The sequence below is a fragment of the Heliomicrobium sulfidophilum genome, from assembly GCF_057715735.1.
In genome coordinates, this window is sequence record NZ_JBVTZZ010000004.1 from 399,253 (window position 1) to 513,738 (window position 114,486).

Sequence of the window (114,486 nt, forward strand, 5' to 3'; positions counted from 1 at the left end):
GAGTACTATGACCTGATGATCAGTGAACTTGATCGCGCGAACGCCATCATCACCGAGTTTTTAAGCTTTACCCGACGGAAATCGAAAGATCCCCAGTCAAGCAACCTGAGAAGGCTGATCGAGGAGTTTTTCCCCTTGATGCAAGCTGACGCCTTGCGGGAAGACAAGTGGATCCATCTGGAATTGGCCGATGTGCCCGATCTGATCCTCGACGAAAAAGAAATTCGCCAACTGCTCTATAATCTCGTCCGAAATGGGCTGGACGCCATGGGGCCGGGAAAGTGTGTCACGATTCGGACGTCTCTTGAGGATGAAGTCGTTGTCTTGCAAATCGAGGACCAGGGTCCGGGGATTTCAGAAAAAGACTTGAAAAATCTGGGCGTGCCCTTTTACACCACCAAAGATACAGGGACAGGCATGGGTTTAGCGATCACCTATAACATTGCCAACCGTCATAAGGCGAAGATATCTGTGGAAACGAGTTCGAAGGGGACCTGTTTTATTGTACGCTTTCCCTTGAGCAGACCGAAAGGATAGGGCTTTCACGGACTTGCGCCCTGACGAGAAATACTCGTCAGGGCGCTTCTTTCGTGGTGTGCTTCTTTTCAATAGGGAGCGCATTGGGTATAATGATCTAACTGAAAAAGAATGTCGAGGAGCGGACTTGTGAGCAATAAGAAGAATACCTATCATATCTTGACATACGGCTGTCAGATGAACGAACGCGACACAGAGTCGCTGGCTGGTTTTCTCCAGCAGATGGGATACACAGAGTCCACTCCGGAAGAGGCTGGCGTCCTGCTGATCAACACCTGCTGTGTCCGTGAATCAGCCGAGCGCAAGATATTAGGCAAATTGGGCGAACTGCGCAAGTACAAGCTGGCCCGTCCGGAAACGGTCATCGGTATCGGCGGCTGCATGGTCCAGCAGCCGGGCATGGGCGAACGGATCCGGAAGGAATACCCCTATGTGGACATCATCTTCGGCACCCACAACCTGCACCAGTTGCCCCGGATGATCGAGCAGTGTCAGTTTGGCCAGGTGGTCGAAGTCTGGGACAGCGAGGGCGAGGTCGTCGAGGATCTGCCGGAGCGCAAGGTGGAAGGCATCAAGGCCCATGTAACGATCATGTACGGTTGCAACAACTTTTGCAGCTACTGCATCGTCCCCCATGTGCGCGGTCGGGAACGCAGCCGTACCCCGGAAGACGTCGTCAGAGAGGTTCAGTCTCTTGTCATCCAAGGGGTCAAGGAAGTGACCCTCCTCGGACAGAACGTCAACTCCTACGGCAAGGATCTGAAGCCGCGCTTTTCCTTTGCCGACCTCCTGCGGATCGTCAACGGCGTAGAGGGGCTGAAACGGATCCGCTTCACCACGTCTCATCCCAAGGATTTCGATCTCGCTTTGATCGTGGCCATGGCAGAGTCCGACAAGGTGTGCGAGCACATCCACCTGCCTGTCCAGGCCGGGAGCAACCATATCCTGGCGGCCATGAACCGCGGCTACGACCGTGAACACTACATGGAGATGATCGGCCGAATTCGCCAAGCCATGCCCCAGGTGACTCTGACGACAGACATCATCGTCGGCTTCCCCGGTGAGACAGAAAAGGACTTTGCCGACACGCTCGACCTAGTCGAAAAGGTGCGCTATGACAACGCCTTCACCTTCCTCTATTCCAAACGCAGCGGCACCCCAGCGGCGGAACTGGCGGAACAGGTCGACGCGGAGTCGAAAAAAGCGCGATTTCAGCGGTTATTGCAGTTGCAAAACCGGATCAGCCTGGAACACAATAAAGCACTCATCGGAACCATCCAGGAGGTCCTGGTGGAGGGGCGGAGCAAGACGAATAAGGAACTGATGACGGGGCGGACGCGGGGTAACAAGATTGTCGTCTTCGCTGGCAACGAGCAACAGGTGGGGGAGACGGTTTCCGTTCGCATCGATGAGGCGCGGACGTGGACGCTCTTGGGAACGATGGTGTCGAGGGAAGAACCCTAGGTTGGCCAAGGCTATTCCCTGGGTATAGCCGAGAAAGCGCCAGGGCAGGCTTTTTCCATGATGGAAAAAATGGATCTCCGCTTTGAAGAATGGAAAAAGAGCCTCGAAAGCAAGACGACGGCGCAGGCCCGTTTTGAGCGATGGCTCTTTCTTTATCTGTCTAAGGTGCTTTTCGCCAAAAAACCGGGGGAACTGTTGCGGTTTTCGGCGCCCTTCTTTGGCCGATCAGTGACGGAAACAGTGTCCGAAGCGAAGGCATTGGCCGGGCGGTGGGGGGTGTCCTCCTCGCTGATGCGCCAGAGCGGTCGAACAGCCCATGTCATCTTCTATGTGCCGGAACGGTTAGCTCAAGTGCTGGAAAATGTGGCGAAAAACCGGTTGTTTCAGCGCTTGGGATACGGGCGTGACATCACAGCAACCTCCTTTTTAGAGGAATTGGCCAATCGATGGCAACAGAACGGGCAAATCCCCCATGAAATCGGGATTGCTGTCGGCTATCCGCTGAAAGATGTGCTCGGATTTATGGGGGCCGTCGATTTACCTAAGCGGATGGTTCGCGAGTGGTGCATCTACGGCAGGGAGGCGCTTTCGCTCAAGCGCAAGGAAGAGTTTGACCTGGGATTATGGCAGGCGATGGTCTACTTGCAGGTGGACGAAAGCGCGCTGATCCGGGATGAGCTGCGCCATCCCCATGAGTGATTCGGGGAACATCAAGAAAGGATGCCGGGCAGGCATCCTTTCTTCGCGACATCCTTTCAGATGCCTGTTATAATTGCTCTTGTACGGGAAAACCCGGTGAGACTTTTTGGGTTCGAGGTTGAGATATGAAAGCTGTCACTCCCATGATGAAACAATATCAGGAGATAAAAAATCGCCAGCCGGACGCGATCCTCCTTTTCCGTCTCGGCGATTTTTACGAGATGTTCGGTCCCGATGCGCTTCTGGCGTCGCGAGAGTTGGAGATTACCCTCACGGGACGGGACGCCGGCCTGGAAGAGCGCATCCCCATGTGTGGCGTGCCTTACCACTCTGTCCAAGGGTACATATCGCGTCTTGTTGAGAAGGGATACAAGGTTGCTATCTGTGAACAGGTGGAAGACGCGGGGGCAGCCAAGGGGATCGTGAAGCGGGACATTGTCCGAGTCGTCACCCCAGGCACCCTCATGGACACGAACGTACTCGAAGAAAAGAGCAACAACTACCTCGTCGCGGTGGCCCACTTCTCCGATGAGTGGGGGTTGGCCGCGCTCGATGTTTTTACCGGTGATTTTTTGGCGGCGCGCTGGCATGATCGCGACCTGTCCGCCTTTCAAGGGGAGATCACCCGCCTAAGCCCAAAGGAACTGCTCGTGCATCCCGCCGTGGCGGCTAACTTCCCCGACCTGACGGAGGGGTGGAAGAAGCAGGGCATCTTGATCAGCCCCTATCCGGCAGAAGGCTTAACGGTTGAACAGGCCACATCGGTCATCAAGCGGCAGTTCAAGCTGTCCAGCCTGGAAGCCTTCGGCTGTGCCCACTGGCCGGCGGCCATCGTCGCCGCCGCCATCGATTTGCGCTATGTCCAGGAGACGCAGAAGGCGAATCTGCCCCATATCACCCGCTTGCAGACCTACACGACAGACCGCTTCATGCGCCTGGACCCGGCCACGCGCCGCAACCTGGAACTGACCCAGACGATGCGGGAGAACAGCCGCAAAGGTTCTCTTTTGGGAGTCATCGACAAGACCGTCACGGCCATGGGCGGACGACTGATCAAGCGATGGATCGAACAGCCCCTGACAGACGCCGAGGCCATCGGCAAGCGCCAGGGCGTCGTCACAGCGCTGGTCGAGGACGGCATGTTGCGCCAGGATATACGCGCCGGCTTGCGGGCGGTCTACGATTTGGAGCGATTGGCTGGCAAAGTGGCTTATGGCTCCGCCAATGGCCGCGATCTGATCGCCCTGGCGTCATCGCTAGAGGTGCTGCCGCTGCTCTTGGACAAACTGCGCCAGGGACAGCCAGTACTGGAGAGACTCGCCAACTGCATCGATCCGCTCACTCCGGTGGCCCGGCGCATCGTCGACACGCTTGTCGATGAGCCGCCCGTCTCTGTCCGGGACGGCGGGCTGATCCGAGGCGGCTTTCACCCGGAAGTGGACGAACTGCGGGAGATCGCCGGATCCGGCAAGGAGTGGCTGGCCCGCATTGAACAGCGTGAACGGGAGCGGACCAGCATCCGGTCGCTGAAGGTGGGCTTTAATAAAGTCTTCGGTTACTATATCGAAGTTTCTAAAGCGAACATGGCCAGCGTACCTGCCGATTATATCCGCAAGCAAACCCTGGCCAACGGCGAGCGCTACATCACGCCGGAGTTAAAGACCTATGAGGAAAAAATCCTCGGCGCCGAAGAAAAGTTGACTCAGTTGGAGTACCGCCTGTTTACGGAACTGCGAGATGCCGTCGAGGCGGTGCTGCCGCAGTTGCAGAAGACGGCGGAACAGGTGGCCCATCTGGATGTCTTTGCGGCCCTGGCCCAGGTGGCCGTCGAGCAGGGCTATGTCTGCCCGGACATCCATGACGGGATGGAGATCCACATCCAGGGCGGGCGCCATCCTGTCGTGGAGGCCTATCTCGGGCCGGGTGTTTTCGTGCCCAATGACACGCGCTTTGACGATGGCGAAGCGCTGCTCTTGATCACCGGCCCCAACATGGCTGGCAAGAGTACCTACATGCGCCAGGTCGCGTTGATTGTGCTCTTGGCCCAGGTGGGGTCCTATGTGCCGGCCACATCCGCTTCGATTGGCGTGGTGGATCGCATCTTCACCCGTGTCGGCGCCTCTGACGACCTAGCGACAGGCCAGAGCACCTTCATGGTTGAGATGACCGAGGTCGCCCACATCCTCCACCATGCCACGCCGCGCAGCCTCGTCGTCCTTGATGAAGTGGGGCGCGGGACAAGCACCTTTGACGGCATGGCCATCGCTTGGGCGGTGGCGGAGGCGATCCAGCGACTGGGGGCCAAGTCCCTCTTCGCTACCCACTACCATGAACTCGTCCGCCTGGAAGAGACGCTGACTGGTGTGCGCTGCTACACCATCGCCGTTCGCGAGTCGGGCGATGACATCGTCTTTTTGCACCAAATTCGCCCTGGCGGCGTCAATAAGAGCTACGGCATCCAGGTGGCCCGACTGGCTGGATTGCCTTCATCGGTGATCCTGCGGGCGCGGGAGATCCTCTCCGGCCTGGAAAGCGACCAGGAGAAGCGATCAGGTCGATGCGCCGCCGAGCCGGCCGCAGCGTTGGCGACAGCTTTGCCGACGGCTCCGGTGACGGCGGCAGCGGTCGTCCAAGAGGGAAGTCGGTTTGCCGCCGCCATTTCCAAGGAAGCCACTCATGAAACCTCCCATGTGCCATCCCATGTACCTGCTGAAGATGCCGCCTGTATATTCGGCGCTGGCGATGCCGGCCAGTTAATGCTCTTCGGCGAATCGAGCCACCCTTTCGCGCTACCCCGAGGCAGTGAAGCCCTGTCTCGCCTGGCTGAGGATCTTGGCCGGCTGGACATCAACCACATGACACCGCTGGATGCCCTTAACTGGTTGGCCAAACAGCAAAAGAAGCTAAAACGGGGGAGGTAGCCATGGGAGTCATTCAACGCCTTGACGCCCATACGGTCAACCAGATCGCTGCCGGCGAGGTGGTTGAGCGACCGGCTTCGATCGTGAAGGAATTGCTGGAAAACGCCCTCGACGCAGGCGCCACTCGGATCGATGTCACCCTCGCCGAAGGCGGGAAAAAACTGATCCGCATCGTCGACAACGGCTGCGGTATGGCGGCCGATGACGCTGAGCTTTGTGTGGAGCGCCATGCGACGAGCAAGATTCGCCGGGCAGAAGACCTGGCGGCGGTGCAGACCCTTGGTTTTCGGGGCGAAGCGCTGCCCTCGATCGCCGCCGTATCGCGCCTGATCATCACGACCCGACGAGCCATTGACAGCCAGGCCACTCGGGTGCTGATCGACGGAGGGAAACGTCACCCCGTCGAAGGGGTGGGGGCGCCGCCAGGGACGACCGTGCAGGTAGAAGACCTTTTTTACAACACGCCGGCACGGCGCAAGTTTCTCCGCTCAGCCACGGCGGAAGGCTCCGCCTGCGCCGAGGTGATCTGGCGTCTGGCCGCCGCTCATCCCCATGTCGCATTTTCTTTGACCCAGGGGAAACAGATTAGCTTCCGCTCCCCAGGGAATAATAAATCATTAGAGACATTGTCGGCTGTCTACGGCCGGGAGATCATCCCTTTTCTGCTGCCCCTGTCGGCTGTGTCGCCAGAGGGCTGGGCTTTGAAGGGGTATTTCGGCTCGCCGTCGCTGCACCGGAGCAACCGCAATCACCAGAACTGGTTCGTCAACCAGCGCTGGGTGCGCTGCCGCAGCTTGAGTCAGGCTGTGGAAGAAGCCTATCACGGACTGCTGCCTGCCGGCCGCTTCCCTTTTTTCGTACTCCATCTGGAACTGCCGCCGGAAACGGTCGATGTTAACAGCCACCCGACCAAACAGGAGATCAAGATCGACCGCGAGCGGGATGTGGCTGATTTCACACGCCAGGCTGTTGTGCAGGCGCTGCGCGGCCGATCTCTTTCGCGACCATTCTGGTCGGACGCTCCTTCTAAGAATGATAGGGTCTCTTCGCCTCCTGTAACCCACTCATCCTCTTCGACCGCATTGTCTCCCTTGAGCCCTTTGACTCCGTTGACTTCCTCTGCTCCGGTGCAGGCCCATTCTCACGTTTCCGCTCCTCTTGTAGCTATCAAGGAGCAGATTTTGCCAGCCCCGGCGGCCTTTGTGGCGGAAGCAGAGCGGTGGAGACAGGAGCGGCTTCTCCTCCTTCGCGCAGAGGCTGATTTGCCGTCCTCAGTTGAGAACTCGGAAACAACAGGAGCTCTTCAAGAATCCTGTCGTGAATACCGTGAGGTTTCCCTGGAGAAAAGTCGCCGGGAATTTCGCGAACAGTCTCTCCAAGGAGCATATCCGGATAGCTTACAAGAATCACTTCGGGAAACAACGTATCAGGAGATCCTGCAAAAGTCTTCTGGGAAAGCTCTTATGGAATCTCCCCGGGAAGAACTATCGAACGTTGGCGCAGAGTGGGAACCTCCGAGGGGAGATGGGCGTCTAGCGGCGATGGATGTGGGCGACTGGATCCCCATCGGCCAGTTCCAGCGCTCCTACATCCTCGCCGAGGGCGGCGACGCCCTCTACTTGGTGGATCAGCATGCCGCCCATGAGCGGGTTCTCTATCATGAGTTAAGAGAGCGCTACCTGAACGAAGCGGGTGAATGCGCCAGCCAGCAGTTGCTGCTGCCGGTGACAGTCACCTTGACGCCCGCCGAGTTTCAGGGCGCCATTGAGGCCATCGCCGAGCTTCGCGACGCTGGATTGGTCCTGGAGCATTTCGGTGGCAACACGCTGTTGATCCGGGCCGTTCCGGTCGGATTGCCGCCGGGAGAGGAAGAGGGGCTTCTCCGGGATATGCTGAACGGTCTGATGAAAGGCCTTCGCGACCGCGAGGTCATCCGGGGGGCCGCGTTGAGCAGCTTGGCTTGCCGTGGCGCTGTCAAAGCGGGCAAGGCGATGAGCCATGCTGAGATGAGCGCCTTGCTGCAACGGCTGGCGCGGTTAGAAGGAAATGACACCTGCCCCCATGGCCGTCCTTATCTGCTGCGCATCGACCGCGCCGAACTTGAACGCCGCTTTCATAGGAGTTGACCATGGCGCCGCAGGAACATAGTTTCGAACATTGCGCTGGACCAGATACTTTCGCAGAAATCCCGTTGCAGGAATTGATTGTGACCACCGTTCATAAAAGCACCCCTGGTGTCGAGGAACGGGCCCGTTCGCTGGCGGCGGAACTGGGCGCCGTCTATGTGCCGAGGGAAGGGAAGTCTGCCGAACGGCTCTCTCAGGAAGCAGGTCACAAGGGGCTGCTCATTGTCGAGAAGAACAACCTAACCCTCCGGCAGGAAGAAGAGACTTTCTTTTTCCACCCCAACATGGCCGTGCTGCGCATCCGGGCCCTCCGAAGGGGGCAGCAGGATCCCCTCGTCCATGCCCTGGACATCCGCCCAGGGGACCGGATCCTTGACTGCACCCTCGGCCTTGGCGCTGACGCCCTTGTGGCGGCCTTTGCTGCCGGAGAGGACGGCGAGGTGACTGGGATTGAACACAGTCCCTTGATTGCGCTGATCGTCCGCGAAGGGTTGCAACAGCCGCGGCAGAGAACGGCTCCGGAACTCTGCCAGGCCATGGCCCGCATCTGTGTGCTCCAGGGCGACCACCGCACACTGCTTGCGGGATTTCCGGAGGGCAGTTTTGACTCCGTCTATTTTGACCCCATGTTTCGGCAGCCGCAGCGCGCCTCCAACGGGATCGGCGGTCTGCGGCAACTGGCCGACCCCCGGCCGCTGGAAGCGAAGGTAATCGCCGAAGCGCGTCGGGTAGCGCGCCGCCGCGTCGTCATGAAGGAGCGGCGCGAGAGCCTTGAATGGGAGCGCCTGGCGCCTGAACGGATCGAATGCGGCAAGCACGCCCCTGTGGCTTATGGCATCTGGAGCGGAGGAGGTGTAGCCCTTGAGAAACAGTAAGGCTCCGCTCGAAGCGGCGATCGAGGCCCAGGGTCGACAAGATGGGCGAGGCGAAGGCATTCGAGTCTGCCAAGGCGGTCACGACGTTCGAGGCGGCCAAGGCACTGACGACCTCCTGCCGCTCGTGCTGATCGTGGGGCCTACAGCCGTCGGCAAGTCTGACGCCGGTATCGCCGTGGCCCAGCATTTCAACGGCGAGATCATCTCTGGTGATTCGATGCAGGTCTACCGGGGGATGGACATTGGCACGGCGAAGCTAAAGCCGGAGGAGCGTGGCGACATCCCCCATCACATGATCGACATTCTTGATCCCGATGAGCCCTTTAGCGTGGCCGACTTCCAGCGCCAGGTGACAACCCTCATCCCCGAAATCGTCAGCCGCGGCAGGCTGCCTATCCTGGTGGGAGGCACCGGGCTGTACGTCCGGTCGATCATCGACCACTATGAATTCAGCGAAGAGGCGACAGACCTGGAACTGCGCCGCCGTCTGGAGCAGGAAGTCGATGCGGCCGGGCTTCAGGCGATGCACAACCGTTTGGCCGAGGTCGATGCGATGGCGGCTTCGCGGATTCATGTGAATGACCGCAAGCGCATCATCCGCGCCCTGGAAGTCTATCACCTAACGGGACGCCGACAGAGCGATTTTCACTATGCCGATTCGGTCCAGCAGCCGAAATACCGGCTGGCGCCCATCGCCCTGACCATGGAACGGCAAGAGTTGTACCGTCGCATTGACCTGCGTGCCCGGATCATGATAGAATCGGGGTTGGTGGAGGAAGTAAAAGGGCTCCTCAACAGGGGATACCCGCCAACACTTCCATCGATGCAAGCCATCGGGTACAAGGAAATCGTCGGGTTTTTGCAGGGCGAATACGACCTGGCTCAGGCGCTCTACTTACTGCAGCGGGATACGCGGCATTTTGCCAAGCGTCAGTATACATGGTTTCGCCGGGACACCCGGCTGATCTGGTTTGCCGCCGACGCCATAGAGCGGGAAAGACTGATGGAAGGTATTTTCGACGCCGTCAGGAACGCTCTTGGAGGGCATGTAGAGAGAAATATAAATGATGGAGGGGCACTCAGATGACCAAACAACTCAATCTTCAGGATGCATTCCTGAATCAAGTGCGCAAAGAAAACCTCCCGGTCACCATCTTTCTGGTGAACGGCTTCCAAATCAAGGGGATGGTCAAAGGCTTTGACAGCTTTACCGTCTTCCTTGACGTGGAAGGCAAGCAGCAGATGGTCTACAAGCACGCCATCTCGACGATCATGCCCTTGCGTCCGGTCTCGCTTTCCATGGATACAGCCAAAGCCTAATCGAAGCAGTCAAAAAAACGCCTCACTTGATTTGAGGCGTTTTTTTATGCCCAAAAACTTGATTTGTTTTGAATAAATGGAAGGATTATGAAATAATCTGGTAGAATACATACGTTAGATCGGTGCGGTCATGATGATCGGTTGGCAGTTCGAATCGATGCTCAGATTGCCTTCTCTACGGTCTCTGACTGACGCCAATGATCGAAGAGACTCTCTAATCACCGGAGAAAAAACGAATTGAGGTGGATGGAATAGTGGAAGAGCTGTCCGAACAAAGGCAGAATACGATGGAATCGACGGAGAGCGTAAAGCGTAGAGGCCGCATCGTCGCTGCCGGTTTCGAAAACGATCCTGCAAGAGGACTACTGTCGCCTCCGCTCCCCCCCTATAAGCACCGGAAAAAGAATGCCCGCTCGCCAAGGCGTTTTTTCTTCGCGATTCTGATTGCGGCTATGCTGCTTTTGGGGGGAGGGGCGGTCGCTTGGTACAGCGGTTGGAGCCCCCTCGTGACGACCGTGTCCACGCTCTCCGGAGGGAGAATTTCCGGCGCCGGTCTTACCCCGCCGCCTTCGGCAGCCAGATTAACCGCACTGGAAGGAGGGGGGACTGCTCAGCGTGCTTCTGATCAAGGGGGCTCTGCGCAGGGAGGTACGAACAGCACCAGCGCAACCGAACCGTCTAAAGCGGAAGCCCGCTGGGAGAACGGCTGGCTGATGGAAAAAACCTTGGACAAGCTACCCTTTGTTCCTGCCGCCATGGTTCCCCTCAAAGGGGGGCGCGCCGTTGTCGCCGATACCCAAGGAGTGCTCTACGTCATTGACCGAGAAGGCGCGGTGGAACGGCAGTTTCGATTCTCTGACGGTAACGAGCCGACGAAGATAACCGGTCTTGCCGTTGATCCTAGAGGATATATTTTTGTAGGAACTGATGAACGCATCGAGGTTTGGCAGGGAACAGGCGAGTTCTCCTCTTATTTTTCCCTCGGCGGCATCGCGTCGCTGGCGGTCAATGAGGAAGGGAAGCTGATGGTAGGCGATCAAAAGGGAAAGATCAAAATAATTTCGGCGGCTAGACCAGGGAATTTGCCCTCTATGTCGAAATATCCTGAATAAAAGGTCATCTCTTTTGAACGGAGATGGTGAACATGAGCATCTTCCCCTGGGAAAGCCAATGGGAAATGGTCGCCTGGTTTGCGCTCTTCGGAGGGATTGCGCACTTCAGCGACCAACTGTCGGCTTCCATGGTGCAACGCGGTTTCGGGCGACAGAACGCCTGGTGGCTGCGGGGCGGTGCGAGCTGCCTTGTGATCGGGCTCTATCCCCTGTTTTATCTGGGAGCCGATGTCATCGTCGGTGAAGCGACGCGCATGGCGGAGACAGCGCTTTCCGGGGGAGGGCGAGCCATCGCCGCCGGGGTGTTGGCGATGGGATCCGCCTTGCTCATTTCTACAGGACGATACATATCACTGCAGCGGGAAGTCCTGCTTGAACAGGTGCTCACCGGTTGGGACTTCGATTTTGATGAACTGGTTGAGGAACAGGGTTCGACGGCTCAATCCATCCCTGAGTTGAACGAACTGAACAACCGCTTTGGCAGAGGTCGCCTCTCTGTGGTTGTTTTAAACGGAGAAGGGGAATTGCTCACCCTCGGGGTGCGCCGTTCCAGCCATCTCTGTTTTGGACCACAGGAGCCCTTCCAACTGGCCTCCTGGATCAGTTTGGAGGGGGGGCAATCAGTGGCCATCTGGTTTCGGACCGAGGAGGATCGCCGCCCACCTGCCCTTGAGGAATTGGATGAGGTGCGGCGCGTGGCCCAAACGCTTAATCAGCGAAAGATCGATCTCCGCTACGTCCTTTTCCACAACGGTTCGCAGGTGCAATGCCTCTATGCCGAGCCGCCTTCTCCATCTGGTTGCCAGGGGATGTTGCCTGTTAACCGGGAATCGACGCACACCATGTAACGATACGAAGTAATGCTTGAGATCGCGACAAAGCCTGGCGACGACGCCGGGCTTTGTTTTTTTCTGGGCGGCGCCGTCATAGGATGTATGGATCGGGGCAAGCGGGAGGTGACTGACTTGAAAATCCGGGTGAACATCAACCCCGACACGCAGCCGACTTTGTTGAGCAAGACCTCCTGGCTGCCCCTCCCGAACCCCTTGATTCGCGGAGGATTGGCGGAGGGCAAGGAGGAGCGGGGTAAAGAAGAACGAGGCAAAGAGGAACGGGAACCGGAGAAGACGGGGCTGACCGGTAAGGTTGGCGAAAAGGTCAAAGCCACAGGCAAGGTCCAGGAGATCCTCGATGAGATCAACGGCCTTGTGGGGCTTCAGGAGATCAAGGCGCTCATCCATGAATTGCGCTCCTTTGTGGAGATTCGGCAGCTTCGGGGCAAGGAGGGCTTGATCAACGAACCGATGGCTCTGCACATGATCTTCAAAGGCAATCCCGGTTCCGGCAAAACAACGGTGGCTCGTCTGATCGGGCGGCTGTTCAAAGAACTGGGTGTATTGCCGAAAGGGCATATCGTCGAGGTCGAGCGGGCCGATCTGGTCGGCGAATACATCGGCCACACGGCCGTCAAGGCGCGCGAACAGGTGAAAAAAGCGCTCGGCGGCGTACTCTTCATCGATGAGGCCTACTCGCTGGCCCGAGGGGGCGAGAAGGACTTTGGCAAGGAATGCATTGATTGTCTCGTCCGGGCGATGGAGGATCACCGAGACAGTCTGATCTTGATCCTGGCTGGCTATAAGGACGAGATGGAGTATTTCCTGCACTGTAATCCTGGGATTCGCTCCCGATTTCCCATCCAGTTGGAGTTTCCCGATTACACGACGACAGAACTGCTGGCCATCGCCGACGCTATGGTTGCCCAGCGGCAGTACCGCATGTCGGGGGAAGCGCGGTTGACGCTGCGCAACTTTTTGCTGCACCAGGAGAAATTCGGCCACCGCCACCGGGGAAACGCCCGGCTCGTCCGCAACATCGCCGAAAAAGCGATCCGCCGCCAGGCGGTGCGCCTTCTCCATGCCTACGACTATCAGAAAATCTCCCGGGAAGCCTTGATGACGTTGGAAGCCCAGGACATGCTGGAAGGATGCAGCCTTGCCGGCCTGGAGCCATCGCCGTAGGCCGAGAGCATCCTACACTGGCGCAGGCGCTCCTCTATACTGGCGGAGGCGCTGCATGGGACTCCTGCGCGCTAGGCAAAAGGGCCACGGCTATGGTAAACTATTGCTATGAGTGAAGAACGCATAAAAGGCAACTTGAATGGGGTAGCACGCGCACGGCTGGAACGGTTGCGCGGGTTGCTGGAACTGCAGATGGACGCTGATTTGCTCCTTGACCCGGAAGCGGGGAAGGAGCTTGTTTTGTTTACCTCTCTGACCGGGCGAGAGGTCGCCCTTTTTATCGATCGGCGGGGTCGGGTGGCCGATCTCGTCGTCGGCGACGCCCACACGGTGGCCATGACGGACCATGATGGACGCCGGGGGACGCGGCGCCTCGCTGGTGTCCGCTGCATCCACACCCACCCTGGCGACAGCCCTTGTTTGAGCGATGTCGATCTGTCGGCGCTTCGCCAACTGCGGCTTGACTGCATGGCGGTGATTGCCGCCGCTGAACCCCATCGCGGCTCTGTTGCCTATTTGTCTCCTGACGGGGAGGGCGCCATCGAAACGGTCGGGCCGTTCGGTTATGAGAAACTTTGCGCCTTTCCCTGGCGGGAGGCGGTCCGCCTCTATGAAAAGAGCGTCTCAACGGCGGGGACGACGTCAACAGGCGCGGAACAAGAGCGCGCCTTTCTCATCGGTCTTGAACCAGGTCTTGGGGAGGAGGAAGGGCCTCTCGAAGAACTGGCTCAACTCGCTGAAACGGCGGGCGCTCTCATCGTCGGGTGGATGACGCAGCGGCTGGAACGGCCGGACCGCGCCACCTATCTCGGGTCGGGCAAGATCCGGGAATTGGCGCTGGCTGTGCAGGTGACGAGGGCCGATCTGCTGATCGTCGATGAGGAACTCTCACCAGCCCAGCAACGGCAATTGGAGAGCCTCACCGGCATCCGGGTCGTCGACCGGACAGCCTTGATCCTGGACATCTTCGCCGGGCGAGCGCGGACCAGAGAGGGCAAACTGCAGGTGGAACTGGCCCAACTGCAGTACTTGCTGCCGCGATTGATCGGCCAGGGCCAGGCCTTGTCCCGCTTAGGCGGCGGCATCGGCACCCGCGGTCCGGGGGAGACGAAGCTGGAGACGGATCGGCGCCACCTGCGGAGACGGATGAGCGAATTGGAAGGGGAACTGAACCATGTCCGCCGCCACCGGGAACGGTTGCGCTACTCCCGGCAGCGATCCGATCTGCCCCTGATCTCCATGGTTGGCTATACGAACGCCGGCAAGTCGACCTTGAGCAGCTTGCTGGTGGCGCGTTTTGCCCCCCTCGGGGGGCCTAGCCCCGGCGGGGAAGACAAGCTCTTCGCCACCCTCGATCCGACGACGCGGAGGATCTGTTTACCTGAGGGGAAAGATGTGCTGATCTCTGATACGGTCGGCTTTATCCGCAAGCTGCCTCACTCGCTGGTGAAGGCCTTTCGGGCAACCTTAGAGGAGATCGTGGCCGCAGACCTGTTGCTGCATGTAGTCGACGCCTCCCACCCGGCGGCAGCCGAACAGATGAAGACAGTGGAAGCGGTGCTCTCGGAGATCGGCGCTGGCGAGAAGCTGGTGCTGACGGTGCTAAACAAGATCGACCGGTTGCCGCCTGGCGGTATGGATGCTTTGTTGCAGCCTCCGGATCCCTGGGTCGCCCTGTCCGCCCACACGGGCGAGGGGATTGACGCCCTGCTGGAGGCAATCGACCGGCTCTTGCCGGATGATCGCGTTGAGGTAGATGTGTTGATCCCTTATGACCGGGGAAATCAGATCGATCTTTATTACCGGAACGGCGTCGTTCGCGATGTGACCTATGAAGCGGAAGGCATCCGCATCCGGGCCAATGTGCAGAAGTCCCTTGCAGGAACACTTCCGGGCGTGCAAGGGACGCAGAGATGCGAAGAGACGACGAAACCGTAAAAAGCAGCAAAAAGTGAGATACGATGATACAGTGAATCACAAACTGAGTATTCAAAAAACGGGGAGAAGCAATGAAACAGGAAGAAGCAATCAAATCAGCAGGTAAGAGCAACCTCGGCCTTATCGCAAGCCTGTGCCAATCGGGCCGGCTCGCGCCAGAACTGGCGCGCCTCGCCGAAGCGGCTGCCAACGACGCGGCCCCTGTCATCGCCCGGCTGGCGGATCAGCGGGAGCGCCATCAAGTGCGGTTGCTGGAGGCTTTTCATAACTGCCGTGTTTCTGATTACCACCTGGGCGTGACGACTGGCTACGGCTATGGCGACAGCGCCCGGGAAACCCTTGACGAACTGTTTGCAGGCGTGTTGTCAACAGAGAGCGCTCTGGTGCGCGAGCAGTTTGTGTCGGGCACCCATGCTATCGCTACGGCCCTCTTTGGCATTCTCCGGCCGGGGGACGAACTTCTCTCGGCGACAGGAACCCCCTATGACACCCTTTGGGAGGTCATCGGCCTGGGAGAGGAACCGACCGAGGGGAGCTTGCGCGAGTTCGGCGTCACCTACGACCAGGTGGACCTGACCGCCGGCGGCGACATCGACCTGACGGCAATGCTCGCGCGCTTACGTCCGACCACGCGGCTCGTCCTCTTCCAGCGTTCCCGCGGCTACAGCCTGCGGCCATCCTTGACGGCGCGGGCGATTGGGGAGGCCTGTGAGGCCATCCACCGTGTTAGACCTGATGTGGTCTGCTTCGTCGACAACTGTTACGGCGAATTGGTGGAAGCAGAGGAACCGACGGCTCTGGGCGCTGATCTAATGGCTGGTTCGCTGATCAAGAACCTGGGCGGCGGCCTGGCGCCCACCGGCGGCTACATCGCAGGACGGGAGGAACTAGTCCGCCGGGCGGCAACGCGGTTGACGGCGCCAGGCATTGGCGCTCATGTGGGCAGCAGTCCCGGCGGGCGGCGGCTCTTTTTCCAAGGTCTGTTCTTGGCCCCCCAGGTCGTCTTTGAGGCCTTGGCCGGCGCCGTCTTCGCCGCCCGGCTTTTCGAGCTTCTCGGCTTTGCCGTGACCCCGCGCTTTGACGCCGAGCGCAGCGACATCATCCAGGCCATCACCCTGGGCAGTGCAGAGCGGGTTGTCGCCTTCTGCCAGGGGTTGCAAAAGGCCTGCCCCGTCGACGGTCATGTGGTCCCCCAACCGGCGCCGATGCCCGGCTACGCCGATCCGGTGATCATGGCGGGGGGAACCTTCATCCAGGGGGCGACGAGCGAATTGAGCGTCGACGCGCCCATGCGAGATCCCTATGCCGTCTATTTTCAGGGGGGGCTCTCGCAGACCTTCGTCCGCATGGGCGCTCTCTCGGCCGCCCAGACGTTGCTCGAACGGGGGCTGCTGCCTGACCGAGATTCTCAGAGACGATGATCCAGCCATAACTCAACCGTAATTCAGACTTGATTATCCGGACGATTGCCTTACTCCAGTCGTGTTGTTGTGATCATGTCCATCTCGTGCAGGAGCTTGTCAAATAATGTGGAAATACTAGTCCTAAATTGACACAGCGATGATACAGGGGAGAGACTCACTTTGTACGATTATTGGTTGATCGGAGCAATCGTCGTCATGTTCATCGGCGTTCTCGGCACCTTTTTGCCGGTAATTCCGGGCATCTCTCTGATCTTTCTTGCCATGGTCGGCTACGGCTTTGCGGAAGGGTTTCAAAAGATGACGCCGCTGTTTTTGGGGTTGAACCTAATCGCAGTTCTCTTGTCGATGGGACTTGATTACCTTGGAACGGCCTGGGGCGCACGTCGTTTTGGTGCATCCTCCGCAGGGACCTGGGGCGCTGTTGCTGGCGGTTTATTGGGACTACTGGTGCTTGGGCCGATCGGCCTGGTGGCCGGCCCCTTTATCGGCGCTGTCGCCGGAGAACTCTGGCATGGCCGTTCCATTGACAATGCCCTGGAAGTTGGCGTCGGGACGGTGCTCGGACTTGCGGGCGCTTCGGCGCTGCGCTTTTTGCTGGCCTTGGCGATGCTCGCCGCTTTCATCTGGCGCGTCTGGTAAGCGCCTTTGACTTGGGTTGCATAGGATGTTCACTGATGGCACGACAAAAGGGTGGGTCAGCCCGTCCTTATTGCTTGGAAAGGGGGACCTGGCGATGAAACAAACCGTCGCCGTGATCTGTGGCGGCCGCTCAGGGGAACATGAGGTTTCCCTCACATCGGCTCAATCCATCATCAAGGCCTTGAACCATTCCCGATTCGATGTACTGACCATCGGCATCGACCGCCAGGGCGCCTGGTGGATGGGGCCGGCGGTGATCGACAATCTGCGAAGCGGTCAAAAACCCTATGGGCAACGGGTCTATTTCTTGGCTGATCCAACCCGTCCCAGCCTGGTAGAAAACGCCGCCGGCGGGCAAATCATACCTGTCGATATCTTCTTCCCCGTATTGCATGGCCCCAACGGGGAGGACGGAACGATCCAGGGACTCTTTGAGACGGCCAATGTCCCCTATGTGGGCTGCGGCGTCCTCGCTTCGGCCTGTGGGATGGATAAGGCGATCACGAAGGCGCTCTTCGCTCAGAGCGGGTTGCCCCAACTGCCTTATCTGGTGGTGTTGCGCAAACGGTGGGAGAGCGAACGAGAGCAGGTCATCGGCGATGTGGAAGGCCGCCTGGGCTATCCCTGCTTCGTCAAGCCGGCCAATATGGGCTCCAGCGTAGGCATCTCCAAGGCATTGAACCGGGCGGAACTGATCACCGCCTTTGACGACGCCGTTCGCTATGACCGCAAACTAGTCGTGGAAAAAGGGATTAATGTCCGCGAGATCGAGGTGAGCGTCCTCGGTAACGATGAGGTGTCGGCGTCGCTGCCCGGCGAGATTGTCCCGGCCAAAGAGTTTTATGATTATGAGGCCAAGTATGCTGACGCATCTTCACGCCTGCTCATCCCGGCCCCCATCTCAGAAGCAGAGACGGCCCGGTATCAAGAGATGGCCATCCGCGCCTTCCGGGCCGTCGACGGTTCCGGCCTCTCGCGCGTTGACTTCCTCCTCGACAAGGACAGCGGCGACGTGTACATCAACGAGATCAACACCCTGCCCGGTTTTACCTCGATCAGCATGTATCCGAAGCTATGGGAAGCCACCGGGCTCCCTTATGGGGAACTGCTCGGGCGACTTATCGACCTGGGCCTTGAACGACATCGAGAAAAGCAGCGTAATGCGACGGAAAGGCTGCCTCGGCTGTAATCGTTTTTTGTGCTGTAATATAGCTGATTGTCAAAGGCAAGCGCGCTGAAATATGTCGGCAGTATGAGCCTGTATATATGACCATATACCCTAACAGTAAGAACCAAATCGAAGACGCCTCTCCTTTTTGTTGGAGAGGCGTCTTTATACGTTTGTTTTCAATTACGTTTTTTATGTTTATTTTATGTTTATTAGATGCCATTGGCAATGCCAGTGAAACACCCTGCTTGGTTTAGAACTTTCGCAACAATGCGATGACCTTGCCGAGGATATGGACCTCCTTGATTAAAATGGGGTCCATAAAGTCGTTTTCTGGCTGCAGCCGGTAGTACTCCTTTTCCTTGAAAAAACGTTTGACTGTCGCCTCATCGCCGAGGAGGGCCACGACGATGTCGCCGTTGTCGGCTGTCTGCTGCATGCGGACGATGACGAGGTCGCCGTCATGGATGCCGGCGTTGATCATACTTTCGCCACGGACGGTCAGGATGAAGACCTGTTCCGAACGGATAAAATCCAGCGGAAGGGGGAAGGTATTTTCAATATTCTCAGTGGCAAGGATGGGGCGACCGGCGCTGATTCGTCCCAGGATGGGGATGTCGATGATGGGGCGCTTGATGCCGTCCTCATCGTCGGGCGCCAGCACTTCGAGGGCCCGTGGCTTAGCGGGGTCACGGCGGATGAAACCGGCTCGTTCCAGGCGGTTTAAATGACCGTGAACGGTGGAACTGGAGGTCAGGCCAACGGCGTCGCCAATCTCTCGGACAGAGGGCGGGTAGCCGCGGCGGCGGATCTCCGTGCGGATATACTTCAAAATCAACTTTTGCCGTTCGCTCAACTCGAACATCAAGAGGGGCCCTCCCGAATAAGTCCGTTTTTCCGCCAATTATTATAACATCTTTACAAGTAATCATTCAATTCACGGAAATAGGCCTTATCTTTGGAAAAACATATTGCCATCGCGCGCTGTCGTATGAATTCATTGGAGATGCGCAAGATAGCAAAAGACACCCTATTCTCAGTGGCGGGAGGTGAATTCCGGCGGAGAGCGCCTTTTCCGCTGGAAAAAACGATTTGAGGCTTAACGACGATAGGGCGAAAAAACCTCGTGTGGCCTACTTTTGCATGGAATACGGCCTAGACCCCACCTTGCCCATCTATGCCGGCGGTCTCGGCGTATTGGCTGGCGATTACCTGAAGGCGGCCTATGACCTGGGACTGCCGATGGTGGGCATCGGCATTCTCTGGAACCAGGATTACACCCATCAGTACATCGGGGAAGACGGCCGCCCCTACGACAAATACCCCAACTTTACCTTCGATTCGGTGAAAGAAACAGGCGTAACCGTCAAGGTACGGGTGCGGGGGGCCGATGTGGTCTGTAAGGTCCACAAAGTGGAGACGTTCGGCAATGTGCCCCTTTACCTACTGGATACGAATTTCCCCGGCAGCGAGCATGGATGGATGACGAACCGTCTCTACGGCGGCGCTGCCCAGGACCGGGTGGCGGCGGAGATCATTCTGGGGGTCGGCGGCATCCGGGCTTTGCGCGCCCTAGACATCAACGTCGATGTTTACCACATGAATGAAGGACACGCGGTTTTTTGCGGCCTGGAGCTGATCCGGGAAAAGATGCGACAGGGCATGTCCTATAAAGACGCCTGGAGTGAGACTCGAAAGCAGATTGTCTTCACTACCCACACGCCAGTGGAAGCGGGAAATGAGGTCCACAATCACGACCTGCTCCAGCACATGGAGGTCTACAACGGACTGACCTACGAACAGACCCGCGAAATCGGAGGCGACCCCTTTAATATGACGGCAGCCTCCCTACGCCTGTCTCATATTGCCAATGGTGTTTCCAAGCTGCACGGGCAGACGGCCTGCCACATGTGGAAAGACATTCATGATGCCGCCTGCATCATCTCCATTACCAACGGCGTGCATCCGCAGACCTGGCAGGACGAGGGGATCCGCGACGCCTTTGAGCGCAAGGGCGATCTCTGGGCGGCTCACCAGGCGAATAAAGTCAAGTTGATCGACTATATCGAAAAGCACTGCCACACCCGGTTGAATCCGGACGCATTGCTCGTCGGCTTTGCCCGCCGTGCGGCGCCCTATAAGCGCAGCGACCTGATCTTCCGCTCCTCCGAGGTGATCGAGCCGCTGCTGATGGAGGGCAAGATCCAACTCGTTTTTTCCGGCAAAGCCCATCCTCAAGACGGCATTGGCAAGGACATCATCCAGCAGTTGGTGCGCATGTCCAAAAAGTACGGCCAGAGTGTCGTCTTCATCGAAAACTACAACATGGAAGTGGCGCGCTACATGGTGCGCGGCTGTGACGTTTGGCTGAACAACCCGCGCCGCCCCTTGGAAGCGAGTGGCACCTCGGGGATGAAAGCCGCCATGAACGGGGTGCTTAACCTGAGCGTCGTCGACGGCTGGGTGGGCGAGGGGCTCCAGCACCGGGTGAGCGGATGGCTGCTCAATCCCATTCTGGAAGCGAATCTGAATGAATGGGAGCAGGACGAGAAAGACTTGCGAGAACTCTACCGGGTACTTCTCAATGAAGTAATCCCGACGTACTATCATGACCGGCAACGGTGGATCCAGATGATGCGCGCAAGCATTGACATGTCCCGCTGGCAGTTTTCGTCCCACCGGATGATCCGCGAATACTACGACGTGATGTATGAGGTGATCCGTTCGGCCCAGGACCTGGACATCCCCTCCATGCCGATGGGGGTCTATGTCGATCCGGAGCATCGGGGGTATCCGTCGCCGTAGCGATGACGATCGAATAAATGGCAAAACAGAAAATAGGCGGTAAATAGCGTCTTCCCCAGGACCTAAACCGAAAGGCGCCGCTGAGTCTGCTAGCCCAAAAAGGATTATAAGAAGAGAAACCGCGACAAGGAGCCGCAGTTTCTCTTCTTCTTTGCTCATTTTTCAGATATTTTATTTGACCTTTAGCGCCCGGACTATCGCCGTCGCCGCTTCGAGACGCGACACGGGCTGATCGGCAGCGATCAGGCCACCGTCACCCGGCATCAGGCCCAATCCCCAGGCGATGGCCACATACCCCTTCGATTCAGCAGGGAGGGAAGCGGCGTCTTCCTGGGGAAGCTGGTAAATCGACTGGAGTCGCGCGGCTGGTTCGAGTTTGAGCATCCGTACCATCCACTTGGCCAGCAACTCCCTGCTAACGGGATCGCCAGCTTGCACCGGCTCGGTCAGCCAGCCGAGGGAGCGCGCTTGCTCCATGATCTTCGCGTCGGAGGGTTTGTCTTCACGGAAATAGTCGGGGCGGGAGATGACCATCGCCCGGAGGATGGACACCGCCGAGACTTGTTCATCGGGATGCAAGGCATCGCCATACTCGCGGAAGGCGTTCATCTGACCTAAGAGATTGATTTCCGTCGCCAGGGGGCTTTGGGGAATATCGGTGAATCGGAAGCCATTGCGAGGAGGATCAAGCGGTTTGCCGTCAAACTGGAGCGGTTGACCGGAGTGAGCGTCGATCATCTCATAGAAATAGCCGTTAGGCCCGTCCTGGGCGAGATAGACCAGTTTGATGGGAGCTTCTTTTCCCGGTTCGGCATCGCCGTTGACATAGGTGAGGGTGAGGGGACGGTATTTCAAGAATGCGTCAACGGCGCCAGAGGGACCGAGAATATTGACGGGGGAGGCAAACTTACCCGATGGGGACCAGCGCATCGAATACCGTGTGACTTGTTTGGTTTTCGTGTTCACAGAAAGGGCGATGTAATTTTCCGGATAGGCGATGTTGTCAATATACCGGCGGTAGGTGAATGAATGGAATGCCGGCGCCGCGTCTTTTGCGAGAATGGGCATAGGTTCAATCGCATTGGCGTCCAGGCGAACTTTTGAGACATAATCGGGCTGAATCTTTTGCATAAAGGCTTCGACAATTTTTTGGGCTTCTTCGCGCGTCAGATTGCCGCCCGGCTGGTTGTAGTCATTGGGATCGGAAAAGGTGAATTCGATCAGTTCCCCGGTGACGGCATTTACCTGGGCCGAGATGTAGAGCCCCGGTTGTTGCTTGCCGGGGGATGCTTCCCAATCAAACCCCCAGGCATACTGATCGTCGAAGTATTTGCCCAGGTGGGCGCCTCGCAATTCGGCTTCCTTCGGGAGTTCAAACCACTTCTTCACAACCGCAAGGGCCTTATCTTGCGATAGCAGTTTGTTGGTTGTCTCCACTTCTTGTTTTTCCTGGGGTGACAAATCGGGGGCGGCTCCCTTGCTTCCCATCATCATTCCGCCGCCACCGCTGCGGCCGTACATCCAGAAATGATCGGGATGCTTCACCGGCTGACCGGTAAAGGCGTCAATTTGACCGTTCGAGGGGTGTTGCAAGCGATAAATCAACTGGGATTCCTTGGCCGCTTTGCCATCGGGGGTGCGGGGGGTGTAGTATTGCAATTCGAGCATGCCCGCTTTTTCATAGATTTCGCGTGCTTTTTCAGGAGCGATGACGCCTTGGGAATCAGGTAGGCTCTGCTTGGCCCAATTCACCTGATAACTCAGGATATCGCCGTTGTTGGCGTCCACGTCGACCATGATCGAGTTGCCGGGGAAAGGAACGCCTTTGTAGGTGCGTTGCCACACGAAGTTGTAGCGCTTGTCCATCTCGGGGCGGATGACCTGGCCGTTGAGTCCGTCGATATGTAACGTCAGATCAGCTAGTTTTGTCGGATTCAACTGCTCCACCAGGCGCCGGGCCTTTTCCCGCGCCTTGTCCACCGAGAGGGAGGGGAAGAGGGTTGTTCGATCAGCAGGCATTTTCTCCAGCCATCGGTTCATTGAGATAATCTCTCCGGAAACCGCATCGATGCTGACTTCGAAAAATCCAGGAGTCGTCTCCGGTCGCCAGGTCAGATTCCAAAAAGCCTGATTCCCATAACCATTAAAATTGGATTGAAAAACAGTGAATTCGGGGGGAACCGGAAAGAATTCCTTCGCTTTCACCAGCGCCTGCTCAAGGGTCACCGGCGCTTTTTCCGGGGAGACAAGTCCTGTCTTGCTTCCTGAGGCTGCCATGACTCGAATGGCGTCAGCGTCGGCGGCAACTGCAACGCCAGCAGGCATGGAGGCTGTGAGCATACAGAGACTGAGGCATCCAGCCAGGCAGCGACGTAAGGTTTGCCGTTGCACCATGGTCGTTCACTCCTTATTGTGGTTTACTTCGGAAATTCTTTACATAGTATTGACGACGGATCGGGTGTAAAGGTTTCAGCGGATGAGATTTTTTCAGGACTTTTTTCAGAAGGCTTTATTAAGCAGAGATCTAAAATCGCATCAAGATGCTCGTTGCGTTGCGGTGTGAGCGTGTTAAGGCATGAGATGGTATTTGTTGGCTCATAGGCTAGTTTACATAATGTGTTTGGCGGCTACGAGGGAGCTGGATCCGGAGAGTTGGCGTCTGAGTCAAATGAATGATTTTTGAGGGAAAAAGGTCCGCTCTAAATGCTCTAAACATCCGATAGGGGTATAAACGCAGAGTCAGCACGCTTAGATCGCCCGTCCGGGATGATTCCATTTCTTTTAAATGCCCAATGTCAGCTTAGCTAACGTCTGTCTCAAGTAACCAGCTATGGTGGCCGGCGTTTACAGACGGTTGTTTATAAACGGTGATGGACAATCGCGATCAAACTCTGAGCAAGCGCAAAGTCTTAAGGGAACACAGGAAAGATGAACATGAAAACTGGAGGACCGCTGGCAGAATAAACTCAATAGTACGAGAAGAGAAGTTTATGGGGATAAGATTTACGAACGCGGCGCTAACAGACTAAAATGAAGGCATCATACAATACTGGGCAGTTCAAGGAACAGAACGATAAATGCCGGCAAACGGGTAAAGTTGAGTCGTGTTTAAAGATCCGATCATCTAGTTCGCATAATCGATATTATGTAAACTAGAAAATTCTTACGTGCTCTAGACTTTCCAGCGTTCAAAGGTTTTCTCCCAACGGCCTGTCGTAAGCGTCAAAACGGTCGTTCCGATTTCTATAAAGGTCAGAACTTTATCGACTGCTCCTCATTTTAAATTTTTTCCGTGCATTGATCTTACTTACCGATCGGACAACACTTGATACACCGACTACACCCCTCACACTTCCGCAAGTCCACCTCTCGTCTCTCCTCTGGCGCTTGCGGGCAAAGGCGCAGGCAGACTCCACAGTCTGTACAGCCAACGCCTTCATGCTTTGTCTGAGGAATCGGCAGCCCCCCTTCCACCTCCACCCCGGTGATCAACATCCGCGGACCAAACCGTGGGTGGACGAGCAGTCCGAAGGGTGAAAGGTTGCCGAGACCGGCCGCTTCAGCCAGTTCAGGCAGGTTGGTCTTCGGCGAGAGGGATGTGTAGATGCGAAAGCGCCGTCCCTGGGCGCGCAGTACCCGTTCCAAGTCGAGCAGGAAGTCATGGCTGTCGTGAAAGGCGTTCAGATCAAACTCATCGCCTTTCCACTTAAAGATGAAAATGGTAATCTCCCCTACGTGCCCGGCGTCATCAGGCCGCTTCAGTACCTCTTCCAGTGAAGGTAAGGGCTGGCGGTTGCGGTTTCTCCGCGCTTGCCGGCGCTGCCACCAGGCGTGCGGGTCCCGTTTGAACAGTAGCAGGTTCGGAATCATGGTGCCGAAGAATTCGATGGCGGCTCCGTTTTTGATTACACCCTGAAAGCGAATATCTCTTCGACTCATATTGATATACCCCCTAGAGGTAACTTTGTCTACTTTTTATTCCACACGCAGGGGGGATTTCCTTCCACCGTCCGCTGACCGCTGCTTTTCAAGTAAAAATATTTACCCCCATAAAATAACTATCACTAGGAATTTTACCAAGGTGTCGAAAAAATTGACATATTGACTGCAGCGGGCGCTCTCCAGCGTCACCGATCAACTCTCTCGCTCTTTGTCGGAAATGGAACGCAGCTTGGGCTCCATCTCCTATGACATCGTCCCGCAGCCGGCAACTCAAGGAAGAGTTTAGTCCCGGCTTCGACCGCTTCGTACCAACCAGCGGCTCTCTGACCTCCGCGATAGGACCCACTATTCCCTCTCATCGTCCATTGCCAAAAAAATGGCCCCGGCTCGTCGCCGGGGCGTCATGTTTACCTTATGAAACGGCAATGTACCCGCTATGCCGTTGCACCTTGGTTTCTAAACCTGCGTCTCGCAGGTGGGCGTCTCACGGCACGTTTTTGCCTTCCAATCAACGTTGGCCTGGCAGCCACTGCCGGTGTTGGCTCCCGAATGTTTCCTGTAGGTTAGAAACATTCATGGGCTGACGAACACGGCAGGCACATTGCTGTTCGACGTCATTATACCACCTTTGCCCCGCTTTGTGAAATGGAAAATTAATTGAATTTCCAGTCACCGTGTCTTTTTCTCTAAGATTTCCAGTGTCTCCCGGAGTTCCCGCAGCCGCTCGCCGTAGCCGTTCCAGTCGCCCGCTTTCAACCTCGCGTCGGCATCATCATAAAGCTGTCGCGCACGGGCGGCCAGTTCGGGAACCGACTGTTCAGCGGGCGCGGGCGGCGCAGCAGGTTGCCCTGGAGCGGCCGGCTGCCCCGGTACTGCCGGCGGCGCACCCGGCTGGGCAGGTACTCCTTGCCCCGGCGGCCTGGCGGCGGCGCCTTGGCCGAAAATCCGTTGCAACGCCGTATCCAGGTTTTCCTCCATGACGACGCGCTCACCGAAGATGACGATGACCCGACGCAAGGCCGGCAGTTTCCCTTGCTCCGATTGCAGGAATAAGGGCTCGATGTAGAGCAGGGAATCGTTGATCGGCAGGACGAGCAGGTTGCCCCGGATGACCGAGGAGCCCTTCTGGTTCCACAAGGTCAGTCTCTGGGAGATCTCCGAGTCCTGGTCGATGCGCGCCTCGATTTGGGCGGGACCATAGACCAGTTCCTGTTTCGGGAAGGTGTAGACGAGGAGGTTGCCGTAGTTGGCGCCATCGTTGCGCACCGCCATCCAGGCGATCATGTTCTGTTTCTTTGACGGCGTAAAGGGGATCATGAGGATGTATTCCGGAGTCGTCTGGCCCGGCAGGCGCATCAAGGTGTAGTAGGGCTCGATCTCCCGCTGCTCCTGGTCGCTCACCCGCGTTGTGGGGATACTCCACTCATCCTCTTTGTTGTAGAAGACACCCGCGTCCTCCATATGGTAGGTGGCATAGACGCGCGACTGGATCTGGAACAGTTCTTCCGGGTAACGGATGTGATCGCGCAGCGTCGCCGGCATCTCCTCGAGCGGCCGGAACATGCCCGGGAAGATGGCCGCGTAGCTACGAATGATTGGATCATCAGGGTCGCTGAGAAAGAAAGTCATACGGCCGGTATAAGCGTCCACAGTCGCTTTTACGGAATTCCGGATGTAGTTGCCCACACCATTGACTGGCTGCGAAAAAGGATAGGCCTTCGAGACGGTGTAGGCGTCGACCATCCAGACGAGACGCCCGTCTTGGATCACCAGGTAGGGGTCCTTGTCAAAGCGTAAAAAGGGCGCCACCATCTGCAGGCGGTCGACGATGTTCCGCTTCATCAGGAGACGGCTCTCTGGCAGGAGTTCCGACGAAAGAAGCAATTTCATGTCGCCGAAGTAGGCGGCATAGACCAGCTTCTGCAAGAAGGAACCGACAGGCAGACCGGCATCCTCCTGATAGGTTGTGTAGACGTTTTCATCGCCTGAGGGGTAGTCGAACTCCTTCGTCGCCGTCTTGACGATCACATAGTCGCCTTCCGTCTCGCCGAAGTAGATCTCAGGACGGGTGATCGCCACGCTCGGTGAGGCCGGCTTCGGCGGGATGTCTTTTAAGAAAAACTTCGGCAACCCCTCCGAGGACACCTCGTTAACGGGGCTCATGGCGACGCCGTAGCCGTGGGTGTAGAGCAGGCGCTGGTTAATCCAGGTCTGAGCCGCCTCAGGCAATGCCGCTGTGTCCAGTTCCCTCGCCGCCAGCATGACCTGGCGCTGAGCCCCATCGATGCGGTAGCGGTCGATGTCGATCCCCTTGAACTTGTAATAGAGGCGGATCTCCTGCAATTGGCTGTAAGTCTGCTGTAGCGGTCGCCAGTCCCAGAGGCGCACATTGGCCATCGTATCGCTGTTGGCGACGATGTCGGCAGCCGTCAAGTCGTTTTTAACGGAGAAAGGCTGAAGTTGGATCCGGTCCAGGTCAAAGGCCTGGCGGGTGAATTGAATATTCATGTCGATATAGGGTTTTTCCATGACGAACTCGTTCGGCTCCACCTTGAACCGCTGAACCAGTTCCGGGTAGATGGCGCCGACGAGGATCGAGGCAGCCGCAAGTAGGCCCACACCATAGGCGGCCCAGCGGATGCGCCGGCGGACGAGGGCGAAGACGAGCATGACCGCCGTGATCAGGGCAATCACCGAGAGGATCTGATAGGCCGGCAGTTGGGCGTGCACATCGGTGTAGCTGGCGCCGAAGACGACGCCGCGCGGCGAATAGACCAAGTCATACATGTCCAACCGGTAGCCGAAGGCCTTAACCAGGAAAAAGAGGGCGCCGATTCCGGCCAGGTGGAAGCGGGCGCGCGGCAGTTCCCCCCAGCCGACCTTGCCGAAGCCCAGGGTGTTCGCCGTCTGGTAGACGAGCACGAGCAAGATGGCCGTGACGACGAGGATAAACTGGACAACACCGTAGAGGTACTCCAACAGGGGCAGTTGAAAGACGTAAAAGCCTACGTCCAGTTGGAAGAGGGGATCAGCAATGCCGAATTTCTCGTTCTGAAGCGCCAACAGCAGCGTCTGCCAGCGGTTTTGGGCTAACTGGGAGACAAGCAGGGCCGGCAGAAAGCTGAGCAACAGGAACGTGTAACGAACCTTTTCCGGGTGTAGCCAATCGCTAAGCGTAAACAGCCGGGGGCTTTCTTCCGCTGTCGTCCGGGCGTACTGCAAAGCCTTGTCGACAACCTCGCGGGTCAGGCGCAGGTTGAAGAAGAAAAAGAGAAAAGCCAGCAAGCCCGTGCCGATGATCAGGCCCCACGTGGTGGCGTAGCGGATGAACCAGAGGTCGCCAAACCCTTCCGAACCGAACCAACGCCATTCCACATAGAGCCGGAGCAGCGTGGAAAGCAGGGGCAATAGAACAAAGAGAACCGCCAGGAAGGCTGCGCCTCGAAAACGGCGATGTTTCACAGTCAAGGGACCATTCCTTTCCCAGGTGTGGAAAATGGATGCCCTTCACATGGGGCATCCATATCTGTTAGTTTTTCATGTGATTAGATTCCGTATACCGATTCTTCCTTCAACACGCCGATGCCCTTTTCCAGGAGGGCGCGAATGGCTTCGTCCAAACGCTCGACACGGAAGACGACCAGCGCCTTGTCATTCGTTTTCTGGGGCAGCGCGTAGCAGTATTCGATGTTGATCTCGGCGCCGGCCAGGATGTCCAGGACTTCGGCGAGACCACCGGGATGGTCAGGGATTTCCACGGCGATGACGGCTGTTTCACTCACTGTAAAGCCGGCTCGTTTCAGCATCAGGTAGGCGGCGTCGGGCTGGTCGACGATCAGCCGGAGGATGCCGAAATCGGTCGTGTCGGCGATGGACAGCGCCCGGATGTTGATTTTCTCTTGGGCCAGCACCTTCGTCAGCATGGACAGGCGGCCCGATTTGTTCTCCAGAAAGACGGAGATCTGTTGCACCTTCATAGGTTGCCCTCCCCTTCCCTGTTTTTATATCTTGGCACTAATTTTGCTTGCGCTTGTCGATGACCCGCTTGGCCTTGCCTTCGCTGCGCTCGATCGATTTTGGTTCGACGAGGCGGACGCGGGCCGTAAGGCCGAGCAGGCTTTCCAACTCTCGCTGGATCGTCCGTTCGATCTTTTCCAGGTTGCGCACTTCGTCGGAGAAGAGTTTGTCCGAAACCTCCACCCAGACCTCCAGGGTGTCCAGGGTGCCGACCCGGTCGACGACGAGCACATAGTGAGGCTCTGTCAGGCCGAGCTTGAGGAGGACGCTCTCCACCTGTGACGGGAAGACGTTGACGCCGCGAATGATGATCATGTCGTCGGTACGGCCGCTGACTTTTTCCATCCGCACATGGGTCCGGCCACAGGGGCAGGGTTCGGCGTGCAACACCGAGATGTCGCGGGTGCGGTAGCGGATGACCGGGAAGCCTTCTTTGGTGATGGTGGTGAAGACGAGTTCCCCTTTTTCCCCGTAGGGCAGCGGCTCTTCGGTGACAGGGTCGATGATCTCGGGGATGAAGTGGTCTTCAAAGATATGTAGGCCGTTCTTGACGGGGCATTCGCTGGCGACGCCGGGGCCGATGACCTCGCTGAGGCCGTAGATGTCGATGGCCATGATCTGCAAGCGGTACTCCAGTTCCCGCCGCATCTCTTCTGTCCAGGGCTCGGCGCCGAAGATACCTGCTTTGAGGCGCAGCTTTTCACGAGGGATTTTCATCTCCTGGATCGCTTCGGCGAGGTAGAGGGCGTAGGAAGGGGTGCAGGCCAGGATGGTGGCGCCGAAGTCCTGCATCAGCTTGAGCTGGCGCTGCGTGTTGCCGCCGGACATGGGCACCACGGTGGCGCCCAGCTTCTCGGCGCCATAGTGGATGCCGAGGCCGCCGGTGAAGAGGCCGTAGCCGTAGCTGACCTGGACGACAGAGTCAGCGTCGCCGCCGGCGCAGGCCAGGGTCCGGGCGGTCACTTCCGACCAGGAGTCGAGGTCTTTGCGGGTGTAGCCGACGACGATCGGGTTGCCCGTGGTACCGGAAGAAGCGTGGACGCGGACAATGTCCCGCATGGGCGAGGCAAAGAGGCCGTAGGGGTAGTTGTCACGCAGGTCCTGTTTGACCGTAAAGGGCAAACGCCGCAGGTCCTCCAGGCTCTGCACGTCCATGGGGGACAGTCCGGCGGCCTGCATCCTCTCCCGGTAGGCCGGCACATTGTGATAGACCCGCTCCACAAGGACTTTTAATCGTTGGAGTTGCAACGCCTCCAGTTCTTTGCGGGCCATCGTTTCCATTGGTTTGTTCCAGATCATGGGTCACTCTCCTCAGCTCGACTTTTTCAAAATATGTTTCTATGATGATTTGGCGGCGGCCAGCCGCTCAAAGGCGAGGAGTTGTTCTCGGGTGCCGAACAGGATGACCATGTCGTCATCTTCCAACCTTTCCGTCCCTTGCGGGTTCGAGATGAGGTGGCGGCCCCGGTAGATGGCGACGACCATGGCGCCCGTCTCTTCGCGAATGCGGGCTTCGGCCAGGGTCTTGCCGATTAATGGAGAAGGGTTTTGTAAAACCATCTCCTCCATGCTGAATTCATACTCTCGGTCATGCAGGACCGTGTCGACATAATCGACGCTCACCGGCTTCAAAATCGACATGGCCATCCGCTTGCCGCCGATGACGGCGGGAGAGACGACCTTGTCAGCGCCGGCGCGGCGGAGCTTCTCCTCCGATTCCAGGCGGTCAGCCCGGGCCACCACCAGCAGGTCGGCCTTCAAGCCTTTGGCCGTCAGCGTGATGAACACGTTGTCGGCATCCGTCGGCAAGGCGGCCACGACACCCCTCGCCCGCTCGATGCCGGCTTCCAGCAGCACGGCATCATCAAGGGCGTCTCCCAGCACATAGAGGAATTTGCCCTGGACGTACTTTTCCAGCACATCCTCGCGGGAGTCGACGACGACAAAGGGGACGTTCTCGCGGGATAGCTGTTCGGCCACCTGCCAGCCGACCCGGCCGGCACCGCAGACGATGATGTGGTTGTTCAGTTTGGCGATCTTGTTCTTCATGGCGCGTTTCCCCCAGAGATTGGCCAATCTTCCTTCCACGACATAACCGGCGATGATGCCGATGGCGTAGGCGACGATGCCGACGCCCAGGGGCATGATAGCCAGAGTAAAGATCTGTCCTTCTATCGTCTTCGGGAGACGGTCGCCATAGCCGACGGTCAACAGGGTGGTCTCCGTCAACCAGGCTGCGTCAAGGAGGCTGAACTCCTTTTCGAAAAAGAGGATCCCTAGGGTACCGAAGACCATGAAACCGATGATCGACAGGGTGGCCCATTTGATCTGGCGGGATTCCATGGGTCTTATCACACTCCGGCGGCTTGTCGCGACTGTCTGGCCATCGCCATGGCCCGGTCAAGATTGGGCAGCACCCATTCTGGGATGGGGACGCTCCCCGGCTTGAAGGGGGCAAAGGGGCCGTGGTAATCGGTCCCTCCCGTCATGATCAGGTTCTTTTCTTCGGCCATATGGCGGTAATTGCGAACCCATTCTTCTCGGTGGGGACCGTAGTAGCCGTAAAAGACTTCGATGCCTACGGGGCGGAGCAGCAATTCCGGCAGCAGCGACTGGGTGCGGATCAGGCCTGGGTGGGCCACGATGGGTACCCCGCCGGCGGCCTGGATCAGTTCTATGCCCTGGTCAAAGCTGTTGAAATCGTAGTTGACATGGGCCAGACCGTCCCGAGAGAGGTAGAGGCGAATGAATTCCTGGGCCGGGTGGGTCAGGAGGCCGCCCAGGTAGAGGGCGTGGACGATGTGGCCTTTGCTGATGGCGCCCCGCGGATGGGCAATGGCCGCCACGTCTTCCCAGGCGAGGGGGATGCCGAGTTTTTGCAGATTGCGGACAGTTTGTTCGGCCACCACATTGCGGGCCTGGCGGAGTTCAGCCAGGCGCTGCAAGAAGGGTCCGTATGTCAGGTCCATGCCGTATCCGAGCAGATGGATCTCATCCCCTGCGTATGTGACAAGCAGTTCCACGCCAGGGATGACGCGGATGCCTTTTGTTTCGGCGGCGCCGGCGATCTCCAGGCAACCTTCGATCGATTCGTGATCGGTGATGGCCAGTGTGGTCAAACCGGCTGTTGCGGCCATGTCGAGCAGTTCCATGGGGGTGTGCAATCCGTCGGAGACTGTTGTATGCAGATGAAGGTCGATGGTCATAGGCGTTTCCCCTGTCTCCGCGTTTTCCTTCATGTATTCCCTGTGGAAGAGAAAAAAACCTTTTTTCATAACGCAAAATCCGGTAAAGACGATAAAGGGAGACCGCATGACAGAGTTTCCTCCGCTGAAGCGGTCTCCCCAAATATGTTGGATAAGCAGTATTCTTCCCATGAACATAGCGCTTTAAGAGCGGTATTGAGAAGCTCTAGCGGTTCAATGGCTGTTCTTGCGCGCAGCCTCAATGACGGTTTGGGCGAGTCTCGGAGGCACCTCCTGGTAGGAGTGGAATTCGGCCCGGAAGCTGCCGCGGCCATGGGTAATGGCCTGAAGCTGCAAGGGGAACTGGACCAGTTCCTGCTGGGGAACGAGGGCCTGGATAACCTGGCGCTTTCCGACCATCTCGCTGCCGAGAACGCGGCCGCGGCGGCTGTTCAGGTCGCCCAGGATGTCGCCCAGGTAGTATTCGGGCACATTGATCTCCACCTGCATCACCGGTTCGAGCAGGAAGGGTTCGGCCATCTCCATGCCCTTTTTGAAAGCGAGATGGGCCGCCATTTTAAAGGATAGTTCCGACGAGTCGACGGGGTGGTAGGAGCCGTCAACAAGGTTGACCTTGATGTTCGTCACCGGATAGCCGGCCAGCGCACCTTCCAAGAGGCTTTCGCGGACCCCCTTCTCGACGGCGGGGATGAAATTCTTCGGGACGACGCCGCCGAAGATCGACTCGGCGAACTCGAAGTCGCCGTCATGCTTCGGCTCCATGACCAGCCAGACATGGCCATACTGGCCGTGACCGCCTGTCTGTTTCTTATGCTTGCCTTCCGCTTTGGCCGTTTTGCGGACCGACTCCCGGTAGGGGATCTTGGGCCAACTGGTCGTCACGTTGACGCCGTACTTGCGCTGCAACCGTTCGACACAGACCTCCATGTGCAAGGTGCCCATGCCGGTCAGGATCGTCTCTTTCGTCTCCGTATTCCGGTGTATCTTTAAGCAGGGCTCTTCTTCCAGAAGGCGCTGCAGGCTGCCGCCCAGTTTGTCTTCGTCAGCCTTGGTGGCGGGATGGAAGGCCATGGAGAGGCTGGGATGGGGGAACTCGATCGGCCGCAGCGGATCCAGGGTGGCGCCTTTGGCGAAGAGGGTGTCGCCGGTATGGGTATGTTGGAGTTTCACTAGAGCGACAATCTCGCCGGGGCCGGCGGCGTCAGAGAGCTGCTGGTTCTTGCCAAGCATGAACAAGGGGGACGCCGGTTTTTCCTCCTTCTGGCTCGTGCCATTGTAGAGCGGCAAATCGCCGCGCAGCGTGCCCTGGTAGACGCGGATAAAATTGACCTTGCCGAGGTAGGGGTCGATGACGGTCTTGAAGACTTGAGCCTTTAAGGGCGCGCCAGGCAAGGGCGTCTTCCCTTCCTCGTCGAGGGGTGCCGGCAGCAGAGCGACGAGGTCGTCAAGCAAGCGCTTGACGGCGCAGTCAGCGCTGATGGCGCCGCCGAGGACGGGGACGACCTTGCCCTCCTTCACGGCAGCGGCTAGGGCCGGGCGCAGTTCTTCCACAGAGATCTCTTCCCCGTCAAGGTAGCGCATCAGTAGTTCCTCGTCGATCTCCACGATCGCTTCGACGAGTTTGTCGCGCCACCTTTTTATGTTCTCCGCTTCTTCCGTGGACAAAGCTGGCATATCTTTGACCTTAGGATTAGCCGGGATGAAGGAACCATCGAGGATGTCGACCATCCCCTGCCATTGGGGAGCGGCGCCGACAGGCCACTGCAAGGGCAGGACGGAAGGCCCGCCCAGTTCTCGCAACTGCTCTAGGGCTTTGCCGAAGTTCGCGTTTTCCCGGTCCAGTTTATTGATAAAAACAACAGGGATACGCCCTTTGTCTCGGCTCAACTGCCAGGTTGCTTCCGTCTGAACCTGAACGCCGCTGACGCCGCAGACGACCAGCAAGGCCCCTTCGACGACAGAGACGGCGCCGATGACCTCACCGAAAAAATCGCTGTATCCCGGTGTATCGATAATATTCAGTTTTGCGCCTTGCCACTTGATCGGCGCCATAGCCGCCTGGATGCTCACTTTTCGCTTCGTTTCCTCGGGTAGGTAATCGGTCGTTGTGTTGCCGTCTTCGACTCGACCTTTCCGGTTGACGAGCCCCGCATTAAACAGCATCGATTCCACCAAAGAGGTCTTCCCTGCCCCGGTATGGGCGAGAACAGCGATGTTGCGTATGGCTTCTCTCGGTGTCGTCAAACTGGAACCCTCCTTCGCTAGCGATAATTCGAACTATTTTATTAATTAGGCGTTAAGCCATAAAAATCCTTTTCACTTTTGCAGGAACATACAGAATTTTTAGGAGGTGGGCCATGGCCACCGCCTTGACTTACGGCACGCTGGTCCTGATGGCGGCGACGCTGGTCAATCGCTTGCTTTCCTTTTATAACCAGATCGTGCTGATGAAATACATCGGGCCGGAGACGGTGGGGCTCTTCCAGATGATTTATCCGTTGTATATCCTGCTGTTGGTGGCTGCTACCTTCGGCATCCCTGTGGCATTGACGAGGCGGGTCGCTGAGGAGGCTGCTTACAACCGTTGGGGCAATGTGCGCCGTCTGGTCCAGATCTCCCTCCTCCTGCTCTCTGCCGGCGGAACGGTGGTAACCTTAGCGGCGCTCTTCTTTTCGCGGTACCTCTTTCCAGAACTGGTGGCCGATGATCGGGCAGTGACTGCCTTTTGGCCGCTCCTTCCCAGCATCCTGTTGATCGGTATCGCCTCGGTAATCCGTTCCTTCTGCCAGGGGATGCAGGAGATGGCACCCACCTCGATCGCCTCCTTCGCTGAGCAGGTGGTGCGCATCGTCAGCGGTCTCTCCCTGGCGCTGGCGCTGCTGCCCCGAGGCTTCGGCTGGGCCGCCGCCGGGATGGCTTGGGGCATCACCCTGGGGGAACTCTTCGGTCTGATCACCTTGCTTATTCTCGCCGGCCCCTTCTTCTTCAACCGCCTCAAGCTTTTCTGGGTTAACCGCCGCGCACCGGCGACGATCAGCGCAGGTCAGGCTTTGCGCTCCCTCTGGCCGGTGGCCGGCCCGGTGGCCGCCTCCCGGATCGTGGCATGCCTGATCATGGGCCTCGACGCCTACCTGATCCCGCGCGTTCTCCAGGAGGCCGGCCTGTCTTCTTCTGAGGCGACAGCCGCCTTTGGGGGCCTCGTCGGCGGTCTCGTGCCGCTGATCGCCATTCCTGCCGTATTCACAGCGCCCCTGTCGGTCAGCCTCGTTCCCGGCATCGCTGAGAGTTGGGCCCTCCGGCAGGAGCGGACGGTGCGCTACCGGGCCGTCAAAGCGTTGCGCCTAACGGCGGTGATCGGCTGGCCCGCGGCGGTGATCCTCGGCCTGATCGGCGATCGCTATGCTACGCTCTTTTTTGGGTTGACTCACATGGATGAGGCCTTGCAAATCCTGGCCCTGGGCGCGCCCTTCCTCTACCTGCTGAGCACGACCGGCGGGATCTTGCAAGGGCTGGGGCTTGTCGTTTTCCCTCTCGTCGTCATGGTGACCACGTCGCTGCTCCGCGTCGGCCTCTTCCTCTCCCTGGCCACCCTGCCTTCCGTCGGCCTGGACGGCGTCGCGTTCGGCTTTACCCTGTCCAACATCCTGGCGGCCTTGTTGCATCTCTATTGGTTTCACCGACGACTCGATCTGACGGCAGGGGAATTGGCATCCTCCCTACTGCCCTTTCCCGCCGCCTTGCTCATGGGCGCCGCCTTATGGGCGATCCTTCAGGCAAACCCTTTCTCCGGCTTGCCGGAAGCAGTCGCGCTCGCCTTATCGACGGCCGTTTCAGGCATCCTCTACCTGATCACGCTGACTGCTTACGGCGGGTTGACGGTGAAGGATCTGCGGACCTTCCCGGGAGGCGCCTGGCTGCTTGTTTGGATCCGGAAAAAATAAGCAGGCGCCTGCAAAAGTGGAAGGCGCCTGCTTGTCAATCCGTTTTTCAACGGACCGTCCATGATCTGCCCGCTATAGGGGGCAAAACCATGAACGATACTAGGAACATGGAGGAGGTGGTTCCCCTTGGCCCAATTTTTCCCACGGGAAAAAATTTTTCCTGAGTCTGTGCGCGACACCTTTAAGTACGAGATCGCGGAAGAACTGGGGTTGACGCCGAATATTCATAACGGCTACTGGGGCGCCCTGACGGCCAGCGATTGCGGTCGCGTGGGCGGCAGGATCGGGGGCAGCATGGTCAAGGCCATGGTTCGCCGGGCCGAGGCGCTGCTAGGATGGCAACTCGCCGGTGACGTGACAGACAGGCAATTCACCCTTAACGCTACTCACCCGTAGGCGATACACCCTCAGAAATGCCCGGCGATCGCAAAAAGGAAGGCTCAGCCTTCCTTTCCTCGTTCTATTGGTCACTCGCTTTTCTTGAAGGGGGAAGACGCTCGGCTGAGCCAGTCTGAGACCTCCTGGATCAGGGAGTAGTTGGTGAGGTCGAAGTGGATTGGAGTCACCGAGATAGCCCCACCGTTGACGGCCCGAATGTCGGTGCTTTCACCGGCGTCGACGTCATGGACCTCCCCCGCCATCCAGTAGTAGGTGCGACCGCGCGGGTCAGTCCGCTTGTCGAAGATGTTCTGGTAGCGGCGGCTCCCTAGTTTTGTCACCTGAATGCCCTTGATGGCCTCTCGAGGTAGGTCGGGTACATTGACGTTCAGAAAGGTGTCTGGCGTCAGGCCCCGTTCCACTAGCCTCTCGCAGAGCAAACGCGTCGTCTCAGCAGCGACGGTGTAATCGACGGTCTGCCACCCGGTGACCGATACGGCGATGGAGGGGACCCCGTAGATAACTCCTTCCATGGCGGCGGAGACGGTGCCCGAGTAGAGCACATCCGTTCCCAGGTTCGGACCTCGGTTGATGCCGGAGATGACGATATGGGGCGGTTCTTCCAGGAGTTCCTCCATAGCCAGTTTGACACAGTCGGCCGGTGTGCCGTTGACGGCCCAACCGTGACAGTGAGGATTAGTGAAGGTCAGCTTTTCCACGCGCAAGGGTTGATGGACGGTGATGCCATGACCGGTGGCGCTCCGCTCCGTATCGGGAGCGACCACGAAGATATCGGCCCAATCGTCAAAGATGCGCCACAAGGCATGGATGCCAGGCGCATGGATCCCGTCGTCATTGGTCAGTAGAATGCGCAACGTTTTTCCTCCAGTCGGGCGCCTCCTGCGCCGCCTTTTCCAAGACCGATCCACAGTCCGGTCCCTGGCGTCCAGGAATGAAAGGCACGGCACCGGGGACATCGCAGGATGTACCGCGAATCCCGTGCCCATATGATTTCCCATTGGGACGGTTGCAAATCAAGGAAACAATTGATGCAGAGATCCAGGTCGATCATGAGCCTTCCCCCAACGAGTTCCATTGCTGGAAAACTTTACTATATCTTATACCTCGTAGATGGAAATGGTCATGGTCTCCCCGTTTTTTCTCAAACCAAAGAGCAGTCCTTTGTCCTTCAAGGTGTCATTCAGGAAATCGACCACGGCGAACAGGTCCACGTTGGCGGGGATCTCTTTCGTCGCCAGCGGTTCAAAATCGTCGGCAGCGTCGGCAAAGGTCTCCGGGATGCCCACATAGCCCCAGGCTTCGATCGGTTCTCCATCGATGACAAGGGTGATCGATTTTCGAAAATACATGGGCGTCTCGTCGAGGACGCCTTCGTATTCATCGATGCGCAGCAAATCATCGTCGCTGAGCCCGCTCCAGAGGATACCGTCCACCCCGCCATCGTCAACAGGCAGGATGTAGGGGTAGCCATAGGCCGACGGATAGGAGGCGTAGCCGGACAGGACGGCTGGACGGGCGACACCGGCGCTGTGTTCCAGCAAGCCTTCCAGGGTGTCACGATCCATCAGCGTGCCGTATGTAAAGAGTCGATGGGCCATAGCGATTCCTCCTCCTGGCTTTAGATCGTCAAGGGGGGTTCCGGGAACTGCGGATTAGAGAAAAGGCTTCATTGCGTGTCGCCGGGCGGCTGCGGAAAATTCCTCGCACCGCTGAGGTGACTGTGCGCGAACCGGGCTTTTTGACGCCCCGCATGGTCATGCACATATGTTCGGCTTCGATGACGACCAGCACGCCCTGTGGATTCAGTTTTTCCACGATTGCATCAGCCACCTGGGCGGTAAGCCGCTCCTGCAATTGAGGGCGCTTGGCGTAGCCTTCCACCAGGCGGGCCAGTTTGCTGAGACCGGTGATTACGCCGGAGCGGGGAATGTAGGCCACATGGGCGACGCCGTAGAAAGGCAGCAGATGGTGCTCGCAGAGCGAGTACAGGGGGATGTCCTTGACAAGGACCATCTCTTCATGCTCTTCCGTAAAGACCACTTCCAGGTGGCGTTTCGGATCCTCTTCCAATCCGCCGAGGATCTCCTGGTACATGCGGGCGACCCGGCGCGGCGTGTCGACGAGCCCTTCACGCTGGGGATCCTCGCCGATGGCTTCGAGGATCATGTGAACAGCCTTTTCGATCTTCATCAGATCCATGTGTGTATCACCTACATTTTCATAAGATACCTAAAATCGGGTGGACTTGGGGGATGACGCGAACATCTCGGTGGATGGACATAGCCCTGGCTTGCAAATCGAGTAGGTGGCCAGGTACGGTGAGGGGCAATCCTGTCTTTCCTGTCACTGGTTGCAAAATAAGTGGAAAATGGGGGGCTTCCTCAGCGATGATCGTGGCAGCTCGCTGCACCGCATCCACCGCTATCGATGGAGTGACAACGATCTTGACATATCCCGCTTTGCGAGCGGCGATGCGCAGAAAGGGACGGTGCAGGTCCCAGTGATCGTCCAAGGGTGTCTTCAGATCCATGCTGACATAGTCGAGACCATCGATGATCAGGGCCAGTTGTTCCGGCAGCGTTCCGTTCGTTTCCAGGTAGAGGCCAGGTCGGTTAGACCCTAGCAAGGGGATCAACTGCTGGATAAATTCGACATGGAGTAACGGTTCTCCTCCGGTCAGGCTGACCGAATGGACGGGAACGGTGTTGCGAAGGTAATCGGCGACTCGCTCTGCCGTCACCGGATTTTCCCATAAGTCAAAGAGGCCGCTGCCGGGTTCCCTTTCAACGCGACAAGCGGACGGTCGCGGGCCCCGGCTGCCCGGGGTGTCGCAGTAGGAACAGCGCAGGTTGCAGCCAAAAAAACGTAAGAAGATCTGCCGGCAACCGATCCAGGGTCCCTCTCCCTGAGCGGATACCATAATTTCGACGAGATCGGCTGTAGGCAATGACTTATTCAACTCCTCGAACTTTGCAGCGGGCAAGATAGACGTCGGCGACTTCGGCGGCGTATTGGTTCATCAACCGGCGGGCAAATCCCTCGGGGTCTTTCTCCCCGATCTGTTCCAGCGAGGCCGTCGGCACAGGGGTGCCTTCTGTGCGCAGGTTCAAACCGACATGGATCAGGGTGGATACAGGCGAACGGGTAGCGATGGAAACGGACAGTTTCTTTTCCCGCCAGTAGAGGTCATCGCCGCGGCGAATCAAGGCGCCGCCGCAAACCTCTTCCAAATCCTCCTTGATCATCGCCATGAAGAGACGTTGCCGGTAGACGGTCTTCTCAAGGTCCATATCAAAATGTTCAATAATAAAGTGCAGCATCTCTGGGCTGTAGATGCTGTCACCGACCAGAACATCTTCCAGATCGACCATCTTGTCGAGGCCGACTCTACAGGGTCCTCGGAAGGCGACGATGCTGTCTCCCATGATGTGAAAGTGACGGTATGTCCACAGGGAGCGCAGTTGAGTCCCATCGTAGGTTGTCGGTTCCGGATGATAGTATGTCTTCAGCACCGGTCACTACTCCTCTCCTTTTTCCCCCGTTTTTTCATTTTATCACTGAATCGGCGGGGCGAAAACCACCTTTGGGCAGGAGACGGGACGAGCGCCCCGAATTAGTCATCAAAGAGACTTGTGAAGGAGAGCCATCATGAACGCTGACGCTTTTTTTACCCAGACCAAGACGTGCCCCGTCTGCGGCAAGGAATTCGCCGCCACGCGGATCCGCAGTTCCTTCATCCGTGTCAAGGAGCGGTTGCCTGATTTCCGGACGGTCTTCGAAGGGATCAACCCGCTCCACTATCAGGTCTTTGTCTGTCCGTCTTGTCAGTACGCCGCTTTGGAGAACCGTTTCGATCAGGTTTCCTGCGAAAAGTCTCAGTTGCGAAGAGGTCTGCTCGACGCTTTTAGCCAGGAGTCGGACTTCACGGGAATCCGGACGCCGGAAAAAGCTTTGCGCACCTTCGAATTGGCCTTGCGCACCGCCCAGATCAGCGGGGCGCCAGCGAGCCTGCAAGCCCCCTTGACCTTGCGGGCTGCCTGGATCGCCCGGGAGATGGGTCTCATCGAGGTGGACCGCAAGTACACGGAAGCGGCCTTGCGCCTTTATGAAACCGCCTTTGGCGATGACCGCAGCGGCAAGACAAGCACTGTCACCCTTATGTATCTGATCGGGGAGTTATACCGGCAGCAAGGACAATATGCCGACGCCGTTCGCTGGCTGGCCAAGGCGGCCATGCATCCTGATGTGAAAAAAGAGCCAGAAATCGAGCGATTGGCCCGGCAGCAATGGTCTCTGGCCAGGGAACAGAACAAGGCGAGTGAACAGGAAATCGCATCCGGGTCAGTGGAAAACGGCGCAACCAACCTTTCAGAAAGGGCTGGAGCGGCTGAGCCGATTTACCAGCAACCGGTCGAGTCGCCAGTACGAGATGGGGCGTTCCCTACCCGCAAACGACTGGGACCCAAGATCCGCTTCACCGTTACCCTCTATGAGGAAGAGTTGGACTGGTTGAAGCGGGTGAGCGCCGTGCCTTATGGGGAAGGCAAGGTCTTTATGGATAAGGAGACGGTGTTGCGGGCGCTGCTGGGGGCCGCCATGGAAGCCTGGCCGGAGGTGCGTGGCTTTACCGATGAAGAAGGATTGCGTCAGCGCTTTATCGATAAGATACAAGCAAAGAAACCAGGGAGTTAATCCCTGGTTTCTGCCTGTTGGCATTCCTTGCAGACGCCAAAAAATTTTAATTGATGGTCGAGGATGCGAAACTGGTTGCGTCGCTGGATGGCCTGTTCGAGGGAATCGAGCAGGTCATCTTCAAACTCCAACACCTTGCCGCAGCGGGTGCAGATCAGGTGATGGTGGTGGTGGGCTTCCCTGCTGGCCAATTCGTAGCGCAAGCGGCCGTCGCCGAAGTCGATCTTCTGGAGGACGTCGATGTCGGCCAACAATTCCAAGGTCCGGTAGACCGTAGCCAAACCAATCTCCGGGTTCTGTTGCTTGACAATGCCATAAAGATCCTCAGCGCTCAGATGGGCGTCATCGCCATTTAACAGGGCGCGCAAGATGATCTTGCGCTGGGGTGTCAGCTTGTATTCCTTCTGATGGAGCCGTTCGCATAAATCCTGGAAGCGGTCCAATGCCGGGCCCCCTGACTCTTGCATAGTCTCTCTTCATTATAACCGCGCTGGAAAAGTGCTGTCAAACTTAAAACTTCAGCCGGTAGAGCACCGTCAGTTGTAGGTGGGCGCCTGTTTCCGCCTGGTCGATGGAGACCACTTCGCCCAGTTCCCGGCCCATGGTCGAAGCGATTGCCTTCGCTTTGCTATGGGCGTCGTCGAGAGCCGCTTTGACGGCTGTCGTCTGCGCTTTCGCATCACCATCGGGAAGCGGCTCCATTTTGATGATCTGGTTGGCGCCATTGGTCAGTGCTGTATCCAGCACCGATTCCCTTTGATCGGCCGGGACGCCGTTGATCTCAATGGTCGAGGCGGCCACGAAGCCTTGCGGCGACTTAGCGCCGGGGATAGACCATTGGGGCGTAAGTTGCTGGTCGATGCGATTGATGTTGTTAGCCGAAAGGCCGGTGTCGGAGAAGCTTTTCAGCAGTTTGTCGACAGCCCGGCTCATGGCTTGTTCCGCCTCAGCCGATGAGCGTCCTCCCTGTTGGACAGCCAAGGTCAAACGCCACTGTTCTGCCGGCAGATCAGCTGAACCCGTCACCTTGATGTGGACATCGCGGGGATCGACGGCGATGGCGGAGTCGAGAGGTGGCGCCGGAACGCGGTGGGTGGATAGGTAAAAAGCGGTCAGCACGATGATGCTGAAAAAGATAAGGGCGACTTTATTGGCAGTCGATCGGTTCTTCGTGGTGATCAATCCTCCCGTGTCTTGCAATCTCGTCCTAAACGGAAGCCCCGGTGAATAAAGTGGTGGCAAGGAGGTGGACCCGATGGCAGAACAAAATGAACCGGCAACCCTGTCGGCAACACCCGTTTTGGTCGGAACGGGCTACGCCCTGGCGGCGTCGCTAGCCGTCTCCGTGCTGCTTGTCCTCTTTTTCTTCTTTACCAGCTTGTCCGAGCGATACATCATGCCCGTCGTCCATAGCGTCTACGGGCTCTGCGCCCTCGGCGCCGGCTGGGTGTCCGCTCGGAAGGCAGGCGCCAAGGGATTGATTTACGGCTTGCTTGCGGGGTTGAGTTTTTTTGCCTTCACCGTCGCCGTCGGCTATTTCGTGCCTGCTCCGGCTTTTCCGATGACGGCGTGGTGGAAAAAAATGCTCTACGCCCTCGCCGGTGGCTCAATTGGCGGTATCGCCGGGATTGCCTGGAAAGAATGAGCACCCCTTCGTCATCTTATCACAGGGTCGAAAAAAAGCCAACGGGAAGAGGCCTGCCTCTCCCCGCTGCACTTTATCCCCATACCTTCAAGAGCAATGACCGCAAAAAACCGGGCAGCCGGACAAAGTAGATCCGCATGATGGTTTTCACCCCTTTTATCGATGGCCTCTCTCGCTCTTCCCTATTATATTGCCGGTTCCCTCTGCCGGTGACAACGGACCAACCAAAATTGAAACCCGACGATCGCCGCAGCCACCGCAGTGACGGTGAGCGCCGAAAGGGGAAAATCATTGAACCAGGCCACGAAAGGCAAGGTCAGCAGCGCAGCGAGGGCAGCTAGGTTAGGGGAGCGTGTCAGAAACAGCGCTGAAAGGGAAAGGGCGAGCGTTAACTGGCCTAGCGGAGGCGCCACCTGAAGCAGGAAACCGATAAAGGGAAGGCAAATGTTCCCTCCCCGTCCGCCGAGGACCGGTGACCAGCCGTATCCGGCAAACAGAAACAGGGCGGTCATCCACTGCTCGAATTCGTTGGCTTGAAAAAAGACCGTCAGCCAACCGATCAGCCATCCTTTCGCCAGTTCAGCCAGCAAGGCTGCCACCATGCTCTCCGGACCGGCGAGACGGAGCAGCTTGGCAGGTCCGACAGAGCCCGGACCGTAATCGCCGATAGTCAGATGGTCGCTGAACCAGCCGATCCAGTAGGTCAAGGAAAGGGCGCCGAGCAGGTAGGCGCAGATAAAAAGCGTCAAGACCGTAAACATCGCCATTCCTCCCAAAATACGGTAGTAATGTCTATGCTACGGTCTTGACATCTATGCGCTACGTTTGGACTTTACCGTTCCGCGCCGACAGGGACCTGATCGCAATCGTCCATGCCGGTCCGGCAGGCGGCGCAGATAAAGCGCCCGCACTTTTTGCAGACAAACATGTTGATCTGCTTTTTTTCCATACAATCGTAACAGTACATGGTATCGCAGTGTCCGCAGACCGCCCCTTGTGTATCGGTGGCGCCGCAGCGTTCGCAGTAAGGAATTTTCATGCGCCTTCACCTCCCTGTATGAAGCTTGACGAGCGGGGTCATACTAGGAGTGCGGAAGTCCCCTGCCGGCAAGATGGTCCCTTCCCGGCTAGCCTAACCAGCGAAGAGGGCTTCCGCATTCTCTTTGTCTATTCTATGGTCGAAAGAACCCCTGGCGCGGGCCAGGGGTTTTTGCCTTTTTGCCTCAGTTGTCAGAGCTTGGGCACTTTCAGGTTGGACACCATCAACCCGGCCAGGAGCAGCATAGCGACCGGGAAGAAGAGATTGGGAAGGCGGTTTCCGGCGAGAGAGAAGATGGCCATCAAGGGACCAGCAACCGTGATGGGGATGCCAAGGAAATGAGTTGTAATGTTGAGGACGTTGAACCGAGCCAAGCGCACGGCGCCGCAAAGGGCGAAGACGGCAGCGATGGCCAAGCCGAAGTACTGGTACGGTTCTTCCAGATGGGCCGCATAAATGAGGATCGCTGGCGCCACCCCGAAGGAGACCAGATCAGAGAGGGAATCCAGTTCTTTCCCGAAGGCCGAGGACACTTCGAGCTTCCGGGCCACCCGGCCATCCATCCCATCGAGGACAGCGGCGAGAAGAATCATGATGGCGGACATGCTGTAGTTTTGGTCCATGGTATAGACGATGGAGAGTATTCCCAACAACAGGTTGGTGAGTGTGAAGGCATTGGGAATTGCCGCCTTATGATTCATCAACTAAACCTCCATGGCTGGAGCCGCTCGGCAGATCTTAATATCATTAGGTTTATTTTATCATTTTTCCGGCCCCGGAAAAAGATGCAGGCGCTTTTCACGGAATATTTCGCACCAGCAAGTCGCTTGTCCATTCCAGGCATAAAATCGCGCCTTAACGCTCCCCTGCTCTAAGGCCTCCCGGCAGCGTTCAATATCTTCGGGAAAGACGCGGATAGAGAGACCGCATCCCTCAGCCAATTCACGAGGCGTGGGGACGACGAGACAACAGATCGTCGCTGTTTTCAGCCGGTCCTCGGCAGCCATGGCCTCTTGGGGTGAGAGAAAGGTGATCAGGGGATGGTATTTTTGGCGCCAGAGGGTTTTGGCATCATCTTTCAGCGGGCATCGCTCCTCCACCCCAGCCAGTAACGGCTTGGCTGGACAAAATCGATGATCGCTTGGGTAGCCTCAAGCAAGGTGGCCGCCTGGAGGATGCCGGGGACAGCATGGAGAACAGGCTCATTGTCGACAAAGGAATCTTGGGCCTTGAACAGGATGGGCAGTTCGACCTGGCGGAACATGGGGATGTCGCCGGCCGAGTCGCCGATGGCCGCGGTGCTTTCCATGCTTACCCGGTGTTTTTTGCAGAACCGGCGGACCCAAGCCCCCTTGTCGCGATGGACGTCATCGGCCGACACATGGACGAAGACGCGCCCCGTCAGCTTGCCGTCGATGACCTCCAACTCATTGGCCATGCCGGCAAAGGCGCTGAAGCCTTGGGCGAGATGGTCTATGAGCGCTGTCAATCCTGTCGACAGGAGAATGATTCGGCAACCGTTTCTTTGTAATTGTTCAATCGCTTCCGCTGCATCGGGACGGAGGGGGATTTCCGTTATCCACTGCTCGATCCTTTCAAACGGGGTTCCGGCAAATAGGGCGGCGTCACGGTTGGCAAATTCTCGGTAGTCGATCTCGCCGTTCAAGTAGGACTCTTGAATCGGAACTCCTGCTGAATCCCATAAACCGAGTCGCCGGTAGATGACCTCCCACACATTGGGTCCTGCCGTAAGCGTGCCGTCCACATCGAAAAAAACGAGCATCCGCTTCTCCTCCCCTGTCACATGAAGACTGTTCAGACGCTATTGGGAACCAGCGGTGATCGGTTTATTCCGCCCAACTAGCCAGGTAGTTAGCCTGTTTGTCCGTTAATTCATCCATGGTAACGCCGAGCGCCTTCAGGCGGTATTCGGCCACCTTGCGGTCGATCGAATCGGGTACAGAGAAGACGCCCGGTTCCATCTTGTCACGGTTGGCGACGAGGTAATCGAGCGACAGCGCCTGTAAGGCGAAGGTCAAGTCCATCACCTCAGCGGGGTGTCCGTCGCCGCAGGCCAGGTTGACGAGGCGGCCTTCCCCGAGCAGGTAGACTTTGCGGCCGTCGGCGAAGGCGTATTCCTCAATGTTCTTGCGGGCGGTGCGGACGCTGACGGCCAGGGCCTTCAGGTCCTCCTTGTTCACTTCCACGTCGAAGTGGCCGGCGTTGCTGAGGATGGCTTTGTCCTTGATCACCTCGAGGTGTTCCCGGCGGATGATATCGCGGTTGCCGGTGACGGTGACGAAGATGTCGCCCAGTTTAGCAGCCTCGACCATGGGCATGACCTCGAAGCCGTCCATCAGCGCTTCGTTGGCTTTGATCGGATCGATCTCGGTGACGACGACGCGGGCGTTAAGCCCCTTGGCCCGGGCGGCAACGCCTTTGCCGCACCAGCCGTAGCCGGCGACGACGACCACTTTGCCGCAGACGGTCAGGTTGGTCGTGCGCAGGATGCCGTCCCAGACAGACTGTCCGGTGCCGTAGCGGTTGTCGAAGAGGTATTTCATCTGGGCATCGTTGACGGCCATCATGGGGAAAGTGAGCTTACCTTCCTTCGCCAGCGCTTTCAATCGGAGGATACCTGTTGTCGTCTCCTCGGCGCCGCCGATGATCCCTTTGGCCTGCTCCAGGCGTTCTGCATGGAGGGTGGCCACCAGGTCGCCGCCGTCGTCAATGAGGATGTCCGGTTGGAAATCAAGGGCTTTGTTCAGGTGCATTTTGTATTCTTCATCGGTGGCGCCGTGCCAGGCATAGGCGGTCACGCCATTTTTCACCAGAGCGGCCACGACGTCGTCTTGGGTAGAGAGCGGGTTGGAACCGCAGACGGCCACCTCGGCGCCGGCGGCTTTTACGGTCAAGGCCAGGTAAGCTGTTTTGGCTTCCAGGTGGAGGCAGATGATGGCCCGTTTGCCGGCCAGGGGCTTGCGCTGCTCAAAGTCTCGCTTGACCTGGTTCAGGATGGGCATGTGCTGGTCCACCCAGTCAATTTTCAATTGACCCTGGGGGGCAAGGTTGATGTCGCGAATCATTGAATCCACAAATAAAGCCTCCTCAAGAACAGTATGTTACTCAACCCCGCTGGTAGAGGGTGGTTGAACATCGGTGGGCACGGGGGGCGCGCCGGGGACGATGCGGTTGGGCGCCGCCGGATTGAGGGCTTCCGGCAAGCGAGCCGGCGTGGGAGACGTAGCGGAAGTGTTCGGCTGCTGCGGCGTCTTGGGGGTATCCGGGGCGGATGGCGATTTGCCCGTAGGCGCGCCGGGGTTTACGGGGGAGCCGTTAGCCCTTTGTCCCTGGCTACCGGTAGCCCCAGGAAGCGAGGCAGGTTTTCCCGTCTGTTCCGCGTCCGTTTTTTCGCCCTTCTGAGCATCGGTCACAGGGGGTTGTGACTTTTCTTCCTCTGACTTCTCTTCCTTAGTCTCTGCTTTCGGTTTCTCTTTTGGCTTTTCGAGGACAACGATGTTTTCATCGATGACCTTAGTGTTTATGACGCCTCGCATAAAGTCAAGAGCCGCCTGGCGGGACTTGGTCAGATCTACTTGCCAGTAGCTCACGCCGTTGAGGGTGACGAAATTTCCTGGCAAGGTGTGGGCGACGATATTGCCCGCATTCCAGTCCTTGGCTTTCATAGCCAAGGAGACAAGGTCGCCGGCCCCGAGATTGGTATCCACATATTTGACTAGTTGAGGGGCAAGGGCCGGCAGTTTCCACACCGTATTGACCTGTAACAGTTGTTTGGCGAGGGCTTGAAGGAATTTTTGCTGCCGTTGGGTGCGGCTGATGTCGCCCAGTTCATCGGACCGAAACCGGACATACTGGAGCGCCTCTTTGCCGCTTAACCTTTGGAGACCCTTTTTTAAATTAATTAAATCTTCCGGATCTCCTTCATTGTGGTACATGTTTTTTTCGACATCGATTTCCACGCCGTCAAGCGTATCGATGATCTCGCGAAAGCCGTTGAAATCGGTTTTCACATAATAGTCGATGGGGATCCCCAGCAATTCCTCCACCGTTTTCCTGGCGAGCGGGACACCGCCGTACATGTGGGCGCTGTTGATCTTGTCCATACCGTGACCGCTGATCTTGACTCGGGTGTCGCGGGGGATGGAGAGGAGGTAGAGTTTTTTGTCCTGGCGATCGACGCTGGCGACGATGATCGTGTCCGTTCGTCCATCTGTTTCACCAGGGCGGTTGTCCACCGCCAGCAGGAGCACGTTCATCCGTCGCTTGATTTCCGACTCTGTCAAAGGACCGTCAGGGTTTAAAGGATCGCGCAGGGAATAATCGGGGCTAAAGATCCCGTATGTAACCCCTGCGGTCACCCCCAGGAGCAACATCAAACCAAAAAAGATCATCAGTCTGGGACTGATATGCCATCTTTTCATCAAATCACCTGCCTTGAATCCTTCTTCGACGCAGAGTCCGTTTGGTGTTGTGGCGATGAAAAAGTTGTCGCCCATCATTCTACCACGAAAATGGTTCCGTTAATAAAGATTTTCAAACGAAAAGGGCGGAGCGGTGTGTCGAGACCAGCGAGTCCGACAAGGAAGTGAAAGTGAAAAGAAACAAGGAGGCTCGCGCCTCCCGTTCTACAGCGTTATTTCTTTTCAATCACGGCGCCGCAGACGAGGCACCGTTCCAGATCGTCGCCTTCCACGTTGTCACAGTCCTTGCAATGAGGAGACTTTTCGACGATACCGCCTTCAACATAGTTCTTGCGGAAGCGTTCCAACTCCTCCTCCTTGTCGCGGCGGCATTCCTGGCATTTGTCACAAAGGGACATGCGTTCCCCTCCCTTCTCTTTCCATTATAACGCCTCGAGGGTATCCAAGCAAACGACGCCATGACCGAGGCAGCGGTTTCCCCAATAGAGGTGAAAGGCATCCCCCGATATGACCGGTCCCACGCCAGCCGGTGTGCCTGTGAAGATGATGTCTCCGGGACCGATGCCGAAGCATTCGGCACAAAAATCGAGGATTTCCTGCACGTTGAAAAGCATATCCCGCACGTTCCCCCGTTGTGTTTCCACACCGTTGCGAAGAAGAATAAAGTCCTCGGCGGCGATGGATGCTGCGCCAGGGAAAGGGATGAAGGGCGTCAGGGCCGCCGAGTTGGGAAACCCCTTTGCCTCCAGCCAAGGGTGGCCTTTGCGCTTCAATTTTTCCTGCAGATCGCGCAGGGTAAAATCGATGCCTAAAGCCATGGCGCCGATCAAGCTATCGGCCGTGCTCCCCTTTCGGTAGGGTTGGTCGACCCGGATGACCAGTTCGGCCTCAAAGTGGACAGCCCCTTTGGTTCCTGGCAGATGAAGGGTGTTGCCGTCCAGCAAGGCCAGCGCATGGGTCGGTTTCGAGAAGATCAGCGGTCGCTCGGGAATCGCATTGCCTAGTTCAGCGGCATGAAGTGGAAAATTCCTTCCCACACAGTAGATATTCCGGATGTCTTGCACGATCAACGCCTCTTTTCATCAAGAAAATCATAACAAAAACATCTTTTTTCCGTAAGCTCTTCTTGCCCAAAAAAAGAGGAAAAAATAGAAAAAGTGCGAATTATGTACCGCAAGCTGTTCCTATCTGATCAATAAAGAGGCTTCAGGAGGGAATCTGTTGCGAAAAAGACTGCTACTCTTGACTACATTAGCGTTATTGACCTTCGGCACGGGCATGGCTGAGGCAGGTGACCTTCGGATCCGCTTTAAAGATCCGGAGATACCGGGAGCATGGAAACCGGTCGACGTCCAGCTTTCGGGAACAATGACCAGTGAAAATCTGCCCATATCAGTGCCAAGAGTGACCCGAGGCGAGAACCAAGGGTTGAGTTCCATTTTTCTTGTTGCTGATAATGAAGGTCCACGAGCGGTGCGCGAAGGCAGCCAGATCACGGTAACCTTGCCGCTGGGTGTAGAGTACATGCAGGTCCCTACAGCGGAAACACTGGACAAGTATGTCAATTGTCCGTCGATGATCAACTGGTTTGCCAACTCCATCGCCAACGAGGGCACCCAGTCGGCCCTTCGCTTTGTGTCGGCGACGCCTCGTTCCTTGACCGTGGAGATCAATAACATGCGGCAAGAGGGGGTTCCCTTTGTGGAATTCACCTTTTATGCAAAGGATTACAGCATGGTGCGCATCTCCGAGTTGGCGATGGCCTTGCCTTCGGAAACGGGCGAGGCTGATGAAGGGATGACCCGGCAGGAGTTCTTTACTTATTTTATCGATGTTTTCCCCTCCCTCAAGGGGATCGAGGAGAGTGTTACGGGTGAAGAAGCCGATTTATTGCATCCCTTCGGCGATGCGGAGGGGTTGAAGCCGGAACTGCAAGGCCGCGTTGCCGGGCTCGTGAAGGCAAACTTGGTGATCGGTCGCCCTGGTCAGCGATTGGCGCCCCATGCGCCGATCACCCGGGCGGAGGCGGTCACCCTGGCGTCACGGGCGCAACAGTGGGAAGCGCTCTCCTCTCCCGCTTTCGCCGATCTGGAGACATCATGGGCCTTGGGACCCGTCAGCGCTGCAGCGTCCAAGGGTTTGGCCAAAGGTTATCCCGATGGCCATTTCCGTCCCGAGACATCCCTTAGCCGGGAAGAAGCGTTTATCTTGCTCGAACGCATCTATAACAGCAATGTATCCCGAAGGAAATAATCTTTTTCTCCAAAGTGGAACAACTCCAGGCAAACTGGCCGATCAACGATGACCAGAGCTCCCGGTTTTTACCGGGGGCTTTTTTCGGTGCGCCCGGTTTCTCTTCCCTTCCCAGGGGGAACTGGGCTGATTCCTGCTTGCCGGGAAAAAGAAAGCCCTTGAAGGAGTAAACAAAGGGAGATGGATAAATCTGGAGATGATTTTTTGACCGGCTCCCCATGACAAAGGGAGCAAATGTTCGTATAATAGAACTGATGTTCTGAGAATATACGTTCTAACAAAGGAGGGATCGCCTTGGATGAACGCACCCGCGCCTTTTTCACCCATAACCGGCTCTGGCAAGGATCCCGCATGATCCTGCCGGAACACCGGGCCGGCGCTGTGGAGAAAGTCCAGGAAGCGGCCCGTTCCGTGCCATTCCCCTGCCCCACCCAGGAATACCTAGAGGAGATCCAGGCGCTGGTCCTGGCGGCCCGCGATGCAGGCCGGCCGATCACCCTGCTCGTCCACCGCCAGGGCCGGCTGGAGAAATTGACTGGCATCCCATTGAGCGTAGGGCAGCCGCCGGGAGCGCTGCGTTGGCGCCGGGCGGAAACGGTTGAAAGGTTGCCTATCGACGCCATCGTGGGGGCGGAAGAGCCATGACGGTGGCGCCGACGGTCCTCCTGGCTGACATGAATTCCTTTTACGCCAGCGTTGAGGTGGCCCACAACCCGACCTTGCGGGGAAAGCCGGTGCTCGTCTGCGGCGATCCGGAACGGCGGCACGGCATCATCCTGGCTGCCTCCCGGGAGGCCAAAAGCCGTGGGGTCAAGACAGCCATGACCGTCGGCGAGGCCCGGGCCATCTGCCCTGACGCTGTCTGTGTGCGCCCGCGCATGAGCCTTTACCTAGAGGTGTCTTGGCAGATCCAGCAGATCGCCCGCACCCTCTCGCCGCTGGTGGAGCCCTACAGCGTTGACGAGTTGTTCATCGATGTGCAGGGCGCTGAACACATCTGGGGCGACGCCGTCCAGGCCGCCCAGATTTTTCGGCAAAAAGTTTGGGCGGCGGTGAAGGTCCCCTGTTCCGTCGGCATCGGTCCCAACAAGTTTCTGGCCAAGATGGCCTGTGATATAGAAGCAAAAAAAAGCCCCTCCGGCGTGGCGCTCTGGGGGTCCGGTGATGTGGAGGAAAAGCTCCATCCCCTGCCAACGGGTAAGATGTTCATGGTGGGATCGCGGATGGAGCGGCATTTTCGCAACATGGGCTTGCTTACCATCGGCGAACTCGCCCGCTACCCCGTCCACTACTTGACGCGGCGCTTTGGCCTGCGCGGCGCTGTCTACCACAATCTGGCCTGGGGACGGGACCCATCGCCGGTCTGCGCCAATTCGCTGGAGCAGGCCAAGAGCGTCGGCCACTCTATCACCCTGCCCCGTGACTATCACCGTAGCGATGACATCGAACTGGTGTTGCTGGAGTTGACCGACGAAGTCTGCCGGCGGGCTCGCAAGTTGGGCAAGGCTGGCCGGACTGTTTCTGTGGGCCTGCGCGCCTATGACCTGACACGGGGTTTTTACCGCCAGACCTCCCTGGCCTGCCCCTCCAACCTGTCAGGGCCCGTTTTCGAAAAGGCGCAGTTACTCTTTCGCCGGCACTGGGATGGCCGTCCGGTCCGCACGGTCACGGTGGACCTCAGCGGCCTCGAAGAAGACGGCGCCCTCCAGCAGGAACTGTTTCGCGACATGGACCGGCAAGACCGGGTGAGCCGGACGATGGACCGCATCCGCGACGCCCTGGGAACAACGGCCATCGTCCGCGCCTCCTCCCTCCTACCGACCGGACAGGCGCAAGACCGCGCTGCAAAGATCGGCGGCCATTACCGGTAGGCGCTACCCTGCTGTTTCGGTGACTTCAGGGAAGTCATCGCCACCGGATAGTTTGGTTAGATCTCGCCAGCCGTCGTTGCGCAGGCGGAACTGGAGGGAACTGTCGTAGGTGTTGACTTCCGGCAAACCGACGAGAGCCAAGGGCCCCTTGGGGTTGACCTCACGGAAGGCTTCAGCCTGGTTGAAGCCGATGACCGTCACCCCTTGGCCGTTGAGGCGGAGGTGGTTGCACTCCCGGCCCAGGAAACGGACCTGCTCGGGCCGAAAAGGCGCCAGGAGAAAGGTGGGCCGGGGGAAACCGGCGCCATAAGGAGCGAATCCCTCGATCTGCGCCACCAGCGCTTCGTCCAATTCGTTCGGGTTCAGGGTATAATCGATCTCCACCATGGGGACGAAGAGATCCGCCGGCGCTTGGCGGACTGCGGCGTCGAGGCGCTGGCGCAGGGCGGCCAGGTTTTCCCTCGCCAGGGAGCAGCCAGCGGCCATCTCGTGACCGCCACCCTTGAGCAGCAGGTCGGCGCAACCATCGATAAGGTGGGCTTTCACTGAAAAACCCTTGACGCTGCGGACCGACCCCTTGAGGATCCCCGTCTCGTGGCTGTCGGTCAGCGCCAGCACAGGCCGGTGAAAAGCCTCCTTCAGTCGGGAGGCGATCAGACCCACGATCCCCTCGTGGAAGGACGGATCATAAACGACGATAAAGCCCGCCTGCCCTTGCGCCTGTTCGAAGGCTGTCTCCGTCTGTTGGCGGGTCAACTGTTGCCGCTCCTCGTTGACCAGCCGCAGTTGGGTCGCTAATGCGCCGGCGCGGCGGCGGTCGGTCGTCAGCAACAGTTCCACCGCTGCCGCTGGTACGCCGTCGATACGACCGGTGGCGTTGAGCATGGGACCGAAGATGAAGCCGAGGTGGTAGTGAGCGTTCACCTCGCCCTTGAGGTCGGCGGCGGCCTTGATCGCCTGAAGGCCGATCCGTGTCCGCTCGCCCCAGTTGATTAGCTTTAACCCGTTTTTGATGAAGATGCGGTTTTCACCGGTCACAGGCATTACGTCCGCCACTGTGCCGAGGGCGACAAGGTCGAGGGAGCGCAGAATCTCGCGCGGGTTTCCTGCCGCCTGGAACAGGATCTGCATCACCTTGAAAGCCACGCCGACGCCGGCCAACTGTTTGTCGGGATAAGGGCATCCGGGCTGCTTCGGATTGACGATGGCGTCAGCTGACGGCAGTTCCACCCCAGGTTCATGGTGATCGGTGACGACGACCTGCATCCCCAACTCGTGGGCGCGCCGTACGGCGTCGACGGCGCTGATCCCGTTGTCGACGGAGATGATCAAACGCGGCGTCCCGCGCCGGGCGATCTCTTCGACACCGAGCGGGTGCATGCCGAACCCTTCGACGAAGCGGCTGTTGATGTACCAGTCCACGATGGCGCCCAGTTTGGTTAGGTTCTCCACCAGGAGCGCTGTCCCGGTGACACCGTCACAATCGTAGTCGCCGTAAACGGTGATGGGGAGACGCCGGTCGATGGCGTCTTTGATGATGGCCGCAGCGGCAGCGGCGCCTTTGAGTTGCTGCGGATCGTGCATGTCTTCGATGGCGGAACGGATAAAGCGTTCCGCGTCAGCAGGGCTGATCCCCCGCCGGGCGAGCAGGGCCGCCTGAAAGGGAGTCAGTCCGGGATAAGAGGGTATCTGTTGCTTTGATGGCAGGATCCACCGCATGGGGTCGCCTCCGGTCTGCTTCTTCTGTGCGATTATCGACGGTTATTGATAGGAACGCTGAGTTCATCAGAGCTTTTGTGAAGGCTATCTTCACCGGCGGCGATCGAAAAAAGGGTGCCACCTTGCCCCGCTCCCGGTTTTCTGCCAGCCGTTCGGGAGCGAGGACGCCTCAGACGGTCATATGGACGTTCGTCTGGCCCAAGGCCAGGATAGCGTCATCGGGAAAGGGATGGTCACAGGGCACAAAAAAACTGGCCCGGCACTAACCGACGCATCTGGGTCACCTGGGGGAGATTGCCAACGATGCCGCTCAGGACTACCTAGACCCGGCTTTCGCTCGCTCGCGCCTGGCAGCAGTGGCAAACACGCCAGTAGCCGTCGGCGCCATCGGTGAAGGAAGGAAAGAGGATAATCGTGGCGCTCTCGTCGGCCACATTCCCAATCGAGCATACGAAAAAAGCGGGAAAGCAGGCAAAGGAAAGGCCCGGCGCACCTTCGCCAGGCCTTAGAACAGGCGACCTTTCAGGCAGAATGACTAGGTTCCTTTTTTCGGCAGTTGCAGGAATGCTGCGGGATCAAGAGGGTCAGTTCACCAGCACGGATCTCGACGGTTTCTCCGGTCAAGACCTCACTAGGTTCACTAAGAGGGGTGCAGAATCCCCGGTTCCTCTCGAGCAAAAGGGCAATGTGGGTAATTCCTCCCCAAGGCGCCGTCGCTTCCGGGAAGATCACCGTTTTAACGTTATGGGCCATATAACCGTCGCCAGTCTGAACGAGAGAAAAGGTCACGGGCTGGCGCGCATACCCGCCGCCATGCACCTCGGCCTGTTCATCCATCTCATAGGAGCCATAATAGGACTTTGCAATCACCGGATCGGAAGTATAAAGCGCTACATGGTATTCCTGTTCCAACGATTCTCACCTCTCATCGGGGTTGTCCAAGCTATCATATCATAATCGGATCGGTTGGCGGTATCCACCGGTAGCTAGCAGAACATGAGAAATCAGGGCCAACTGATTACTTTTGATGAAATCCGAAGTTGACGTCAATTTTCATCCCGTCCACCAGGTACTCCACCGTCAGAAAGCGACCGTTGCAGACGGTCACTGTCGAGTTTTGCCCCAGGATGATCGTCGGTGGAGAGATATCTATCTTAATCTGCTGGCTCTCCAAGGTCATGGCCGCATTGGCTGTCAGCATATTGACTAGTTCCGATACGGCGCTTTGGGCCAGGGCGTCGAAGGCAGCGACAGACATACCGCCCATCATGGTTGAAGCGATATTCTTGGACACTTCTTCGGTGAGATTGTAGGCGATGTTGCCTGCCACATCGCCCGTCGTGCCGATAAGGACGATGACACCCTTGCCGGCGACAAAGCGATCTCCCACAGAGAGCTTTCCCCGGACGATCTGCTGGAAGCCGAGCATGGGCAGAACGTTGTGGAGGGCTTCAAGGAAGGGTTCGATGTGTTTAACGTCCACTGGTGACACCTCCAAAACCGACCAGCATCTTCCAGGCGCCTTCTGCGGTCTGGGCTGTCGTGCGGAAGCCGATCATTTTGGGGTTGAAGATCCCTACCTTGCCGTAGAGGATGCTCGGTGCGGTCAGTCGGAGGTTGCCGTTGCCGGCGCCAATGCGGTCGTTGATGCGCGAAACGCCGTGACCGGCGATAATGTTGCCGATTTCCGCCACAGCATAGCGCATCTCATTGTCGTCAATAGCGTCTTTGCGCAATATGCGCCGCGCTGTCGCTAAAGCCGTTTCGGGGTTGCAATCGAGGATCATCTTTCCATAGCGCCCGCCAGTGATTCCGATCACTACGGCGATGCCCTGGGAGGCGTACTCGGCTTCCTGCTCGGAGAGATCCGACAGGGTGACCGGTGTCGACAACAAGCCTAGAAGGCTGTCTTGCAAAGCCTGTCGGAACAGTTCGGCGAAAACATGGGCGTCATGTTGGTGCTGTTCTCGCTTTTGCAGGACGTCAAGGGCTAACCGGTTCAGTTCTTCTGGGACAAAAGGTTTTTGCAGGAAATGGGCGACGCCGAGCGCACGCGACCGGCCGATCAATTCCTGATCGCGCATGGAACTGATCATGATAATCTTGGCATTGGGATCGATATCAAGAATCCGTCGGACACACTCGAGCCCGTCCATGTCAGGCATGGTGACGTCCATCGTCACGAGCTGCGGTTTCAGTTCCCGGAACTGTTCGATACCTTCCAGGCCGGCGCTGGCCATCGCAACGACCTCAAAGCGATCTTCTTGAAGGGAATTTTTGATAATCGACTGACTGAACGGTGAGTCGTCGACGATAAGAATTCTGTACTTTTCTTGGGGCACGGTGAATCCCTCTTTCCGCCGTTATTTTTTGTCCGAAAAGCCGTAGAAAAACAGTATTAAGACCGTAGAAGCCACACTACTGTTATGGTAGAACAAAGGATTGCTGTTGTACATACCAGAGCACAAGATACCCCTTGAACCGGGACAGAAATTTCCTGACGCGACTGTAATGCGGGCGACCATTAAGCGCAATGGACGGGTGAAAAAGACAACATGTCCTCAAAATTGAATAAAAAATTGATTCGCTCAATAGCACTGCTTCGAAACTTGATGCATCATTCGATCATCGCTGCTCCTTCTGGCACCAGCGATTTTCATTGACAACGGAGATGCTTTGAGCGATGACAGATAATATATCCGTCCGTTTCTGGGGATCTCGTAAGTCAATCCGAGTCAGGGCTCTTCCCTTCCCATGTACGACATATTTCGGGGGCAAACGGTTTAACGCATGGGCTGCGATGTCCAGCTTGCAGTTCGGACAATCGCGGCAAATATCCCTGTTGGTTTCAAATACTTCGCTAAGCAGTTCTTCCACGATTTCTTCCATCATATTACGGTACATCGCACCTCACCCACATGAATCCTATTTTTTCTTGCGAAAATCCAACAATAGATGGTGACGATACTAGTTTTCTTTGATTATAACCATTAATACCATTTCATTACAAGAAGATATAGAATTTAGGAAATATTGCGTACAAATAATCCAAAGATAACGGTGTGTTTAGCGGCCCCTGGACGATCCTTTAGGCGGTCGCCGTCGGGGTGTGCGATTTGCGCCACGTTTGTGAGAATACCAGGGCAGGAAAAAAGGGAGAATCAGTTCAATTCTCCCTGGAACACCAGCTTTACCATATGACCATCAATGATTCGACGACCGTTTTGTGCGCCATAGAGCAGGCAATGGGTGTAGACTTTGTAATCGGCGAATGGTGGTGGTCTTGCCGGTGCTGCAAACAGCACGCGGATGCCCATTTTGGCGCAGGCGCGCGATGCATCCACTTGGTTCGGTACTGTTTCCCATAGTCAAAGAACGCCGCTTCCGGCGCCCCGTACTTGAGATCTTGGTGGAAACAATCCTCCACCATCACCTGATCCAATGTGGGATAAAACTGCCCATGCAGAACAAACGGGGTGGCGTCATCGAAGAAGGTGACCAGGTAGACTTGTTCTTAATGAATGCTGTGTGAATCTTTTTGAACCAAGCAGTTATTCTAACCTAGCCAATGGGCAGGAAGGATTAATGAAGGCGGCAATTTGGTTTCCTTATCGCCATTCGCCGAATCTAACTGCGCTTGAGTAAGAAAAATGCTGCCAATTAGATTGGCGCTGCTGACATCAGCGTCTCTCAGGTCTGCGCCGAGAAAGTCGACAGTGCGCAGGTCCGCTTGTCGCAGATCGGCGGCAATCAGTAATGCTCCTCTCAAATTGGCGCCGCTCAGGTCGGCGCCTTTTAATTTAGCGCTGATGAGGTTGCTCCCCCGATCTACTTTGCTTGGTTTTCTTTGTTTCTTGTTTTTCATCACTTTTGCTCTTACAAATTCACTGGTTTGTCGAAGCAGATCACTCACGATGACTCGATGGTTTGGCAGATCGACGGCTAAGAGCGACTTTGGAGGCAGATATGTTAAATGTTCCGTTGCTTCCGTCGCCTTCTGCAACTCTCCATAGAGCGGCAAGGCTTCTTCTAACCCCAATGCTTCGTTGAGGTACTGAAGCATCTCGTGAAGTTGTTGCATGATCGGGAACACATCAAACATTTCCGGAGCGATCTCGGGATGCTCACGCCAATCTCTTCCCTGGTAAGTTAACTGGGAAACCTTCTGACCGGCGCCAAAACATTCATAGACCGTGCAACCGCGAAAACCTTCCCTTCTTAAGCTCTGATGAATCCGACAGCGATAATCGGATTGCAGGTTTCGACAGGGAACGCCTCCTTTTTTGTCGAACGCAAAATCAGCCGATTTGGCATAAGGCAAAGCGACACAGCACAAACCAAAACAGTGTTCACAATCAGCGCGTAAATGGGTACTGCGGACAGGGGTCAATCGTTGTTCGGACAATCTTTGCACTTCCTCTTTTATAGCTCCCTTGATTCTCTAAGAGCATATTTGCACCATCCGTTGAACCAATGATTCCTCCAATAATTGTAAAGCAAGTCAATGAAAACTCCAACGGTCAATACGCAGAAAAGCCAGGACATCTATCCTGGCCGTTACTATAACTCGATTTTTAACTGCTCCAAAACCCCTAGGCGTCAAGCCCGACCGCAACCACCATCCACTAACCCGAAAAACCCAATAAAATCAATGGTCGGGGCGACAGGATTCGAACCTGCGGCCTCTTGGTCCCGAACCAAGCGCGCTACCAAGCTGCGCCACGCCCCGACTGAACGAAATCCATTCTACTACAACCCACCGGCAGAAGTCAAGCGAAAGCGTTGGCAGAGTAATTATGACCCATGGTCTCCCCGCTATTCCCTCTATAATCATACTCGTTAAGCTTCTGTCATGATGACATCGTAACGCCTAGAACAGGGAAAACGTGCCCGGCAAGGAAATCGACCATACTTTTCCTGTCTCTCCTTGATTTTCACTGTAGAATCGCAAAAAACCTTGTTGACTTTAGTCGCTGTTTTTGATAGAGTATATTTCGTCACCGGCGAATGCCGTCTGGCAAGGGCGATTAGCTCAGTTGGTTAGAGCGCATGCCTCACATGCATGAGGTCGGGGGTTCGATTCCCTCATCGCCCACCATATTACTTGCCGAAGTGGCGGAATTGGCAGACGCGCTGGTCTCAAAAACCAGTGAGGTCACCCCTCGTGCCGGTTCGACCCCGGCCTTCGGCACCATATGTTGCGGGAATAGCTCAGCGGTAGAGCATCGCCTTGCCAAGGCGAGGGTCGCGAGTTCGAATCTCGTTTCCCGCTCCATCTTGTTAATACCCGGTCTTATCACCGGTTTGCGGGTGTAGTTCAATGGTAGAACACCAGCTTCCCAAGCTGGATACGTGGGTTCGATTCCCATCACCCGCTCCATTCAAGGTATATAGGGGAGTAGCTCAATGGTAGAGCGGCGGTCTCCAAAACCGTAGGCTGCGGGTTCGAGTCCTGTCTCCCCTGCCATCTTCTTTAACTTCTTCAATCGAAAATGCCGCTGTAGCTCAGTAGGTAGAGCGTATCCTTGGTAAGGATAAGGTCACCGGTTCAATCCCGGTCAGTGGCTCCATGTGAATGCGAGAGTGGCGGAACTGGCAGACGCGCACGTTTGAGGGGCGTGTGGGCAACCGTGGGGGTTCAAATCCCCCCTCTCGCACCAATGTAGCAAAGAACTCAGGAAAGCCTGAGTTTTTTTTATTTCTAAAATCCTTTCGAACCAGTAGAAAGTCCCCTTCAAAAGCAGCCTGACCCGGCCCAAATGCATGCTATATCTAAGTTTGCCTCTTAAATAACGAAAACCTCGGACATTCCGGTCCGGGGTTTTCGCAACGACCTTCGTAATAACATCAGCTCACGGCTTTATCGACGGAAGATCCGATGAAGGATTCCCAGAGGGCCAGAGCGGTCTGCTCCTCTGTTTCTCCGTTGACGATCTGGCAGGGATAGGGAGAGCGGCTCTCCACGCCGCGCAGGAAGTGCTCGAACTGATCGGGCGGGAAGTCCTTGGCCTGACGCACCGCCTGGCGCTCCCCATAGTTGAAGATCAGCAGGCAGTCGATGAAGCCTGTTTCCTTTATCTTTGAATAAAAATGGATGCCTTTCAGGCCATCAGGCGAGCTGTCGCCGGTGGAGGTCAGGATCCGGTATGGTCTGTCCCCGGGCTGTAAAACCCACTCCTCCATTCTCGTTCCCCTTTCCCGACCATTTTTTATCAGATATCTCTTCGACACCATCCTCAATAATCCTCCCCCTCTCCCCCCTTATCCATCACCCCTGAAGGATTGGGGCGGATTTCCGGAGATATTCTGAAAAAAATAATTGACGAAAGCACCACGTTGGCTTATACTATCACTTGTCTTCGGTCGCGGCGGTGTAGCTCAGTTGGTCTAGAGCATACGGTTCATACCCGTAGTGTCGTAGGTTCAAATCCTACCACCGCTACCAAAGGGCGATTAGCTCAGATGGTTAGAGCGCTTGCTTGACATGCAAGAGGTCAGCGGTTCGATTCCGTTATCGCCCACCATATTCGTTTTATCAAGGCTTCGAACGTTTGGTTCGAAGCTTTTTGCTTTGTCTCTGACCACTATTCGCGCTTTCGTCCTTCGCCTGAGCGGGTTTTTCCCTGATATACCCATCATATTCAACTATTTTTTATCGCTGTTGTATGATTCTTCGCTGAGCTTCTTCTCAATACACATTATCTCCATACGCAGCAACTTCGTCTTTCAGTCTGTCCATGGCATCCCTGTCACATCCTATGTACTTACACCTAAGCGCATGAAAATAAAAAAGCAAAAGAAGCGATTTTTCTCCCCTATATTTCTTTAATGCCCTATCGATTGTATACTTTTCTTTGAATTCAGAAGGAGGGGATCGCTCTGGCCGCTGCCGCAAAACCGTCAGTTTGGCATCGCTTGCTGGTCGCCCTCGGCCTAGTCCTCTTGACGGTCACCATTGGACTTGGAGGTGCTGCCGGCTATCTCGCTTATCGCTTCTTTACGGTCGTGCCGCCCTTTTCGGTCGATGATTTCACAGCGCCCCAAACCTCCTTCTTGCTCGACGCAAAGGGTGGTCTGATCGCCGAGCTACACGGCCCTCAGCACCGGATCCCCCTCCCGCTTGACCAGATTCCACTGCGGATGCGACAGGCCATTTTGGCCACGGAAGATATCCGCTTTTATGACCATCCTGGCATCGACCTCCAGGGCATCCTACGGGCACTGAAGTCGAATTACGACGCCGGTTCCATCCAGGAAGGTGGCTCGACGATCACCCAGCAGTTGATCAAGAACATCTATCTGAACCCGGAAAAGACGTTGCAGCGGAAGTTAAAGGAGATCCATCTCGCCTATCACCTAGAGCGGCAGATAGGCAAAGATCGCGTCCTGGAACTGTACCTGAACCGGATCTACTTCGGCGAAGGGGCGTATGGCGTGGAGGCGGCGGCGCGGACCTACTTCGGCAAGACAGCGAAAGAGTTGACCTTAGGCGAATGCGCCCTGTTGGCGGGAATTCCGAAAAACCCGGGTGCGTTCTCCCCCGCCATTTCACAGGAGGCCGCTCAGGAGCGCCGCAACATCGTCATCGACCAGATGTCCCGCTACGGACTGATTACGCCGGAGCAGGCTCAGCGGGCGCGGCTGGAACCTATCCGCCTGGTCCCTCAACCGCCCACGCGGGATGTACAGTACCCCTATCCTTTTTTCGTCGATGAGGTGCTCCGAGAGGCTGTTCAGGTGCACGGCATCTCGGAAAACCAGCTTTTTGGCGGGGGCCTTCGCATTCAAACGACCCTCGACCCGCCAGTGCAAAAGCTGGCGGAAGAGCTCTTTGCTAACGCCGATTCTTTTCCCTTCAGTAACGACGACAGGCTTGTCGAAGGCGCCTTGGCCAGCGTCGATCCCCTTTCCGGTCATGTGAAGGCGCTTGTCGGCGGCCGGACCTATGGGGCCAGGCGTGGCTTCAACCGGGCGACAATGATGCAGCGTTCGCCGGGATCGGCTATCAAGCCACTGGCCGTCTATGCGCCAGCGCTGGAGCAGGGCTGGACGCCCGATTCCCTGCTGCCTGACGAGGACATGGGCTTCAACGGGTACCATCCCGCCAACTATGACGGGGTCTTCCGGGGACGGGTGACGATGCGCCAGGCTGTTGCTCAGTCGATCAATGTGCCTGCCGTCTGGTTGCTTAACGAGATCGGGCCGCGCCGTTCCGTTCAGACGCTGCGCGCCCTCGGCCTCCCTGTCACAGAGAACGACGCTCACCTGTCTCTCGCCCTCGGAGGGATCGAACGCGGTGTTTCTCCCCTCGATATGGCCGGCGCCTACAGCGCGCTGGTCAACAACGGCATCTACCGGCCAAGCCGGACGATCACGCAGATCTATGATGGGCAGCGTAATGCCCTCGTCAAGCCGGCAGTCCAGACCGTCGTCTTCCAGCCCTCGACGGCGAGAGCGATCACGAATCTGCTTCAGGATGCCGTCCGCTATGGTACAGGACAGGAAGCGCGCCTGAGCCGTCCAGTCGCTGGCAAGACGGGCACGGTCGAACTCCCGCCGGTCCCCGCCTTTGAGGGCGTCAAGGGAAACCGGGACGCCTGGTTTGTGGGCTATACACCGGAACTGGTGACAGCCGTTTGGATGGGTTATGATTTAACTGACCGTGATCATTACCTGAATCGGGTTTATGGCGGAAGTTACCCGGCCCGCCTGTTCCGGGCCTTTATGGAGGGCGCCCTGGAAGGGATACCGACGAGGGAATCGGAACTCTTCTCCCCTGAGCCGGCGGTTGCCAGGAGCAGGACTCCGGCGCCGGAGCCGAGGCCGGCTGAGGAAACGGGCGCAGAGGAAGGCGCGCGCGATCCGTCCAATTCAGGAGCAGCAGGGTCGCCTGGATCGTCGACTTTGCCAACGTTGCCGGCATCGCCAGAGTTATCAGAGTCACCCGCACCCGAGTCGCCAACGTCACTTGAGTCGCCTGGGTCACTTGAATCACCACAGTCGCCTGAATCACAAGGGACACAGGCTTCACCAGCGCCGCTGCCGGCGCAGAAACCAGAGAGCGCAGCGCTGGCGAAGCAGGAACAAGGAGCGGAAGGGCAACGTTAAGGCCGCCGGGCCCAAGATCCAGGAACGACACATAGCGAGTAAAGACATAGGAACCCTTTCAAGAAATAGAAAACCGGCCGGGTTTCAAAGCCCCAGCCGGTTTTTGCATTGTTTCGTCTCTTTGTTTCTAGCTTATGCGCCTTCATCATGGTGCGCCTTCATCATGGGAGTAGCCCTTGAGGATCCGGGAGGCGGCCTCCTTGCTGGAGATGCGGTGGTTCATGGCATAGCGTTGAAGGATGCGATGTGCTTCATCTTCGTTGATTTGGAGCTTTTCCATGATTCGCCGTTTGGCCTGGTTGATAAGCTTGCGTTTTTCCAGGGCTTCTTTGAGTTCCAAGACTTCTTTGGTGAGACGCGCTTCCCGCATGTAGTGGGTATGGGCGGTGACGACAGCGGCCATCAGCGCCTCTTCGCGGATGGGGCGGATCAGCGGCTCAAAGAGCCAGGTCTCCAAAGCTCGTTGGACAGTGCCTAACTGGTTGTAGGGAGTAAGCAAGACGACGGCGCCAAGCTGCTCCTCCTGGCACAGCTTGGCCAGTTCCAAGCCATCCAGGGCGGGCAGTTGCATTTCAATGATGACGAGATCAGGCAACAGTTTGTGCAGTGACCGCAAAGCTGTCATTCCATCAACGGCTTCGCCGATGATGACGTATCCATGCCGGCTAAGGGAATCCTTTACCTTATCGCGAAGAGGACCGGCCGGCATCGCCAAAAAAATGCGTAACCCGTTCAACGGCGCTCCCTCCCCCGGCAAAAATAAAAAGACGTATCGACCGAATGCGGTTATTTTGTCATTCGGAGGAAACGCCGTCGTCTCAAAAGGACACCTTTGTCCCTACAGTAGGAGTATACCTTGCCAATGTTTTTTTGACAAGATCTATCTTTTATTGGAGATAACCGCCCGGAATGTCAATCGTTATTTGTGATAACTTGACATATCTGCAAATAATCTAAGCGTTATCGCGTTGATACCGCATCAATCCGGCACAGGGCAATACCTGGACCCCGTGACGTTCCAAGCCATCCAGCAGGAGGTTCATTCCCAGCGAATCGCAAGCCATGTGTCCGGCGATGACGACGCGCAGGCGCGCCTCGGCCGCTTTTTTCCGCTGCGTCTCGGGCAGGTGCATGCAAACGATTGTGCCGATACCTGCTTTGACCAGTTCCTCCATCGACTGTTCCGGACCTGATGTTCCGCCGTTCATTTTGATATAGATCTTCCCGGCCCGGTCCTTGCCTTTTCCAGCGATCACTTGGGGCGTTACGCCGTGGCCTGCAGCGAGTTGAAACTCCGGCAGGTCGAGGAGGGCGTCGATAATATCCTGGACTGTCCGCGTCCCTTCCGGACCGATCCGCTCCTCTGACAGGTATTCAGTGAGGTACTTCTGAACTTTGTTATCCGCCGGCGAATGGACACAGAGAAAGGGGAGATCAAGCAGGCGGGCCAGGTCAACCACCTTCTGATGGTTCGATGGCAAGAGAGAGCGGCGGACTTCCTCGACCCGGTCGGTCATGAGGGCTTCCGCTACGTTAATCGGGATGCCAGCGGCAGCCAGGAGATCTTCCTGCACCTTCATCACCTGGTAGAGTTGGACGAGGGCGCGCCCTGCCGGGTGGTGGGCAATAACCAGGTCGACCCCTTTGCCCCGATCTCTCCATCGGTCCGCCAGCAGGAGTTCCGCTCCGTCGATGTCGATACCGGCGAGGACCCTGCGCACTTCCCTGTCCGGTTCACCGTACAGGATGCGTGTGTCCCCATAGGGGTTATTCCACTGGCCGTCATCGGCCAGGCGTACCGCCTTGTCTTTGCTGCCGGTGACAGCTTTTTTCCGCGCCGCCATCAGCGCCTCCACTTCTTCGCGGGGTCGCGGATCGGCGGCGATGCCCTCTGCCACGAGCCAATGATAGAGTTCTCCGAGACGCACAGCCATCGTTCCTTTCATACGTGAAGACCAGTGACGCAGAAGACAGCTATTCTTGACGCAATAGCGCCAACATATCCTCCATCTCCCTCACCTTGCGCCGTTCTTCGGCGACAATGTCAGCGATACAAGCCTCCACCTGTTTCAGTTGGCGTTCATCGAACATGGCGATCAGTTGCTCTAGTCGGATCTTCTTGTCGTTGATACGCAAGAGGTCGACCTCGTCATCGTTCGTAAGGGCCGCTGTGTTGGCTTCATCGGTGTCGATATGCAGTTCCGTGTGGGTGTGTTCCTGGGCGACCCGGACGACGACATGGTCAAAAACGAGGCTGCGCACTCCGGGTATGATCACCATGGCATAGTCTTTGTGGCTAAAGCCGAGCTCGCCGGCGTCTTTTTCGGTCATGTGAATGTGGCGCATGGCCACGATCAGGCCCTCAGTCAGTTCCACCTGGCCCTTCGGCCCGATGATCGTGACAGGGGCGCTGCCTTGCAAGTCGCCTGACAGGCGAATCGGAGGCGTTACGCCGAGGGTGACGGCGTCTGTTCGCGTCACCTCGACCTGGGTCTTGGCGCGGGTCGGGCCGATGATGGCCACGCTGTTGATGGCACCCCGAGGTCCCCGGATATTCACCCGCTCTTCACAGACGTACTGCGTCGGTATCGATAAGCGGCGCTTCGGGGTCAGACGGTAGCCCTGACCGAAGAGGATCTCTAGGTGTTCGTCACTGAGGTGAAGGTGCCTGGCGGATACACCGACGGTAATGCGCATGGGGGGGCCTCCTCCCGCTGGATTTCCACTACATCATTTATACCATACGTTCCAGGGGAGGGTAAATGACCCAATAGAAAGGAACTGCAGGCAGACGTCTGGTCTGCCTGCAACAAGGAGGCTGCGATAGGAAACGGAGGTCGGCGCTTATTGGTTGGGGCGTGTCTTTGGAGGAATTTTCGCTCCCGATGCAATCGAAGGCGCTGGGGTTAGAAGACGAAGGTGCCGGCGTTCGTCTCGATGATCCGGAAGATCCGTTCCTCCCGGCCGGTCTGGGTGTTGATATAGACGAGGTAGGTCATATTTTCGCGGGCGGCCTTGAACTCCCAGCAGAGGATTTCTTGATAGTTGTCCTTGGCCAGCAGCACCAGTTTGTCGCCTGTAACGGCCACTTCGGAAGCGACGCGCTTGCGGGCTTCTTCACGGCTGATCTTGGGCGCCGGCAGGTTGCGGTTGGTATGGAAGGTTAGATAGGCTGTGGCGTCATAGCCGAGAACCTCTTTGTCATCCATGGCGACGCGTACTTTGATCTTGTCCGGATAGAGGCTCACATTGCCGTCGCGGGGGACGAGGGTGACGACGGCCAGACTCTGGTACTCTTCGACGGCAGTCACCTCAAAGTTGTTCAAACCGCGCCGGCTTAGGTAGTTCCGGGCAATGTCACCAGCTTCGTCACGGCTGATTACCGGCGTTCCGACAGGGCGTTCTTTCAGCATCCAGATCACATGACCGCCAGTTTTGGAGATCTCCATGGCGATCTTGTTTTCATTGGGGGCATCGTTCGGGTAGACGCCGATCCCATAAGCGGGAATGGCGGCCTTCCCTTCCCCGGTCACCCGCACCTGGTGACCGGCGAGGGGGCCTTGGCCAAGCCAGGACTGGGCGATGGAGATGGCCTGTTCCTGGGTAATTTGGCCGCTTCCGAGCCCTCGTGGCGTCACTTGGATCTGCTCGGAGTGCCTGCCGTCGTATTCAACAGGGGAATACTTTTGTAGTTCATTTTCGACGAACTGGAAGTTGGCCAGGATAGGCGGTGCCTGTGTCTCCGGCCCCTGACCGGCCACAGCGGCGACGACCCGTTGCCAGAACTGGCCTAATGCCGTCTGTTGTTTGGACCCCTGCTGTTCCTGCTGACGGGCTTGCTTCTCCAGGGCAACCCAGGTGACCTGGCGGGCATTTAATTGCTCACCCATTTTGCCCAGTTCATCGCGCAAGAAAGTGGTTTGGCGATGCAGATCGCCGAGCGTTTTCTTTTCGGCCGCCGTCAGGGCGGTGTTGCCATCGACCTTGCGTTCAGCCAGGGTGGTGGAAAAATCGTCGACGGTGTTGACGAAGCGGTTGGTCCGGCTCAAGAGGAGCGTCGCCAGGGGGAGTTGCCCCATGTTGGCCGACGCCTCACTGGCCTGGCGGGAGACTTGTTGGAGACCCATGACGGCCTGGTTGGGCGAGTTGCTGGCCATTAGGCGCGACATCTCCAGTTCCATGTTCTCCACGTTGCTCGATAGGTCAGCAAAAGCCCGCTGATAGCGGTTTTCCACAGCCATCTGGTAGGCTTGGTTCTGCACATACTGTTGATAGCCGAGGTAGCCGAAGAGCGCTGTCGTCAACCCCAGGAGGCCGGCGACGACGCTGAGTGTCTTTTTGACCTTGCGCAAGTGGCTCGTCTCCTCGATGAGACGGTGATCATCGACGATGGTTTCATCGCGATCTCGGATTTCGCTCACAAGGGCACATCCTTTCCGGTTAAATCGTAGGGTACATCAGTTACTACCGGATCACTTGGCAAAGTAGTGTTTGCCGATCTGCTTGACGACCGGACGGCTCCAGATCCAGCGGCTCGTCGCTGTGGCCGGGTTCCAGTAATAGATGCACCCGCCGGTGGGATCCCAACCGGCCAAGGCATCGCGGGCCGCCTTATTGGCCGAATCGGTCGGTTTCAGCGGGGTCCAGATCTGGCCGTCGTCGACAGCGGTAAAAGCGCCTGGTTGAAAGATGACCCCGTGGACCGAATTGGGAAAGGACGCATGTTTGGCCCGGTTGATGATGACAGCGCCGACAGCGACCTGACCTTCATAAGGTTCCCCACGGGCCTCGCCGTGGATCGCCCTGGCGAGCATCGTCTCGTCTCCCCGTTTGGGATAGCCCCGTCCCGTTTCCGCTTCGGCGACCGATAGCCCCGCTTCTGCGGCTGGCAGATGGGGGAACCTTTTCATCACACCTTCACCGCCTGCTTTCCAGGCAGAGAAGCCGCATGGGGTGATTGGAAGCGGGTGGTTCACGCCCTGCCAACCGGCGAGCGTGAAGGCTGCCGCCAGCAGGATAGCGAAAAAAGCGTGGTAATAGCTCACTGTTCTCCCCTCCTATTAGCCTGTCTGCCCTATTTTTTGGCTCACCCGAGTTCCCTATTCACAAAAAGTAAAAAACCCCGGGCCTGATGGTCCGGGGTTTTTAATGTCTTCCCTTCTAAGTCATATATAGGGTTATTCTTCGATCTGGTACTTGGCCAGCTTCTGATACAGACCGGCGCGGGAAATTCCGAGCATTTGGGCAGCCTGCACCTTGTTTCCGCTGGCAGACTGCAAGGCTTGCAGGATTGCTGTTTTTTCCGTCTGTTCCAAAAGGCTCTGCAGGCTTTGCGACTGCGGCGTCATCTGGTCTGTCTGGATGTATTTTTGCAGGTGCATGGGCAGGTGACTCACATCGATCGTATCGCCTTTGACCAGTTCAAAGGTCCGTTCGATAACGGAGTTCAGTTCTCTCACGTTTCCCGGCCAGTGGTAGTTGACGAGGACCTGCATCGCTTGCCCGGTCACGTTCTGCACGGAAAAGCCGAACTGACGATTGAAGTTCTGAACGAAGGCAGAGACCAGATCGGGAATGTCCTCCTTGCGATCGCGCAGCGGCGGAATAAAGAGACTGATCACGTTCAAGCGGTTGTAGAGATCCTCACGGAAGAGGTCTTTGCGAACCATCTCTTCAAGATGGCGGTTCGTGGAGACGATCAGCCGCACATCGGCAGTGACCGGTCCATCCGGAGTGTCGACGAGGGGCAGTTGTCCTTGCAGCAGCCGGACCAGCCGGGCCTGCGCTGGAAGAGGCATGTCACCGATGTCGGTGATGTGCAACGTGCCCCGGTGGGCCAGGGCATACTTGCCCGATGACGCCGACGCCGGCGCCTCTCCCATGGCGCCGAACAGTTCGATCTCCAGCGCTTCCGGTCCCAGGCCACTGCAACTGATCTGGATGAAGGGTCCCTCTTTCCGATTTGACTCGATGTGAATGGCGTGAGACAGCAGTTGTTTGCCTGTGCCGCTCTCTCCCCGGAGCAGGACCGTTGAATCGGTCCGGGCCACCCGCCGGGCCGTTTCTTTGATCATCCGGATGGCATAGCTGGTCCCGACAACGGCCTCAAAGCTGTAGCGAGCGCCCCGGAACTTTTGCAACTCAACCTTGTAGTAGTTCAACTCCTTTTGCAGGGTATTGATCTTCGAGGCCAGGGCGTTTAGTTCGTTCACGTTTTTGAACATGATCTTGCCGACAGCCCCAACCACCTGTCCATCTTTGACGATGGGGATGCGCATGGCGATGTAGTCATGGACGCCGGTATGCTGCAGGTCGCCCACTTCCGGCTGTCCTGTCTGTAAGACGATGTGCATGCGCGTCCCCTCGACCATGTCGGCCACATGGCGACCCAGCAGGTCGGACTCGCGAAATCCCAGGAAGTTGCAGTAGGCCTGATTGACCATGGTGATCACGCCCTCGGCGTTGACGACGATGATACCGTCATAAGCGGCCTCTAAAATCGTCTCCAGGGTGCCCTTCAGTTCTTTCACGCGGTTGAGTTCTTCCACGACCGATTCCAATTCGGTCACGTCTTGTAAAATGGCTACGGCGCCGACGAGTCGCTGTTTGCGCAGGATGGGGGTCAGGTTGACGAAAAAGATCCGCTCCTGGTACTTGAAGCGCAAGCCGGTCAGGGGTTGGCCTGTTTGAATCGTCTCGCGCAGACGGCATCTGGGAATGACAGCCTCGATCGGCAGACCGATGACATGGCGGGCCTCTTTGCCAAAGGCGCGGGAGGCGGCCTTGTTGAAGACGCGCACCAGTCCCTCATGGTCTGTGGCGATAATCGGGTTGTGGGAAGCATTAATGATAGCCACCCAGTTGAACAACTGGGTGACGATTTCATCTCGTTGTTGCACAAGGCACACCTCCTTTTCGTATTTTTCTGATATTTCTACATATTGGGCAATTTTCCTTCTGAACTGCCATATTCTTTGGACACAGTGTCTACATTGCTGTCACGGGGTCGAAGGAGTTGGCAAACCGTCCAGACTCTTCCGCTGGAGGAAGAATGATCGTCATGACAGGGCCTGTCCAGGTCGGTATAATTGCGGAGAATCAAAAATAAAGCGCCGAATCCCCAAAGGGGGTACGGAGGAACCGCGACCATCACTGGTCGTTCCGCAGTCGCTTGCCGACTGCGAGGGGTGAATCTTCTTCGGAAGAGGGCCAACCTTTCTGGCCCAACCCGTCAGCTAACTCCGAAGGCGTAGGAAAGGATGATTGCTTTCATGGTCTTCCGTCGTTCCTGGCTGCGCGCCGGGATGCTGTCGGCAGCTTTTACCCTCCTGCTCTGGGGAGGCGCCGCTGTAACCCCGGCCCATGCATGGCAGTACACAACCCAACCGGGTGACAGCTTCTATTCGTTGGGACAGCGCTTCGGTCTTCCCTGGACCCTGATTCAGAGCGCCAACAAGGTCGATCCCAGCAACCTGACCTCCGGCAAAGTGCTGAACATCCCTGACGTTTTTACCTACACCGTCAAATCGGGCGACAGTCTCTTTCTAATCGCCAACCGTTTCGGCTCCTCCACTTGGGCCATTAAGGAACTGAACCGACTGACCGCTGATGAGATTCGTCCTGATCAGGTCCTCAAGGTGCCCACAGGGATCGGCCGTCAAAACCAGAGCGCGAACAGCGGCGTCAGCCAATCTGACGTGGACCTGCTGGCCCGGTTGATCGAGGCGGAAGCCTCCGGAGAGCCCTATGAAGGCATGGTGTCCGTCGGCGCCGTCGTGCTCAACCGGACAAAGAGCGGCAAGTTCCCTGCCTCTGTCGCTGGCGTCATCTATGATCCCTGGCAGTTCACACCAGTGAAAAACGGGATGATTAACCGCCCGGCGAGCACCCTCTCCCAAAAGGCGGCTCAGGATGCGCTGGCTGGCTGGGATCCCTCCAAAGGCGCCCTCTTCTTCTTCAATCCCGGCAAATCTTCCGATGGCTGGATGCGCAATCGGGTGATCACCACCAAGATCGGCAACCATCTCTTCGCTATGTAATTTGAATGCTAACTTGATATAAAAAATTAAAAAGTATATAGAGAGGCCGCGCCGGATGTTTTTGAATGACCGGTGCGGCTTTTTTCCTTCTCTTCGATCAGCACCGATAAGTCAGAACCGGATCAGACAATGGGAGTCGAGCCATTCGACAGGCGTCTCCAGGAGCGTTTCGATGAGGGTGGAGCCGTATTTTAACAGGTAGGGATAGATGTTGTAGACCCGCTCCTGCGGAGCGCCCGGCCAGAGGTGTTGTTCCAACTTTCGGAAGTGACTCCGCGTGTCCTGGCAGCGCTGGCGGTGACGGTGCTCGACCTTCTGGCGCAGGAAGCGCGCCTGGGCAATGACGCGAGCCAGGTTCTCTTCGGCCAGTTTTTCCGTCTGGCGGTCCCAGTTAGCGATGCGCTCAATAGCCGGCAGGTAAGCCTCCCGGACTCTCGATTCCAGGCGCTCAAAGAGATCGTCGATGCCCAGTTCGTCCTGGGCGGCCAATTCTTCTTTCAATCGTTTTTCGAGCATTGAGGGAACTTCGGCGAAGGACAGGTCGTAGCGATGGAACAGCTTCTCTACAAATCCCTCCACGAGGGTAGCGCTCAGCCGGGGAACGATGGGCGGCATTCCCATATCCATGGCCCTATAGACATCACGGTAGGCGGCGAAGTAAGCGATCTCGCCGGGGCCGGCCACATAGGCGACCGTGGGCAGGAGCGTATCCTGCAAAAGCGGGCGTGTGACCACATTGGCGGAAAAATGCGCTGGCTCACGACGGGCCAGATCGAGCAGTTCATCGCGGGTGAAGGCGACATCAGCGCCCCGGAGCCGGAAACCTGCTCCGTCATGGACCAGGGGCAACCGGCGGCCCTCATGAAAGAAAAAGAGGTTCGTCTCTTCTGGGCCCTTTTCCACCTGAGGCGTGTACCCCAGTTCCCGGATCCGCCGGACGCCTTGGGCCAGACCTTCGCCCAGGGCAGCGTTGTTTTTGAGGACCCCCGTGAAGAAAGCGGCCCATTCCGGCAGTTCCTTCAGTCCGGGAAGGAGCGGATCGACGATGACGAGACCGTAAGGGCCCAGCAGCCGGTGCATCAGCGCGGCGAAGTGTTCGTGCAATCCGGCGGGGCCGGTCAGCAGGCGCTGCCACGTCTCCTGCCAGGGCAGTCTATGTTCGCTCTGCGGCATCAACGAGAGAAACTGTTCCACAGCGGGAGCCAGATCTTCCGGCAAGGCGCGGTGGCCGACGGCAAAACGATCCTCCTCTAGGCGAGCGGTCACGGCGACAGAGGAGACTTTTTCCCCCTGGAGAAGTTGGACATGGGAGATCTCCTCGAAATCATGATCCTCCGAGGCGACCCAGAAAAGGGGCACGACGGGCTGTCCAGTCTGCGCCTCTAGCCGCCGGGCCAGGTTGATGCAGGTGATGGCTTTGTAGACAGTGTATAGGGGACCTGTAAACAGCCCCGCTTGCTGGCCTGTGACGACGGCCAGGCTACCTGGATCAGCCAGGCGGCGCGCCTGGTCGGCGGCTCGATTCGGCCCTTCCAGGCCCGCCAGTTCCGCCAAGCGCCGCTGGTATCCCTCCAGCAAGGCCGCTAAGGCTGAGCGGGGGTATGAGTCTTTTGCGGCAACCCGGCGCGCGCGGAGCGCCAGGGCGTCGTCATCAGGGTAGGCGTAGGGAAAAAGGGAGACCACCTGGGCCTCCCTTTTTACATAGGCGCCTGCGAGTCCTGAAAATATGGAACCGGTCCGTGTGAAAGGCAAGGCTGACCCTTCTTTCCTATTCCGACAAAACAGTGATGGTTCCCGGCGCTTCGCCGGACACGCGGCCGATCACACGGGCGCCGGTCACGCCGGCTCGGCGCAGCGCGGCGATCGCCCCTTCCACCTCTTTTTCCGGAAGGGAGACGAGCAGGCCGCCAGAGGTGATGGCGTCAGCCAACAGGATGCCTGTCTCAGGCGGGAGGTCCGCCGCCAGGCGGAGGTGCGTCGAGACGGTAGAGAGGTTGCATTTGGAACCGCCGGGGACATAGCCGGCGATGGCGTAGTCGCGGGCCTCGGGGATGATGGGCACCTCGCCGGCGCGGATCAGGAGGCTGCAGCCGGAGGCCCGGGCCATCTCCATGCCATGGCCAAGGAGGCCGAAACCCGTGATGTCGGTGCAACCGCCGACAGAGAAGTCGGAGAGGACCTCTGCCGCCGTCTTGTTGAGGGTTGCCATCGCCTCTGTGGCGGCCGCGATCGCTTCCGGGGAGGCTTTGCCGTTTTTGATGGCCGTCGAGATGATGCCGATGCCCAGCGGTTTGGTCAGGATCAGACCATCGCCTGGGCGGGCGCCGCCGTTCGTCCAGACCCGGTCGGGGTGGACGACGCCAGTGACCGCTAGGCCGTACTTCGGTTCCTTGTCCTCAATGGAATGACCGCCGAGCAGAACGGCGCCGGCTTCACGTACCTTGTCGGCGCCGCCGCGCATGATTTCGCCGAGGACCTGCATGGGCAGTGTTTTGGCGGGAAAGGCGACTAGATTCAGGGCTGTCACCGGACGCCCGCCCATGGCGTAGACGTCAGAGAGGGCGTTGGCGGCGGCGATCTGTCCGAACAGGTAGGGATCGTCGACGATGGGCGTAAAGAAGTCGACTGTCTGCACGAGCGCCAGATCCGGCGTCAGCCGGTAAACACCGGCGTCATCACTGAATTCCAAGCCGACTAACAGGTTGGTATCGTCCGTTTTTGGAGGCAAGTAGCCCAAGACCTGGGCTAGGTCCGCAGGACCGATTTTGGCTGCTCACCCAGCCTTGCTGGACATCGCCGTCAGGCGAATCGGTTCCAAGGTCATGGCAGTCCCTCCCTTCCGTACGTTTTTGCTTAGTAGACAGCCGCCACAAGGCGGGGCAGCTTTTCGATTTCCGTTGAAGCAACGGCCAGCAGATCAAGCCAGAGTTCATCCGACTGCACCCGCCCCAGGACGGGGATCTCGCCGTGGCGCAGGTCTTCCGCCATCTGGTGAGCGCTTTTTCGCGGCCTGATCACGACGGCCCAACTGGCGAGCGCCAGTTCAGGCAGGGCGCCTCCACCGACCTGGGCCGAGCTCTTTTCGACTCGGATAGGGCAGTTTTCTCCTGGTGAAACCGCCACCTGGGCTGGCTGTTCAACGGTCTGCGCCGATGTGGATGAGAAAGTCGCTGCTGTGCCTGCAATCAGGTTAGCGCGCAGCGATGCGGCAAGCCTTTCCGCCGCATCGCGAACTTCCTCGACATTACGGTGGAGCATCCGGAGGACGGGGATTTTTTCGCGGGCCGCTTCTGGACGCAGGTAGAGGCGAAGGGTCGCTTCCAGGGCGGCTAGGGTCAATTTATCGACACGCAGCGCCCGCATGAGGGGGTGTTTGGCGATCCTGGCGATCCATTCGTTCTTGCCAACGATGATCCCTCCCTGAGGGCCGCCGAGAAGCTTGTCGCCGCTAAAGGTGACCACATCGACGCCGCTGTGGATGACTTGAGGCACGGTGGGTTCCCCGAAGAAGCAGCCGGAACCGTTTGCATCGAACAGCGCTCCGCTACCCAGATCTTCGACAACAGGGATGCCCCGTTCCTGCCCCAGGCGGACCAGTTCTTCCCGTGCTGTCGTCTCGGTGAAACCGATGATCCGGTAGTTACTGGGATGGACTTTCAGCAGCAGTCCCGTATGCTCTCCAATAGCACGTGCGTAATCGGCGAGGCGGGTTTTGTTGGTCGTTCCCACTTCGACGAGCCGGGCGCCACTCTGAAGCATCACGTCGGGGATGCGAAAAGAGCCCCCGATCTCGATCATCTCTCCCCGCGACAGGATAACCTCCCGGTCCCGGGCCAAGGCGGTGAGGACGAGCAAGAGGGCGGCAGCGTTGTTGTTGACGACGAGGGCCGCTTCGGCCCCGGTCAAACGGCAAAGCAGGTCCTGCACATGGTCGTAGCGTTCCCCCCGCTTGCCGGTGGACAGGTCGAATTCCAGGTTCGTGTAGCCTGACGCGGTAGCTTGGATGGCAGACAGGGCTTCAGCAGCCAGGGGCGCTCGGCCCAGGTTCGTATGCAAGATGACGCCGGTGGCGTTGATCACCGGCTGGAGCCGGGGCAGTTCTTGAGCGTCCAACAATACCTGTACGGACTGGACGATGCCTTCCATTGTAACATCGATCTGTTCCATAAGGTTGAGCGAAGGGGCGCTGCGGATTTCCTGGCGCACTCTGTTCAGGCAGGCCTGAATCGCCCCCACCAATCGCTCCGGCCCATAGGTATCTAAGGTTTCACGGAGTTCAGCTCTCGCCGCCACCAGATGAACAGCAGGCAGGCGGCGGAGAGATGCCGCGATCGCTTGCTCCAGGTTCATGGCATCCCCCGATACAGAGGAGTTCAACTGACCAGTTCTACATCAATTCGCCGGGCCAGGTCACGCCCGATGGCAATTTCCTGTTTGTTTTTGCGGATGACGATGGGGCCGGCGGGGATGATCTCCTGGCAGACCACCTCTGCGCCTTCGGCGATGCCGAAACGGATGGCCTGCGCCCGGATCTTCTCGTCAGGGAGGGAACGGATGACGACCTGCTGGCCTCTTTTGACCCGGTCGAGGGAGAGTCGCATGGGATACAGCCCCCTGAATGCAAATGATTGTCAGTCCCATTGTACTCTCCCCGGATCAGCTTGGCAACAGGGTAAAAAACCTTCCCCGCGCAACAGCAGGGAAGGTTTTTGTGCAGAGACTCTATTTTTGGTCTCCTTCCGGACGGGGGGCGCCGACCGGGCAGACATCGGCACAGTTACCGCAATCGATGCAATTGTCGGCATCAATGATGTACTTGTCAGGACCTTCGCTGATGGCGTTCGTCGGGCATTCGGGAGCGCAAGCGCCGCAGTTGACACAGTCGTCGTTGATGGTATGGGTCATTCAGGTTCACCTCCATACCATAATTTGTCCAGAGGAGTTCCTTCCCTATACCGTCACGATTCGGACAGTCTGCTTATCCTGCGGCGCGGCCATCGCCGGCGCCGTTGACGGGCCGCCCCAGCATGGAGAGGATGACCTTCTCCAGTTCTTTGAAGCGTTCCAGCAGGCGGGCGTATTCGCGGCGATCCATCTCTTCTTCCACCAGTTCGCGCAGTAGCATGCGCAACTGCAGATAGGCCCGTTCCGCCGCCTCCGGCGTCACCAGATCGCCCACAGAGGGCAATACGGTGGTCGGCATCGGCGCCGTTCCGGCCGCTGTCGGCGCCGCAACGGGCTGTTCACCAATGAGAAGCGTTTCCTCCTGCCATCCGGGGATATGGGTCTTCCAGCCCAACTCCTTACGGACCCGTTCAGCAAAGTTTTCCATGGACTTCGGTTCGCCGTGGGTGATGAAGAGCTTTTTCGGCGGGTGCTTGAAATGCTTCAACCAGTCAAGCAGGCCGCTCCGGTCGGCATGACCGGAAAAGCCGGGCACATTGCGGATGTTGGCCTGGACGCTGATCTCCTCGCCATGGATGCGGACCTGTTTTTCCCCATCGAGTAAACGGCGCCCGAGGGTGCCTTCTGCTTGGAATCCGACAAAGAGCACCGTCGTCTCTTTACGCCAAAGGTTGTGTTTGAGGTGGTGCTTAATCCGTCCGGCGTCAGCCATCCCTGATCCGGCGATGATGATCGCCCGTCCTTGCAGGCTGTTGAGGGCGATAGATTCCTCGGCACGGCGGGAGTAGTGCAGGTTGGGCAAGGCGAAGACGCCGTTGTTGGCGGTAAAAAAGCCCTTGGCCTCGTCATCGAAGTAGTACATGTTTTTCATAAAGACTTCCGTGGCGGCGATGGCCAGCGGGCTGTCGATGTAGATGTCCATATCGGGGACGAGCTTTTGCTGGAACAGTTGGGCCAACTCGTAGAGCAGGTCCTGGGTGCGTTCGATGGCGAAGGAGGGGATGAGCAGCTTGCCGCCCCGGTCATAGGTCTCCTGGATGACCTCCCGGAGCAGATCCAGACGGGGACGGCTGCGGTCATGGTCGCGGTCACCATAGGTGGACTCGACGACGATGTAGTCTGCGTCTGCGATGGTCGTCGGCTCGTTGACGATGGGCAGGTTAGTGTTGCCCAGGTCGCCGGAGAAGACGATTTTAGCCTCCTTCCCCGCTTCGGTCACCCAGATCTCGATAGAAGCTGAACCGAGGATGTGGCCGGAATCTTGAAAACGCACCTGGATCTCCGGGGTCAACTGGATGGTCTCGCGGTAGCCGGCAGGCCGGAAATACTTCATCGTCTCGGCGGCGTCGCGGACGGTGTAGATGGGCTGCAAGAGGGGTTTGCCTGACCGGGAGGCTTTGCGGTTTTTCCGGTCCACCTCCATCTCCTGGATGTGGCCCGAATCAGGCAGCATGATGTTGCAGAGGTCGATGGTCGGCGTCGTGGCCAGGATTTGCCCCTTGAAGCCGAGACGAGCCAGCTTGGGCAGCAGTCCCGAGTGGTCCGTATGGGCATGGGTTAGCAGGACAAAATCAATCTCGGCCGGGTTGAAGGGAAAGTCGCCGTAGTTCCGCTCTTTGATCTCCTTAGGGCCCTGATAGAGTCCGCAGTCGACGAGGAGTTTCGTTTTGCCTGTCTCAATGAGGTAGCAGGAACCGGTGACTGTCTGGGCGGCTCCCAAAAAGCGGAGTTTCATCAGGCATCTTCCTTTCAGGACGCCAGCCGTTTCTTGCAGCGCTGGACAAAGGCCTCGATCCGGTCCAGGGCGGCCGTGAGATTCGCCATCGATGAGGCGTAGGAGACGCGGATAAAGCCTTCTCCGCTGGCGCCGAAGGCGGTGCCAGGCACGACGGCCACTTTTTCCTCAGCCAGCAGTTGCTCACAGAAGGCGTCGCTGGAAAGGCCGGTGGCGGTGATGTTGGGGAAGGCGTAAAAAGCGCCTCGAGGGTTGAAACAGGTCAGCCCCATCTGGTTGAATCGGGCGACGACGAAACGGCGGCGCTGGTCGTATTGGGTCACCATGCGCGACTTTTCCAAGTCCCCGTTGCGCAGCGCTTCCAGTGCGGCCATTTGGCCCATGATCGGCGCGCAGAGGATGGTGTATTGGTGTATTTTCGTCATCTGAGCGACAAAATCCTTGTTCCCACAAACATAGCCGATACGCCAGCCGGTCATGGCGTGCGATTTCGACAGGCCGTTGATCAGCACGGTGCGGTCGCGCATCTCAGGCAGGCCGGCGAAACAGACGTGCTGGCCTTCATAGGTCAGTTCTGCATAGATCTCATCGGCCAGGATGATCAGGTCCCTCTCCTCGGCGAATCGGGCGATGGCTTCCAATTCGGGGCGGGTCATGATAGCACCTGTCGGATTATTCGGATAACAGAGAATAAGCATCTTCGTGCGCGGCGACACTTTTTTCTCTAAGGCGTCGACAGTCAACTGGAAGTCGTCCTTCACGTACGTGGGTACGGCGACGGGGACGCCGCCGGCCATGGTGACGGTCGGCGAATAGGAGACATAACTCGGCTCAGGGACAAGCACCTCGTCGCCGGGGCAAAGCAGCGTCCGCATGGCCAGGTCGACCGCCTCGGAGGCGCCGACGGTGACCAGGATCTCCGAAAGGGGTTCATAATCGACACCGTAGGAACGTTGGATGAAGCGGGCAATCTCCTTGCGCAGTTCGGGCGTGCCGAAGTTGGAGGTGTACATGGTGAAGCCTCGTTCCAGGGCGTAAAAACAGGACTCGCGCACATGCCAGGGGGTGACGAAGTCCGGCTCGCCGACACCGAGGGAGATGACGCCCTTCGTGTTGGCCACCAGATCGAAGAAGCGGCGGATCCCCGAGGGCGGCAGGTCGAGGATCACCGGGTTGATATAATCATTGAATGGTTTCATCACGGGCTCACCTGCAATCTATTGTCTTCCGGCTTCTCGTCATAGATGACGCCGTCTTTCTTGTATCGCTTGAGGACAAAATGGGTCGCCGTCGACTGGACGTGTTCGAGAACGGCCAGCTTCTGGGCCACAAAGAGGGCCACTTCCTTCATCGTCCGCCCCTCAATAACGACAGAGAGGTCATAGCCGCCAGACATGAGGAAGACGGAACGCACTTCCGGGTAGCGGTAGATGCGCTCTGCCACCTGATCGAAGCCCAGGTCACGCTGGGGGACGACCTTCACATCGATCATGGCGGTGACTGTGTCGTCGCCCAGTTTTTCCGGGTTGATCAGGGCCGGGTATTTAACGATGAGGCGCTCTTCTTCCATCTCGGCGATGGCGGCTTTGACAGCCTCCGCTTCCAGGCCCAGCATGAGGGCGATCTGTTCGGGACTCCTCCGGCAGTCTTCCTGGAGGATGTCGAGGATTTGCTTCTTGGCTTCCGCTTCCATGGTACGTCACTCCTTTTTTTATTCGACAAAAAAGGCCCTCGTCCACAAAAAGGGACGAAGGCCTGGCTTCGCGGTACCACCCTGGTTACCGGCGACATGCGCCGGTCCACTCAATTTCCCGATAACGGAGGAAACCCGGCATCCCCTACCCCACCAGCATATGATGCCGGCGGCTCAGGTTGCAGTTCAAGGGTGGCATTCACCGTTTCCGCCAGCCCGGCTCCCACCAACCCCGGTTCGCTGTCTGCGCGGATGAAACGGTTACTCTTCCCCATCATCACCATTGGACCTAAGATTCCAAAGTTATTCATATTTTACACCGTCTCGGCAAAAGGGTCAAGGAAAAAATCAGCCTATTCGCGGATCGGCGGTCCTCTGGATCTACGGATTCACCGAATCGACAGACCTGCCTGATCAGCGAATTCCCGTGCGCAGAAGGGCGCGCTTCAAGCGGCTGGGGCTGTGCATGTCCGTTGGAGGGATATAAACCAATTTAAGACCCAGTTGCCGGCAGACGAAGTCGAGGCGACTCGTCCGCTTCACTTCCACGTCGCAGCAGACGGCCAGACCTTTGGCAGGCACATAGGCGGTGATGCCAGTAAGGCCGGGCGGGCTGCCGGCGATGACCTCAGCCTGGGGGTATACATCTTGCAGGGCGCGCATAACGATGTTTTTACCAGCTTCTTTTTCTTCCTGTTCCGTCTCTAAGGCAGAGGCTTTGCGAGGAGCGATGGGGGCATCGGGGCGCGCTTGCGGTGACATTGGCACCGCTAATGGGTTCTCGTCAACCATTGGCTCGACGAGAGCAGTCTGGTCAGAGGCGGTCGTCGCCGACTCTTTCCATGCTAACTCCCTTACGACCACCGGCGCCGGGTCACCTTCAGCGACAATCCCGCCGTTCCATTCCGCCTGCCGTCGAGCGATGCCGGCTTTCAGGTAGTCCTCCAGTATGCGCTGGAACTCGCCAAAACTGCGCAGCACAGCCGGCTGGGGGAGTTTTTGCTGCAAAAGTTGGCGCATTGTCGGTTCCACGTATTCCCGGCGTCCCTCCACCAGCAACTCGCAGAGCAGCGCCAGACGAGCGGTCAGACGCGCGCCTTCCTCAAAACGTTCCTCCCGGTAAGGGCCCACGAGCATGCTAACCTGGCTCGCCTCATCGATCAGTTGGTCGAGCAAGCCGAGGATCTGCTGCTCCAGTTTGCGCTGTTCTTGTATGTGCAAGACCGGTCCTCCTCCCTGTCCGTCGGCTGTTCATCTGTAAAATTTATGCAGCAGACAAACAAGGTAGAACGGTTCTAGCTTTGTCGACAGAGGCATACGATTATAGGGTATAGTCGAAAGCGAAAGAGGTGGCCATAATGCAAGAAGATCAAGTTTTGTACCGGATCGACAAGTATTTTCAAAGCCGAAACATGACCTTGGACGATAAACTCTTTTATGCGAAGTTGATCGCCACATTGGATCTGGAATCCGGTCATTACAACGCAGAGACGGAAAAACGGCGTTTGGAGCTTTTCGCCGCCCAGGTGGACCGGTTGCGTGAAAAGCTGCGCAATCGCGCTGGTTGACCGGAAAAAATTTTTTAATGCGGGAGAGTGAGGTAGCGAAGGCCGATAAGGCCGAGAGACAAAGGAAAAATGGAAAAAAGGGGCTGACCTTTGCTGTCAGCCCTTGTTTATTGCCCCGTTGATTCAGCAGTTCTTCCTATCGCTTGCGTCGTTTCAGCAGTTCTTCCGTCAGCTTTACGGCTGAAACGGCGTCAGGCGCATAGCCGTCTGCCCCGGCGGTTGCGGCGTATTCAGCGGTGACGACAGCGCCGCCGGCCATGGTCAGACAATCGATCCCATCCGCCTTGAGGGCGGCGATGGTGTGGTCGATCTCGGGCAGGGTCGTCGTCATCAAGGCGCAGAGGCCGACCACGTCGGCTTGTTGCGATCGCGCCTCGGCGACGATCCGCTCGGCGGGCACATCCTTGCCGAGGTCGATGACGGTGAAGCCATTGTTCTCCAGCAGGGCCGCCACGATGTTTTTGCCCAGGTCGTGAATGTCGCCCCGCACCGTCGCCAGCAGTACGCGCCCTTTGCTGACCATGTCCTGGGTGGGCAGTTCGGCCTTCAGCGTCTGGAAGGCGGCGCGCATCGTCTCGGCGGCCAGCATGACCTGAGGCAGGAAGCAGCGGCCGCTGCCATAAGCCTCGCCGATCTCGGTCATGGCAGCCGTCAAACCGCCCTCGGTGATGGCGATCGCTGTCAATCCATCCGCCAAGGCTTCCCGGACGAGGGGAATCACGCTTTCCTTCTCCCCGGCGATGACGGTCTGGCGCATACGGGCGAGCACATCGCCGCCTGCTGAAGTGTTGCCTATGCCATTTGATGGCGCAGACGGTGAAGCTCCGTCCGTAGACGTGCCCGTGTTTGCTCCGGCAGACCCGGTCCTGCTGGCGGCAGCGCTCTTTGCAACCGATTGCGCCGCCTGGGAATTGGCATAGCGGACACAGAATCGCTGGCCCTGCTTGTCATGGCCGAGCAGCACCAGGGCGGCGTTCCAGCAATCGGAAAGGGTTTCATCGAAGGGGTTCATGATCGGGGCGTCCAAGCCCGCATCGAGGGCCAGCGCGCAGAAGGCGGCGTTGACGAGGTTGCGCCGCGGCAGCCCGAAGGAGACATTACTGAGGCCCATGACCGTCGGGAAGCCGAAGGTCTTCCGGAAGAGGCGGAGCGTCTCCAGTGTTTCACGGGCGGCGTTGGCATCGGTGGCGACCGTCATGACGAGGGGGTCGAGCAGCAGGTCCTGACGTCGGAGACCGGCCGCTAAGGCGGCGTCGACGATCTCCTGAGCGATGGCCACCCGCTCTTCCGCTGTCTGGGGAACACCACCTGGCGCGATGGGCAGGCAGAGCACGGCGGCGCCGTATTTTTTGGCCAGAGGCAGAAACTCACGCAAGCGGTCCGGTTCGGCGCTGACCGAGTTGATCAGGGCGCGGCCCGGGTAGGCGCGCAAGCCGGCCTCCAGGGCGGCGGCATCGGTCGTATCAACGGCAAGAGGCGCATCGACGAGCAACGACAGTTCCGTGATGGCTGTCTTCATCGCCTCAGCTTGGTTGATGCCGGGCACGCCCATGTTGACATCGAGGATTTGGGCGCCGGCCCGCACCTGTTCGACGGCGTCCCGTTTCACCGTCAGCCAGCTTCCACCTTTGATCTCGGCGGCCAAGGCCTTCCGGCCTGTCGGGTTGATGCGCTCGCCAATGATGACTGGTGAGAAATCCGGCCCCAGATAGACGGTGCGGCTGCGGCTCGTCAGCGCCGTCATGGGCGCTTTTTCCGGTCGCGCCGGCGCCGCGCCGCCGGGGTAGGCAGCATAGAGTGCGGCTTTGGCGGCGGCGATGTGTTCCGGCGTGGTGCCGCAGCAGCCGCCGATGTAGGTGGCGCCGGCGGCTACCAGCTTAGGCGCCCAGGAGGCAAACTCTTCGGGGCTCATGGGAAAGACGGTGCGTCCGTCGATCAGTTCCGGCATGCCGGCGTTGGGCTGGGCGCTGATGGGGAGGTTGGTGACGCCGGCGATGGCCTCAATGACGGGGAGCAGTTGGGCCGGTCCCAGGGAGCAGTTGACGCCGATGACGTCAGCACCCATGGCTTCCAACAGGATAGCAGCCGTGGCCGGGTCGGTGCCGGTGACGGTGCGCCCGTCGGCGCCGAAGCTGAGTTGGCAGATGACAGGAACCTTGGCGACAGCCTTTGCCGCCAGCAAAGCGGACCGCATCTCCTGGATATCGATGATCGTCTCGATGAGGATGTAGTCGACGCCGGCTGTGGCAAGGGCGCTGATCTGTTCCGTATAGACGTCGACCGCATCATCAAAAGGCAGTTCGCCGAGCGGCGCGATCAGTTTCCCCGTCGACCCTACGGAACCGGCGACCTTTGTATCGGGACCGCAAGCGGCCCGGGCGGCCCGGACGGCGGCGTGGCAGATGGCCTCCACCTGATCAGACAACCCGTAATGAGCCAGCTTGAGCCGGGTAGCGCCGAAGGTGTTCGTTTCGATGATCTCGGCGCCCATCTCCACGTAGCGCCGGTGAATGGCTGTCACCCGTTCCGGGTGTTCCAGGTTGAACCGTTCCGGGCAGGCGCCCGGCGGCAGGCCTGCCGCTTGCAGCATGGTGCCCATGGCGCCGTCGAAGAGTTTTATCATCAGTATCACGATTCCTTTCTAGCCAGGCAGTCTTTTTTTGGGCAAGTCGCGCAACCTCTCTTGCAGACGACGCCAGTTCCCACAGGAGTATCCATGGGCCGATCCCTGCGCGGGACCAGGCCGATGATGGCGGTGACCGACTTTTGCGGATTGAGCATGAGTCCACCTGTCACCGTCACAGGCAGCCTGCCGGCAGCCACTGCGGCAAGCAGGGCTGGCTGGACAGTCAAGGGCCAGTCGCCATAACCGGGGCTGAAACGCCAGGTGGCCCGGTAGCCGCGGCGGGCGCCCTCTTCCTCAATGTATCGATTCGCCTGATCGGCGACAGCCTCTACAGCCGCTGTGCCTGCCGCGTCGAGGAGCATTCCCTGAACATAACGGCCGGCGGTGAAGTGTTCCTCCACGGCCCGTTCCAGGGCTTGGCCGATCGTCGCCGCGATGATGACGATCGACTCAGCGCCAGCAAGATGGGCCACGATGTCCCGCCCCTCCAGGCGGATGATCGGGTCTGCGCCGATAGCGCCCTCTTCCGGGTTGTAGGGAAAGGCTTTCCAGACCGCCTTTCCCTCGGCATAAAGAAGCCCCTCCTGACAGGCAGCGAGGAGCCGTTCTTCGGGAAATTGAAACTCCGCTCCGGACGTTCCTGCCATTCCGGCGTACCGGCGCGCCTCCTCCTTGTCGATGGCGGTCAAGGGAAACCGGTAAAGGGACATCCCTCTCCCTCCTTGCGCTCCGTTCGGTTCTATTCTGACTGCCATTATAGCTTGCTTCACAATAATATGCAAAAAGAAACAGCGCTTGTGATAAACAGTTCTAACAGGGTTTGTCTGTGCTCTTGAATCCGGCTGTTTATTGAAAAAACAAAACAGAGAAAGCCCTCCTGACGAACTTAATTTAGACGTTCATCAAGAGGGTTCAGTTCATCTCTCTCCTACCTTTTACCGGCGCGAGGCTTAACTGAAGAGCAAAAACCGCTTGCGCAACAGCCAGTACTCGATGATAAAACCGAAAATAGCGAGAACGATGATGGCACCGATCAGATAGCGCTGCCAGGAGACCTTTTCTTCCAATCCGGCGATGATCTGTTCCTTCTCTTCGGTGAAGGTCTGCATCTGCCGTTTCTGTTCCTGCAGGTCCTCCACGCGCGAGTCGATGTTCATCTTGTCCTCGGCCAACTGAAAGGCGCTGCGGGACAATTCCAGGTTGCGCTGGCTGAGGTCTTTCACCCGCCGGTCATAGAGGCCTTCCTGGTTCACCTCAGCGCCGGGGAGCATGGCGTTCCATAAGACATCGCCTTCCGCCTGAGCCGGACGGCGGACTCCCGTCAGTTGAGCCAAGGTCGGGGCCACATCGATCGTGCCTGCCGGCGGCAGCGTGACGGAAGTTTTCAGCTTCGGTCCGCGCAGGAGCAGGGGCACCACTAATTCCCTATCGACTGTCTTTTCATTGCGTTCGCTGGTGCGCGGCGTGAGGCCATGATCAGCGGTGACGACGAGCAGGGAGTCCTCATAGAGGCCGGCCTCTTTGAGCATCCGGACCCAGCGGGCGACCTGTTGATCCACTTCGCTGATTGCGCGAAGGTGGGCCTGGCTGTAAGGGCCTTCTTTTTTCGCCGCCCTTTCCGGATCGGAAAAAACAACGAGTGTAGCGAAGGGTTTGTCCGCCTTCCATTGCTCAAGGGCTTGGTCAGTGAGCGCCTTGGCTGCGCCATCGCGAAGGAACACCTTTTGGCGAAAGCCAGCTGCGATGGGTTTTAGGTCTTCTTCCGACGAAGCCGCCAGCATGGTCTGCTGTCCCTGAGCCTGCCAGACTTGAAAGAGCGTCTCCGCCTGCATCGATTGCAATGGTTTGATCATGCCGTGGCGGCGCGGCGTCGCTCCGGTGGCCAAGGAGGCCAGTGCCGGCGGGTTGGCTGGCGGGTAGACGGCAACCGCCTGCTCAACCTTCACCGCTTCTTTGGCCAGATCGTGAAAAGTCGGCGTGTGGGTGTGCAGCAGCGCATCCATCCCCACGCCCGACATGACGATGACGAGGACATGCTTTACGGGCCGCTGGGACTTGTCTTCCGGCGGTGGTGTTTCCGGAACGGCCAGAGCTATGCTGCTGAAAAAAAAGAACAGGAGCATCGACAGCGGCAGAATAGCGCGGCGCCACCGGTGGAAGACAGGCCTCATCGAACTCCCCCCTAACCCTTGTCCCGATTCTGCTGCATGTATATGGGCCTATCAGCGGGACTATGAATGAAAAATGCCTGTCCGGAAGAAATCCTCCCAGACAGGCATGGTTTCACCGGGATGGCGTGGTCCAACTCCCCTGGTGCCATCAGGTTCTCGCAGCGTTTAAAAAGGGCAGCCGCAGCTCCCGCCTGAACAGGCGCCGGGCGTCGGCATGGGACACCCTCCTGGTCCGCAGGGGGACGGTGAACTGGACTTGCCGACAAAAAAGCCAGTCATCAGCGCTTTGGTGCCTTTTTGTCCGCATTCTGGGCAAGGCACTTCGCTCCGCTTGTCATAAGCCACCAACTCGGAAAAGCGGTGACCGCAGTGGGCGCATTCAAAATCGTAGGTTGGCATTGTCTCTCCCAAACTCTCCTTTTAGTTTCTAATGGATGTTCCTACTTCTCGGTCCTGGGGTGATTAGGGGAGGGCAGAGTTTTACTCCGCCTTCCCTTCTGTCCGTTCTGCAGCATCTTCGGCAGCAGGTTCAGCGGCTGGGGCCGGTTCAGCATCGATGACAACCTCTTGCTTCGCTTGGATGCCCAGTTTTTCCTCGATGACGGCGATGCGCGCTTCGAGGGCCTCAAATTCCTTGCGGGTGATAAAACCGATGTCATTGCGCAGGCGTCCGAATTCGCTCTTGATCGTATCGGAGACAACCTCACGCTGTTCCTTGCTCTTTTCCAGCAACTCTTCGATGACCTTGCTGGCTTCCTCTTTGCTCATCTCACCCTTTTTCACCAGTTCGTCGACGATGACTTCAGCGCGTTCCTTGGTCAAGGTGACGGCGCCGAGGCCAGCCAGCAAAGCTTTGCGCACGATGTCTAACATAGGGCAGCACTCCTTTTTTACTATTTTTCCAATGGAGCCATAGCGACACCTACAGTGCCCGGCCCCACATGAACCGCAATGACAGGACCGATCGGGCTGATCGTCGGTTTCGCTTCCGGGATCAGAGCGGTGATCTGCCGACAGAACTCCTTGACCGCCTCTGGGGCGTAGACATGGCCCACATCGATGCGGAGAGGTCCTTCCTTCTGCCAACGATCGGCGATAAACTCGGCGATGCGCTGGTAGGCTTTGCGGCGCGTGCGGATCTTCTCAAAGACCTCGATCCGGCCATCTTGAAGCCAGAGGACCGGCTTGATCTGGAGCAGCGATCCGATGAGCGACTGGGCGCCGCCGATGCGCCCCCCTTTATATAAATATTCCAAAGAATCGACAATCAAAAACAGGTTGTGGCGATCGCGGACGCCACAGATCGTTTCGATCACCTTCTCCGGCGTCATGCCGGCGGCGATGGCTGCCTGGGCCGCTTCCACCTGAAGCTTCAACCCCATGCCCGCCGATAAGGAGTCAACTACATGAATCGACGTGCCCTCCAGGCTGCCGACCATGGCTGAAGCAGCCTGCCAGGTTCCGCTGAGGCGGGAAGAGATGTGCAGCGAGATCACCGGATCGCCAGTGGCAATGAGACGTTCGTACAGGTCGAGGAATTGGGCCGGCGGCGGCTGGGACGTAGTGGGAATCTTCGGCGCTTTGCGCAGATAGTCGGCAAAGGCGTCGCCGTTTGCTTCTGTTTCGGGATAAGAACAGTCTTCTGTGATGACTTGTAGGGACAACACATGGGTTTCCCAGCGGCGGATCTCCTCTTCTGTTAGGTAGGCGGTGCTATCTGTGACCAGTCGGATGCGGGGCAAGCGGGAAACACTCCTCCCAAGAAATGTGACCAGCGCCAAAAGTGGTCGGAAAGTTCTCCGGTGGAAACAGCCATATTAGTCATAAAGCTATGGCGAAGGGTGATTAAGGAGGGATTGGGGTTGACCCTTCATCGATGGACAGCGGGCTTTATCACCCAACTGATTCCGCCGAATATCTCTGTGCTCATGGAGACGCGTACCGATCGTCTCGTCATTCAGGCGCCGACACACCGCATCGCCTTCCAGGAACCGCCGGTCCGGCTGTCGAATCCGGTCATCACCGTCACCCCCCGGGAACCAGGCGGACAGCGGTACCGCTATCGTTGCGGCATGTCGCCGGTGGCGGATGTGTCTGCCACTACCATCCATTATACCACTGAAGGGTGCCAATTTAACTTGTTTTTGCAGCGACCGCTCCATATCTTGCTGGGTGACGCCGTTTCTTCCGGGGAATGGCGGAGTAGCATCCCGATTGTCGGCAGCGACGCCTTGCAGGGCGCCATCGCCGCCTGGACCATGGCCGTATTGATCGGACTTCCCCCTGACGAAGCGGCAAAAAAACTGTCCGCCATCGGCCCGCCGGAAGGGGAACGGCAGATGATCCCCTTAGGCCCGCAAGCCTGCCACCTGCTCTGGGACCGCGGCCGCGACGGCGCCAGCGTCAGCGAACTACTGACAGCTATCGCCTGTCACGACTACGGCGCCATCCACGTGATGCTCCTCCCTCCCGACCCTGTGACGGCCGCCGAGTGGCTTGCTCTCCTCTCCGATTGGTACGATGTGCTCGGCGAACCGGAGGTTCACATCCGCCTCCCTCGTTCGGTCCGCTTCGCCCTGCCCGAATGGACGATCCGGATCGACAACCCCCAGCGGTTTCTGATGGAAACGCTGGTTCGACTCTCGCCGGAAGACTTGCTCCTCTGGCTGGGCCCGAAACCGCCCGTTCCGTTGGGGGACCTGGAACAACCGCCGAAAAACCGGGTATTCGGGGGAGCGCCGGCCCTGCACTCTCTAGCCGGCTCCCTATCGCCAAATTATGTATGATATCCTGTTTAGACATCCGCCTGGCGGGCATACTAGAGATGCTCCGCTTTTTGGTGGATATATCTCTCCCTGCCAGCGCCATGCGCTGGATTTTTTTTTAGAAAAAAACCGGGCGAAACCGGCCCGGCTGGATGTATGGTCGTCATTGTTTTTAACGTCATTGTTTTTAATGAGATCGATGTTTACTGAAACCGGTGCCGCTTTTTCCGGGATGTCAGAACTGAACCGATATACATCATGGTCGGAATCGCGACCGCATGAAAAGCAAACCAGCCGGCATGGCCGAACTCAAAACCGGTGTCATGGACCAGTGTCTTGTCCCGCTCCCACATGCAGTTCCCTCCCCCCTTTCTCTCCCAATCTACTGATTAGTCTGGGACAGAGGGGGTGAAATATCCCCGGAGAAAAACAAAAAAGACGGTTCAAAGAACCGTCTTTGCCATCAAATGGTGCGGTCGAGAGGACTTGAACCTCCACAGCCTTGCGACCACTAGAACCTGAATCTAGCGCGTCTGCCAATTCCGCCACGACCGCCTATTGTTTCCCTCTCTCCATTATTGTCGATTGAGAACACTACGAATTATAACCAGGGTTCGACAAGCCGTCAAGCCCCTTCTTTTTTCTCCACCTCAAAATCAAGGAGCCGGAGCATCGGTTCATCGATGACACCATTTTCCGCCAACTGGTGTTGTTGCTGGAAGGATCGGACGGCTTTTTCCATCTCGGCCCCAAAGCGCCCGTCGGCCAGGCCTGGCGAGAAGCCCTTTTCCTGCAGGCGGACTTGGATCCGAGCGACCTCCTGGCCCGTCATCCCGGCCTTATAGGCCCTTTTCGAGAGCGTGACCTTCTGTGAGTCGACGACGCGGACGACGGTTCGCAAGGGGACCCATTCAAAAAGTTCCTCCACATCCCGGTTATGCATGCGAAAACAGCCGCCGCTCGCGCTCTTGCCAACCGACCAGGGCTTGTTGGTCCCATGGATCCCGTAAATGCCCCAGGGGACATTGAAACCCATCCAACGGCTGCCGAAGCCGTCACCCCAGTGTTTCTGCTTGTCGACGATTCGCCATTCGCCAACCGGCGAGGGTGTCTTCTGTTTTCCTGTCGCCACGGGAAATGTCTTGTATGCCTTGCCGTCGGCCAGGATGGTCAGGGTGTTTTTATCGAGATCGACGACAAGGCTGATGGCGCCTACAGGCGCCGGGAGTTGCTTTTGTGGCGCCGCCGGCTGGTTGGTCATCGCCGGCGCGGCCAGTGTGAGCCAGGTAGGGGTCGATACACAGCCATCGGCCCTCTGACCTTTTTGCCGCTGCATTTCCGTGACGGCCTTCACCGTCTTGGCGTCATAGATGCCGTCGATCTTTCCCTGGTAGTAGCCAAGGTCTTTCAACCGCTCCTGCAGTTCAGCGACATCGTCGCCTTGCAAGGGCGGCGCCGCCGGGTAGAGCAAACGGTCCAGGTCGGCGCAGGTCGTCCCCGTCGCTTCCTCAGACAAGGTTTCCGCAGGTTCGCCGCCCATCCAGAAGGCCTGGGCTGAGAACAGGGCCGACAACAGGAGCAAGAGCCCTCCGGCGATCCACCGCCAGCGGCGACCTCTCAGATTGATCGTAAAAAACAAAACGGCACCCCCTAGCGACAGCTTTGTCGTTACTCCTTCATTCATACTCCTCTTTCAGCCGTCGTATGATGGTGAGAGGCGATCTGAAGGGGAGGCCGCTCAGATGGGGGCGCCGATATCAACGATATTGACGATAGTTAAGCGAAAAAACCTGTTAATTGCCGGATTGATCGTGATCATGACGTTCGCCTGCGGATGGCTTTACTGGCAGCAGCAGCAGATCGCCCATCTGCAGTTCGTCCTGCAAATGGAAGAGACGCAAAAAGCGATCAGCGCTGTCGGACCGGAGTATGACAAGCTGCGCCAAAGGATACGCAAGGAGATGGCTGAATCCGGCGTCGACTACGCGCTGTTTATGGAAGACCTGAAGAGCGGCAGCCAGTTTGCCATCGAACCGGACAAGAACTTCCAGGCGGCCAGCGCCATCAAGGTGCCCCTGGTCCTTTTCGTCTACGCCCTGGCCCAAGACAACCGGCTTAACCTGGATGAAACGATGACCCTGACCGCCAGAGATCTGGCGCCCAGTTCTGGCGGTCTCTGGAGTTACCGGCCCGGACGGCAGTACACCCTCCGGCAGTTGGCAAAGCATGTCATCGAGGACAGCGACAATACGGCCACCAACATGCTCATGCGCCGCGTCGGACGGTCCAACTTCTACCTCTTCCTCCGTCTCGCCGGCGCCCATACGGTGCCGGCCGGCCCCGGCAAAGGCAATATCACCTGCGCTCGCGACATGGCGCTTTACCTCAAGGGGATCTGGATTTTCCGTCAGCTCAATCCAGCCTTTGGGGAGGAGATGTTCCAGTACCTGCTGCACAGCAAGGTCGATGACCGCATCCCTGCCGGCATTCCCGATCATGTGAAGGTGGCCAATAAGATCGGTTCCCAAATCGGCTTTTTCCATGACGCGGCCATCGTGCTGCTGCCCGATCGCCCCTATGTGCTGGCTGTTTTATGCAACCATCCCAGCGAGACGGAGGCCATCGCGGCCATCTCGCGCATTTCCCGGATCATTTATGAGTTCCAGCAGGCCCAGCCGCGCGGCGCGAAACGGTAGCTCCCTTTTGGCTCGGCAATCCTGCGAACGTTCAATCCTTCCGCTGGAAGCAACTCGGTATTGCCTCACGGACCGCAGGACGAGAACAGGCATATGATGATTCAAAGAAAAATCAGGATATAGAGGATAAAATTGCGTGTTCACGTTGAAAGGGGTTGTTTTTATGATCGCTTATGGGCGCCCGCGTGGCGCCTGCTGGGAGAACGGCAGTCTGGTGGTGGCCCTGATCGTCATTGTGGCGCTTTTCGGCAGCGTCTGTTTTTTCACCGCCGGTAGCCGGTAAAAGGGCTGCGGTATTGAGATTCGGCGAAAGATTGCATTGATTCGAGTAGACGGAACAAACTATCGGCGGGAGGTGAACGCAGCAATGGCCAAGAACGCCGATAAAACCAAGACCAACTTGGGCACCACGGCTCCGCAAACGACCGCTACGACGGCTGGTGGCATGAACCCTGCCGGCACGACATCCGCTGGCACCACCGCTATGCCAAGAACGACGAAGTAAGTCAAATCACCAAAAAAAGCCAGCCGCGTAGGCTGGCTTTTCTAATTGTACGTGCGCTTACACTTCGGCGATCCAGCCGAAGTCGTCAATGAGCTTGCCGTACTGGATGCCGGTGATGGCGTCGAAAAGACGCGCCGACAGGTCCCCTGTCATGCCGTCATTGACGGTGATCTCCCGTTCGCCATGGCGAAGCAACCCGACCGGCGAGATCACGGCGGCTGTGCCGGTGCCAAAGACCTCTTCGAGGCGTCCCTCGGCATGGGCCGAGAAGATCTCATCGACAGAGATGGCGCGCTCGGCCACTGGGACCCCCCAGGACTTCAGGATCTGCAGCACCGAATCACGGGTCACGCCGGATAGGATGCTACCTGACAGCGCAGGGGTCACCACTTCCCCATTAATTTTGAAAAAGACGTTCATGGTGCCCACTTCTTCGATGTACTTTTTCTCAATGGGATCAAGCCAGAGCACCTGGGTGAAACCGATTTTCTTCGCCTCTTCGCCGGCGTAGAGGCTGGCAGCGTAGTTGGCTGGCGTCTTCACATCGCCGAGACCATGCTTGGCGGCCCGGGTGAACTCGTCGGTGATGTAAATCTTGACGGGGTTGAAGCCTTCCTTATAGTAGGCCCCAACTGGCGAGAGAATGATCATGAACTTGTACGTTTGGGACGGGCGCACGCCAAGGTAAGGGTCGGTGGCGATGATGAAAGGACGGATGTACAGGGCCGTTCCTTCAGCGCCGTAGACCCAGTCCCGTTCAATGTCAATGAGGGTCTTGAGGGCCTTGACAACGAAGGCCTCGTCAAAAGCGGGGATGCAGAGCTTCTGGATCGAGTAGGACATGCGACGGATGTATCTTTCCGGTCGAAAGATGATGACGCGGTCGTCCTTGGTCCGGAATGCCTTGATGCCCTCGAAGACTGCCTGCCCGTAGTGAAAGACCATGACCGAGGGATCGAGGAGCAGCGGTCCGTACGGCGCGATCTGGGCGTTGTGCCAGCCCTGTTCGGGCGAATAGTCCATGACAAACATGTGATCCGTAAAAATCGTTCCGAAACCGAGCTTGTCGGCTGCCGGTTTTTCTTTTCTCTCCGGCGCGAGATGGATTTGAAGTTCCATTGAATAGCCACCCATCCTTCGTTCTTACTGGATTCTCTGTAGCCCCAATTTTTGTTTGTTGAAGTTGATGGTACAGGATCGCCGGGAAGGGTGTCAATGTGTTGAGGGGGAATTCACATAGTCAAGTATGATGCACTTGCCGGGGAGGAAAACTGACACCGGGAGGTGATCCGATGACACGTAAGATCGTTGCGGCTATCCTACTCTTTTTATACATGATTCAGGCCGGTTGCACGCCCGAACGGCGCCCGCCTGAAACGAACCAGACACAACAGCAGAATCAGAAGGATCAAGGCGAGAAAAAGGGCATGAACGTGGAAGAGAAGGACGAAGAAAAAACAGAGAAAGAAGACGAGGGCGGGAAAAAGGGCGGCGACGAAGAGGGCGGCGAAAGCGGCAGCGAGGGCGGTTCTGAGGAGAAAGGCGGCAAAAAGAGCGGCAGCGACGAGGAAGGCGGCGGCGAGAGCGGCACGCAGAAAAAGAGCGCCGACGAAAGCGATGAGAAAAAAGGTGGCGGGGACAAATCCGAGGAAGAAGAGTAATGGGGGATGTGGAAACTTTTGGGTTAAATTTCCGTTTCTTTGGGCGAATCCCCCTTGTGTCCCTTCCCTTCTTTTGATACGATGATCTTGCCCTTGGGCGCAAGACGGAGGAATCTCTTGGTCGATTGCATGGCCAGGGGGTTTCTTCGTTTTTTATCAGAAGGAGGTGCTTCCCATGGGTCACCTGGGCATGAAGAAGGAAGAGGTTCTGCGCGCGCTCGCCGGCCGGTTAGACAAAAACCCGATCGGGGCGCCCATGAACGAAACGCTGATGGAGATCCTGCAGGCCATGTACGCCGACAAGGAGGCGGAGATCGCCAGCCAGTTCCCGCAAGGCTTTACGACAGCGGAACGGCTGGCCGAACTGACGGGAATCCCTGAGCCGGAGGTCGTCGACCATCTGAATAACATGGCCGACAAGGGGCTTGTGATGGACTTTCCCCGCAAGGGCCGGAACTTGTATGTGCTCTCTCCACTGGTGATCGGCTTTTTCGAGTACACCTTCATGCGGGTCACCGATCGAGTGCCGCAGAAAGAACTGGCGGAGCTCTTCGAGCAATACTTCCACGACAAATGCGTCGCCGGAGAGTTTTTCGGCGCCGACACAAAGCTCTTTCACACCTGGGCCTATGAGAGCACCATGCCCGAAGAGGTGGAGACAGAGGTCCTCAATTATGAGAAGGCATCGGTCATGATCCGCGACGCCGGCGGCGGTGGCTTATCCATGTGCTACTGCCGTCACCAGGCGGCCCACCGGGGCGTCGCTTGTGACGCCCCCGTCGACGACGTCTGCATGTCCCTGGGCGCGGCGGCGGAATGGCTCATCCGGCGCGGCTTCGCCCGCCCGGCCGGCACGGACGAGATGCTGCGCATCCTCGACCACACGGAGGCGCTCGGCCTCGTCCACCTCGCCGACAATGTGCAGAAAAACCCGGCCTAACTCTGCCACTGTTGCGGCTGCTGCTGCGGCGTGTTGCGCACGATCAACGAACATAACATCGTCGCGGTCCATCCGAGCAACTTCCTCCCAGCCATCGACGAACACCGGTGCACCGGCTGCGGCGCCTGCCTGAAGCGCTGCCATGTGCATGCCCTCTCCCTCATCGACCTTTCTGCCGGTGGAGACGCTTCCTGCGCCGCCTCTCGCGCAGTGACTGGCTTGGCCGCTTCCGGTGTGGGGCCTCGGGGCGCCGGGAAAGTCGCTTTCGTGCAGACGGAGCGCTGCATCGGCTGCGGCGCTTGTGTGAAAGGATGCCGGCGCGGCGCCATCTCGCTCGTTCGTCGAGAGGAGCTTTTCATCCCGCCGAAAGACAAAAAAGAGCAGATGCTGCGTATCGCCCGGGAAAAGGAAAAAGCGTAAGTCGGCGAAGGCGGGAAGCTACAAAAAGACGAGGCCCAAAATAGGACGAGAGTCTGCTTATAAAGTGAGTTTCGCCTCTTCATAGTTGTCCTGGTCATCCCACATCTCATTAAATTGCCGCTTCCAGGCCTGCGCCATAATCGGATCCCGCACCACCAGCAGCGCGGAGTCATCGACGGTCACGGCGCTCTCGGTGTAATCAAACCCTGAAGCGACGATAGCGCCGTCGATAATGCTCGCTCTCAGGCGCATGCTCCCCTTGTGCCGGTTCTGTTTGATAGGAATGCCGGATCGTTTCAAGGTCTTGAGGGCCTCTGTGTCTGCTTTGGTCCGGATCTCCTGACGGTCAACGAGGATGCGCGTATTGACGCCCCGCTTCTTCGCCTCCGTCAGGGCTTTGACGATTTCTGGCTTGTTCACGCGGGAGACTGCAACTTCAATGGTTGAATCGGCCGATCGGATCAGGTCTTGCAACAGCCTTTCTGGATGCTGCCTGGCCCGTGTGAAGGCCCAATCGACAACCGGCGACACCGTTTCTTGCGACAGCATGGGCGCCGGAGGCGACGCCGTCTGTACGCCTCCGGCGCTTTTGCCGTCTGCGCTCCCCACCTCTTTTTCAATCGGCGCTGCGCAGGAAATAACCAAAAAAGCCATCGCAAGCGCTGCAGACAACCAGGTAACCCGCGGCATGCCCACACCTCCGAATAATTGCCATTTTATGCCATTCATTCGGCACAGGCTCGCCGCATTCCTTTTTTTGTAAAATGTAATTTTCGGAAAAAGTGTTTTTACTGGCGAAAATAAAAGAGCTCGCCCAGTGGGCGAGCAGCGTTCATCAGGTTTTTTTAGGGTTTACCAGCGGGGGCGCGGTTGGAAGCAGTCGCGGCAGTAGACCGGTTTGTCGAGGCGAGGCTTGAAGGGGACCGTCGTCTCCTTGCCGCAAGTGGAGCAGACGACCGGATACATCTCCCGTTCAGCGCGGTGGACGCTTCCCTGGTAGCCGCTGTTGGTCGCTTTGCGGGCGGCGCGGCAGGCGTGGCAGCGACCGGGTTGGTTGGTAAAACCCTTCTCGGCAAAGAAGGCTTGTTCGGAAGCGGAGAAGATAAACTCAGCGCCGCACTCCTTACAGGTTAGGACCTTGTCTTGATACATGGAGAACCCTCCTACGATTATTGCCCTGTAGGGATATCCGACCGACCTCCCTGCCAGCGGCATTCGAGAAGGGTCCCGCGATTCCACATCAGGGTCTGTTACCAGTATACACTCTTTTTTGTAAAATTCAAGAAGAATGTCTAGTTCCCCCCCTTGATATTTTTGCGCCTGCTTTCATCTTGTCAGGTTTTTCCATTGACAATCGCCTCATAATTGGGTATAGTAGCTGTGCTTGAGCCGGCGTAGCTCAACTGGTAGAGCAACTGACTTGTAATCAGTAGGTTGCGGGTTCAAGTCCTGTCGCCGGCTCCACTACATATGCGGGTCAGCAGGATCATCAGGTGGAAGAGAGAACCAAAATGTAGTTACCGTTGTAGTTACGGAGGGGCATCTCTGGCGAAGCCATGGGGTTGTAATGATCTGGTACGCAATCGACGGAAGCTTTGTGCTGACGGCGGTTTTTTGCGTTTTCGTTAGGGTTGAGATTCTCTTTTCTAGATGTAAAACGACAATAGATATTCCTTTTCATTAATTCTCGCATCGTACGTCCAAAGGCGAGATCCATTAATCAAGATTTTCCTGATATGGCCTCTAGTCTTGAATCCTCGATAAAGAGGCAGATGTAGGTTATCTCTATCCCTCAATTTAGGGAAGTTTGTTGCGTTAAACTTGCCTATCTTCTGATTCTTACAATCACTCCATTATTTGCCTCTACTAAATCATGAGGCTTGATTCGCACCAAACTGTACTCCGATCCTCCACCAGTGAAGATCATTTCCTTTTCCATAACTTTCGGATCAATCAAATACTGAGCTGTATATCCAAAGGAAGGTGTACCACCGCAAGGAAACCCTGTGTAGGTAAGGATTTCTTCAGCGGTTGCCGGTCTAGGCGGTTCAATATTTAACGTTTTTCCGACTCTAGAAGTACTAGCTCGGTCTTCTCCTTTGACAATAGCGACAATAAGGTTGCCATCCTTAGAAATCATACAGATGTTTTTCACGAAATCATCTATATTCGCATCGGCAGCTTTTGCAGCATCTTCTACAGAGTGACATGTCTGCTTGTAAATTAGGTGCTGACAGCTAATGCTGTTCTCGACGATGTATTGATTGAGCTTTTTTTCGAATACATTCATAGATATCACCTCTTTTTTCTGGTTATTATAACATAAGTAGACTAATGTGGCTATTGTGAACGGTAAACTAAAAGTGAGCTGCCCCCGGTTTAATAGACACGGAAAAGGCACATTATCATGGGTTCTCGTAGAATTACTCACTATTAGCGATATACCTACTCTTCGATGCGACCTAGCCGCCAAGCCTTGACTCGCTGTGGTCTTTTTTTATCAGGACGGGCGAGGGTGACGGTAGACGGTGATACTCCCAATCCGCCCGTCCATTCGACAGCTTACCACAGCGAGTCAAGGCCGCTTCGCGCCGCAAGCGGTTGTCGGCCAGGTCTACCAGTGCGGCTATTGATCACATCGTTAGAAGGAGCAATGGACAAGCTCAGGCTCCGGCATCCGGTTATAGTGGAGAAAGGGATTCCTAATTCTCCTATTCAAAGCAGCCCCCTTCATTTGATGAGCAAATTCTTCAGGCGACATGTAATTCAAGCTTGAGTGCAAACGTACACGGTTATAGAATAGTTCGATATATTCGAAAATTGCTTGTTTCGCTTCGGTTCTCGTTCTAAAACGGGTTAAATATACCAATTCACACTTCAGATTATTAAAAAATGATTCTATACATGCGTTGTCATAGCAATTCCCCTTACGGCTCATACTGACGCGAAATCCGTGTTCCTTCAGCTTCTCTTGATAGGCATAACTAGCGTATTGACTTCCACGGTCCGAATGGTGAATCATACCAGTAGGTGGTGATGTTCGTAACACTGCCTGCTCAAGCGCCTGAATCACCAAGTCACTCGTCATGCTACTATCCATAGCCCACCCAATCACTTTTCTGTGACATAAATCTTCGATTGCTGCAAGATATAACCATCCTTCGTCCGTTGGAACATACGTAATATCCGCAACCCATGCTTCGTTGGTATGAGCAAATTGAAACTTTTGATTCAGAAAATTGTCTGCAACAGGAAATCGGTGTTTAGAATTGGTTGTTGCCTTAAACTCCGCTCAAAGCGTTCGGTTCGCAGGCCTTGGACGAAGCGGTGGCGCTGCGCCTGCAACAACCGGAGCTTTCTGCCGACAGCATCATTGCCTTGCTGCAAACCCGAGGGATTCCCGATGCTGAAAAGATGTGTGTGAGCACGCTCAACCGTCACTTTCGCCAGTTGGCCAAGGATCGCCCATCGCTCCGACGGGTGGTCCGCAAACGCTACCACCTGTTGAGTGTCGATGGCATGCACCAGTTGTGGATTTGCGACGTCTGGGACGGGCCGTTGATGCACGATTCCGCCCAAGGGAAAAAACGGCGCCTCCGGTTGGTGGCGACCCTCGACAGCCACACTCGCTATATCGTCCATGCCGAGTTTTATTTCAACGAAAACCTGCCTTGTCTGGAAGACGCCCTGCTCAAAGCCATTCTCAAACAGGGCGTCCCGGAGCGATACTATGTCGACAATGCAAAGATTTTTCATTCCAAGCCTCTGCGGCGCATTGCGGCGGAACTGGGCTTTCGTCTGCACCACTCCAAGCCGCACCAACCCCAGGGGCGTGGACGGGTGGAACGCTGGTTTCGAACGGTGGCGGAAAAGTTCGCCCCCCTGTTGCAGCATGCCTTGGACAAGGGCGAACTGACCGACTTGACGGCCGTCAATCAGTATCTGCTGTCCTGGATCGAAAGCCAATACCACCGCCGCCGCCATGGAAGTTTGAAGAAAAATCCCCTTGAAGCCGTGGAGGAAGCCCGCCAGGCCGGGCTCGTCCTCTCCAAAACCATCGATTCCGACACGGTTCGGGAGGCCTTCTTGTGGAGAGAGCAGCGTCACGTCACGAACCTGTCCACGGTGAAGATTTACGGCAACCTCTACGAAGTCAACGAGTCCCTGATGGGCAAACGGGTCGAAGTCCGCTACAACCCCTATGACTTGCGCCGCATCCTCGTCTATGATGAGGGCGTCTTTTGCGGCGAAGCCCACCCCTACCAAATGAAGCGGTTTGCGGAAAGACGGGTCGAAGAGCGGCAGCATCGCGCTGCCGACGCCCTCGATGGCGCCATGAAGGCGATTGTCGAGGCCCATGCCAAGCAAACCCGGGAAAAGGCCGGCGGGGTGTCTTTTGCCAAAGCCTTCGAGGGCAAAGCCCATGGCTAATTCCATCTATCCCTTCACAGGCGAACCGTTCACCCGGACATTGCCGACGGACAAGCTCTTTGTCTCCCGCGGTCACCGGGAGTTGTTGGCTCGACTGAACAACGGTGTCGAGTCGGGCGCCTTGGCCGTCATTACGGGCCATGTCGGGGCCGGCAAGTCGACGACCCTTCGTTCGGCGATGCACACGCTCGATGCCTCGCGGTACCGCTTTCTTTACCTGGCTCATTCGGGGCTCACCCCCAAAGAGTTTTACAAGCTCGTCCTCCATCAAGTCAACGTGACCCCGAAACGAGGGATGGCCGAGAATAAGCGCCTCCTTGCCCAAGCGATGTTGGAATGGAGCCAAAAGGGCGTCAAGACCGTGATCGTGATTGATGAAGCCCATGAGTTGGACGTTCCCATGCTCTCGGAACTGCGCTTTGCCCTCAACTACCAGGTCGATTCCTATTCTCTCTTGGCGATTATCCTCCTCGGTCACCCTCATCTGCGCGAGACGCTTCAATTACAGGTCCTCGAATGCATCCGCCAGCGGATTTCGGTGTTTTACCAGTTGCCGTCCCTTGCCGATGATGAAGTGGAGCCTTATGCGTTACACCATCTGAAATTAGCCGGCCTAGACCGGCAGATTTTTACGGATGAAGCCATCCGCGCGGTTGCGCAATACGCCAAGGGCATCCCGCGCAGGGTAAACAACGTTTGTCGCTACGCCTTGATTGCCGCCATGGAAGCCGATCAGTCAACCATCGATCAACATGCGGTCACAAAAGGGCTGGAAGACGCTTTGCTGTAGGTGACACGACCGTGGGCAGTGAGCAATAAAAAATGAAATGCCGCCAGGCAAAATGATGAACCCATGAATGGCTACCGTCAGTGGCGGTTGTTCTACCCCAAGAATGAACCGCCACTGACGGTACTTCAAATGCGAAGGCTCACCGCCATTGACAGTAAACACTTTTCCGTCAATGAGGGTGAGCCGCTACAATCATATGGTAAAGCTGGTTGTCCAGGGAGAATTGAACTGATTCTCCCTTTTTTCCTGCCCTGGTGTTCTCGCGAACGTGGCCCGAATCGCACACCCCAACGTCAACCGCCTAATAGATCTTCCTCCATACAGACTGGTGTCTGTCAAGGGACGCCGAAGGCGGGGCGCAGCCCTTGCCCTTGATAGGCGACGGTCTGTATGAGACCCTCCGAAAGGCGGTGACGGCGGGATCGCAGCATCGATCCGGTATGTGTTGCCTTGACAGAGAATCCGTCAAGTTTTGGACAATTAACATCATCTATTTCTGGACGTTATACCTTAGCTGTAACAATCAGAATTTAAAAACATCTGATTTTAACCCCCAATTAGAATTATGAGCTTTTCTTAAACGGAGATAAATAAAACTAACTAAAAAACCAATAATACCTCCTCCAAGCAATGCAACTGCAATCCACTCAACGATACCTCCTAAAACATCATTTAAAAGAACACTTTTTAGATTACTCCAATAAAATTGGTCTTTATAGTTGGCCATGTATAGTTCTTGTCTTGTTGATTGTCCTATAAAAATAAATTTAACAACCATAAACAAATAATAAGAAATAACTGATGTACTCCATGTTAATATACTTGCTAGAGTCGACCTCAATTTTGATTGTGAAACTTTTGCTTCATATAAGACAATAGGTATAATTGGCACTAACCAAATACCCCAAGCCACTATAAGCCACATTAAATATGAGGTTGTTATTTCTTGAGTAAATTCTTGATAGAAAAAGTCAAACACTCCAAATAAAATTCCAACCATGATATAAATGAACCAGTGCTCCATCAATAAATATGCCCCTTATCTCATTGTTTTACATGTAACTGCACTTAGATTTTAGGATTCAGGTTTTAATATAATGAACCCATTTTATAAAGTGTTACGAGTATAAATGTCAAGCAATATGTCGGGCGATAGGATTCAAAGCTGCGGCCTTATCATAAGAAAGTCATGGGTTATAGTGAAAGGAGATCCTATGCTAAGGCTGAAGAAGTATTATTTCCTAATGCATCCCATGATAGCCAACGCCCTGCCTGTTATTCATTATGCTGATGCGCTTATTCCCAGAGGGGAATGGATATAATTATATTAATTTCCAGAAAAGCTTAAAGGATTCTTAATCCCTTTGCAGAACCTACGCAATCCAAATAACACCAAAAAGTTAGCGACCCCAAAAGGGCACCTGCTTAAAGAACGATACCAATCCCCTCTTTAAATGTTTAAATTATACAGTCAACAGTCACATTCACCCCGCACACGTTTATGGAAAAATACACCTTGTTTCTACCTTTGCTTCGATAGGCGATCCCACCCTTTCACCCCTTGTCAGCTAAGCAGTAGATAACCCCACTCCCAGACCCAACGATATAGGTGTAAGGATATCCACCTCGTCGCTTCGCGCATTTCATCAATGATATATCGAAGCGGCACATCTCGATGACGAGAGGCAGGGGGATCAAAGATGCGTGGGTTCTGAGAATTACTTTGATTATCATTTGAAAATGCCTTTTCCAACCCTCCACATCCCCCTACGCCCCACAACCTACCATACCATTCATACCAAAACGGGGGTTTAATCGGAGGTGGGCCATTACAGCGGCCTTACGTCGGACATGGAGTTTTCAGGCGAAACAGATACCGAATTTTTCTCGCTCATCTACTCCGCCCTTCCCCCAGGCTGCTTTCCCTTGCTATGATATCTGTCATATCGGTCATAATGGCTAAATCGGCCCAACTACTTCAATCCATAATTAACGTAAAAATAAAAACACCCCGCCAACGCAGGTATCGAAGCAAGTTTCCTAAATTCCTTCGGAATAAATACCGAGATGAGTGTTGCAAGTACTCCAGATGGAATTAGCATCCAAATTACTAGATTCCACGCCATGCGATTGAAAGAATCAGCAATTATGTTTGAAACGTCCATACCTTTTAGTACACCTCCAATCTGGTGTTTCGACAAGATAATAGATTTTCCTGGAAAAATTTTTCGACATTTTTCGTCACTTTTCTTTCTTTGAATAAGGCTATAAAACAAGAAAAACCGCCCTTTCCCCAAGGCGGCTCTCCCTTGCTGTAATATCGGTAATGTCTGCTACCCCCTAACCTCTTCCAACGCATCCTTATGAATCTGCCGCCTATCCAGTTCCATCGCCTCCGCTATGTCCAAGGTAAGGAACCCTGAGTTCCCGTCGGGTTTTCATTTTACCCTGCCGGTCAAGGCCGCTGCGCGCCGGCAAGCCGGTTCCCCGGTCAACCTGACGATTCCTTGGCATGGACAGGTAGCATAGAGACCCGCCTCGGGGAATCTAGGAACCATCAGGGGATCATGCCGTCAAAAAGGTCTTGCGATGGGTCATCCGGTAGCTGTCCCCGGACAAGGAGAAAAGTTCACTGTGGTGGACGAGTCGGTCCAGAATAGCGGTGGTGATCACACTGTCGCCAAAGACGTCAGGCCACTCTTCGAAGCTCTTGTTGGACGTGATGATGACCGATGTCCGCTGATATAAGTCATTGACCAGTTGGAAAAACTGATTGGCTTCCGTGCGTGTGATCGGCAGAAATCCAAGTTCGTCGATGATCACCAGATCGGCTTTTGATCACCACTTCTTTCGGTAAGCCGCCGAAGTATTCCCAGCAACGCTCGAAGGTCTCGCAAAGGATGGCGGTGGTAAAGGGCGTCGCTCGCCATTCCAGGTATCGGTAGCGGGAATGGGACAGGATGGCGCCAAAACCGTAGACACGGATTTTCCGACCGTTCTCTGTGATGGCCCAGGCGAAGCCGAAATCGACTTGGACTTGCTGGCCCATGGGCGGGTCCACGACGGCCTGGTATTAGCGCTCATGATGGCGCGGTTTCGGCAGACCGTGCTTTTGCCGCAGTTTGCTCAAAAACCGACGCAATGTCCGTTCGCTTTCCCGGTACTCGGCGTAATGTTGTTTCAGCCGGTCGTGAATCTGTGCTGCGCTGAGATCGGGGTGTTCCGTTAACCAATGAATGAGGATGTCGGTGTAGGGATCGTGCTTGTTTTTGCGCGTCGTGGCCGCTGACCGACAACTTGTGAATTCATCGGGGGTCATTCGCCAGTACTTTCGCACGGTCTTGATATTTACGGCGAGGAAACGGGCCACCTGGGAAGGCTTCAGTCCCTGATCTTTTTGGTGATGAATCTGTGCGTACATTTTCCACCCCGTCAATGGATTTCGACGGCCACCTTGCAATGCTGGATGATATGCGTGCCGTCTTCTTCTACCGCGATCAGGTGGCCTGCTATTGCATGGCTTTCTCAGGCGTGAATCGCTGGTGGTACCCGTTCTGACGACCCGCAAATTGTACCAGACATCCAAGGCGAGTGACCGTTTTTCGTCCATTTTTAATGGCCAAAATTCATCCCTTTTAGAAAGCGTCTACGGATATCGAAAGCTGGGAATCTGCCTTCATAAACAGCATCAGTTGATCATCAATCATAAAAAAACCTATCGGCTATGCAAGGAGTTGTACATCCTATCGCCACAACGTCAGATCAAGGCCAAGCATCCTCGCCGGCTGGCGCGCAACCGAACCATTACCGCCTCCAATGAACTCTGGGAGATGGACATCAAATACGGCTACATCCCCGGTGAAGATCGTTTCTTCTATCTCATGTCGCTCATCGACGTCTATGATCGCTCTATCGTAGACTACCACATTGGATTAAATTGTGAAGGTGCTGACGCCGCCAATACGCTGAAACGGGCGTTGTGGAAACGAAACAGCTTTGAAAAAGAAATGAAGCCAATTGTGCGAACCGATAATGGACCGCAGTTTATCAGCCGTGTGTTTGAAGAAACGTGCGAACAATACCAGGTGGAACACGAACGGATTCCCCCGAAGACGCCGAACAAGAACGCCCATATTGAATCGTTTCATGCAAACCTGGAACGCGAGTGCTACATCAAGCATGCCTTTGAATCCTACCAAGACGCCTACCAGGTTGTCGGAGAATACATTGACTTTTACAACCAGAGGCGAATCCACGGCAGCCTCTACGATATGTCTCCTGCGGAGTTTTGTCGTCAGCTGGCGGAAGGGAACGTACCCGCCTTTGTTGTCACACTGTAGTATGGGTACCGCACCGTGGACCAGGCAGGTCAAAGCGCAAAGCCCGACGTCGACCGACGTTCCCTATACAGGCCGACGTCTGTCGAGGGACGCCGAAGGCGTGGCGAAGCCCTTGCCCTTGATAGACGTCGGTCTGTATAGGACCCTGCGAGAGGCGGTGACGGCGGCCCCGAAAACAGCGCAATCTCTAATTTTGTGAGACTCTACGAAAAACAGCGAATAAGGGGTCTAAGCTCTAGAATCAGGGGTTTGAACCGATGATGTTCGCCAGCAAAGGGCTGAGTGGACCTCCCTGGGGTGTTCCTTCCTCGCTCTTCACACGAATCCCGTTGAGCATGACCCCGGCCTTGAGGTATTCGCGGATCAGCTTCAAAACTCGTTTGTCCTTCACCTTGCGCGCTACGCGCGCCATGAGGATGTCGTGATTGACGCGATCAAAGAACTGGGCCAAGTCCATGTCAACCACCCATCGGTAGCCGTCGGCGATGTATTCCTTCGCTTTCTTTACCGCTTGGTGCGCACTCTTTCCCGGACGAAATCCGTAGCTGTTCGTGGAAAAGTCAGGGTCGAAGATTCAGAATCTGGTTCAAGGCCTGTTGGATCAGTCGATCGACGACAGTGGGAATGCTTAGCTTCCGTGTTCCGCCTTGGGGTTTGGGAATTTCAACCCGCCGGACCGATTGCGGTCGATAGGTCCCCTCCAACAATTCCTATTTAATGCGCGGCCATTCCTCTTTTAGGTACGGGCGCAGGGATTCTAGCCCCATACCGTCGACTCCGGCTGCGCCTTTGTTCGCTTATACGCTTCCGTCATGTTCCCTCGTTCGACGACTTTCTCCATCAGGTCATACGTCTCTTCGCGGGGTTGCTTCGCTTCTTGTGCCGGTAACGCGCTCGGCACTCCGCCGGTCCCCTGCGGATTCACCGCTTCCTCCCGTTGGCAGTTCCCTTTCGGGATATTCGGCTGTCTCTGCGCGTCACGCGAACGCATCGTCGCTTCCCCTTCCATCATGTTCGGTCCTTCATCTGGCCGGATGTCGGGCCAGCCTACTATGACCTCTGCTGACTCCTGCCGGTTCAGCCACGCCTTTCGGCGTGGTTTCCCAAGTTACTTGGTCCCCCGGCAGGCCTCCCCGGGTAAGGACGTTGCCTTTCCCTCCATCTACCCGCCCCATTTACTCTCGACAGCCTTCGGTGACAAGGACTTCGCTTTGATTAGCAAGCTCGTCCAACTGCCGCTAGCCTCACCTGGGGTTCGTGGTCCTCGGGCCGGAGGTTTGCCGCCGGCTTCCTTCAGATTCCGCCTCACGGCGGACACCCTTGCCTTAAGCTAACGCCTACGGCCACCTTCGGCGTTCGGGACTTTCACCCTAGAGACAACGCCCATGCCGGGCGCACTAACCTTGGAAACAAGGTGGGGCCTTTTAGACGCTTACTTCGAACCTGCGGCCCCTTTTTCTATTGTTTCATATATCGGCGAACGGAGATAATAGGTTTTAATACCGAACAAAAAGAATTGGAGAGATACCGTTGAATGTGAGAAGATACCGAGATTCCGATTTACCTCAAGTCGTACAGCTATTTTATGATACAGTCCATACTGTTAACGCACGAGACTATGCAGTTGACCAACTGGACGCCTGGGCACCTTTAGAACCCGATGAAAAACGATGGGCCGGATTCATGAGGGACAACATCTCGTACGTTGTTGAAAGAGACAAACAAATATTGGGTTTCGGTGACCTAACAGAAAGAGGCTATCTTCATACCCTGTTCGTTCATAAAGATTATCAAGGAATAGGTATTGCATCGACCTTATTAGAGGTTTTTGAAAAAGAGGCGGCTAAACTTGGTGTAAACACAATCACCACTGAAGCCAGCATCACCGCAAAAGATTTCTTCGAGTTACAAGGGTTTAAGTGTGTTGAAAAGCAAGAGAAATATTTTAACGGACAGGCAGAACCTATACGGACAGGTGTTTGTTAATTATAAATTGAGAAAAACGCTCATCCCAAAATCAGTAGAGTAGGGCGGAGCCCCCTCAAGCCGCATCCGACGGGCGTCACTCTAGGCATCAGTTCTCACCACTGCTGAACCACAAAAAAACCGATAATCCACGCATAATAGCCAAAACAATCATCCTGACTATTCCCTCAATCTTTAACTGTTCCTAATCCCAGTAGGCGTCACGCCAGGGGTTAAACCCCACCGCAACCTCTGCCTATACACCCGAAAAACCCCACAATGGTCGAGGCAACAGGATTTGAACCTGCGCCCCCTCATACTATTTGTCACACCTGTAGTCCCACTGTAGTTCCCCCACCACTACAAAGGAAAATCGCCTGGCCACGCCGCCTCCCCTATCTGTCTTTCGAGGTGCCATTAGCGTAATCCTGGGCAACGCATGCCGGCTCGATGCTGCGATCCCGCCGTCACTGCCTTTCGGAGGGTCTCATACAGACCGGCGCCTTCAAGGGCAGGGGCTGCGCCCCGCCTTCGGCGTCCCTTGACAGACGCCAGTCTTATGGAGGACGATCCATTAGGCGGTTGACGTCGGGGTGTGCGATTCGGGCCACGTTCGCGAGAACACCAGGGCAGGAAAAAAGGGAGAACAGTTCAATTCTCCCTGGACCACCAGCTTTACCATATGATCGTCAATGATTCGGCGGCCGTTTTGTGCGCCATAGAGCAGGCAATGGGTGCAGACCTTTGATCAGGCGGGCGGCACCGCTGGAGAAGCGATATATCTCATCGACAGCCCCATCGGAAAAGATATCGTGGGACGGCGCCGGCATAAGCAAGGTGCCGATACATACTCCTCGACTTGCGCGCGATCGTAGTGCATCAACCGGCACCGGAGATCGATCTGTTGCCGGATTGCCGCATATGCCTGGAGTTGCAGCTTTTCTTCCAACTCGCTCTGCCCAACGAGAATCAACGCCATCGGGCTCTGGGCGTCCATCTTGAAGTTCAGAAGCAAGCGGACTTCTTCGAGCATCTCCCGATCCAGCAGGTGGGCTTCGTCGACAATCACTACGATCTGCAAGCGGTGGATCCCCCGCATCAGTTCCAACCCTATTATTTCTTCTCACGCGTAGCCAGCGGATATGCCGGTGAGATGTCCCACCAACACCTGTTCATGCGTATCGACGGGTTCTCGCGGATAAACTGTTTTTCCGCCAATCTGGGCGGGCGGTAACATATGAGATGACCGAGAAAGCTTATTCAGCAGCTAGTGCATCTGATTTCGTTACATGAACTGTACCGTATGGGTGTTGAGGAGGCGCGTAGATAGAGTACAATTTAAGAGGTATATTACCTGTGTTAATAAGATTGTGCCATTTGCCAGCAGGTATGATGAATGCATAATCATCACGAACATAGGCTTGAAAATCTAGTCTGTCTTTTCTGTCACCCATTTGGACAAGTCCTTGACCTTCTTCAATACGTATGAATTGGTCTAGGTTGGGATGAATTTCTAACCCTATGTCTTCACAAACATTGATACTCATCAGAGTAAGCTGTAAATGGCTTCCTGTCCACAAAGCAGTGCGGAAAGTATTGTTTTGCTTTGTAGCTTCTTCGATGTTTACAACGAAAGGTTCCTTCCCATAATCCCTTAAAATAATTGGCGCATACGCGTTAGCTTGTTCAGCATAAGGAGCATATTGAATGGGAAACCGGTTCAAATAAGTGGGGTACATAGGCATGTTCGTGAAGTAAGGGCATTGATACACGTTCGGAGCATAATAACACATCTTATTCATTCCCCTCATAACCTTATGCTACGATCATATGATTTATGTTGAGGTGATGTGATTTGATCTGAAGAAATGACATGAAATTACATCCGATGCAGACAAAACCGCCTGGCTACGTCGCCTCCCCTATCCGATCATCTCGGGAGAACCGCGTAAACCAGGCGATTTTTTTTACATCCGGTCGTTCCAGCGATCATATCTTGAAGCTACCGAAACGTCCCATCTTAAATAAAGAGATGCCATTCTGATGTTATCTATAGTCCAGCTTTTTGATTACAGCGACTGCTGATAGCTCACATAAGCCGAGTCAGCAGCATCGATCCCTGGGCGTTGATTGCCGAGATTGAGAAAAAGACGGCCCACCGGGAACGGCGAATAAAAAAACCAAAGAGGCCTATGTAACCGCTTTACCTGGCATGGAATATACTGCTTGGGACCGAGTTCTCGCATCTTGCCGGGGATAGGCAAACAACCCGGTTTCGCCTGGTGTTGAGAAAGGTAATTCGCTGAAAGGAAGGATGAGCGATGAGCCAATACCAACCGCCTCGTCGACCGACTTGGTATTACCCACCCTATCCTCCCTTCTATCCGCCATACTATCCACCTTATCCGCCCTATTACCCACCGTACCCGATTTTTCCGCGTCCACCGATCTTTTACCCACCCTATCCTCCCCGTCCGCCTTATCCGTGGCCACAGCCGCCTTATTATCCCTGGTCGCGCCGTCCTCGGTGATCATGATCGGGGAGTTTACCTTCAGGCCCGCCTCGTCGAATTGACGAGGTTTTTTCATGGAAGCGGTTGGGGGTTTTGCATCTTTTCGATATCCCCTTCGAATTCCTTGACCAGGGTTTTTAAGGTGTCTATTTCTTCTTCCAGAAGCTTGTATACCTCAACGGGCGGCTTGATGCCGGCCTCTTTGACCTCATCTAAAAAGTCCTGAATTCGTCGGGCAGTCTTTTCACAGGCAGCGAGTGTTCCTTGTAATGCCGCCAGTTGATCGGCTTCCCGTTCTTTCCGTATCTCTTGTTGACGGTTCAACAAGCTTGTTCACCACTTTCTGTCACAGTACCCAAGAATATCATTCCCGTTTTAACCATATTTAGTAGCGACTACGACGGTTTCCGGCATGAAAAAACCGATGATGATCTGCGCGTCAGTCCTTTGGTGCCAATATAAAAACCCAGACCCGTTGGCCTGGGTTTTTTACTCTTTATAACGGAATCGAAGAGGTTTTTTCCAAAAGGCTGATCACATGGCTATGTGCTCTTTTTCGCCTGCAGCCGATTGAAAAGCCTCTAGGACCACCTTCGAAAGGATCAATCGAGCTTCCTGGGAAATGGGATGCGCGATATCACGGTATTTGCCGTCCGGTGTTTTACGGCTCGGCATAGCGACAAAGATCCCTTTTAGTGTCTCCACAACCTTGATGTCGTGAATGACAAATTCGTCGCCAATGGTGACAGAGACGATGGCTTTTACTGTATTTTCCAGATTCACTTTCCGGATCTTGACGTCCGTGATGTTCATCCTCGCACCCCCTAAAGCCTTTATTTAATCACAATTTTACAACATTTTTGAGCAGAGTGAGCAGAGTCAACAAGCTTATACTGGTTTTTAACAATCTTTGTATACATTTTGTTTGTTATGTCGGAAGTTGTCGTCGGAGCCTTCCCGCTGTTCTCTTTACTGTTCTAAAGACACATCCTCATCAGACAATGCGCTCTGATAAGTCTGAAGAATTGCCTCAGCGATCGTTGCCTGAACCTGAACTGAAACCGTCTGCGCGATGGAAGGCATCGAGACAAGAAGCCCCGTTTCCCCTTCAACGACCTTGATGTCATGAATGACGAACATATCATCAATCGTCATCGAAGCGATGGCTTTCATATCGCTGTCATCGAAAAGCTTCCGGTTCTGCACATCTGTGATTCTCATCGGCGCACACCCTTCCTTTTTATCCTTCGTGTCAGTAAGATCAAACGGATGGGACGTTAAGCCTCCATATATTCCATTTTTCGAAAAGCATGGATGATCGTCTGGGTCACATACTCCCAGGCTTCTTTGTTGGTCGGATGGGCCGAATACCGAATTCCTTCGGTAAAGGGTTTGCGCCGAGGCATTTCTACGGCCAGCCCTTCCGGTCCTTCGATAACCTTGATTCCGTTGATAATCAATGCATCATCCAGTGTAATCGACGCGATCGCTTTGATCTTATCCAACTGCACTCGCGTGATCTGCACATCGGTAATTTCCATTCCCCTAACCCTCGCACCGTTTCTCCCGTACAACAAATTGTAATTACAATTGCATTTGGTGTCAATATGCCTTTTAATAATCGTTTCCTATTCATTAAACAAATATTATACAAACGCCCATTTTTCATCTTCAGACCGGCACTGGTCAAAGTTAACGCAACGTTAACAGTATTTTCTTGGAAAGGACTTTCTCGACAAGTTACAATAGTGACAAGACAAGCCAGTAATGTCATCCCACCCAGGCAACTCCTGCGATGAAAGGAGGCTCTACATGGATTCACGGGATTTGTTCTGGCTTCTTGTCCGTGATTATAGCGAATCCACCGGATTTAAGGTTTTGGATTTTGGGTATGTAGAACTGGAAGTGAGAAGGTCGCGACACGATTACATACGCTTTGGTCTCTTCTCTGATGACCGGTTGATTGTGGTGAAGGCAAACTGCTCCATAGAAGCGATGCAAAAAGCCTTGCGAGAACCTGCGATGGTGAAGCGATTTAATTAAGAGCTCGCATTCACGCCTGTATGACCGAAACCGCCTTCTCCCCGTTCTGTTGGATCGAGGATTTCGCATTCTTCCATTTCTACCTGGTGAAAGACCGGTTGAAAGACCAGTTGAGCAACTCGGTCCTTTTTCCGAATATCCACGTGCTTATCGCCAAGATTGATTAAGATGACGCCAACACCGCCGGTATAGTCGGCGTCGACGGTGCCGGGGCTGTTGAGCAGGGTGATGCCGTTCCGTAAGGCCAGACCGCTGCGGGGGCGAACCTGCGCCTCCATCCCTTCCCCCATCTGGATGGCGATGCCTGTCCGGACCAAGATACGTTCGCCCGGAAAGATGCGTATCGCCTCAAAGTGGTCATAGTAGGGATCGCTTGCGTTTTCCGGAAGAACGGCATCCAGCACATGCAGGTCAAAGCCGCTGGCAAGTTTCGTCTGTCTTTGGGGAATAATCGCTTCAGGATGAAGTCGTTTAACTTGTACTTTCACGGACAACGCCCTTTCTATCGGAGAAATGAGGATTTTTTCTTTTATATTTGGCTCTCTTTTCCTTGTGCCATCACTATGTATACTGCATATTCGATTTCGACGTGTCTCATGATTCTTCCTTCTCGATCGCCCTTCTCCCCCTCCGGTATCGCAACTTTCTATCCTCAGCATGTATAAGTTTTTGCCGAGCTCTTGTTCAAATATACTTTTCATTTATGATAGCACGGGCTAGAATGTGATTAAAGGATCATATGTGCATCACAACAACGAATTGCCTAAGCCAAGCAAGCCATGAAAATTCAACAGACAAAGGAGTGCCTGAAGCGGATGAAACCGACAGTGTTCATCTCGGGAAAGATCCCCACCATCGCCTACGACATGCTTTCCCAACAGTTTGACGTAACCATGCATGATGACCTTCGCCTTTTGTCGAAGGAGGAGATCCTTGAGGGGATAAAGGGTAAGGATGCTTTGCTCTCCCTCCTGTCAGACAGCATCGATGCCGATATCATTAGTGGCGCGCCGAACCTGAAGGTCATCGCCAACTATGGCGCCGGTTTCAACAATATCGATGTGGCCGCCGCTACGGCCCGCAAGATTCCCGTCACCAACACGCCCGTCGTCTCCACGAATGCGACGGCCGAACTGACCTGGGGGTTGCTCCTGGCCATCGCCCGCCGCATTGTGGAAGGCGACAAAAATACACGGGCCGGCCGTTTCACTGGCTGGGCGCCCCTCTATCACCTGGGCACGGAAGTGACCGGCAAGACGCTCGGCATCATTGGCATGGGTAATATCGGCAAAGCTGTGGCCAAGCGGGCTAAGGGCTTTGACATGAAAGTCATTTACTACAACAGAAATCGCCTTAGCCCCGAGGCAGAACGGGAATTGAGCGCCGAATACCTGCCAATGGAAGCTGTCATCCAACAGGCCGACTTTTTGACCTTCCACGTCAGCTACACCCCCTCCATGCGCCACATGATTGGCGCCAAGGAATTGCAGATGATGAAGCGGACGGCCTTCCTGATCAACGCCGCGCGAGGACCCCTCATCGACGAGGCGGCCCTGCTGGAAGCGCTGCGCGACAAGACCATTGCCGGCGCAGCCCTTGACGTCTATGAGTTTGAACCGACGGTCACACCCGGACTGGAAGAATTGGACAATGTGGTGCTCTGTCCCCACCTGGGGAATGCCACCGTGGAGACGCGCGACGCCATGGCGGAAATCGCGGCGAAGAACATCATCGCTGTGCTCAAGGGCGATAAAGCGCTGAACCCGGTAAACCCGCAGATATACGGATGATCCTGGCCGCATCCATGAAAAAAGCGTTCAGAATCGTCGAGACGGGCCAATGCCGTAGGCTCGGGACAGGAGCAAGCCGGCAAGGACCAGGTTGAAGACCGCCATCAGTCCGTAGTAACCGGGCATGTTCCACCACCAGCCGAGCAGCATCAGGCTGATGCTAACAACGAGCAGGCGGATGATCAGCCCCTTTACGCGGGGAGACTCGCTGTCGCTCTCAAGGTTTCCATCCTTTGCGGCAGGGAGCGGCGGCAGTGAAACTTGATCTTCGAACGCTCCGGGCTGCCGGAAGAGCGGCCAGACCTGCCGGAGAAAAGGCCAGGCAAGGATGGCGGCCAGCATGGCCAGCAGATAGGCTTGGCCCGGGCCACCCGGCCAGAGGACGGCCAGAAAGAGGTAGACCGGTAGAATGACGGCGAACAGCCGTAAAATAAAGGATTGCATAGAAAAACCCCTCCTGCCGGTAGCTTTGCCTGCAGGAGGGGTTTTTAGCCAATATTTACCGACGGTTTACCGCTCCGTATCCTCCTTACCGCCAGACCAGTTCGACGCGCGCCCGATCCGAAATCGCTGTGGCATAGTCGGCGGAAAACCCGTTGACACGCATGTCCAGTTTGCTCTTCCCTTCCGGCGGAGCCGGATCGAACTCGATCAGGGCGAGCAGTTCCGACAGGATCAGGTCGGCGGACCGGCCGGCTTTGACAACGATGTTGTCTCCGTCGTTCACCTGTTCCTCTCCTGTGGCCGGCTGGTTGTTGAGGGTGAAGGACGGCGCCTGGCCGGGGATCGACCAATCGACGTCGTTGACAGTCACCCGGATCGATTGACCTTCCCACTGCTTTATGTCGACGATTTCCCTCAGCTTGAGTCCGGTCACCCGGGATGGACGGATATCGATGCGATCGCCCGATTTGACAGGGTTGTCGAGGCTGGCAAGCTGGTCGTTGATCCGCGCTTCCGGCTGGGAGACGGGTACGATCTTTTCGAACCCATTGAGGACATAACGGACGGAATGGGCTGTGCGCAGCGCTTCCAGATCGCCGACCGCGTCCAGCACCTGGGCTAGCGTATCCAGAGGGACGTAGCGAACCCGCGCCCCGTCTTCCAGCGGTGTATCGAGGGTCACTTTTTTTCCGTTCAAGGTGATCTGTGGGTCGATATGAACCGGCTGGCCATTGATCACCACATCGAGAGAAGCCAGGCGAGGCGCCACGTCACCGATCTTGCCGGCGCCGTCAGCGCCCTTGCAGGCTGCTTCGAAGCGGATCTGATCGCCGGCCCGGACGAAGCGGTCGATCTTAGCCGGTTCGCCGTTGACGGTGATCCGGGCCGGTTCGCCAAGGGTTCCTCGCAGGATTTTCACCTGGCCGTTCACCTCCACCGTCATGGCGAGGCCGGGCAGGCCGTGGATGTGCCGGAGGCTGACGCCAGCCGCCAGGAGAGCGTCGCCAACGGTGCCAAGCTGCATGTTGAAAAGGCGCACCGGCTGGTCGTTGACGGTGACCTCATAAAAACCGAGGGTCTGATGTTTGATGGAGGTGACGGCGATCCCGACAGGGGTGACGAATTC

109 protein-coding genes, 12 tRNA genes, 1 other RNA gene, 3 pseudogenes, 1 riboswitch and 1 other annotated feature (2 of these 127 cut by a window edge) are annotated in these 114,486 nt (G+C 56.6%); of the genes and pseudogenes, 48 read left to right on the top strand and 77 right to left on the bottom strand.

From position 1 onward, the window contains the following. The 15 genes from AC0CW1_RS03560 to AC0CW1_RS03630 all read left to right on the top strand — a co-directional run. Positions 1-537 carry the 3' end of a PAS domain-containing sensor histidine kinase gene (locus AC0CW1_RS03560; RefSeq protein ID WP_488181702.1) on the top strand. It extends 915 nt beyond the left edge of the window, so 537 of the gene's 1,452 nt are visible here — the last part of the coding sequence; the start codon falls outside the window, past its left edge; its stop codon occupies positions 535-537. 129 nt (positions 538-666) lie between these two features. Beyond that, entirely contained in the window at positions 667-2,001 is a 1,335-nt protein-coding gene (gene miaB / locus AC0CW1_RS03565; protein WP_488181703.1) for a tRNA (N6-isopentenyl adenosine(37)-C2)-methylthiotransferase MiaB, read from the top strand. Positions 2,002-2,058: 57 nt separating this feature from the next. Beyond that, complete coding sequence (locus AC0CW1_RS03570) at positions 2,059-2,700, top strand: DUF3793 family protein (protein ID WP_488181704.1); 642 nt, start codon at positions 2,059-2,061, stop codon at positions 2,698-2,700. A gap of 125 nt (positions 2,701-2,825) precedes the next feature. After that, entirely contained in the window at positions 2,826-5,621 is a 2,796-nt protein-coding gene (gene mutS, locus AC0CW1_RS03575) for a DNA mismatch repair protein MutS (protein WP_488181705.1), read from the top strand. Between the two features lie 2 nt (positions 5,622-5,623). Beyond that, complete coding sequence (gene mutL, locus AC0CW1_RS03580) at positions 5,624-7,747, top strand: DNA mismatch repair endonuclease MutL (RefSeq protein ID WP_488181706.1); 2,124 nt, start codon at positions 5,624-5,626, stop codon at positions 7,745-7,747. 65 nt (positions 7,748-7,812) lie between these two features. Next, entirely contained in the window at positions 7,813-8,622 is an 810-nt protein-coding gene (locus AC0CW1_RS03585; RefSeq protein WP_488181707.1) for a class I SAM-dependent methyltransferase, read from the top strand. Further along, positions 8,609-9,709 (top strand): tRNA (adenosine(37)-N6)-dimethylallyltransferase MiaA, encoded by a 1,101-nt coding sequence (miaA, locus tag AC0CW1_RS03590; RefSeq protein WP_488181708.1) that lies wholly within the window; start codon positions 8,609-8,611, stop codon positions 9,707-9,709. The genes AC0CW1_RS03585 and miaA overlap by 14 nt, the downstream gene beginning before the upstream one ends. Beyond that, the gene (hfq, locus tag AC0CW1_RS03595; protein WP_488181709.1) at positions 9,706-9,942 is read left to right on the top strand and encodes an RNA chaperone Hfq; all 237 of its coding nucleotides are present in this window, start codon (positions 9,706-9,708) and stop codon (positions 9,940-9,942) included. Before miaA ends, hfq begins: the two co-directional genes overlap by 4 nt. Before the next feature lie 254 nt (positions 9,943-10,196). Beyond that, positions 10,197-11,054 (top strand): hypothetical protein, encoded by an 858-nt coding sequence (locus AC0CW1_RS03600; RefSeq protein WP_488181710.1) that lies wholly within the window; start codon positions 10,197-10,199, stop codon positions 11,052-11,054. A 32-nt stretch (positions 11,055-11,086) separates the two neighbouring features. Then, positions 11,087-11,902: a hypothetical protein gene (locus tag AC0CW1_RS03605; RefSeq protein ID WP_488181711.1), complete on the top strand. Its 816-nt coding sequence runs from the start codon at positions 11,087-11,089 to the stop codon at positions 11,900-11,902. A gap of 12 nt (positions 11,903-11,914) precedes the next feature. Further along, complete coding sequence (locus tag AC0CW1_RS03610) at positions 11,915-13,072, top strand: AAA family ATPase (protein ID WP_488181712.1); 1,158 nt, start codon at positions 11,915-11,917, stop codon at positions 13,070-13,072. A gap of 108 nt (positions 13,073-13,180) precedes the next feature. Beyond that, positions 13,181-15,010, top strand: a complete 1,830-nt coding sequence (hflX, locus tag AC0CW1_RS03615) for a GTPase HflX (protein ID WP_488181713.1) — start codon at positions 13,181-13,183, stop codon at positions 15,008-15,010. 71 nt (positions 15,011-15,081) lie between these two features. After that, positions 15,082-16,431, top strand: coding sequence for a methionine gamma-lyase family protein (locus AC0CW1_RS03620; protein WP_488181714.1), 1,350 nt, complete (start codon positions 15,082-15,084; stop codon positions 16,429-16,431). Positions 16,432-16,593: 162 nt separating this feature from the next. Then, positions 16,594-17,073: a DUF456 domain-containing protein gene (locus AC0CW1_RS03625; protein WP_488181715.1), complete on the top strand. Its 480-nt coding sequence runs from the start codon at positions 16,594-16,596 to the stop codon at positions 17,071-17,073. Between the two features lie 94 nt (positions 17,074-17,167). Then, on the top strand, positions 17,168-18,262 hold the full coding sequence (locus AC0CW1_RS03630) for a D-alanine--D-alanine ligase (RefSeq protein WP_488181716.1): 1,095 nt from the start codon (positions 17,168-17,170) through the stop codon (positions 18,260-18,262). Between the two features lie 232 nt (positions 18,263-18,494). Here the strand turns inward: AC0CW1_RS03630 and lexA are convergent, their stop codons facing one another. After that, entirely contained in the window at positions 18,495-19,106 is a 612-nt protein-coding gene (lexA, locus tag AC0CW1_RS03635) for a transcriptional repressor LexA (RefSeq protein ID WP_488181717.1), read from the bottom strand. 278 nt (positions 19,107-19,384) lie between these two features. Between lexA and glgP the strand changes: the two genes are divergently transcribed. Continuing rightward, positions 19,385-21,046: an alpha-glucan family phosphorylase gene (gene glgP, locus AC0CW1_RS03640; RefSeq protein WP_488181718.1), complete on the top strand. Its 1,662-nt coding sequence runs from the start codon at positions 19,385-19,387 to the stop codon at positions 21,044-21,046. A gap of 171 nt (positions 21,047-21,217) precedes the next feature. Here the strand turns inward: glgP and AC0CW1_RS03645 are convergent, their stop codons facing one another. From AC0CW1_RS03645 to fusA, 9 genes are all read right to left on the bottom strand, one after another. Further along, complete coding sequence (locus AC0CW1_RS03645) at positions 21,218-23,440, bottom strand: YcdB/YcdC domain-containing protein (RefSeq protein ID WP_488181719.1); 2,223 nt, start codon at positions 23,438-23,440, stop codon at positions 21,218-21,220. Positions 23,441-24,349: 909 nt separating this feature from the next. Then, positions 24,350-24,985, bottom strand: a complete 636-nt coding sequence (locus AC0CW1_RS03650) for a DUF362 domain-containing protein (protein ID WP_488181720.1) — start codon at positions 24,983-24,985, stop codon at positions 24,350-24,352. 427 nt (positions 24,986-25,412) lie between these two features. Next, positions 25,413-25,590, bottom strand: a non-coding RNA gene (gene ssrS / locus AC0CW1_RS03655) — 6S RNA. A 67-nt stretch (positions 25,591-25,657) separates the two neighbouring features. Then, on the bottom strand, positions 25,658-28,450 hold the full coding sequence (locus AC0CW1_RS03660) for a UPF0182 family membrane protein (RefSeq protein ID WP_488182107.1): 2,793 nt from the start codon (positions 28,448-28,450) through the stop codon (positions 25,658-25,660). 83 nt (positions 28,451-28,533) lie between these two features. Beyond that, positions 28,534-28,965, bottom strand: a complete 432-nt coding sequence (locus AC0CW1_RS03665; RefSeq protein WP_488181721.1) for an amino acid-binding protein — start codon at positions 28,963-28,965, stop codon at positions 28,534-28,536. 37 nt (positions 28,966-29,002) lie between these two features. Beyond that, a complete protein-coding gene (locus tag AC0CW1_RS03670) occupies positions 29,003-30,304 on the bottom strand; it encodes a phenylacetate--CoA ligase family protein (protein ID WP_488181722.1) in 1,302 nt (433 codons plus the stop codon). A gap of 39 nt (positions 30,305-30,343) precedes the next feature. Next, positions 30,344-31,348: a potassium channel family protein gene (locus tag AC0CW1_RS03675; protein ID WP_488181723.1), complete on the bottom strand. Its 1,005-nt coding sequence runs from the start codon at positions 31,346-31,348 to the stop codon at positions 30,344-30,346. A gap of 8 nt (positions 31,349-31,356) precedes the next feature. Further along, the gene (locus AC0CW1_RS03680) at positions 31,357-32,211 is read right to left on the bottom strand and encodes a PHP domain-containing protein (RefSeq protein WP_488181724.1); all 855 of its coding nucleotides are present in this window, start codon (positions 32,209-32,211) and stop codon (positions 31,357-31,359) included. Between the two features lie 213 nt (positions 32,212-32,424). Further along, positions 32,425-34,455, bottom strand: coding sequence for an elongation factor G (gene fusA, locus AC0CW1_RS03685; protein WP_488181725.1), 2,031 nt, complete (start codon positions 34,453-34,455; stop codon positions 32,425-32,427). 113 nt (positions 34,456-34,568) lie between these two features. Between fusA and AC0CW1_RS03690 the strand changes: the two genes are divergently transcribed. Together AC0CW1_RS03690 and AC0CW1_RS03695 are read left to right on the top strand one after the other, a co-directional pair. Further along, positions 34,569-36,152 carry a putative polysaccharide biosynthesis protein gene (locus AC0CW1_RS03690; RefSeq protein ID WP_488181726.1) on the top strand — a complete coding sequence of 528 codons (1,584 nt, stop codon included), beginning with the start codon at positions 34,569-34,571 and terminating at the stop codon, positions 36,150-36,152. Between the two features lie 126 nt (positions 36,153-36,278). Beyond that, positions 36,279-36,548, top strand: coding sequence for an alpha/beta-type small acid-soluble spore protein (locus AC0CW1_RS03695; protein WP_488181727.1), 270 nt, complete (start codon positions 36,279-36,281; stop codon positions 36,546-36,548). Between the two features lie 71 nt (positions 36,549-36,619). On the opposite strand, the gene surE is transcribed toward AC0CW1_RS03695, so the two are convergent. The 5 genes from surE to AC0CW1_RS03720 all read right to left on the bottom strand — a co-directional run bounded on the left by surE (position 36,620) and on the right by AC0CW1_RS03720 (position 40,063). Next, on the bottom strand, positions 36,620-37,405 hold the full coding sequence (surE, locus tag AC0CW1_RS03700) for a 5'/3'-nucleotidase SurE (protein ID WP_488181728.1): 786 nt from the start codon (positions 37,403-37,405) through the stop codon (positions 36,620-36,622). A gap of 243 nt (positions 37,406-37,648) precedes the next feature. Continuing rightward, complete coding sequence (locus AC0CW1_RS03705) at positions 37,649-38,149, bottom strand: DUF4264 family protein (protein WP_488181729.1); 501 nt, start codon at positions 38,147-38,149, stop codon at positions 37,649-37,651. Between the two features lie 28 nt (positions 38,150-38,177). Continuing rightward, positions 38,178-38,750: a GTP cyclohydrolase I FolE gene (gene folE / locus AC0CW1_RS03710; RefSeq protein WP_488181730.1), complete on the bottom strand. Its 573-nt coding sequence runs from the start codon at positions 38,748-38,750 to the stop codon at positions 38,178-38,180. A 19-nt stretch (positions 38,751-38,769) separates the two neighbouring features. Next, entirely contained in the window at positions 38,770-39,498 is a 729-nt protein-coding gene (locus tag AC0CW1_RS03715) for a 7-carboxy-7-deazaguanine synthase QueE (RefSeq protein WP_488181731.1), read from the bottom strand. A 4-nt stretch (positions 39,499-39,502) separates the two neighbouring features. Continuing rightward, positions 39,503-40,063, bottom strand: coding sequence for a DUF366 family protein (locus tag AC0CW1_RS03720; protein WP_488181732.1), 561 nt, complete (start codon positions 40,061-40,063; stop codon positions 39,503-39,505). Positions 40,064-40,199: 136 nt separating this feature from the next. Here AC0CW1_RS03720 and AC0CW1_RS03725 point away from each other — a divergent pair, with 136 nt between their 5' ends. Further along, a complete protein-coding gene (locus AC0CW1_RS03725) occupies positions 40,200-41,243 on the top strand; it encodes a DUF2225 domain-containing protein (RefSeq protein WP_488181733.1) in 1,044 nt (347 codons plus the stop codon). Here the strand turns inward: AC0CW1_RS03725 and AC0CW1_RS03730 are convergent. Further along, entirely contained in the window at positions 41,240-41,686 is a 447-nt protein-coding gene (locus tag AC0CW1_RS03730) for a Fur family transcriptional regulator (protein ID WP_488181734.1), read from the bottom strand. The two genes, AC0CW1_RS03725 and AC0CW1_RS03730, sit on opposite strands and share 4 nt — an antisense overlap. A gap of 67 nt (positions 41,687-41,753) precedes the next feature. Continuing rightward, complete coding sequence (locus tag AC0CW1_RS03735) at positions 41,754-42,425, bottom strand: SIMPL domain-containing protein (protein ID WP_488181735.1); 672 nt, start codon at positions 42,423-42,425, stop codon at positions 41,754-41,756. 73 nt (positions 42,426-42,498) lie between these two features. Here AC0CW1_RS03735 and AC0CW1_RS03740 point away from each other — a divergent pair, with 73 nt between their 5' ends. Then, positions 42,499-42,888 carry a TIGR04086 family membrane protein gene (locus AC0CW1_RS03740; protein ID WP_488181736.1) on the top strand — a complete coding sequence of 130 codons (390 nt, stop codon included), beginning with the start codon at positions 42,499-42,501 and terminating at the stop codon, positions 42,886-42,888. Between the two features lie 185 nt (positions 42,889-43,073). Here the strand turns inward: AC0CW1_RS03740 and AC0CW1_RS03745 are convergent, their stop codons facing one another. The 9 genes from AC0CW1_RS03745 to AC0CW1_RS03785 form a co-directional block, all read right to left on the bottom strand. Then, entirely contained in the window at positions 43,074-43,649 is a 576-nt protein-coding gene (locus AC0CW1_RS03745; protein WP_488181737.1) for a glycerol-3-phosphate acyltransferase, read from the bottom strand. A gap of 71 nt (positions 43,650-43,720) precedes the next feature. Continuing rightward, positions 43,721-43,927, bottom strand: coding sequence for a hypothetical protein (locus AC0CW1_RS03750; protein WP_488181738.1), 207 nt, complete (start codon positions 43,925-43,927; stop codon positions 43,721-43,723). 191 nt (positions 43,928-44,118) lie between these two features. Then, positions 44,119-44,628: a CDP-diacylglycerol--serine O-phosphatidyltransferase gene (gene pssA, locus AC0CW1_RS03755; protein WP_488181739.1), complete on the bottom strand. Its 510-nt coding sequence runs from the start codon at positions 44,626-44,628 to the stop codon at positions 44,119-44,121. A 60-nt stretch (positions 44,629-44,688) separates the two neighbouring features. Beyond that, a complete protein-coding gene (locus tag AC0CW1_RS03760; RefSeq protein WP_488181740.1) occupies positions 44,689-45,027 on the bottom strand; it encodes a putative Se/S carrier protein in 339 nt (112 codons plus the stop codon). Further along, positions 45,006-45,710 carry an HAD family hydrolase gene (locus tag AC0CW1_RS03765; protein ID WP_488181741.1) on the bottom strand — a complete coding sequence of 235 codons (705 nt, stop codon included), beginning with the start codon at positions 45,708-45,710 and terminating at the stop codon, positions 45,006-45,008. The genes AC0CW1_RS03760 and AC0CW1_RS03765 overlap by 22 nt, the downstream gene beginning before the upstream one ends. Before the next feature lie 64 nt (positions 45,711-45,774). Beyond that, a complete protein-coding gene (locus tag AC0CW1_RS03770; protein ID WP_488182108.1) occupies positions 45,775-47,013 on the bottom strand; it encodes an adenosylhomocysteinase in 1,239 nt (412 codons plus the stop codon). A 36-nt stretch (positions 47,014-47,049) separates the two neighbouring features. Further along, positions 47,050-48,369: an LCP family protein gene (locus AC0CW1_RS03775; RefSeq protein WP_488181742.1), complete on the bottom strand. Its 1,320-nt coding sequence runs from the start codon at positions 48,367-48,369 to the stop codon at positions 47,050-47,052. Between the two features lie 212 nt (positions 48,370-48,581). Further along, on the bottom strand, positions 48,582-48,767 hold the full coding sequence (locus AC0CW1_RS03780; RefSeq protein WP_488181743.1) for a hypothetical protein: 186 nt from the start codon (positions 48,765-48,767) through the stop codon (positions 48,582-48,584). A 24-nt stretch (positions 48,768-48,791) separates the two neighbouring features. Next, positions 48,792-49,433, bottom strand: coding sequence for a fumarylacetoacetate hydrolase family protein (locus AC0CW1_RS03785; RefSeq protein WP_488181744.1), 642 nt, complete (start codon positions 49,431-49,433; stop codon positions 48,792-48,794). A gap of 157 nt (positions 49,434-49,590) precedes the next feature. Here AC0CW1_RS03785 and AC0CW1_RS03790 point away from each other — a divergent pair, with 157 nt between their 5' ends. The 3 genes from AC0CW1_RS03790 to AC0CW1_RS03800 all read left to right on the top strand — a co-directional run bounded on the left by AC0CW1_RS03790 (position 49,591) and on the right by AC0CW1_RS03800 (position 52,493). Continuing rightward, entirely contained in the window at positions 49,591-50,622 is a 1,032-nt protein-coding gene (locus AC0CW1_RS03790; protein WP_488181745.1) for an S-layer homology domain-containing protein, read from the top strand. Positions 50,623-50,916: 294 nt separating this feature from the next. Further along, positions 50,917-51,267 (top strand): YolD-like family protein, encoded by a 351-nt coding sequence (locus AC0CW1_RS03795; RefSeq protein WP_488181746.1) that lies wholly within the window; start codon positions 50,917-50,919, stop codon positions 51,265-51,267. After that, positions 51,264-52,493, top strand: coding sequence for a DNA polymerase IV (locus AC0CW1_RS03800; RefSeq protein WP_488181747.1), 1,230 nt, complete (start codon positions 51,264-51,266; stop codon positions 52,491-52,493). The genes AC0CW1_RS03795 and AC0CW1_RS03800 overlap by 4 nt, the downstream gene beginning before the upstream one ends. A 3-nt stretch (positions 52,494-52,496) precedes the next feature. On the opposite strand, the gene recJ is transcribed toward AC0CW1_RS03800, so the two are convergent. From recJ to AC0CW1_RS03840, 8 genes and pseudogenes are all read right to left on the bottom strand, one after another. After that, complete coding sequence (gene recJ / locus AC0CW1_RS03805) at positions 52,497-54,212, bottom strand: single-stranded-DNA-specific exonuclease RecJ (protein ID WP_488181748.1); 1,716 nt, start codon at positions 54,210-54,212, stop codon at positions 52,497-52,499. Positions 54,213-54,734: 522 nt separating this feature from the next. Then, positions 54,735-55,124: a phage tail fiber protein gene (locus AC0CW1_RS03810; RefSeq protein WP_488181749.1), complete on the bottom strand. Its 390-nt coding sequence runs from the start codon at positions 55,122-55,124 to the stop codon at positions 54,735-54,737. 106 nt (positions 55,125-55,230) lie between these two features. Continuing rightward, the gene (locus AC0CW1_RS03815) at positions 55,231-55,695 is read right to left on the bottom strand and encodes a chemotaxis protein CheX (protein ID WP_488181750.1); all 465 of its coding nucleotides are present in this window, start codon (positions 55,693-55,695) and stop codon (positions 55,231-55,233) included. Beyond that, positions 55,685-56,554: a response regulator gene (locus tag AC0CW1_RS03820; RefSeq protein ID WP_488181751.1), complete on the bottom strand. Its 870-nt coding sequence runs from the start codon at positions 56,552-56,554 to the stop codon at positions 55,685-55,687. The genes AC0CW1_RS03815 and AC0CW1_RS03820 overlap by 11 nt, the downstream gene beginning before the upstream one ends. 283 nt (positions 56,555-56,837) lie before the next feature. Beyond that, the gene (locus AC0CW1_RS03825; RefSeq protein WP_488181752.1) at positions 56,838-57,104 is read right to left on the bottom strand and encodes a late competence development ComFB family protein; all 267 of its coding nucleotides are present in this window, start codon (positions 57,102-57,104) and stop codon (positions 56,838-56,840) included. A 386-nt stretch (positions 57,105-57,490) separates the two neighbouring features. Then, positions 57,491-57,726 (bottom strand): annotated as a pseudogene (locus AC0CW1_RS03830) (transposase); the annotation flags it as partial. A 42-nt stretch (positions 57,727-57,768) separates the two neighbouring features. Further along, positions 57,769-58,626 carry a pentapeptide repeat-containing protein gene (locus tag AC0CW1_RS03835; protein WP_488181753.1) on the bottom strand — a complete coding sequence of 286 codons (858 nt, stop codon included), beginning with the start codon at positions 58,624-58,626 and terminating at the stop codon, positions 57,769-57,771. A 238-nt stretch (positions 58,627-58,864) separates the two neighbouring features. Beyond that, positions 58,865-58,941: transfer RNA gene (locus AC0CW1_RS03840), tRNA-Pro, on the bottom strand. Between the two features lie 292 nt (positions 58,942-59,233). Here AC0CW1_RS03840 and AC0CW1_RS03845 point away from each other — a divergent pair. The 7 genes from AC0CW1_RS03845 to AC0CW1_RS03875 all read left to right on the top strand — a co-directional run bounded on the left by AC0CW1_RS03845 (position 59,234) and on the right by AC0CW1_RS03875 (position 59,872). Continuing rightward, positions 59,234-59,310, top strand: a tRNA-Val gene (locus AC0CW1_RS03845). Between the two features lie 8 nt (positions 59,311-59,318). Continuing rightward, positions 59,319-59,406, top strand: a tRNA-Leu gene (locus tag AC0CW1_RS03850). A 6-nt stretch (positions 59,407-59,412) separates the two neighbouring features. After that, positions 59,413-59,487: transfer RNA gene (locus AC0CW1_RS03855), tRNA-Gly, on the top strand. A gap of 31 nt (positions 59,488-59,518) precedes the next feature. Beyond that, positions 59,519-59,592 (top strand) — tRNA-Gly (locus AC0CW1_RS03860). Positions 59,593-59,604: 12 nt separating this feature from the next. Next, positions 59,605-59,679: transfer RNA gene (locus AC0CW1_RS03865), tRNA-Trp, on the top strand. A 27-nt stretch (positions 59,680-59,706) separates the two neighbouring features. Next, positions 59,707-59,782, top strand: a tRNA-Thr gene (locus AC0CW1_RS03870). A 7-nt stretch (positions 59,783-59,789) separates the two neighbouring features. After that, a tRNA-Leu gene (locus tag AC0CW1_RS03875) sits at positions 59,790-59,872 on the top strand. A 187-nt stretch (positions 59,873-60,059) separates the two neighbouring features. On the opposite strand, the gene AC0CW1_RS03880 is transcribed toward AC0CW1_RS03875, so the two are convergent. Then, complete coding sequence (locus AC0CW1_RS03880; protein WP_488181754.1) at positions 60,060-60,395, bottom strand: hypothetical protein; 336 nt, start codon at positions 60,393-60,395, stop codon at positions 60,060-60,062. 184 nt (positions 60,396-60,579) lie between these two features. Here AC0CW1_RS03880 and AC0CW1_RS03885 point away from each other — a divergent pair. From AC0CW1_RS03885 to AC0CW1_RS03895, 3 genes are all read left to right on the top strand, one after another. Continuing rightward, positions 60,580-60,657 (top strand) — tRNA-Met (locus AC0CW1_RS03885). A gap of 2 nt (positions 60,658-60,659) precedes the next feature. Then, a tRNA-Val gene (locus AC0CW1_RS03890) sits at positions 60,660-60,736 on the top strand. A gap of 391 nt (positions 60,737-61,127) precedes the next feature. Further along, positions 61,128-63,320 carry a transglycosylase domain-containing protein gene (locus AC0CW1_RS03895; RefSeq protein WP_488181755.1) on the top strand — a complete coding sequence of 731 codons (2,193 nt, stop codon included), beginning with the start codon at positions 61,128-61,130 and terminating at the stop codon, positions 63,318-63,320. Between the two features lie 145 nt (positions 63,321-63,465). On the opposite strand, the gene AC0CW1_RS03900 is transcribed toward AC0CW1_RS03895, so the two are convergent. The 6 genes from AC0CW1_RS03900 to AC0CW1_RS03925 form a co-directional block, all read right to left on the bottom strand. Continuing rightward, positions 63,466-64,056 carry an ANTAR domain-containing response regulator gene (locus AC0CW1_RS03900; RefSeq protein ID WP_488181756.1) on the bottom strand — a complete coding sequence of 197 codons (591 nt, stop codon included), beginning with the start codon at positions 64,054-64,056 and terminating at the stop codon, positions 63,466-63,468. 217 nt (positions 64,057-64,273) lie between these two features. After that, positions 64,274-65,254: an NGG1p interacting factor NIF3 gene (locus AC0CW1_RS03905; RefSeq protein ID WP_488181757.1), complete on the bottom strand. Its 981-nt coding sequence runs from the start codon at positions 65,252-65,254 to the stop codon at positions 64,274-64,276. Positions 65,255-65,294: 40 nt separating this feature from the next. Continuing rightward, positions 65,295-66,017, bottom strand: a complete 723-nt coding sequence (gene pduL, locus AC0CW1_RS03910; protein ID WP_488181758.1) for a phosphate propanoyltransferase — start codon at positions 66,015-66,017, stop codon at positions 65,295-65,297. A gap of 209 nt (positions 66,018-66,226) precedes the next feature. Continuing rightward, positions 66,227-67,741: a germination protein YpeB gene (gene ypeB, locus AC0CW1_RS03915; protein WP_488181759.1), complete on the bottom strand. Its 1,515-nt coding sequence runs from the start codon at positions 67,739-67,741 to the stop codon at positions 66,227-66,229. Between the two features lie 51 nt (positions 67,742-67,792). Then, positions 67,793-68,365 carry a cell wall hydrolase gene (locus AC0CW1_RS03920; protein WP_488181760.1) on the bottom strand — a complete coding sequence of 191 codons (573 nt, stop codon included), beginning with the start codon at positions 68,363-68,365 and terminating at the stop codon, positions 67,793-67,795. A gap of 132 nt (positions 68,366-68,497) precedes the next feature. Beyond that, the gene (locus AC0CW1_RS03925) at positions 68,498-70,219 is read right to left on the bottom strand and encodes a sigma 54-interacting transcriptional regulator (protein ID WP_488181761.1); all 1,722 of its coding nucleotides are present in this window, start codon (positions 70,217-70,219) and stop codon (positions 68,498-68,500) included. 201 nt (positions 70,220-70,420) lie between these two features. Beyond that, positions 70,421-70,585: riboswitch (cyclic di-AMP (ydaO/yuaA leader) on the top strand. A gap of 6 nt (positions 70,586-70,591) precedes the next feature. Between AC0CW1_RS03925 and AC0CW1_RS03930 the strand changes: the two genes are divergently transcribed. Beyond that, a complete protein-coding gene (locus AC0CW1_RS03930) occupies positions 70,592-71,359 on the top strand; it encodes a cell wall hydrolase (protein ID WP_488181762.1) in 768 nt (255 codons plus the stop codon). Positions 71,360-71,470: 111 nt separating this feature from the next. Here the strand turns inward: AC0CW1_RS03930 and bshC are convergent, their stop codons facing one another. The 9 genes from bshC to AC0CW1_RS03975 form a co-directional block, all read right to left on the bottom strand. After that, positions 71,471-73,111: a bacillithiol biosynthesis cysteine-adding enzyme BshC gene (bshC, locus tag AC0CW1_RS03935; RefSeq protein WP_488181763.1), complete on the bottom strand. Its 1,641-nt coding sequence runs from the start codon at positions 73,109-73,111 to the stop codon at positions 71,471-71,473. 16 nt (positions 73,112-73,127) lie between these two features. Beyond that, on the bottom strand, positions 73,128-74,183 hold the full coding sequence (selD, locus tag AC0CW1_RS03940; RefSeq protein WP_488181764.1) for a selenide, water dikinase SelD: 1,056 nt from the start codon (positions 74,181-74,183) through the stop codon (positions 73,128-73,130). A gap of 29 nt (positions 74,184-74,212) precedes the next feature. Further along, on the bottom strand, positions 74,213-75,709 hold the full coding sequence (gene selA / locus AC0CW1_RS03945; protein ID WP_488181765.1) for an L-seryl-tRNA(Sec) selenium transferase: 1,497 nt from the start codon (positions 75,707-75,709) through the stop codon (positions 74,213-74,215). A gap of 23 nt (positions 75,710-75,732) precedes the next feature. Further along, positions 75,733-75,960: a FeoA family protein gene (locus tag AC0CW1_RS03950; RefSeq protein WP_488181766.1), complete on the bottom strand. Its 228-nt coding sequence runs from the start codon at positions 75,958-75,960 to the stop codon at positions 75,733-75,735. Between the two features lie 121 nt (positions 75,961-76,081). Then, the gene (locus tag AC0CW1_RS03955) at positions 76,082-76,264 is read right to left on the bottom strand and encodes a DUF362 domain-containing protein (RefSeq protein WP_488181767.1); all 183 of its coding nucleotides are present in this window, start codon (positions 76,262-76,264) and stop codon (positions 76,082-76,084) included. Positions 76,265-76,337: 73 nt separating this feature from the next. Continuing rightward, positions 76,338-77,999 carry an MBL fold metallo-hydrolase RNA specificity domain-containing protein gene (locus tag AC0CW1_RS03960; protein ID WP_488181768.1) on the bottom strand — a complete coding sequence of 554 codons (1,662 nt, stop codon included), beginning with the start codon at positions 77,997-77,999 and terminating at the stop codon, positions 76,338-76,340. Between the two features lie 14 nt (positions 78,000-78,013). Beyond that, the gene (locus tag AC0CW1_RS03965) at positions 78,014-79,198 is read right to left on the bottom strand and encodes an aminotransferase class I/II-fold pyridoxal phosphate-dependent enzyme (protein ID WP_488181769.1); all 1,185 of its coding nucleotides are present in this window, start codon (positions 79,196-79,198) and stop codon (positions 78,014-78,016) included. Beyond that, positions 79,198-79,692: an Lrp/AsnC family transcriptional regulator gene (locus AC0CW1_RS03970; protein ID WP_488181770.1), complete on the bottom strand. Its 495-nt coding sequence runs from the start codon at positions 79,690-79,692 to the stop codon at positions 79,198-79,200. The genes AC0CW1_RS03965 and AC0CW1_RS03970 overlap by 1 nt, the downstream gene beginning before the upstream one ends. Positions 79,693-79,739: 47 nt before the next feature. Next, positions 79,740-79,979 (bottom strand) — a binding site (T-box leader). 127 nt (positions 79,980-80,106) lie between these two features. Beyond that, positions 80,107-80,913 (bottom strand): hypothetical protein, encoded by an 807-nt coding sequence (locus AC0CW1_RS03975; protein WP_488181771.1) that lies wholly within the window; start codon positions 80,911-80,913, stop codon positions 80,107-80,109. A 137-nt stretch (positions 80,914-81,050) separates the two neighbouring features. Between AC0CW1_RS03975 and AC0CW1_RS03980 the strand changes: the two genes are divergently transcribed. Continuing rightward, positions 81,051-81,260, top strand: coding sequence for a hypothetical protein (locus tag AC0CW1_RS03980; protein ID WP_488181772.1), 210 nt, complete (start codon positions 81,051-81,053; stop codon positions 81,258-81,260). 136 nt (positions 81,261-81,396) lie between these two features. Here the strand turns inward: AC0CW1_RS03980 and AC0CW1_RS03985 are convergent, their stop codons facing one another. The 6 genes from AC0CW1_RS03985 to AC0CW1_RS04010 form a co-directional block, all read right to left on the bottom strand. Continuing rightward, positions 81,397-83,883, bottom strand: coding sequence for a homocysteine S-methyltransferase family protein (locus AC0CW1_RS03985; protein ID WP_488181773.1), 2,487 nt, complete (start codon positions 83,881-83,883; stop codon positions 81,397-81,399). A 5-nt stretch (positions 83,884-83,888) separates the two neighbouring features. Continuing rightward, entirely contained in the window at positions 83,889-84,596 is a 708-nt protein-coding gene (locus AC0CW1_RS03990) for a hypothetical protein (protein WP_488181774.1), read from the bottom strand. Positions 84,597-84,836: 240 nt separating this feature from the next. Continuing rightward, entirely contained in the window at positions 84,837-86,057 is a 1,221-nt protein-coding gene (locus tag AC0CW1_RS03995; protein ID WP_488181775.1) for an alkaline phosphatase family protein, read from the bottom strand. A gap of 165 nt (positions 86,058-86,222) precedes the next feature. Then, positions 86,223-86,456, bottom strand: coding sequence for an FmdB family zinc ribbon protein (locus tag AC0CW1_RS04000; protein WP_488181776.1), 234 nt, complete (start codon positions 86,454-86,456; stop codon positions 86,223-86,225). 81 nt (positions 86,457-86,537) lie between these two features. Beyond that, positions 86,538-86,930: a phasin family protein gene (locus AC0CW1_RS04005; RefSeq protein WP_488181777.1), complete on the bottom strand. Its 393-nt coding sequence runs from the start codon at positions 86,928-86,930 to the stop codon at positions 86,538-86,540. A 20-nt stretch (positions 86,931-86,950) separates the two neighbouring features. Then, positions 86,951-87,799, bottom strand: a complete 849-nt coding sequence (locus AC0CW1_RS04010; protein WP_488181778.1) for a DegV family protein — start codon at positions 87,797-87,799, stop codon at positions 86,951-86,953. Positions 87,800-87,919: 120 nt separating this feature from the next. On the opposite strand from AC0CW1_RS04010, the gene AC0CW1_RS04015 reads away from it, so the two are divergent. After that, on the top strand, positions 87,920-88,843 hold the full coding sequence (locus AC0CW1_RS04015; protein WP_488181779.1) for a hypothetical protein: 924 nt from the start codon (positions 87,920-87,922) through the stop codon (positions 88,841-88,843). Positions 88,844-89,025: 182 nt separating this feature from the next. Here AC0CW1_RS04015 and AC0CW1_RS04020 read toward each other — a convergent pair whose 3' ends face one another. The 3 genes from AC0CW1_RS04020 to AC0CW1_RS04030 all read right to left on the bottom strand — a co-directional run bounded on the left by AC0CW1_RS04020 (position 89,026) and on the right by AC0CW1_RS04030 (position 90,461). Continuing rightward, a complete protein-coding gene (locus tag AC0CW1_RS04020) occupies positions 89,026-89,175 on the bottom strand; it encodes a hypothetical protein (RefSeq protein ID WP_488181780.1) in 150 nt (49 codons plus the stop codon). A 115-nt stretch (positions 89,176-89,290) separates the two neighbouring features. After that, positions 89,291-89,377 (bottom strand) — tRNA-Leu (locus AC0CW1_RS04025). A 70-nt stretch (positions 89,378-89,447) separates the two neighbouring features. After that, entirely contained in the window at positions 89,448-90,461 is a 1,014-nt protein-coding gene (locus AC0CW1_RS04030) for a L,D-transpeptidase family protein (protein ID WP_488181781.1), read from the bottom strand. 103 nt (positions 90,462-90,564) lie between these two features. Here AC0CW1_RS04030 and AC0CW1_RS04035 point away from each other — a divergent pair, with 103 nt between their 5' ends. Together AC0CW1_RS04035 and AC0CW1_RS04040 are read left to right on the top strand one after the other, a co-directional pair. Continuing rightward, positions 90,565-91,518: a serine hydrolase gene (locus AC0CW1_RS04035; RefSeq protein ID WP_488181782.1), complete on the top strand. Its 954-nt coding sequence runs from the start codon at positions 90,565-90,567 to the stop codon at positions 91,516-91,518. A gap of 319 nt (positions 91,519-91,837) precedes the next feature. Continuing rightward, a complete protein-coding gene (locus tag AC0CW1_RS04040; RefSeq protein WP_488181783.1) occupies positions 91,838-92,023 on the top strand; it encodes a hypothetical protein in 186 nt (61 codons plus the stop codon). Between the two features lie 57 nt (positions 92,024-92,080). On the opposite strand, the gene AC0CW1_RS04045 is transcribed toward AC0CW1_RS04040, so the two are convergent. Further along, positions 92,081-93,142 carry a branched-chain amino acid aminotransferase gene (locus tag AC0CW1_RS04045; protein WP_488181784.1) on the bottom strand — a complete coding sequence of 354 codons (1,062 nt, stop codon included), beginning with the start codon at positions 93,140-93,142 and terminating at the stop codon, positions 92,081-92,083. A gap of 173 nt (positions 93,143-93,315) precedes the next feature. Between AC0CW1_RS04045 and AC0CW1_RS04050 the strand changes: the two genes are divergently transcribed. The 3 genes from AC0CW1_RS04050 to AC0CW1_RS04060 all read left to right on the top strand — a co-directional run bounded on the left by AC0CW1_RS04050 (position 93,316) and on the right by AC0CW1_RS04060 (position 95,044). Then, on the top strand, positions 93,316-93,684 hold the full coding sequence (locus AC0CW1_RS04050; RefSeq protein ID WP_488181785.1) for a hypothetical protein: 369 nt from the start codon (positions 93,316-93,318) through the stop codon (positions 93,682-93,684). 175 nt (positions 93,685-93,859) lie between these two features. After that, a complete protein-coding gene (locus tag AC0CW1_RS04055) occupies positions 93,860-94,624 on the top strand; it encodes a hypothetical protein (RefSeq protein ID WP_488181786.1) in 765 nt (254 codons plus the stop codon). Positions 94,625-94,654: 30 nt separating this feature from the next. Continuing rightward, the gene (locus AC0CW1_RS04060) at positions 94,655-95,044 is read left to right on the top strand and encodes an ATP-binding protein (RefSeq protein WP_488181787.1); all 390 of its coding nucleotides are present in this window, start codon (positions 94,655-94,657) and stop codon (positions 95,042-95,044) included. Positions 95,045-95,101: 57 nt separating this feature from the next. Here AC0CW1_RS04060 and AC0CW1_RS04065 read toward each other — a convergent pair whose 3' ends face one another. Together AC0CW1_RS04065 and AC0CW1_RS04070 are read right to left on the bottom strand one after the other, a co-directional pair. Then, entirely contained in the window at positions 95,102-95,734 is a 633-nt protein-coding gene (locus AC0CW1_RS04065; RefSeq protein WP_488181788.1) for a phospholipase D-like domain-containing protein, read from the bottom strand. Between the two features lie 162 nt (positions 95,735-95,896). Further along, positions 95,897-96,196, bottom strand: coding sequence for a zinc-ribbon domain containing protein (locus tag AC0CW1_RS04070; protein ID WP_488181789.1), 300 nt, complete (start codon positions 96,194-96,196; stop codon positions 95,897-95,899). A gap of 236 nt (positions 96,197-96,432) precedes the next feature. Here AC0CW1_RS04070 and AC0CW1_RS04075 point away from each other — a divergent pair. Then, a tRNA-Thr gene (locus tag AC0CW1_RS04075) sits at positions 96,433-96,508 on the top strand. 361 nt (positions 96,509-96,869) lie between these two features. On the opposite strand, the gene AC0CW1_RS04080 is transcribed toward AC0CW1_RS04075, so the two are convergent. Together AC0CW1_RS04080 and AC0CW1_RS04085 are read right to left on the bottom strand one after the other, a co-directional pair. Beyond that, on the bottom strand, positions 96,870-97,334 hold the full coding sequence (locus AC0CW1_RS04080; protein WP_488181790.1) for an aminoacyl-tRNA deacylase: 465 nt from the start codon (positions 97,332-97,334) through the stop codon (positions 96,870-96,872). A gap of 432 nt (positions 97,335-97,766) precedes the next feature. Next, positions 97,767-98,333, bottom strand: a pseudogene (locus AC0CW1_RS04085) (IS3 family transposase); the annotation flags it as partial. A gap of 26 nt (positions 98,334-98,359) precedes the next feature. Here AC0CW1_RS04085 and AC0CW1_RS04090 point away from each other — a divergent pair. Then, positions 98,360-99,475, top strand: a complete 1,116-nt coding sequence (locus AC0CW1_RS04090) for a transposase (RefSeq protein ID WP_488181791.1) — start codon at positions 98,360-98,362, stop codon at positions 99,473-99,475. Continuing rightward, complete coding sequence (locus tag AC0CW1_RS04095; RefSeq protein ID WP_488181792.1) at positions 99,468-100,265, top strand: ExeA family protein; 798 nt, start codon at positions 99,468-99,470, stop codon at positions 100,263-100,265. The genes AC0CW1_RS04090 and AC0CW1_RS04095 overlap by 8 nt, the downstream gene beginning before the upstream one ends. A 523-nt stretch (positions 100,266-100,788) precedes the next feature. Here AC0CW1_RS04095 and AC0CW1_RS04100 read toward each other — a convergent pair. The 3 genes from AC0CW1_RS04100 to AC0CW1_RS04110 all read right to left on the bottom strand — a co-directional run bounded on the left by AC0CW1_RS04100 (position 100,789) and on the right by AC0CW1_RS04110 (position 103,686). Beyond that, positions 100,789-101,289 (bottom strand): hypothetical protein, encoded by a 501-nt coding sequence (locus AC0CW1_RS04100; protein WP_488181793.1) that lies wholly within the window; start codon positions 101,287-101,289, stop codon positions 100,789-100,791. A gap of 1,541 nt (positions 101,290-102,830) precedes the next feature. Then, entirely contained in the window at positions 102,831-103,088 is a 258-nt protein-coding gene (locus AC0CW1_RS04105) for an ATP-binding protein (RefSeq protein ID WP_488181794.1), read from the bottom strand. Between the two features lie 250 nt (positions 103,089-103,338). Then, a complete protein-coding gene (locus AC0CW1_RS04110; protein ID WP_488181795.1) occupies positions 103,339-103,686 on the bottom strand; it encodes a hypothetical protein in 348 nt (115 codons plus the stop codon). 91 nt (positions 103,687-103,777) lie between these two features. Here AC0CW1_RS04110 and AC0CW1_RS04115 point away from each other — a divergent pair, with 91 nt between their 5' ends. Then, positions 103,778-104,605, top strand: a complete 828-nt coding sequence (locus AC0CW1_RS04115) for an IS3 family transposase (protein WP_488181796.1) — start codon at positions 103,778-103,780, stop codon at positions 104,603-104,605. A gap of 256 nt (positions 104,606-104,861) precedes the next feature. Here the strand turns inward: AC0CW1_RS04115 and AC0CW1_RS04120 are convergent. Next, positions 104,862-105,446, bottom strand: a pseudogene (locus AC0CW1_RS04120) (reverse transcriptase domain-containing protein); the annotation flags it as partial. Between the two features lie 695 nt (positions 105,447-106,141). On the opposite strand from AC0CW1_RS04120, the gene AC0CW1_RS04125 reads away from it, so the two are divergent. Continuing rightward, positions 106,142-106,591: a GNAT family N-acetyltransferase gene (locus tag AC0CW1_RS04125; protein WP_488182109.1), complete on the top strand. Its 450-nt coding sequence runs from the start codon at positions 106,142-106,144 to the stop codon at positions 106,589-106,591. Positions 106,592-107,318: 727 nt separating this feature from the next. Here AC0CW1_RS04125 and AC0CW1_RS04130 read toward each other — a convergent pair. From AC0CW1_RS04130 to AC0CW1_RS04155, 6 genes are all read right to left on the bottom strand, one after another. Next, positions 107,319-107,669 (bottom strand): AAA family ATPase, encoded by a 351-nt coding sequence (locus tag AC0CW1_RS04130; protein ID WP_488182110.1) that lies wholly within the window; start codon positions 107,667-107,669, stop codon positions 107,319-107,321. 157 nt (positions 107,670-107,826) lie between these two features. Continuing rightward, positions 107,827-108,372, bottom strand: coding sequence for a cupin domain-containing protein (locus tag AC0CW1_RS04135; protein WP_488181797.1), 546 nt, complete (start codon positions 108,370-108,372; stop codon positions 107,827-107,829). 783 nt (positions 108,373-109,155) lie between these two features. Beyond that, complete coding sequence (locus AC0CW1_RS04140) at positions 109,156-109,407, bottom strand: hypothetical protein (protein ID WP_488181798.1); 252 nt, start codon at positions 109,405-109,407, stop codon at positions 109,156-109,158. A 210-nt stretch (positions 109,408-109,617) separates the two neighbouring features. Continuing rightward, the gene (gene spoVG / locus AC0CW1_RS04145; RefSeq protein ID WP_488181799.1) at positions 109,618-109,896 is read right to left on the bottom strand and encodes a septation regulator SpoVG; all 279 of its coding nucleotides are present in this window, start codon (positions 109,894-109,896) and stop codon (positions 109,618-109,620) included. Positions 109,897-110,052: 156 nt separating this feature from the next. Further along, positions 110,053-110,304, bottom strand: coding sequence for a SpoVG family protein (locus tag AC0CW1_RS04150; protein WP_488181800.1), 252 nt, complete (start codon positions 110,302-110,304; stop codon positions 110,053-110,055). A gap of 56 nt (positions 110,305-110,360) precedes the next feature. Then, positions 110,361-110,624, bottom strand: coding sequence for a septation protein SpoVG family protein (locus AC0CW1_RS04155; RefSeq protein ID WP_488181801.1), 264 nt, complete (start codon positions 110,622-110,624; stop codon positions 110,361-110,363). 271 nt (positions 110,625-110,895) lie between these two features. On the opposite strand from AC0CW1_RS04155, the gene AC0CW1_RS04160 reads away from it, so the two are divergent. After that, entirely contained in the window at positions 110,896-111,126 is a 231-nt protein-coding gene (locus tag AC0CW1_RS04160; protein WP_488181802.1) for a hypothetical protein, read from the top strand. Here AC0CW1_RS04160 and dut read toward each other — a convergent pair. Continuing rightward, on the bottom strand, positions 111,123-111,614 hold the full coding sequence (gene dut / locus AC0CW1_RS04165; RefSeq protein WP_488181803.1) for a dUTP diphosphatase: 492 nt from the start codon (positions 111,612-111,614) through the stop codon (positions 111,123-111,125). The two genes, AC0CW1_RS04160 and dut, sit on opposite strands and share 4 nt — an antisense overlap. Before the next feature lie 327 nt (positions 111,615-111,941). On the opposite strand from dut, the gene AC0CW1_RS04170 reads away from it, so the two are divergent. Next, positions 111,942-112,916 (top strand): 2-hydroxyacid dehydrogenase family protein, encoded by a 975-nt coding sequence (locus AC0CW1_RS04170; RefSeq protein ID WP_488181804.1) that lies wholly within the window; start codon positions 111,942-111,944, stop codon positions 112,914-112,916. 27 nt (positions 112,917-112,943) lie between these two features. Here AC0CW1_RS04170 and AC0CW1_RS04175 read toward each other — a convergent pair whose 3' ends face one another. Together AC0CW1_RS04175 and AC0CW1_RS04180 are read right to left on the bottom strand one after the other, a co-directional pair. Beyond that, entirely contained in the window at positions 112,944-113,360 is a 417-nt protein-coding gene (locus AC0CW1_RS04175) for a hypothetical protein (RefSeq protein WP_488181805.1), read from the bottom strand. An 85-nt stretch (positions 113,361-113,445) separates the two neighbouring features. Further along, positions 113,446-114,486, bottom strand: the 3' end of a protein-coding gene (locus tag AC0CW1_RS04180) for a cell division protein FtsA (RefSeq protein WP_488181806.1). It continues 1,155 nt past the right edge of the window; 1,041 of the gene's 2,196 nt are visible here — the last part of the coding sequence; its start codon lies beyond the right edge, outside the window — the gene reads right to left on this strand; the stop codon is at positions 113,446-113,448.

Excerpts from the sequence above, each read along its gene's own strand:
- AC0CW1_RS03570 (WP_488181704.1), top strand. The coding sequence starts at position 2,059 with ATGATGGAAAAAATGGATCTCCGCTTTGAAGAATGGAAAAAGAGCCTC.
- mutS (WP_488181705.1), top strand. The coding sequence starts at position 2,826 with ATGAAAGCTGTCACTCCCATGATGAAACAATATCAGGAGATAAAAAAT.
- mutL (WP_488181706.1), top strand. The coding sequence starts at position 5,624 with ATGGGAGTCATTCAACGCCTTGACGCCCATACGGTCAACCAGATCGCT.
- hfq (WP_488181709.1), top strand. The coding sequence starts at position 9,706 with ATGACCAAACAACTCAATCTTCAGGATGCATTCCTGAATCAAGTGCGC.
- AC0CW1_RS03605 (WP_488181711.1), top strand. The coding sequence starts at position 11,087 with ATGAGCATCTTCCCCTGGGAAAGCCAATGGGAAATGGTCGCCTGGTTT.
- AC0CW1_RS03610 (WP_488181712.1), top strand. The coding sequence starts at position 11,915 with ATGCTTGAGATCGCGACAAAGCCTGGCGACGACGCCGGGCTTTGTTTT.
- hflX (WP_488181713.1), top strand. The coding sequence starts at position 13,181 with ATGAGTGAAGAACGCATAAAAGGCAACTTGAATGGGGTAGCACGCGCA.
- AC0CW1_RS03620 (WP_488181714.1), top strand. The coding sequence starts at position 15,082 with ATGAAACAGGAAGAAGCAATCAAATCAGCAGGTAAGAGCAACCTCGGC.
- AC0CW1_RS03630 (WP_488181716.1), top strand. The coding sequence starts at position 17,168 with ATGAAACAAACCGTCGCCGTGATCTGTGGCGGCCGCTCAGGGGAACAT.
- lexA (WP_488181717.1), bottom strand. The coding sequence starts at position 19,106 with ATGTTCGAGTTGAGCGAACGGCAAAAGTTGATTTTGAAGTATATCCGC.
- glgP (WP_488181718.1), top strand. The coding sequence starts at position 19,385 with ATGGAATACGGCCTAGACCCCACCTTGCCCATCTATGCCGGCGGTCTC.
- AC0CW1_RS03645 (WP_488181719.1), bottom strand. The coding sequence starts at position 23,440 with ATGGTGCAACGGCAAACCTTACGTCGCTGCCTGGCTGGATGCCTCAGT.
- AC0CW1_RS03650 (WP_488181720.1), bottom strand. The coding sequence starts at position 24,985 with ATGAGTCGAAGAGATATTCGCTTTCAGGGTGTAATCAAAAACGGAGCC.
- AC0CW1_RS03665 (WP_488181721.1), bottom strand. The coding sequence starts at position 28,965 with ATGAAGGTGCAACAGATCTCCGTCTTTCTGGAGAACAAATCGGGCCGC.
- AC0CW1_RS03670 (WP_488181722.1), bottom strand. The coding sequence starts at position 30,304 with ATGATCTGGAACAAACCAATGGAAACGATGGCCCGCAAAGAACTGGAG.
- AC0CW1_RS03675 (WP_488181723.1), bottom strand. The coding sequence starts at position 31,348 with ATGGAATCCCGCCAGATCAAATGGGCCACCCTGTCGATCATCGGTTTC.
- AC0CW1_RS03680 (WP_488181724.1), bottom strand. The coding sequence starts at position 32,211 with ATGACCATCGACCTTCATCTGCATACAACAGTCTCCGACGGATTGCAC.
- AC0CW1_RS03690 (WP_488181726.1), top strand. The coding sequence starts at position 34,569 with ATGGCCACCGCCTTGACTTACGGCACGCTGGTCCTGATGGCGGCGACG.
- AC0CW1_RS03705 (WP_488181729.1), bottom strand. The coding sequence starts at position 38,149 with ATGGCCCATCGACTCTTTACATACGGCACGCTGATGGATCGTGACACC.
- folE (WP_488181730.1), bottom strand. The coding sequence starts at position 38,750 with ATGGATCTGATGAAGATCGAAAAGGCTGTTCACATGATCCTCGAAGCC.
- AC0CW1_RS03725 (WP_488181733.1), top strand. The coding sequence starts at position 40,200 with ATGAACGCTGACGCTTTTTTTACCCAGACCAAGACGTGCCCCGTCTGC.
- AC0CW1_RS03740 (WP_488181736.1), top strand. The coding sequence starts at position 42,499 with ATGGCAGAACAAAATGAACCGGCAACCCTGTCGGCAACACCCGTTTTG.
- AC0CW1_RS03745 (WP_488181737.1), bottom strand. The coding sequence starts at position 43,649 with ATGTTTACGGTCTTGACGCTTTTTATCTGCGCCTACCTGCTCGGCGCC.
- AC0CW1_RS03750 (WP_488181738.1), bottom strand. The coding sequence starts at position 43,927 with ATGAAAATTCCTTACTGCGAACGCTGCGGCGCCACCGATACACAAGGG.
- pssA (WP_488181739.1), bottom strand. The coding sequence starts at position 44,628 with ATGAATCATAAGGCGGCAATTCCCAATGCCTTCACACTCACCAACCTG.
- AC0CW1_RS03765 (WP_488181741.1), bottom strand. The coding sequence starts at position 45,710 with ATGCTCGTTTTTTTCGATGTGGACGGCACGCTTACGGCAGGACCCAAT.
- AC0CW1_RS03770 (WP_488182108.1), bottom strand. The coding sequence starts at position 47,013 with ATGATTCGCGACATCAACCTTGCCCCCCAGGGTCAATTGAAAATTGAC.
- AC0CW1_RS03775 (WP_488181742.1), bottom strand. The coding sequence starts at position 48,369 with ATGAAAAGATGGCATATCAGTCCCAGACTGATGATCTTTTTTGGTTTG.
- AC0CW1_RS03780 (WP_488181743.1), bottom strand. The coding sequence starts at position 48,767 with ATGTCCCTTTGTGACAAATGCCAGGAATGCCGCCGCGACAAGGAGGAG.
- AC0CW1_RS03800 (WP_488181747.1), top strand. The coding sequence starts at position 51,264 with ATGACGGTGGCGCCGACGGTCCTCCTGGCTGACATGAATTCCTTTTAC.
- recJ (WP_488181748.1), bottom strand. The coding sequence starts at position 54,212 with ATGCGGTGGATCCTGCCATCAAAGCAACAGATACCCTCTTATCCCGGA.
- AC0CW1_RS03825 (WP_488181752.1), bottom strand. The coding sequence starts at position 57,104 with ATGATGGAAGAAATCGTGGAAGAACTGCTTAGCGAAGTATTTGAAACC.
- AC0CW1_RS03880 (WP_488181754.1), bottom strand. The coding sequence starts at position 60,395 with ATGGAGGAGTGGGTTTTACAGCCCGGGGACAGACCATACCGGATCCTG.
- AC0CW1_RS03905 (WP_488181757.1), bottom strand. The coding sequence starts at position 65,254 with ATGGCTGTGCGTCTCGGAGAACTCTATCATTGGCTCGTGGCAGAGGGC.
- pduL (WP_488181758.1), bottom strand. The coding sequence starts at position 66,017 with ATGCGCATTACCGTCGGTGTATCCGCCAGGCACCTTCACCTCAGTGAC.
- AC0CW1_RS03930 (WP_488181762.1), top strand. The coding sequence starts at position 70,592 with ATGGTCTTCCGTCGTTCCTGGCTGCGCGCCGGGATGCTGTCGGCAGCT.
- selA (WP_488181765.1), bottom strand. The coding sequence starts at position 75,709 with ATGAACCTGGAGCAAGCGATCGCGGCATCTCTCCGCCGCCTGCCTGCT.
- AC0CW1_RS03950 (WP_488181766.1), bottom strand. The coding sequence starts at position 75,960 with ATGCGACTCTCCCTCGACCGGGTCAAAAGAGGCCAGCAGGTCGTCATC.
- AC0CW1_RS03955 (WP_488181767.1), bottom strand. The coding sequence starts at position 76,264 with ATGACCCATACCATCAACGACGACTGTGTCAACTGCGGCGCTTGCGCT.
- AC0CW1_RS03960 (WP_488181768.1), bottom strand. The coding sequence starts at position 77,999 with ATGAAACTCCGCTTTTTGGGAGCCGCCCAGACAGTCACCGGTTCCTGC.
- AC0CW1_RS03965 (WP_488181769.1), bottom strand. The coding sequence starts at position 79,198 with ATGAAACCATTCAATGATTATATCAACCCGGTGATCCTCGACCTGCCG.
- AC0CW1_RS03970 (WP_488181770.1), bottom strand. The coding sequence starts at position 79,692 with ATGGAAGCGGAAGCCAAGAAGCAAATCCTCGACATCCTCCAGGAAGAC.
- AC0CW1_RS03980 (WP_488181772.1), top strand. The coding sequence starts at position 81,051 with ATGCAAGAAGATCAAGTTTTGTACCGGATCGACAAGTATTTTCAAAGC.
- AC0CW1_RS03985 (WP_488181773.1), bottom strand. The coding sequence starts at position 83,883 with ATGATAAAACTCTTCGACGGCGCCATGGGCACCATGCTGCAAGCGGCA.
- AC0CW1_RS03990 (WP_488181774.1), bottom strand. The coding sequence starts at position 84,596 with ATGTCCCTTTACCGGTTTCCCTTGACCGCCATCGACAAGGAGGAGGCG.
- AC0CW1_RS03995 (WP_488181775.1), bottom strand. The coding sequence starts at position 86,057 with ATGAGGCCTGTCTTCCACCGGTGGCGCCGCGCTATTCTGCCGCTGTCG.
- AC0CW1_RS04000 (WP_488181776.1), bottom strand. The coding sequence starts at position 86,456 with ATGCCAACCTACGATTTTGAATGCGCCCACTGCGGTCACCGCTTTTCC.
- AC0CW1_RS04005 (WP_488181777.1), bottom strand. The coding sequence starts at position 86,930 with ATGTTAGACATCGTGCGCAAAGCTTTGCTGGCTGGCCTCGGCGCCGTC.
- AC0CW1_RS04020 (WP_488181780.1), bottom strand. The coding sequence starts at position 89,175 with ATGTGGGAGCGGGACAAGACACTGGTCCATGACACCGGTTTTGAGTTC.
- AC0CW1_RS04035 (WP_488181782.1), top strand. The coding sequence starts at position 90,565 with ATGGGGGCGCCGATATCAACGATATTGACGATAGTTAAGCGAAAAAAC.
- AC0CW1_RS04045 (WP_488181784.1), bottom strand. The coding sequence starts at position 93,142 with ATGGAACTTCAAATCCATCTCGCGCCGGAGAGAAAAGAAAAACCGGCA.
- AC0CW1_RS04050 (WP_488181785.1), top strand. The coding sequence starts at position 93,316 with ATGACACGTAAGATCGTTGCGGCTATCCTACTCTTTTTATACATGATT.
- AC0CW1_RS04055 (WP_488181786.1), top strand. The coding sequence starts at position 93,860 with ATGGGTCACCTGGGCATGAAGAAGGAAGAGGTTCTGCGCGCGCTCGCC.
- AC0CW1_RS04065 (WP_488181788.1), bottom strand. The coding sequence starts at position 95,734 with ATGCCGCGGGTTACCTGGTTGTCTGCAGCGCTTGCGATGGCTTTTTTG.
- AC0CW1_RS04070 (WP_488181789.1), bottom strand. The coding sequence starts at position 96,196 with ATGTATCAAGACAAGGTCCTAACCTGTAAGGAGTGCGGCGCTGAGTTT.
- AC0CW1_RS04080 (WP_488181790.1), bottom strand. The coding sequence starts at position 97,334 with ATGAATGTATTCGAAAAAAAGCTCAATCAATACATCGTCGAGAACAGC.
- AC0CW1_RS04095 (WP_488181792.1), top strand. The coding sequence starts at position 99,468 with ATGGCTAATTCCATCTATCCCTTCACAGGCGAACCGTTCACCCGGACA.
- AC0CW1_RS04100 (WP_488181793.1), bottom strand. The coding sequence starts at position 101,289 with ATGGAGCACTGGTTCATTTATATCATGGTTGGAATTTTATTTGGAGTG.
- AC0CW1_RS04110 (WP_488181795.1), bottom strand. The coding sequence starts at position 103,686 with ATGTACGCACAGATTCATCACCAAAAAGATCAGGGACTGAAGCCTTCC.
- AC0CW1_RS04130 (WP_488182110.1), bottom strand. The coding sequence starts at position 107,669 with ATGCGGGGGATCCACCGCTTGCAGATCGTAGTGATTGTCGACGAAGCC.
- AC0CW1_RS04135 (WP_488181797.1), bottom strand. The coding sequence starts at position 108,372 with ATGAATAAGATGTGTTATTATGCTCCGAACGTGTATCAATGCCCTTAC.
- spoVG (WP_488181799.1), bottom strand. The coding sequence starts at position 109,896 with ATGAACATCACGGACGTCAAGATCCGGAAAGTGAATCTGGAAAATACA.
- AC0CW1_RS04150 (WP_488181800.1), bottom strand. The coding sequence starts at position 110,304 with ATGAGAATCACAGATGTGCAGAACCGGAAGCTTTTCGATGACAGCGAT.
- AC0CW1_RS04155 (WP_488181801.1), bottom strand. The coding sequence starts at position 110,624 with ATGGAAATTACCGATGTGCAGATCACGCGAGTGCAGTTGGATAAGATC.
- AC0CW1_RS04160 (WP_488181802.1), top strand. The coding sequence starts at position 110,896 with ATGGATTCACGGGATTTGTTCTGGCTTCTTGTCCGTGATTATAGCGAA.
- AC0CW1_RS04170 (WP_488181804.1), top strand. The coding sequence starts at position 111,942 with ATGAAACCGACAGTGTTCATCTCGGGAAAGATCCCCACCATCGCCTAC.
- AC0CW1_RS04175 (WP_488181805.1), bottom strand. The coding sequence starts at position 113,360 with ATGCAATCCTTTATTTTACGGCTGTTCGCCGTCATTCTACCGGTCTAC.